The organism is Aliiroseovarius lamellibrachiae (genome assembly GCF_018599245.1).
Taxonomy (GTDB): Bacteria; Pseudomonadota; Alphaproteobacteria; order Rhodobacterales; family Rhodobacteraceae; genus Aliiroseovarius; species Aliiroseovarius lamellibrachiae.
The window spans coordinates 113,344-226,744 of the sequence record NZ_JAHEVJ010000007.1; the positions used below are offsets into that span (position 1 = coordinate 113,344).

Annotated in this window: 114 protein-coding genes, 1 tRNA gene and 1 pseudogene (1 of these 116 cut by a window edge); 47 read left to right on the top strand and 69 right to left on the bottom strand. The window is 54.7% G+C overall.

All coding sequences use genetic code 11. The features are described from left to right. Window positions 1–182: 182 nt before the first annotated feature. Both KKW20_RS13105 and KKW20_RS13110 read right to left on the bottom strand, forming a co-directional pair. Entirely contained in the window at window positions 183–1,097 is a 915-nt protein-coding gene (locus tag KKW20_RS13105; protein WP_214568352.1) for a pseudouridine-5'-phosphate glycosidase, read from the bottom strand. Continuing rightward, a complete protein-coding gene (locus KKW20_RS13110; protein WP_214568353.1) occupies window positions 1,094–1,981 on the bottom strand; it encodes a PfkB family carbohydrate kinase in 888 nt (295 codons plus the stop codon). The genes KKW20_RS13105 and KKW20_RS13110 overlap by 4 nt, the downstream gene beginning before the upstream one ends. A gap of 282 nt (window positions 1,982–2,263) precedes the next feature. Between KKW20_RS13110 and rpsB the strand changes: the two genes are divergently transcribed. Continuing rightward, on the top strand, window positions 2,264–3,052 hold the full coding sequence (gene rpsB / locus KKW20_RS13115; protein WP_214568354.1) for a 30S ribosomal protein S2: 789 nt from the start codon (window positions 2,264–2,266) through the stop codon (window positions 3,050–3,052). A gap of 141 nt (window positions 3,053–3,193) precedes the next feature. Next, on the top strand, window positions 3,194–4,069 hold the full coding sequence (gene tsf, locus KKW20_RS13120) for a translation elongation factor Ts (protein WP_214568355.1): 876 nt from the start codon (window positions 3,194–3,196) through the stop codon (window positions 4,067–4,069). Window positions 4,070–4,517: 448 nt separating this feature from the next. On the opposite strand, the gene KKW20_RS13125 is transcribed toward tsf, so the two are convergent. The 10 genes from KKW20_RS13125 to KKW20_RS13170 all read right to left on the bottom strand — a co-directional run bounded on the left by KKW20_RS13125 (window position 4,518) and on the right by KKW20_RS13170 (window position 14,638). Continuing rightward, window positions 4,518–5,297, bottom strand: a complete 780-nt coding sequence (locus KKW20_RS13125; RefSeq protein ID WP_214568356.1) for a helix-turn-helix transcriptional regulator — start codon at window positions 5,295–5,297, stop codon at window positions 4,518–4,520. Window positions 5,298–5,300: 3 nt separating this feature from the next. After that, window positions 5,301–5,741, bottom strand: a complete 441-nt coding sequence (gene aroQ, locus KKW20_RS13130; RefSeq protein WP_214568357.1) for a type II 3-dehydroquinate dehydratase — start codon at window positions 5,739–5,741, stop codon at window positions 5,301–5,303. A 281-nt stretch (window positions 5,742–6,022) separates the two neighbouring features. Next, entirely contained in the window at window positions 6,023–6,712 is a 690-nt protein-coding gene (phoB, locus tag KKW20_RS13135) for a phosphate regulon transcriptional regulator PhoB (RefSeq protein ID WP_214568358.1), read from the bottom strand. Further along, a complete protein-coding gene (gene phoU, locus KKW20_RS13140; RefSeq protein WP_214568359.1) occupies window positions 6,709–7,440 on the bottom strand; it encodes a phosphate signaling complex protein PhoU in 732 nt (243 codons plus the stop codon). The genes phoB and phoU overlap by 4 nt, the downstream gene beginning before the upstream one ends. A 17-nt stretch (window positions 7,441–7,457) precedes the next feature. After that, on the bottom strand, window positions 7,458–8,255 hold the full coding sequence (gene pstB, locus KKW20_RS13145) for a phosphate ABC transporter ATP-binding protein PstB (RefSeq protein WP_214568360.1): 798 nt from the start codon (window positions 8,253–8,255) through the stop codon (window positions 7,458–7,460). A 49-nt stretch (window positions 8,256–8,304) separates the two neighbouring features. Then, window positions 8,305–9,654, bottom strand: coding sequence for a phosphate ABC transporter permease PstA (gene pstA / locus KKW20_RS13150; RefSeq protein ID WP_425514277.1), 1,350 nt, complete (start codon window positions 9,652–9,654; stop codon window positions 8,305–8,307). A 5-nt stretch (window positions 9,655–9,659) separates the two neighbouring features. Continuing rightward, entirely contained in the window at window positions 9,660–11,126 is a 1,467-nt protein-coding gene (pstC, locus tag KKW20_RS13155) for a phosphate ABC transporter permease subunit PstC (RefSeq protein ID WP_214568362.1), read from the bottom strand. Window positions 11,127–11,213: 87 nt separating this feature from the next. Then, window positions 11,214–12,263: a substrate-binding domain-containing protein gene (locus KKW20_RS13160; RefSeq protein WP_214568363.1), complete on the bottom strand. Its 1,050-nt coding sequence runs from the start codon at window positions 12,261–12,263 to the stop codon at window positions 11,214–11,216. Between the two features lie 130 nt (window positions 12,264–12,393). Then, window positions 12,394–13,521: a GGDEF domain-containing protein gene (locus tag KKW20_RS13165; RefSeq protein WP_214568364.1), complete on the bottom strand. Its 1,128-nt coding sequence runs from the start codon at window positions 13,519–13,521 to the stop codon at window positions 12,394–12,396. Between the two features lie 82 nt (window positions 13,522–13,603). Then, complete coding sequence (locus KKW20_RS13170; RefSeq protein WP_214568365.1) at window positions 13,604–14,638, bottom strand: ATP-binding protein; 1,035 nt, start codon at window positions 14,636–14,638, stop codon at window positions 13,604–13,606. 220 nt (window positions 14,639–14,858) lie between these two features. On the opposite strand from KKW20_RS13170, the gene KKW20_RS13175 reads away from it, so the two are divergent. Further along, window positions 14,859–15,227 (top strand): hypothetical protein, encoded by a 369-nt coding sequence (locus tag KKW20_RS13175; protein ID WP_214568366.1) that lies wholly within the window; start codon window positions 14,859–14,861, stop codon window positions 15,225–15,227. Between the two features lie 86 nt (window positions 15,228–15,313). Here KKW20_RS13175 and KKW20_RS13180 read toward each other — a convergent pair whose 3' ends face one another. Then, on the bottom strand, window positions 15,314–16,414 hold the full coding sequence (locus KKW20_RS13180; protein ID WP_214568367.1) for a DUF6456 domain-containing protein: 1,101 nt from the start codon (window positions 16,412–16,414) through the stop codon (window positions 15,314–15,316). Window positions 16,415–16,663: 249 nt separating this feature from the next. Between KKW20_RS13180 and KKW20_RS13185 the strand changes: the two genes are divergently transcribed. After that, window positions 16,664–16,957 carry a DUF6477 family protein gene (locus KKW20_RS13185; protein ID WP_214568368.1) on the top strand — a complete coding sequence of 98 codons (294 nt, stop codon included), beginning with the start codon at window positions 16,664–16,666 and terminating at the stop codon, window positions 16,955–16,957. A gap of 83 nt (window positions 16,958–17,040) precedes the next feature. Here the strand turns inward: KKW20_RS13185 and KKW20_RS13190 are convergent, their stop codons facing one another. Beyond that, window positions 17,041–18,585, bottom strand: a complete 1,545-nt coding sequence (locus KKW20_RS13190) for a trimethylamine methyltransferase family protein (protein ID WP_214568369.1) — start codon at window positions 18,583–18,585, stop codon at window positions 17,041–17,043. A gap of 200 nt (window positions 18,586–18,785) precedes the next feature. Between KKW20_RS13190 and guaA the strand changes: the two genes are divergently transcribed. The 9 genes from guaA (at window position 18,786) to KKW20_RS13235 (ending at window position 27,429) form a co-directional block, all read left to right on the top strand. Next, window positions 18,786–20,345, top strand: coding sequence for a glutamine-hydrolyzing GMP synthase (gene guaA / locus KKW20_RS13195; protein WP_214568370.1), 1,560 nt, complete (start codon window positions 18,786–18,788; stop codon window positions 20,343–20,345). A 116-nt stretch (window positions 20,346–20,461) separates the two neighbouring features. Then, a complete protein-coding gene (locus KKW20_RS13200) occupies window positions 20,462–20,776 on the top strand; it encodes a putative quinol monooxygenase (RefSeq protein ID WP_214568371.1) in 315 nt (104 codons plus the stop codon). Between the two features lie 2 nt (window positions 20,777–20,778). Further along, complete coding sequence (locus tag KKW20_RS13205) at window positions 20,779–21,666, top strand: DMT family transporter (RefSeq protein ID WP_214568372.1); 888 nt, start codon at window positions 20,779–20,781, stop codon at window positions 21,664–21,666. 152 nt (window positions 21,667–21,818) lie between these two features. Continuing rightward, entirely contained in the window at window positions 21,819–22,907 is a 1,089-nt protein-coding gene (locus KKW20_RS13210) for an OmpP1/FadL family transporter (protein WP_214568373.1), read from the top strand. 127 nt (window positions 22,908–23,034) lie between these two features. After that, the gene (locus tag KKW20_RS13215; protein WP_214568374.1) at window positions 23,035–23,934 is read left to right on the top strand and encodes a DMT family transporter; all 900 of its coding nucleotides are present in this window, start codon (window positions 23,035–23,037) and stop codon (window positions 23,932–23,934) included. Window positions 23,935–23,993: 59 nt separating this feature from the next. Beyond that, window positions 23,994–24,854, top strand: coding sequence for an ATPase (locus KKW20_RS13220; protein ID WP_214568375.1), 861 nt, complete (start codon window positions 23,994–23,996; stop codon window positions 24,852–24,854). 72 nt (window positions 24,855–24,926) lie between these two features. Continuing rightward, window positions 24,927–25,865: a homoserine O-succinyltransferase gene (locus KKW20_RS13225; RefSeq protein ID WP_214568376.1), complete on the top strand. Its 939-nt coding sequence runs from the start codon at window positions 24,927–24,929 to the stop codon at window positions 25,863–25,865. A 72-nt stretch (window positions 25,866–25,937) separates the two neighbouring features. Next, window positions 25,938–26,810, top strand: coding sequence for a polyphosphate kinase 2 (gene ppk2 / locus KKW20_RS13230; protein ID WP_214568377.1), 873 nt, complete (start codon window positions 25,938–25,940; stop codon window positions 26,808–26,810). A 1-nt stretch (window position 26,811) separates the two neighbouring features. Next, the gene (locus KKW20_RS13235; RefSeq protein WP_214568378.1) at window positions 26,812–27,429 is read left to right on the top strand and encodes a TetR/AcrR family transcriptional regulator; all 618 of its coding nucleotides are present in this window, start codon (window positions 26,812–26,814) and stop codon (window positions 27,427–27,429) included. Window positions 27,430–27,707: 278 nt separating this feature from the next. On the opposite strand, the gene KKW20_RS13240 is transcribed toward KKW20_RS13235, so the two are convergent. From KKW20_RS13240 to iscR, 9 genes are all read right to left on the bottom strand, one after another. Further along, window positions 27,708–28,928 carry a cysteine desulfurase gene (locus KKW20_RS13240; RefSeq protein ID WP_214568379.1) on the bottom strand — a complete coding sequence of 407 codons (1,221 nt, stop codon included), beginning with the start codon at window positions 28,926–28,928 and terminating at the stop codon, window positions 27,708–27,710. A gap of 2 nt (window positions 28,929–28,930) precedes the next feature. Next, a complete protein-coding gene (locus KKW20_RS13245) occupies window positions 28,931–29,449 on the bottom strand; it encodes a YIP1 family protein (RefSeq protein ID WP_214568380.1) in 519 nt (172 codons plus the stop codon). Continuing rightward, window positions 29,449–29,931, bottom strand: coding sequence for a YIP1 family protein (locus tag KKW20_RS13250; protein ID WP_214568381.1), 483 nt, complete (start codon window positions 29,929–29,931; stop codon window positions 29,449–29,451). The genes KKW20_RS13245 and KKW20_RS13250 overlap by 1 nt, the downstream gene beginning before the upstream one ends. A 28-nt stretch (window positions 29,932–29,959) precedes the next feature. Continuing rightward, window positions 29,960–31,261 carry a SufB/SufD family protein gene (locus KKW20_RS13255; protein WP_214568382.1) on the bottom strand — a complete coding sequence of 434 codons (1,302 nt, stop codon included), beginning with the start codon at window positions 31,259–31,261 and terminating at the stop codon, window positions 29,960–29,962. Then, window positions 31,258–32,016 carry a Fe-S cluster assembly ATPase SufC gene (gene sufC / locus KKW20_RS13260; RefSeq protein WP_214568383.1) on the bottom strand — a complete coding sequence of 253 codons (759 nt, stop codon included), beginning with the start codon at window positions 32,014–32,016 and terminating at the stop codon, window positions 31,258–31,260. Before sufC ends, KKW20_RS13255 begins: the two co-directional genes overlap by 4 nt. A 92-nt stretch (window positions 32,017–32,108) precedes the next feature. Further along, on the bottom strand, window positions 32,109–32,291 hold the full coding sequence (locus KKW20_RS13265) for a hypothetical protein (protein WP_246534605.1): 183 nt from the start codon (window positions 32,289–32,291) through the stop codon (window positions 32,109–32,111). A gap of 20 nt (window positions 32,292–32,311) precedes the next feature. After that, a complete protein-coding gene (gene sufB, locus KKW20_RS13270; protein ID WP_214568385.1) occupies window positions 32,312–33,835 on the bottom strand; it encodes a Fe-S cluster assembly protein SufB in 1,524 nt (507 codons plus the stop codon). Window positions 33,836–33,852: 17 nt separating this feature from the next. Then, complete coding sequence (locus KKW20_RS13275) at window positions 33,853–34,896, bottom strand: cysteine desulfurase family protein (RefSeq protein ID WP_214568386.1); 1,044 nt, start codon at window positions 34,894–34,896, stop codon at window positions 33,853–33,855. Between the two features lie 38 nt (window positions 34,897–34,934). Continuing rightward, complete coding sequence (gene iscR / locus KKW20_RS13280; RefSeq protein WP_214568387.1) at window positions 34,935–35,396, bottom strand: Fe-S cluster assembly transcriptional regulator IscR; 462 nt, start codon at window positions 35,394–35,396, stop codon at window positions 34,935–34,937. 179 nt (window positions 35,397–35,575) lie between these two features. On the opposite strand from iscR, the gene KKW20_RS13285 reads away from it, so the two are divergent. Continuing rightward, window positions 35,576–36,229, top strand: a complete 654-nt coding sequence (locus KKW20_RS13285) for an alpha/beta hydrolase (protein ID WP_214568388.1) — start codon at window positions 35,576–35,578, stop codon at window positions 36,227–36,229. A 24-nt stretch (window positions 36,230–36,253) separates the two neighbouring features. Beyond that, on the top strand, window positions 36,254–36,475 hold the full coding sequence (locus tag KKW20_RS13290; RefSeq protein ID WP_214568389.1) for a hypothetical protein: 222 nt from the start codon (window positions 36,254–36,256) through the stop codon (window positions 36,473–36,475). A gap of 98 nt (window positions 36,476–36,573) precedes the next feature. On the opposite strand, the gene KKW20_RS13295 is transcribed toward KKW20_RS13290, so the two are convergent. Next, window positions 36,574–38,052 carry a carboxypeptidase M32 gene (locus KKW20_RS13295; RefSeq protein ID WP_214568390.1) on the bottom strand — a complete coding sequence of 493 codons (1,479 nt, stop codon included), beginning with the start codon at window positions 38,050–38,052 and terminating at the stop codon, window positions 36,574–36,576. A gap of 1 nt (window position 38,053) precedes the next feature. After that, a complete protein-coding gene (gene ctaA, locus KKW20_RS13300) occupies window positions 38,054–39,196 on the bottom strand; it encodes a heme A synthase (RefSeq protein WP_214568391.1) in 1,143 nt (380 codons plus the stop codon). Window positions 39,197–39,480: 284 nt separating this feature from the next. Between ctaA and gyrA the strand changes: the two genes are divergently transcribed. The 4 genes from gyrA to gluQRS all read left to right on the top strand — a co-directional run bounded on the left by gyrA (window position 39,481) and on the right by gluQRS (window position 45,069). Beyond that, window positions 39,481–42,273, top strand: coding sequence for a DNA gyrase subunit A (gene gyrA / locus KKW20_RS13305; RefSeq protein WP_214568392.1), 2,793 nt, complete (start codon window positions 39,481–39,483; stop codon window positions 42,271–42,273). Beyond that, complete coding sequence (locus KKW20_RS13310) at window positions 42,270–42,653, top strand: VOC family protein (protein ID WP_214568393.1); 384 nt, start codon at window positions 42,270–42,272, stop codon at window positions 42,651–42,653. Before gyrA ends, KKW20_RS13310 begins: the two co-directional genes overlap by 4 nt. A 188-nt stretch (window positions 42,654–42,841) precedes the next feature. After that, the gene (trmFO, locus tag KKW20_RS13315) at window positions 42,842–44,188 is read left to right on the top strand and encodes a methylenetetrahydrofolate--tRNA-(uracil(54)-C(5))-methyltransferase (FADH(2)-oxidizing) TrmFO (RefSeq protein ID WP_214568394.1); all 1,347 of its coding nucleotides are present in this window, start codon (window positions 42,842–42,844) and stop codon (window positions 44,186–44,188) included. A gap of 14 nt (window positions 44,189–44,202) precedes the next feature. Then, the gene (gluQRS, locus tag KKW20_RS13320) at window positions 44,203–45,069 is read left to right on the top strand and encodes a tRNA glutamyl-Q(34) synthetase GluQRS (protein WP_214568395.1); all 867 of its coding nucleotides are present in this window, start codon (window positions 44,203–44,205) and stop codon (window positions 45,067–45,069) included. A 4-nt stretch (window positions 45,070–45,073) separates the two neighbouring features. Here gluQRS and hisI read toward each other — a convergent pair whose 3' ends face one another. Further along, window positions 45,074–45,433, bottom strand: coding sequence for a phosphoribosyl-AMP cyclohydrolase (gene hisI / locus KKW20_RS13325; protein ID WP_214568396.1), 360 nt, complete (start codon window positions 45,431–45,433; stop codon window positions 45,074–45,076). An 83-nt stretch (window positions 45,434–45,516) separates the two neighbouring features. On the opposite strand from hisI, the gene KKW20_RS13330 reads away from it, so the two are divergent. Together KKW20_RS13330 and KKW20_RS13335 are read left to right on the top strand one after the other, a co-directional pair. After that, window positions 45,517–45,957: an iron-sulfur cluster assembly scaffold protein gene (locus tag KKW20_RS13330; protein ID WP_214568397.1), complete on the top strand. Its 441-nt coding sequence runs from the start codon at window positions 45,517–45,519 to the stop codon at window positions 45,955–45,957. Between the two features lie 266 nt (window positions 45,958–46,223). After that, window positions 46,224–47,420 carry a methyl-accepting chemotaxis protein gene (locus KKW20_RS13335; RefSeq protein WP_246534606.1) on the top strand — a complete coding sequence of 399 codons (1,197 nt, stop codon included), beginning with the start codon at window positions 46,224–46,226 and terminating at the stop codon, window positions 47,418–47,420. Window positions 47,421–47,604: 184 nt separating this feature from the next. Here KKW20_RS13335 and KKW20_RS16635 read toward each other — a convergent pair whose 3' ends face one another. From KKW20_RS16635 to sciP, 5 genes are all read right to left on the bottom strand, one after another. Beyond that, window positions 47,605–47,727, bottom strand: a complete 123-nt coding sequence (locus KKW20_RS16635; RefSeq protein WP_281422177.1) for a hypothetical protein — start codon at window positions 47,725–47,727, stop codon at window positions 47,605–47,607. 122 nt (window positions 47,728–47,849) lie between these two features. Continuing rightward, window positions 47,850–49,940, bottom strand: a complete 2,091-nt coding sequence (recG, locus tag KKW20_RS13340; RefSeq protein ID WP_214568398.1) for an ATP-dependent DNA helicase RecG — start codon at window positions 49,938–49,940, stop codon at window positions 47,850–47,852. Window position 49,941: 1 nt separating this feature from the next. After that, on the bottom strand, window positions 49,942–52,074 hold the full coding sequence (ligA, locus tag KKW20_RS13345) for an NAD-dependent DNA ligase LigA (RefSeq protein WP_214568399.1): 2,133 nt from the start codon (window positions 52,072–52,074) through the stop codon (window positions 49,942–49,944). Window positions 52,075–52,197: 123 nt separating this feature from the next. Then, window positions 52,198–52,911 (bottom strand): response regulator transcription factor CtrA, encoded by a 714-nt coding sequence (ctrA, locus tag KKW20_RS13350; protein WP_214568400.1) that lies wholly within the window; start codon window positions 52,909–52,911, stop codon window positions 52,198–52,200. A gap of 100 nt (window positions 52,912–53,011) precedes the next feature. Next, window positions 53,012–53,290, bottom strand: coding sequence for a CtrA inhibitor SciP (gene sciP, locus KKW20_RS13355; RefSeq protein WP_214568401.1), 279 nt, complete (start codon window positions 53,288–53,290; stop codon window positions 53,012–53,014). 126 nt (window positions 53,291–53,416) lie between these two features. On the opposite strand from sciP, the gene mnmA reads away from it, so the two are divergent. Beyond that, on the top strand, window positions 53,417–54,553 hold the full coding sequence (gene mnmA, locus KKW20_RS13360; RefSeq protein ID WP_214568402.1) for a tRNA 2-thiouridine(34) synthase MnmA: 1,137 nt from the start codon (window positions 53,417–53,419) through the stop codon (window positions 54,551–54,553). Between the two features lie 128 nt (window positions 54,554–54,681). After that, window positions 54,682–55,170 carry a DUF2059 domain-containing protein gene (locus KKW20_RS13365; protein ID WP_214568403.1) on the top strand — a complete coding sequence of 163 codons (489 nt, stop codon included), beginning with the start codon at window positions 54,682–54,684 and terminating at the stop codon, window positions 55,168–55,170. Here the strand turns inward: KKW20_RS13365 and lpxB are convergent, their stop codons facing one another. The 13 genes from lpxB to pyrH form a co-directional block, all read right to left on the bottom strand. Then, the gene (gene lpxB, locus KKW20_RS13370; protein WP_214568404.1) at window positions 55,171–56,352 is read right to left on the bottom strand and encodes a lipid-A-disaccharide synthase; all 1,182 of its coding nucleotides are present in this window, start codon (window positions 56,350–56,352) and stop codon (window positions 55,171–55,173) included. It lies immediately after the preceding gene. Then, window positions 56,349–57,170, bottom strand: a complete 822-nt coding sequence (locus KKW20_RS13375) for an LpxI family protein (protein WP_343207595.1) — start codon at window positions 57,168–57,170, stop codon at window positions 56,349–56,351. Before KKW20_RS13375 ends, lpxB begins: the two co-directional genes overlap by 4 nt. Further along, window positions 57,167–57,976 carry an acyl-ACP--UDP-N-acetylglucosamine O-acyltransferase gene (gene lpxA / locus KKW20_RS13380; protein ID WP_214568405.1) on the bottom strand — a complete coding sequence of 270 codons (810 nt, stop codon included), beginning with the start codon at window positions 57,974–57,976 and terminating at the stop codon, window positions 57,167–57,169. The genes KKW20_RS13375 and lpxA overlap by 4 nt, the downstream gene beginning before the upstream one ends. A 3-nt stretch (window positions 57,977–57,979) precedes the next feature. Continuing rightward, window positions 57,980–58,444: a 3-hydroxyacyl-ACP dehydratase FabZ gene (gene fabZ, locus KKW20_RS13385; protein WP_214568406.1), complete on the bottom strand. Its 465-nt coding sequence runs from the start codon at window positions 58,442–58,444 to the stop codon at window positions 57,980–57,982. Between the two features lie 167 nt (window positions 58,445–58,611). Continuing rightward, the gene (locus KKW20_RS13390; RefSeq protein WP_214568407.1) at window positions 58,612–59,220 is read right to left on the bottom strand and encodes an OmpH/Skp family outer membrane protein; all 609 of its coding nucleotides are present in this window, start codon (window positions 59,218–59,220) and stop codon (window positions 58,612–58,614) included. A gap of 55 nt (window positions 59,221–59,275) precedes the next feature. Beyond that, window positions 59,276–61,627, bottom strand: a complete 2,352-nt coding sequence (gene bamA / locus KKW20_RS13395; protein ID WP_214568408.1) for an outer membrane protein assembly factor BamA — start codon at window positions 61,625–61,627, stop codon at window positions 59,276–59,278. 136 nt (window positions 61,628–61,763) lie between these two features. Further along, a complete protein-coding gene (locus tag KKW20_RS16640; RefSeq protein ID WP_281422178.1) occupies window positions 61,764–61,895 on the bottom strand; it encodes a hypothetical protein in 132 nt (43 codons plus the stop codon). A 166-nt stretch (window positions 61,896–62,061) separates the two neighbouring features. Continuing rightward, window positions 62,062–63,399, bottom strand: a complete 1,338-nt coding sequence (gene rseP, locus KKW20_RS13400) for an RIP metalloprotease RseP (RefSeq protein WP_214568409.1) — start codon at window positions 63,397–63,399, stop codon at window positions 62,062–62,064. 81 nt (window positions 63,400–63,480) lie between these two features. Then, entirely contained in the window at window positions 63,481–64,650 is a 1,170-nt protein-coding gene (gene dxr, locus KKW20_RS13405; RefSeq protein ID WP_214568410.1) for a 1-deoxy-D-xylulose-5-phosphate reductoisomerase, read from the bottom strand. 2 nt (window positions 64,651–64,652) lie between these two features. Continuing rightward, on the bottom strand, window positions 64,653–65,459 hold the full coding sequence (locus KKW20_RS13410) for a phosphatidate cytidylyltransferase (protein WP_214568411.1): 807 nt from the start codon (window positions 65,457–65,459) through the stop codon (window positions 64,653–64,655). Window positions 65,460–65,503: 44 nt separating this feature from the next. Beyond that, complete coding sequence (uppS, locus tag KKW20_RS13415; protein ID WP_343207596.1) at window positions 65,504–66,229, bottom strand: polyprenyl diphosphate synthase; 726 nt, start codon at window positions 66,227–66,229, stop codon at window positions 65,504–65,506. 27 nt (window positions 66,230–66,256) lie between these two features. Next, a complete protein-coding gene (gene frr, locus KKW20_RS13420; RefSeq protein ID WP_214568412.1) occupies window positions 66,257–66,820 on the bottom strand; it encodes a ribosome recycling factor in 564 nt (187 codons plus the stop codon). Between the two features lie 138 nt (window positions 66,821–66,958). Then, window positions 66,959–67,648 carry a UMP kinase gene (gene pyrH / locus KKW20_RS13425; RefSeq protein WP_214568500.1) on the bottom strand — a complete coding sequence of 230 codons (690 nt, stop codon included), beginning with the start codon at window positions 67,646–67,648 and terminating at the stop codon, window positions 66,959–66,961. A gap of 209 nt (window positions 67,649–67,857) precedes the next feature. Here pyrH and miaA point away from each other — a divergent pair, with 209 nt between their 5' ends. The 3 genes from miaA (at window position 67,858) to KKW20_RS13440 (ending at window position 70,124) form a co-directional block, all read left to right on the top strand. Further along, window positions 67,858–68,733, top strand: a complete 876-nt coding sequence (gene miaA, locus KKW20_RS13430; RefSeq protein ID WP_214568501.1) for a tRNA (adenosine(37)-N6)-dimethylallyltransferase MiaA — start codon at window positions 67,858–67,860, stop codon at window positions 68,731–68,733. 174 nt (window positions 68,734–68,907) lie between these two features. Then, window positions 68,908–69,714 (top strand): helix-turn-helix transcriptional regulator, encoded by an 807-nt coding sequence (locus tag KKW20_RS13435; RefSeq protein WP_214568413.1) that lies wholly within the window; start codon window positions 68,908–68,910, stop codon window positions 69,712–69,714. An 86-nt stretch (window positions 69,715–69,800) separates the two neighbouring features. Then, on the top strand, window positions 69,801–70,124 hold the full coding sequence (locus KKW20_RS13440) for a hypothetical protein (protein ID WP_214568414.1): 324 nt from the start codon (window positions 69,801–69,803) through the stop codon (window positions 70,122–70,124). Window positions 70,125–70,160: 36 nt separating this feature from the next. On the opposite strand, the gene KKW20_RS13445 is transcribed toward KKW20_RS13440, so the two are convergent. Continuing rightward, a complete protein-coding gene (locus KKW20_RS13445) occupies window positions 70,161–70,691 on the bottom strand; it encodes a lytic transglycosylase domain-containing protein (protein ID WP_246534615.1) in 531 nt (176 codons plus the stop codon). Between the two features lie 272 nt (window positions 70,692–70,963). Between KKW20_RS13445 and ssb the strand changes: the two genes are divergently transcribed. Next, a complete protein-coding gene (gene ssb, locus KKW20_RS13450; protein ID WP_214568416.1) occupies window positions 70,964–71,476 on the top strand; it encodes a single-stranded DNA-binding protein in 513 nt (170 codons plus the stop codon). A gap of 86 nt (window positions 71,477–71,562) precedes the next feature. Here the strand turns inward: ssb and aroB are convergent, their stop codons facing one another. Together aroB and KKW20_RS13460 are read right to left on the bottom strand one after the other, a co-directional pair. After that, a complete protein-coding gene (aroB, locus tag KKW20_RS13455) occupies window positions 71,563–72,672 on the bottom strand; it encodes a 3-dehydroquinate synthase (protein ID WP_214568417.1) in 1,110 nt (369 codons plus the stop codon). 1 nt (window position 72,673) lies between these two features. Next, on the bottom strand, window positions 72,674–73,189 hold the full coding sequence (locus tag KKW20_RS13460) for a shikimate kinase (protein ID WP_246534616.1): 516 nt from the start codon (window positions 73,187–73,189) through the stop codon (window positions 72,674–72,676). Window positions 73,190–73,334: 145 nt separating this feature from the next. Between KKW20_RS13460 and KKW20_RS13465 the strand changes: the two genes are divergently transcribed. From KKW20_RS13465 to KKW20_RS13475, 3 genes are read left to right on the top strand one after another with little or no spacing between them, the layout of a single operon-like run. After that, the gene (locus KKW20_RS13465) at window positions 73,335–73,472 is read left to right on the top strand and encodes a hypothetical protein (RefSeq protein ID WP_214568419.1); all 138 of its coding nucleotides are present in this window, start codon (window positions 73,335–73,337) and stop codon (window positions 73,470–73,472) included. A gap of 31 nt (window positions 73,473–73,503) precedes the next feature. Next, window positions 73,504–75,066, top strand: a complete 1,563-nt coding sequence (locus KKW20_RS13470; RefSeq protein WP_214568420.1) for a hypothetical protein — start codon at window positions 73,504–73,506, stop codon at window positions 75,064–75,066. Then, window positions 75,063–75,992 carry a site-specific tyrosine recombinase XerD gene (locus tag KKW20_RS13475; RefSeq protein WP_214568421.1) on the top strand — a complete coding sequence of 310 codons (930 nt, stop codon included), beginning with the start codon at window positions 75,063–75,065 and terminating at the stop codon, window positions 75,990–75,992. Before KKW20_RS13470 ends, KKW20_RS13475 begins: the two co-directional genes overlap by 4 nt. Here the strand turns inward: KKW20_RS13475 and KKW20_RS13480 are convergent, their stop codons facing one another. Next, window positions 75,993–76,451: a type II toxin-antitoxin system RatA family toxin gene (locus KKW20_RS13480; protein WP_214568422.1), complete on the bottom strand. Its 459-nt coding sequence runs from the start codon at window positions 76,449–76,451 to the stop codon at window positions 75,993–75,995. Between the two features lie 81 nt (window positions 76,452–76,532). Between KKW20_RS13480 and hpt the strand changes: the two genes are divergently transcribed. Then, complete coding sequence (hpt, locus tag KKW20_RS13485) at window positions 76,533–77,078, top strand: hypoxanthine phosphoribosyltransferase (RefSeq protein ID WP_214568423.1); 546 nt, start codon at window positions 76,533–76,535, stop codon at window positions 77,076–77,078. A 226-nt stretch (window positions 77,079–77,304) separates the two neighbouring features. On the opposite strand, the gene lipA is transcribed toward hpt, so the two are convergent. Further along, window positions 77,305–78,261, bottom strand: coding sequence for a lipoyl synthase (gene lipA / locus KKW20_RS13490; protein ID WP_214568424.1), 957 nt, complete (start codon window positions 78,259–78,261; stop codon window positions 77,305–77,307). Window positions 78,262–78,507: 246 nt separating this feature from the next. Here lipA and KKW20_RS13495 point away from each other — a divergent pair, with 246 nt between their 5' ends. Further along, complete coding sequence (locus KKW20_RS13495; protein WP_214568425.1) at window positions 78,508–79,041, top strand: peroxiredoxin; 534 nt, start codon at window positions 78,508–78,510, stop codon at window positions 79,039–79,041. 54 nt (window positions 79,042–79,095) lie between these two features. On the opposite strand, the gene KKW20_RS13500 is transcribed toward KKW20_RS13495, so the two are convergent. From KKW20_RS13500 to KKW20_RS13510, 3 genes are read right to left on the bottom strand one after another with little or no spacing between them, the layout of a single operon-like run. After that, entirely contained in the window at window positions 79,096–79,620 is a 525-nt protein-coding gene (locus KKW20_RS13500) for a gamma carbonic anhydrase family protein (RefSeq protein WP_214568426.1), read from the bottom strand. Next, on the bottom strand, window positions 79,617–80,270 hold the full coding sequence (gmk, locus tag KKW20_RS13505) for a guanylate kinase (RefSeq protein WP_214568427.1): 654 nt from the start codon (window positions 80,268–80,270) through the stop codon (window positions 79,617–79,619). The genes KKW20_RS13500 and gmk overlap by 4 nt, the downstream gene beginning before the upstream one ends. Window positions 80,271–80,276: 6 nt before the next feature. Then, a complete protein-coding gene (locus tag KKW20_RS13510) occupies window positions 80,277–81,158 on the bottom strand; it encodes a YicC/YloC family endoribonuclease (RefSeq protein WP_246534607.1) in 882 nt (293 codons plus the stop codon). Window positions 81,159–81,317: 159 nt separating this feature from the next. On the opposite strand from KKW20_RS13510, the gene KKW20_RS13515 reads away from it, so the two are divergent. Then, complete coding sequence (locus KKW20_RS13515) at window positions 81,318–82,073, top strand: PAS domain-containing protein (protein ID WP_214568429.1); 756 nt, start codon at window positions 81,318–81,320, stop codon at window positions 82,071–82,073. A gap of 94 nt (window positions 82,074–82,167) precedes the next feature. On the opposite strand, the gene KKW20_RS13520 is transcribed toward KKW20_RS13515, so the two are convergent. After that, complete coding sequence (locus KKW20_RS13520) at window positions 82,168–83,538, bottom strand: class II 3-deoxy-7-phosphoheptulonate synthase (protein ID WP_214568430.1); 1,371 nt, start codon at window positions 83,536–83,538, stop codon at window positions 82,168–82,170. Window positions 83,539–83,734: 196 nt separating this feature from the next. Here KKW20_RS13520 and KKW20_RS13525 point away from each other — a divergent pair, with 196 nt between their 5' ends. The 8 genes from KKW20_RS13525 (at window position 83,735) to KKW20_RS13560 (ending at window position 91,652) form a co-directional block, all read left to right on the top strand. After that, window positions 83,735–84,724: a GlxA family transcriptional regulator gene (locus tag KKW20_RS13525; protein ID WP_214568431.1), complete on the top strand. Its 990-nt coding sequence runs from the start codon at window positions 83,735–83,737 to the stop codon at window positions 84,722–84,724. Then, window positions 84,724–85,776 (top strand): hypothetical protein, encoded by a 1,053-nt coding sequence (locus tag KKW20_RS13530; protein ID WP_214568432.1) that lies wholly within the window; start codon window positions 84,724–84,726, stop codon window positions 85,774–85,776. The genes KKW20_RS13525 and KKW20_RS13530 overlap by 1 nt, the downstream gene beginning before the upstream one ends. A gap of 112 nt (window positions 85,777–85,888) precedes the next feature. Continuing rightward, entirely contained in the window at window positions 85,889–87,079 is a 1,191-nt protein-coding gene (locus KKW20_RS13535) for an ABC transporter substrate-binding protein (RefSeq protein ID WP_214568433.1), read from the top strand. A 90-nt stretch (window positions 87,080–87,169) separates the two neighbouring features. Beyond that, the gene (locus KKW20_RS13540) at window positions 87,170–87,949 is read left to right on the top strand and encodes an ABC transporter ATP-binding protein (RefSeq protein WP_214568434.1); all 780 of its coding nucleotides are present in this window, start codon (window positions 87,170–87,172) and stop codon (window positions 87,947–87,949) included. Beyond that, on the top strand, window positions 87,949–88,665 hold the full coding sequence (locus KKW20_RS13545; RefSeq protein WP_214568435.1) for an ABC transporter ATP-binding protein: 717 nt from the start codon (window positions 87,949–87,951) through the stop codon (window positions 88,663–88,665). The genes KKW20_RS13540 and KKW20_RS13545 overlap by 1 nt, the downstream gene beginning before the upstream one ends. A gap of 2 nt (window positions 88,666–88,667) precedes the next feature. Next, on the top strand, window positions 88,668–89,678 hold the full coding sequence (locus KKW20_RS13550; protein WP_214568436.1) for a branched-chain amino acid ABC transporter permease: 1,011 nt from the start codon (window positions 88,668–88,670) through the stop codon (window positions 89,676–89,678). Continuing rightward, window positions 89,675–91,030, top strand: a complete 1,356-nt coding sequence (locus KKW20_RS13555) for a branched-chain amino acid ABC transporter permease (protein WP_214568437.1) — start codon at window positions 89,675–89,677, stop codon at window positions 91,028–91,030. Before KKW20_RS13550 ends, KKW20_RS13555 begins: the two co-directional genes overlap by 4 nt. Window position 91,031: 1 nt before the next feature. Beyond that, entirely contained in the window at window positions 91,032–91,652 is a 621-nt protein-coding gene (locus KKW20_RS13560; protein WP_214568438.1) for a nucleotidyltransferase family protein, read from the top strand. Here the strand turns inward: KKW20_RS13560 and KKW20_RS13565 are convergent. The 4 genes from KKW20_RS13565 to KKW20_RS13580 all read right to left on the bottom strand — a co-directional run bounded on the left by KKW20_RS13565 (window position 91,633) and on the right by KKW20_RS13580 (window position 99,572). Further along, window positions 91,633–92,277 carry a Hint domain-containing protein gene (locus KKW20_RS13565; RefSeq protein WP_214568439.1) on the bottom strand — a complete coding sequence of 215 codons (645 nt, stop codon included), beginning with the start codon at window positions 92,275–92,277 and terminating at the stop codon, window positions 91,633–91,635. The two genes, KKW20_RS13560 and KKW20_RS13565, sit on opposite strands and share 20 nt — an antisense overlap. Window positions 92,278–92,602: 325 nt before the next feature. Beyond that, window positions 92,603–96,574 (bottom strand): Hint domain-containing protein, encoded by a 3,972-nt coding sequence (locus tag KKW20_RS13570; protein ID WP_214568440.1) that lies wholly within the window; start codon window positions 96,572–96,574, stop codon window positions 92,603–92,605. A 990-nt stretch (window positions 96,575–97,564) separates the two neighbouring features. Beyond that, entirely contained in the window at window positions 97,565–98,671 is a 1,107-nt protein-coding gene (locus KKW20_RS13575) for a cystathionine gamma-lyase (RefSeq protein WP_214568441.1), read from the bottom strand. Window positions 98,672–98,837: 166 nt separating this feature from the next. Then, entirely contained in the window at window positions 98,838–99,572 is a 735-nt protein-coding gene (locus tag KKW20_RS13580; RefSeq protein WP_214568442.1) for a helix-turn-helix transcriptional regulator, read from the bottom strand. Between the two features lie 118 nt (window positions 99,573–99,690). Here KKW20_RS13580 and KKW20_RS13585 point away from each other — a divergent pair, with 118 nt between their 5' ends. Further along, entirely contained in the window at window positions 99,691–100,047 is a 357-nt protein-coding gene (locus tag KKW20_RS13585; RefSeq protein WP_214568443.1) for a VOC family protein, read from the top strand. A gap of 135 nt (window positions 100,048–100,182) precedes the next feature. Here KKW20_RS13585 and KKW20_RS13590 read toward each other — a convergent pair. The 5 genes and pseudogenes from KKW20_RS13590 to ypfJ form a co-directional block, all read right to left on the bottom strand. Beyond that, window positions 100,183–100,266 (bottom strand) — tRNA-Leu (locus KKW20_RS13590). 107 nt (window positions 100,267–100,373) lie between these two features. Continuing rightward, window positions 100,374–101,726 carry a TRAP transporter large permease gene (locus tag KKW20_RS13595; RefSeq protein ID WP_214568444.1) on the bottom strand — a complete coding sequence of 451 codons (1,353 nt, stop codon included), beginning with the start codon at window positions 101,724–101,726 and terminating at the stop codon, window positions 100,374–100,376. Further along, a complete protein-coding gene (locus tag KKW20_RS13600) occupies window positions 101,723–102,307 on the bottom strand; it encodes a TRAP transporter small permease (protein WP_214568445.1) in 585 nt (194 codons plus the stop codon). Before KKW20_RS13600 ends, KKW20_RS13595 begins: the two co-directional genes overlap by 4 nt. A gap of 133 nt (window positions 102,308–102,440) precedes the next feature. After that, a complete protein-coding gene (locus KKW20_RS13605) occupies window positions 102,441–103,478 on the bottom strand; it encodes a TRAP transporter substrate-binding protein (protein ID WP_214568446.1) in 1,038 nt (345 codons plus the stop codon). Window positions 103,479–103,757: 279 nt separating this feature from the next. After that, window positions 103,758–104,604: pseudogene (gene ypfJ, locus KKW20_RS13610) on the bottom strand (KPN_02809 family neutral zinc metallopeptidase). A 123-nt stretch (window positions 104,605–104,727) separates the two neighbouring features. On the opposite strand from ypfJ, the gene KKW20_RS13615 reads away from it, so the two are divergent. Then, complete coding sequence (locus tag KKW20_RS13615; protein ID WP_214568448.1) at window positions 104,728–105,306, top strand: YqaA family protein; 579 nt, start codon at window positions 104,728–104,730, stop codon at window positions 105,304–105,306. Then, a complete protein-coding gene (locus KKW20_RS13620; RefSeq protein ID WP_214568449.1) occupies window positions 105,303–105,782 on the top strand; it encodes a disulfide bond formation protein B in 480 nt (159 codons plus the stop codon). Before KKW20_RS13615 ends, KKW20_RS13620 begins: the two co-directional genes overlap by 4 nt. A gap of 67 nt (window positions 105,783–105,849) precedes the next feature. Here the strand turns inward: KKW20_RS13620 and KKW20_RS13625 are convergent, their stop codons facing one another. Further along, window positions 105,850–106,590 (bottom strand): RNA methyltransferase, encoded by a 741-nt coding sequence (locus KKW20_RS13625; protein WP_214568450.1) that lies wholly within the window; start codon window positions 106,588–106,590, stop codon window positions 105,850–105,852. Window positions 106,591–106,659: 69 nt separating this feature from the next. On the opposite strand from KKW20_RS13625, the gene KKW20_RS13630 reads away from it, so the two are divergent. Beyond that, entirely contained in the window at window positions 106,660–106,989 is a 330-nt protein-coding gene (locus KKW20_RS13630; RefSeq protein WP_214568451.1) for a TfoX/Sxy family protein, read from the top strand. Between the two features lie 66 nt (window positions 106,990–107,055). Beyond that, window positions 107,056–107,688, top strand: coding sequence for a thiamine phosphate synthase (locus tag KKW20_RS13635; protein WP_214568452.1), 633 nt, complete (start codon window positions 107,056–107,058; stop codon window positions 107,686–107,688). A gap of 32 nt (window positions 107,689–107,720) precedes the next feature. Here KKW20_RS13635 and olsA read toward each other — a convergent pair whose 3' ends face one another. The 3 genes from olsA to KKW20_RS13650 all read right to left on the bottom strand — a co-directional run bounded on the left by olsA (window position 107,721) and on the right by KKW20_RS13650 (window position 109,615). Next, entirely contained in the window at window positions 107,721–108,563 is an 843-nt protein-coding gene (gene olsA / locus KKW20_RS13640; RefSeq protein WP_214568453.1) for a lyso-ornithine lipid O-acyltransferase, read from the bottom strand. Further along, complete coding sequence (gene olsB / locus KKW20_RS13645) at window positions 108,560–109,327, bottom strand: L-ornithine N(alpha)-acyltransferase (RefSeq protein ID WP_214568454.1); 768 nt, start codon at window positions 109,325–109,327, stop codon at window positions 108,560–108,562. The genes olsA and olsB overlap by 4 nt, the downstream gene beginning before the upstream one ends. A 105-nt stretch (window positions 109,328–109,432) precedes the next feature. Then, entirely contained in the window at window positions 109,433–109,615 is a 183-nt protein-coding gene (locus KKW20_RS13650; protein WP_214568455.1) for a DUF3553 domain-containing protein, read from the bottom strand. Window positions 109,616–109,644: 29 nt separating this feature from the next. On the opposite strand from KKW20_RS13650, the gene KKW20_RS13655 reads away from it, so the two are divergent. Continuing rightward, window positions 109,645–110,244, top strand: a complete 600-nt coding sequence (locus KKW20_RS13655; protein ID WP_214568456.1) for a histidine phosphotransferase family protein — start codon at window positions 109,645–109,647, stop codon at window positions 110,242–110,244. Window positions 110,245–110,246: 2 nt separating this feature from the next. On the opposite strand, the gene KKW20_RS13660 is transcribed toward KKW20_RS13655, so the two are convergent. The 3 genes in view from KKW20_RS13660 to obgE are tightly spaced (at most 39 nt apart) and all read right to left on the bottom strand, a layout consistent with a single transcriptional unit that may run on beyond the window. Next, the gene (locus KKW20_RS13660; protein ID WP_214568457.1) at window positions 110,247–111,494 is read right to left on the bottom strand and encodes a glutamate-5-semialdehyde dehydrogenase; all 1,248 of its coding nucleotides are present in this window, start codon (window positions 111,492–111,494) and stop codon (window positions 110,247–110,249) included. A 39-nt stretch (window positions 111,495–111,533) separates the two neighbouring features. Then, window positions 111,534–112,640, bottom strand: a complete 1,107-nt coding sequence (gene proB / locus KKW20_RS13665) for a glutamate 5-kinase (protein WP_214568458.1) — start codon at window positions 112,638–112,640, stop codon at window positions 111,534–111,536. Next, on the bottom strand, window positions 112,628–113,401 hold the 3' portion of the coding sequence (gene obgE, locus KKW20_RS13670) for a GTPase ObgE (RefSeq protein ID WP_214568459.1). 258 nt of this gene lie beyond the right edge of the window; only the last 774 of its 1,032 coding nucleotides appear in the window; its start codon lies off the right edge, out of view; it ends in the stop codon at window positions 112,628–112,630. The genes proB and obgE overlap by 13 nt, the downstream gene beginning before the upstream one ends.

Genomic DNA, 113,401 nt, shown 5'->3' on the forward strand with positions numbered 1-113,401 from the left:
GGATTGCCTTAACGGAACTTAGGGGCTTTGTGCGCCGGGTCAATAGCGTGTTGGTGGTTTGTCAGTGGGTTAGAGCGTTTCGGATTTAACTTGAGGTTACCAGCAACACCTAACACATTGAAATCTTTGATTTCAGGCAGCGTTAGATGTTTCAGATTTAAGTCGAAACGCTTTAACCAGCCTTACCCCTTATTTGTGAAAGAACCGGCAATTTTTGCGGCCAAAGAGGCATTGTTTTTCACCAAAGCGATATTGGCCACCAATGACCGTCCCGCGGTGGCTTTATACATCGCATCAAGCAGAAAGGGCGTGACCTCTTTGGCGGTGATGCGTTCGGCTTCGGATTTCACCAAAGCGTCTTCGATCACGGGCATAATCTCTTCCCGCGGGATTTCGGCCTCCATTGGGATCGGATTGGCGATCAACTGACCACCGGGCAGACCCATCGCGCTGCGCACCTCTTGGGCGCGTGCAATGGCGGCTGGATCATCCAGACGCAAAGGCGAGGGCAACCCTGAGCTGCGCGACCAAAAGGCGGGCATTTCGTCCTGCCCATAGGTGATCACGGGCACACCCAGCGTTTCAAGCACTTCGAGCGTTTTGGGGATATCCAAGATCGCCTTGGCCCCGGCGGCCACCACAGTGACCGGCGTGGTTGAAAATTCGCGCAAATCAGCAGAGATATCAAAGGTTTCCTCGGCCCCGCGATGCACGCCACCAATGCCACCCGTGGCAAACACACGAATGCCCGCCAGATGTGCTGCGATCATCGTGGCGGCAACCGTTGTGGCGCCATATCCGCCGGACGCAATGCACACCGGCATATCCGCGCGAGAGACTTTGGCGACGTTCTTGGCCTGTGCCAGCTCATTCAATTCCGCGTCCGTCAGCCCCACATGTAATTGGCCGTTCAGGATCGCGATGGTCGCGGGGGTTGCCCCGCCTTCGCGCACCACGGCCTCAACCTCGCGCGCGGTGTCAACATTTTGCGGAAACGGCATGCCGTGGGTGATGATGGTGCTTTCCAGCGCGACAATCGGCGTGCCGTCGATGCGGGCTTTGGCAACTTCGGGGCTATAGGTGATGGGGAATGTCATACATCTTCTCCTGAGACATATTTCGCCGCGATTTTCTGCGCGGTGATAAGGGCATTTTCGGGCGATTGGCCGTCGCGTTCAGCGGCGATATGGGCCGCCATAAACGTGTCACCGGCGCCAGTGATGCGGCGCACGCGGATCGACGGGCAGGGGGCGGTGATCACACCGCGATCCATATGCCCCTCGGCGCAAAGATTGCCACCATCGGTCACGACAACCCGCGTGGCGCCCGCGTCTAACAAGGCATGTGCGCCCATCGCGGCGGTTTCGGGGGTGCTGTCGGTCAACAGCCCGGCTTCTTCAAGGTTCACATAAAGCGTGGCACCGGCATGCCCCATCAAGGGGCGCAAACGACGCGCTTTTCCGGGGCTGGCGGGGGCGACACGCAAATCAGCACGGGCAAAACTGGGCCGATCCGCAATCTCCGTCAGCAAATCCACGGTCAGATTGCCATCAAGCGCAATGATCCCGGTGTAAGGCGTATCGGCACTTCCTAAGGTGCCGTCTTCAAGCGGGGTCAGGATCGCATCTCCTGCCGCCTCAAGCGAATGGGCATCGGCAAGGGCCGCAACCAGCCCGGCGGGGCCTTCGATCGCCATATAACTGTCGGTGGGCAAATCGGGCGAGCGGTAAACATACTCTGTCACCATACCCATTTCACGGGCACGAAACATCAGCTCATCGCCTTCGTGATCATGGCCAATGGCGGTGATCAGCGCAGGTTTCAACCCAAAGCGCGAAAAGGTCATGGCAATATTCATCGCCACACCGCCGGGCAAACGGGAAATCCGCCCGGGCTGATCCGATCCAATGTGCATTTCGATATTGGTGCGTCCGATCACGTCCCACAGGACTGATCCAATACAAAGAATGGCATGTGTCATTGTTTCTCTTTGCCGATGTTTGCGTTAAAGGACAAGACGAAGTGATGGGACCAAGGCAAGATTTATGACGCGCCGATCCTGACGTCGCGCATGAAGCACACCCACAATTGCAGTTCTTTTGTAAATAGCCCTTGCAACACCACCATCCCCCCGATATACGCGCGCCATTAATCCACAGGCGGAGTGCGGGCCTATGGGGGAGAAATCCTCATGTGTCCACCGGTTGAAGGGACCCCCCTTTGATACATTCCGCCAAGGTTGAAACCGGAAAAGGAAATGAACATGGCTCTGCCTGATTTCACACTCCGTCAGCTCTTGGAAGCTGGCGTACACTTTGGTCACCAAACACAACGCTGGAACCCACGTATGGGTCCGTACATCTATGGTGAGCGTAACGGCATTCACATCTTTGACCTGACACAGACTGTTCCTATGCTGGATCAGGCTTTGACAGCTATTCGTGAAACTGTTGCCAAGGGCGGCCGCGTGCTGTTCGTTGGGACCAAGCGTCAAGCCGCTGGCGCCATTGCAGACGCCGCAGAGCGTTCGGCACAATATTACATGAACCACCGCTGGCTCGGTGGCACGCTGACCAACTGGCAGACCGTGTCTAAATCGATCCAACGCCTGAAAGAATTCGACGAAAAGCTTGCTTCTGGCGCCGAAGGCATGACCAAGAAAGAACGTCTTGGCATGGAACGTGAGCAGACAAAACTGCAAGCGTCTTTGGGCGGCATCCGCGAAATGGGCGGCGTTCCTGACCTTATCTTCGTCATCGACGTGAAAAAAGAATCCCTGGCCATCGCCGAAGCCAACAAACTGGGCATCCCAGTTGTGGCTGTTGTCGACACCAACTGCCCACCAGAAGGCGTTGACTATGTGATCCCTGGCAACGATGACGCAGCACGCGCCATTGCGCTTTACACCGATCTGGCGGCCCGCGCGGCTCTGGACGGTATGTCGGCCCAACTGGGTGCGGCTGGCGTTGACCTGGGCGAGCTGGAAAGCGGCATGACTGAAGAAGCTGTTGCAGAAGAAGCAACCGCTGAAGCAGCCCCTGCAGAAGCCTAAACACGATTAGAAGACGGGCAGGGTGCGTCCCTGCCTGTCTCATCGTTCGGCAGAGGTCTGGCATTTCGTCCGGATGACCTGTCACAGATTTGATACCGGCATGGGCTAGGCCCGGCTGGAATTTCCCCAAGGAGAGTTAAGATGGCAATCACTGCTGCACTCGTAAAAGAACTGCGCGAATCCACCGGCGTTGGCATGATGGACGCGAAAAAAGCCCTGGTTGAAACCGATGGCGACATGGAGGCGGCGCAAGATTGGCTGCGCACCAAAGGTTTGGCCAAAGCGGCCAAAAAGGCGGGCCGTACCGCTGCTGAAGGTCTGGTTGCTGTGGCTGTTGCCGGCGGCAAGGGTATCGCTGTTGAAGTGAACTCGGAAACTGACTTTGTTGGCAAAAATGCTGAATTCCAAGAGATGGTTGGCGGTATCGCCAAAGCCGCTTTGGGTGTGTCGGACGTGGACGCGCTGGCCGCGGCTGATTTGGGTGGCAAGCCTGTGTCTGTTGTGATCACCGACAAGATCGCCACCATTGGCGAAAACATGTCGCTGCGCCGGATGGCGTCTGTCGAAGGCGAAACCGTTGTAAGCTATGTGCACAACGCGGCCGCTGACGGCATGGGCAAAATCGGTGTTCTCGTTGCGATGAACGGCGGCAATGAAGCGTTTGGCAAACAGGTTGCAATGCACATTGCGGCGGCCAACCCACAGTCGTTGAACGAAGCATCCTTGGACCCGGCCGTTGTTGAAAAAGAACGCACCATCCTGACCGAGCAAGCCCGTGAAAGCGGCAAGCCTGAGAACATCATTGAAAACATGATCAAAGGCCGTATGAAAAAGTTCCTGGCCGAAGTCACCCTTCTGGGCCAAGACTTTGTCATCAACCCGGATCTGACTGTTGAAGCGGCGGCTAAAGAAGCTGGTGCTGAGATTGTTGGCTACATCCGTATGGAAGTTGGCGACGGTATTGAGAAAGAAGAAACAGATTTCGCTGCAGAAGTTGCAGCAGCTGTTCGCGGTTAATTAAACCGCTCAGGGCAGGGGCATCGCGCCCGCGCTTTGAAACATCACTGAAAGGGGTCGGGTTTCCGGCCCCTTTTTCTGTCAGCGCATTTCCAGTTGATATTGTATCGCTGAAAACTGGAAACACTTTCGGATCACAGCCTGAACAGCGTTCCACATATCAAAGGCCAGAAAAGGGAAGCGGCGCCAACGGGGAGGTCGACGCCGCAAAGAGTATCCGCAGGACTACGGCACCCTTTAAGGGAAGGGTAAAAGACTGGCGCCTTTGGGATCAATACTCCATTAACACCAGCCCCTCGGTTACCCGACAGAATGATACGAGATCTGAAATCACAGCACGTCCACCCCATGTTCCAAACGGCAAAAGCCACCACTCACGGAACAATTGAATTATCGCGATTCTCGAGGCGCTTGGGTAGTGGGGTTTTCCATACCATCGCGACTGACCTCAGCCGATGCTGATTTTATTGCTGTTGTCGCTGCCGGGGAGCAAATAGATCTGATTGAGAAAGGAAGCTTTGGCGACGGCCTGCGCCGTGCTGTCAACGCCAAGCTTTTCACGCGCGATGCGCAGATGCTTTTCGACGGTCGCCGCCGAGACGGACATAATGGTTGCAATGTCCTGCGTGGTTTTCCCATCAGACACCCATTCAAGCGCTTCGCGTTGACGTGGTGTCAAGGGTTGTCGTTGTGTTTCAATAGGAAGCGAGATCATCTTAAGGTGTGTGACATTGGCGAAAACTTCGATATCGCGGCCATGCTCAACCCAGATTTCGTCCACCTCATCCTGATCCATTTCTTTGCGTCCGGTGGCGGCAAGCACACCGCGGGTCCGCGAGGTGGCCGAGGGAAAAGAGATCGTATATCCGGCGGTGACACCCATCTTTCGATTAACACTTAATACAGCCTGTTGCTGATCCCCCATCAGCTCCGCGTTTTCGCGAATCCAACGCCAGGAACATGATCCGGTGTTTTCGGCTGCCCAAATAGCCATGGGGGAATGAAAATACATTTCATCGCTTGTGTAGGAGCGTAAATACTCTGCGTCATGGTTTGACAGCAGCAAGATATCTTCGCGCGGCCCAAAGCTGTTTGGCGTGAAATATCGGGAATACCCATAGATGATGCGATCAAACCCATAGCTTTCGAAGGTCTCGCGCTGGATCTGCCAAACCTGCTGTAGCGTGGCGCAGGCACAGACGTCTTTCAGAAGCTCCAGAAACGACATCGGTCACCCATTCTCGAGATGGGCAAGAAGCGCATCAATGGCGAGCGTGTATCCTACCGCGCCAAACCCGCAAATCTGACCGATGGCTGCCTTTGCGATATATGAGGTGTGGCGAAAGTCTTCTCGCGCGTGAATATTGGACAGATGAAGTTCAACAACCGGCAGTTCAGTCGACACAATTGCATCCATCAACGCAATTGACGTGTGCGTATAGGCACCGGCGTTTAAAATGATCCCGTCATGCACGCCGCGCGCCGCGTGGATCGCATCCACCAGCGCACCTTCGTGGTTGGATTGAAGACACACACAGCGCACATCGCGCGATTTTGCATGGCTGACACACTTGTCTTCAATATCGTTAAGCGTTGTTGTCCCATAGATTTCTGGTTGACGCGTCCCCAGAAGGTTGAGATTTGGGCCATTCAGAACCAAGATCGATGACATATAATTTTCCCTTTTCCCTAGATCAACTCTGCCAAGAAAGCTCGAGTTTGTCGAGGGTCTAGAGCGGGATTAACCGATGCGTCAAAAGGATCGACCGGTGACCGGAATGCTGTGGGTGCTTGATTAACAGCGTTCTGTAAGTGGTTGTTATCATGTATTTTAGACTGACGTTTGACGCGGTTTGTTTGGGGTTAATATTACATAATACTGATTATGCGATTAATATGCCAACCTCAACCTTTGTGCGTATTACGGTGTGCGCCCTTGTTCCTGCCGTGAGATCACCCCAGTGAATACCCGGTCCCGCGGACCGTTCTTAACGGATCATCCCCGCCGACCTTGCACAATGCCTTGCGCAAACGGCCCACATGAACATCGACCGTTCTTGTGTCGACATAGACATCGCGCCCCCAGACACGATCCAAAAGCTGTTCACGGCTCCAGACGCGCCCCGGTTTTTCCATCAAGGTGGTCAGCAGGCGAAATTCGGTTGGGCCCAGTTTGATCGGTTCACCCGCCCGCGTCACACGGTGGCTTTCGCCGTCCAAAATGATGTCGTCAAACGTCAGCTGTTGCCCCACGGCGGCCGGTCGTGTGCGGCGCAATTGCGTGCGAACCCGCGCCATCAGTTCCGACACGGAAAATGGCTTGACGACATAGTCATCCGCGCCGGTTTCCAACCCTCGCACACGGTCCAATTCCTCGGATCGCGCTGACAACATGATCACCGGAATGGGCCGCGTTTCCTTGCGCGACTTCACCTGACGACAAATCTCAATGCCTGACACCCCCGGCAGCATCCAATCCAACAGGATCAAATCCGGCATCACCTCGTCGACCATCAACAGCGCATCATCGCCGTTTTCTGCCATCACCACCTCATACCCTTCGGCATTGAGGTTATAGCGGAGGATTTCACGTTGGGCGGGTTCATCTTCGACCAGTAAAACACAGGGCTTCTGCGCGCTCATGACGTCGCCTCGTCATCCCCACCGGTGGGCAGTTCATAGTTGGGGGCATTGCCTTTTGGGCGCGCCTCATCGGGCATGTCACCGGTCACCAAATAGATCACCTGATCCGCGATGGATGTGATGTGATCCCCCATACGTTCGATGTTTTTCGCGATGAAATGAAGGTGCATACAGCTTGAAATATTGCGCGGGTCTTCCATCATAAAGGTCAGGAATTCGCGAAACAAAGCATTGTACATCTGGTCCACTTCGATGTCGCGATGCCGTACGTCTTGCGCCAGATCCACGTCACGGCGGATATAGGCATCCAGCACATCCGACAGCATTAGCTGCACTTCCATCGCCATGCGTTTGATCGCCCCCGAGGCCCCATCGATGGGCTGCATATGCACCAAAACACTGGTGCGTTTGGCCATGTTTTTCGCGTAATCGCCAACCCGTTCAAGGTTGGCGGCAATGCGCATCACGGTCAGAACAGTGCGAAGATCCGACGCAATTGGTTGGCGCAGGGCCAGCAAACGCGCGCATTCTTCTTGGATCTGTGTGTCCAGGGCATCGATTTTCTTGTCGGCTTTGCGCACGACGTCTGCCAGCTCTTCATCACGGGATTTCAACGACTTGGCGCCGTCACGGATGGCCGTTTCCACCAGCCCGCCCATTTTCATCACATGGGCCTGAATTTCCTCAAGGTCCCGGTCAAAAGCGGATGCGATATGTTGATCAATCATGTGTCTGTCCCCTGCCCTTAACCGATCCGGCCCGTGATATAACTCTCGGTGCGTGGATCTTCGGGATTGGTGAAAATCTTTGTGGTGTCGTCATATTCCACAAGGTTGCCCATGTGGAAAAAAGCGGTTTTTTGGCTGACGCGCGCGGCTTGCTGCATCGAGTGGGTGACAATCACCACAGAAAAGTTTTCGCGCAGCTCGTCGATCAGCTCTTCAACCTGTGCCGTGGCGATGGGATCAAGCGCCGAACACGGCTCATCCATCAGCAAAACCTCAGGCTCGGTCGCAACAGCTCGCGCAATGCACAAACGCTGTTGTTGCCCGCCAGAAAGCCCGGTTCCGGGCGCATGAAGGCGGTCTTTAACCTCGTTCCAAATGGCCCCGCGACGCAAAGATTTCTCAACGATATCATCAAGATCCGCTTTGTTGCGGGCAAGGCCATGAATGCGCGGACCGTAAGCGACATTGTCATAAATCGACTTGGGGAACGGGTTGGGTTTTTGAAACACCATGCCGACTTTTGCGCGCAGCTGTACGGGATCCACCCGACGATCATAAATGTCTTCGCCGTCCAACAGAATGTCGCCCGTGACCCGGCAAATATCAATGGTGTCATTCATCCGATTAAGACAGCGCAGAAAGGTCGATTTCCCGCACCCAGACGGACCGATAAAGGCGGTCACGGTCTTATCCTCAATCTCGACATTCACGTCTTTGATCGCATGGGTGTCGGCGTAATGCACTTGCACGTTTTTGGCTGAGATCTTTGAGGTTTTCATCTCTAAGGCTTTCTCGGTTTTCGTCATATCGTTCATTGTCGTGGTCCTCGTCGTGGTCCATTCTGGGGCCCCATTTCGGTGCGGCCTACCAGCGGCGCTCAAACCGTCGGCGCAGGATGATTGCGATGATATTCATGGTCATGAGGAACAGAAGCAAGATAATGATCCCGCCCCATGCCCGTTCATAATAGGCAGGGTCCGCGCGCTTCGCCCATTCATAGATTTGCGCCGGCATGGCAGAATTGGGGCTGAGGAACCCTTCGATCAGTCCTTCGGGCGGATTGGACGCGATATAGCCCACCATCCCGATCAGCAAAAGCGGCGCGGTTTCGCCAAGCGCTTGCGCCAGACCAATGATGGTTCCGGTCAGAATGCCCGGCATCGCCAGCGGCAGCACATGGTGGAACACGGTTTGCATTTTCGAGGCACCAATCCCCAAAGCCGCTTCGCGGATTGACGGCGGCACAGCCTTCAAGGACGCGCGGGTTGAAATGATGATCGTCGGCAGGGTCATTAAGGTCAGCACCAGCCCCCCTACCAGCGGCGCTGATTGTGGGAAATGGGCAAATTGGATGAACACGGCCAGACCCAAGATCCCAAACACAATCGACGGCACCGCCGCAAGGTTTGAGATGTTCACTTCGATCAGATCCGTGAACCAGTTCTGGCGCGCAAACTCTTCCAGGTAAATCGACGCCGCCACACCGATCGGCAATGCGGCCAGCAGGACGACAATCATCATATAAAAGCTGCCCAACATCGACACGCCGATCCCGGCCTGTTCCGGGCGACTTTCCGAGGCATCCGCGCCGGTGATAAAGGACATATTGAACCCTTTGCGCACAATGCCTGCGTCCCGCAGCGCGTCAATAAGATCCAAATGCACAGGCGTCAGGTTCTTGTCGCGCGCAAGGCTTTCGCGACTGACGCGATCCTTCAGATACCCATCCACACGGGACGAGGCGAGCAGTTTAAACGCCACCGTGTCACCAATACGATCCGGGTTTGCGATGACAAACTCCCGCAGCTGACCGGCCGCACCTGACGACAGCATCTTGCGCAGATCTTTGCCTTTGCGAAACGGGTTCTCCACCCCAATCTCGTCAATCGCGCGCCGGATGGCGTCGTCAATCAGCGGGTTATAACCAAAGGTCGTGACCTTTTTGATCTTGTCCAAATCACGGGTGCCGGATTTGTCCAGTTTCGCCTCTAAAAGCTCCACCTGAAGGGTGAGCGTGGTCTGTTGGAACGCCCCTACCCCTTTGAAAAGGATCGAGGAAATCAGCACCACCAGAAACACAAGGCCAATGGCGATCGCGGTGATGCCATAGGCGCGAAACCGTTTTTCAGACGCATTGCGGCGGGCGGTATTTGCGTCTTGTACGAGCAAAGAATTAACCGGTTTTTGGGGGCGCGCAGCCGTCATGTCGGTCATATCACTCATTCGTATTGCTCCCGGTATTTGCGCACGATCATCAGCGCAACGACGTTCAGCCCAAGGGTCAGGATGAAAAGGGTCATGCCAAGCGCAAAGGCCACCAGGGCTTCGGGGCTGGCAAAATCGGCGTCGCCTGTCAGCTGAGAGACGATCTTGGCGGTCACGGTGGTCATCGCTTCAAAGGGGTTCATCGACAGGCGCGCGGCGGCCCCGGCGCCCATGACCACAATCATGGTTTCGCCAATCGCGCGAGACGCCGCCAGAAGGATCGCCCCCACGATGCCCGGAAGGGCGGCGGGCAAAACCACTTGGCGCACGGTTTCTGATTGCGTGGCCCCCAGTCCGTAAGACCCATCGCGCATGCTTTGCGGCACTGCGTTGATAATGTCGTCCGACAATGAGGACACGAAGGGGATCAGCATAATGCCCATCACCAAACCGGCCGTCATCACCGACCGCGCCCCTTGCATCCAATTCAGCCCATCTGCGCCGAAAAAACCCACAAGCATGGGGCCAACCACCGTCAGGGCAAACAGCCCGTAGACAATGGTGGGGATGCCCGCCAGCACTTCGAGCAGCGGTTTTGCAAAGGCCCGCGTGGTGCGGCTGGCATATTCCGACAGGTAAACAGCGGCGAAAAGCCCGATGGGCACCGCCACCGACAGCGCCACAATCGAGATGTAAATTGTCCCCCACAACAGCGGCAGGATGCCCAGATGCTCGGACCCGCCGCGCCCCTCAGGCGACCACGTCATGCCGAACAAGAAATCCGCCATAGGGAACATGCCAAAGAAGCTGATGGTGTTGAAAATCAACGACAAAATAATTCCCAAAGTGGTGAGAACCGCAATCATTGCGGCCCCAATCAACACAGCCTTAATGCCGTGTTCCACCAAATTGCGCGCCCGCAGATCTCCGTTGGTCATGCGGATGGCGGCGAAAAACCCAGCCAAAGCGACAACCAAAACGATGATCGACATCCACAGCGCCCCTTGCGCCGATTTTGCACGAAACTCTTGGGCTGCGTTCAGCACGTCTTGGGTCACATCCGATCCAAGCGCCACACCAACCGAGCCCAAAAGCCCGCGAATATCAGTGTTGCCCACGTTCATTTCAGACAAGGGGATCTTTTGAACGATCCCTTGCGCCGCAACCGCGTCCAACCCGTGCGCCACGCGTTTCACATCGCTCATGATCAGGTTCAATGCCCCGGCATCCGCATAGCTGTCGTGTGGGATCAGACCGGACACCGCGCTGTTCACCACCATCGGCTGCACCACAACCCAAAGCGCCAAAACCAGCACAGCCGGCACAAAGGCCAGCATCGCCACGTTAAATCCGTAGTAGTTCGGCAAAGAATGCAGTCGGCGGCGATCCCCCTGGACCGAGCGAAGCGCCCTGCCCCGACCGATGACAAATCCGACGGCGGCCAGTGCCAGGATGATCAGAAGAAGAAGTGAAGCAGACATGTGGTGTCTCTTGTGAAAGGCGGATCAATGTGATCCGGGAAAGGGAAAGCGGCGCGAGGAATCCCGCGCCGCCCAGATAAGCAAAGCTTATTTCATGGTCTCTTCAGCAGCGATCGACGCTTGGGTTGCGGCCAGTTCTGGATCCGCAACCAAACCGTATTCAGACAGCGGGCCATCGGGGCCAGCGATTTCATCGGCGACAAAGAACTCAGCATATTCTTTCAGGCCAGGGATCACGCCGATGTGGGCTTTCTTGATATAGAAATACAGCGGGCGCGACACAGGGTATTCACCGGTTGCAATGGTTTCCGTGGACGGTGCGATGCCCGACATGGTCGCCACTTGCAGCGTGTCTGTGTTGTTTTCATAAAACGCCAGACCAAAGATGCCGATGCCGTCTTTGTTCGAGCTGATCGAGGCCAAAGTTTCGGTGTAATCGCCATCGATGTCCACCGATGTGCCGTCGGTGCGCACTTTGTAACACATCTTTTTCGCGGCTTTTTTCTTGGCTTTGTCGCTGTCGCCTTCGGCAGCTGCCAGGAACACGTCATAGGCGCCAGTGGCCTTACAGCCCGCTTCCATAACTTTCACTTCGAACACTTCACGGGTGCCGTGTTTTGTGCCGGGGATGAAGGCGGCGATGTCTACGTCGGGCAGATCCGCGTTAAATTCGTTCCATTTGGAAAATGTGTTGTCGACCAATTTGCCGTCAACCATCACCTGCGCACCAAGCGCGTTATAAATGTCCGCCGGTTCAAAGGCACCAAAATCCGGGCCGTTCAACTGCGAGGCAAACACGATGCCGTCATAGCCGATGCGCACTTCGATGATGTCTTTCACACCAGCATCGGCACATTTTGCAATCTCTTTATCTTTGATTTTGCGCGAGGCGTTTGCCACGTCGATGGTGTTTTCGCCAACACCTTCACAAAAACGCTTAAGACCCGCGGATGAACCGCCCGATTCAACAACCGGTGTTGGGAAGTCAAAGTTTTCACCAAAAGCTTCCGCCACGATCGACGCGTAAGGCAGAACGGTGGACGATCCGGCAACTTGAACCTGATCACGGGCGGATGCAGCAGTTGCACCAACAGCGGTGATCGCCAAAGCAGAAGCGGTCAGTTTCACAAAAGACATGGGTTTCTCCATTTACATCAATGCCGCCCCATCGGCGACTTGGGGCCGTGTTAAGGGGATTGATCAAAGCTTTTGTGACTGTTTTGTAACAAGCGTATGACAGTCAGGGAAATTACATGGTTTCAGGTGGTTATTCCGCTGGAATGGCGTGATCTGACGGTGGTTTTTCAGACGAAAACCCGCTTTGTGTCACAGAGGTTGGTGATTCACTCACGCACAATCGCCCCCGCCCCTCGTCTTTGGCCTGATAAAGCGCCACATCGGCACGGCGATAAATCTCCTCAAACTCTGCCGGCCAACCGAACGGCGCCAGCCCCCCCGAGACAGAAAAACTGCCATCGGCGTTTAGGGTGTTGATCACCGTTTTCGCAAACCGGAAAAGCCGACGGTCCTGTTCATGTGCGCTCATGCCCGTTAGATCGTGCTTTTCCGGCTGGCGCAGCATCAGCACAAATTCATCGCCGCCAATCCGGAAACATGACACCTCGCCGGGCCAAGTGGCTTGGCAAATCATTGTCAGCCGCCGCAGGGCCTGATCGCCCGCTGCATGACCGTGTTCATCATTCAAATCCTTGAACCGATCCATATCCAAAAGCAGCATCGCACCGCGGTCTTGCCGGTGTTTTGCCTCCATATAATGATCGAGATATCGCCGGTTGTAGCACCCCGTAAGCGGATCGGTGATGCTTTGCTCAAAGGCGGTCTGGCGAAGATTGGCCACCACGCGCAGCAGAATGAACAATAACAACCACACAGAACTAAACGCCAAAGGAAAGCGCACCGCCAAAGCATAATCCGTTTGCATCGCCGCAATTCCGGTGCCGCCGATCAACATCAGCCCCGCATATATGTTCACATTTTGCGACCGCGTCATCAAAAACGCCGCCACCAGCGACGGAAAGGCCCACAAAAGAACCATCGGCGTCATCAGCCAGGCCAAAGCGAGATGCGATAGTGCCAGTACAAAAAGAATCATCCCTGGATTAAACGGCCAGCGTCGCCCCAAGAGACTGGCAATCTGACCGGACAGGATCATCACCAAGGGAAGGATCGTCACCAGGGCGGCGATACTGTGGCCTGCAAAATAGTTGTACGAACCAAAGACCAACAGAACGGCCTCTCCACCCACGGCAACCCAATGGGTCAAAGGGTCCGCCGCACGCAGAGGCGGAAGCGAGAATTCTGTGGCATAGGCATCAAGGCCCATCATTGGCCTGTCCAAAAAAGGGATAACTTCGACCGGACGCGGCTTTTTCATAAATCTGATCACTGTTGGATATAAAAACGACATTTTTGCCGGATTAAACAACCTTACAGTGTTCTATGTCCAATAAAAAAATCTATGAGTGTTCTGGCAGGCAGACGGTAAAGCAACTGCCTTTCCCCTTTTCGCTTTGAATGCGCAGCCGCCCGCGATGTCGTTTGACGATATGTTTGACAATCGCCAGCCCCAGACCCGTGCCACCCATTTCACGCGAACGGTGATTATCGACCCGGTAAAACCGTTCGGTCAACCGGCCGATGTGATGGGGCGCAATCCCGTCGCCCTGATCCTCGACCGCAACACAAATCACCGGGGCACGCATTCCGGGAACGGCCTGCCCGCGCGTGACGCGAATGGTGACAATCCCCGCCTTTTTTCCGTATTTAATAGCGTTTTCAATGAGGTTGGTGAACACTTGGATCAGCTGATCCCGGTCCCCGGAAACCGCGATCCCCCCGTCATTTTCTGACACCAGATCAACCGTAACACCGCGCGCGCGCGCTTGTCTTTGCAGGCTGCTCTGCGCGCAATGCAGCACGTCACGCAAATCTTGTGGCGCCGTGGGGCGCATCCGTTCCATATCCTCAACGCGAGACAGCGACAGAAGATCAGAGACCAGCCGGTTCATCCGCCCGGCTTCTTGTTCCATAATGTCCAAAAACCGGTCGCGCGCCTCTGGATCGTCGCGCGCAGGTCCGCGCAAGGTTTCAATGAAACCAGACAATGCGGTAAGGGGCGTGCGCAATTCATGGCTAACATTGGCAACAAAATCAGAGCGCATTTGCCCTGCTTCTTCCTTATGGGTTGCATCAACAAAGCTGACCATAACCCCACCGCTCTCGTCCTCGATCGGGACGATATGGGCATCGTAAACCACATCACGCCCCGCCCCAACCGCGATATAGCGTACAGGCGCCATGCGTTCATGCGCCAAGGCGCGTTCTATCCGTTCCACCACATCAGGCTGGCGCAACACAGCCGCATAAAGCCGCCCGACCGTACGCTCGCCAAACAGCTCCCGCGCGCGTTCGTTAATGGTCGTGATTTGCCCATCTGCCGCGATCACAATCACCGCAATTGGAAGTGGATCTACATCACACGCAGAAAGCATTTTTGCACCTTATCGCTGGAAAAGCTGCCAACCTTCTGCTTTGGTTTTTAAATCCTGTAAAGAGTGCAGTGTTTTTTGACCAAAAAAGAAAAATACGCGGAATTGGGGAATTGCAGATTGAAAAGCCCCCCCTATACTTGTTTAGTAACGAAGGCTGCCGCGCCGCAGAAATGTTGGGTTTCTGTCAAGATAAGGTCTTTCAGGGGATAAGGGCTGGACTATGGATCAACTCGATGTGTCGATAAAAACCGGTATTTTAGCGGTCGGTGATACGATGCAAAGTGATGATACGGCACTAAAATTCCCGGAATTTGAGAAGATCAGCTACCTCGGGTATTTGGATGTCACATCCGAGACGCTCGACAGGATCAACCCCGCGCTGATCCTGTCCCCTTTGTTGTGCAACAGCTTTGATTGCCTCGAATTGGCACTGCGCTTGCAGCAATTGGGGTACCGCGGAAAATACCGTGTGGTGGCCCCAAGCCTGACGAACCCCAAAATGGTCAAGACAGAGATCAAAAGCCAGGCCCCTGATGTTGATTTCGAGATTGTCACCACCAATGCAGATGACGTTCAACTGGTGGAATAAGCCTTATTTACGACGCAATTTGGACTGTGTTTGTTCTGACGAATGCGTTTCGAAAAAGCCTGTATTACCGGTTTTGGCGAAATGCCTTAATAGATCAGATCATGGTCCGTTCCGCCAAGCTCATCATAATGGCGATGCAGGTATTTCAACGCGACACGCAGCATGAATTTTCCCGATCGGGCCGGCATCTGCAACTCTGCTTCGATCCGTTCCATGCCCTTTTCGTGACAACACACCGCCAGGGCCATTTCCCCCAGCTCTGGCCCCAATGCATCCATCGCAGCAATGAACCGCTGACGCGCATCAATCATCCGATCATTGCGCGACCCGTTGCGCTTGGGGGTGTTGCGCAGGCCAGACATGATGCCAGACCACCCCGATTGCGGCGATGCCTCAAGTTGTGCCAGTGCAAAATCACGTTGCAAACGGTCAGCGGCCGACACCAGATTACCACTCAGATAGGGTTGCCCCGCCGCACGGCTGCGTGCCAGCACCCGAAGTGGCGTATCCGCCCCGACCATGCGGCGTTTCTTTGCACCTGAGCTGGGTTTTCCTGCGGATTTTGCGCCCAGAAACCCGGCAGATGCTTCTGCAAACCCAAGGGCGCGCCCTTCGGCTTTGGCCATCATTTTGTTCAGCGCCGTGCGCCCAGCCGGTGTGATACGGTACCGCGACACCGTTCCTGTGCTCGTCCCGGAAATCCAGTCGCGCAACGCAAGAATCTCGGCCACCTCACGCGGGCATTTGCACAATTGCACCGGGCTGTCCCCCTCGCGCAGGTCAAGCACAACCGCCGTATCCACCCCCTTCGAGATGGCGAGGATTGCGCCCTCTTTCATCAATGTGCGCAACACGCGCGCGGCATGTTTTGAGATCACGTTATCGTCGCTGTCTAGGTCTTTCATGGGGGTGTGACCCTTGTCTGTGCCGGCTTGCACCCCCTCATGTTCACACCAGTTCTGCGCAATCTGAGTGATCAGATTGTCCACCAGCGGATCATCGCGCCGCGTTTCCGTTTTTTGCACCTGGCGCAGCACGGTCGAGGCATGTACGCCCTTTTGCCGCGCCAACGCACGAATGGTTTCGCCGCGTTCGGTGTGATCCAAATACAGCTTCACCGCATTGGGCAACCAAGGGATGATTTCCCCGGTTCCGATTTCGATCTGTGAAGAGCTCGAGAACTCCATGCATGTCCCCCTTTAAGGCTGTGCGCTGTCCCATCGCGACGGCCTCGGTTGACGCTCTACTAGCGGTTGTGTTTTTACGTCACTCCAGCTAGCACGCGTTTGGTTACCGAATGGTTAATTGTCCAGTCTATGCTTCAGTTTTGTTTCTAAAAGTGAAACAATTGTTAAAACTTGCGTACGGTGAATTTTTGAACGCAACACCTCTCAGGGTTGAGTATTCCTAGTGGCAACACGATGAAAGGAACTCACATGACTGATGCACTTGATCTTCTCAAAACACTTCGCCGCCCACGCCTGTTAATCCGCGCAGCACGTTTTGGAATTGTAGACTATAATCGTGATAGAGACTTGAAACGACTGATGAAATCAGCATCCACCCCAACGCCTACACGGGCCGTTGATGGTCTGATGGAAGAAGAAGCCCGCCTGGAACAGATCCGCAAAACCGGCGATGGCGCCTATTCAGTTTCGCGTCATGTTGAGGTTTTGATCGCTTTGATGGCCGAGGCCCGGTTGCTGCCACGCAAGCTACGTTCGGTTTGAGGTTGAAAAAGTATAAGGGGGGCCGTTAACCCCCCTTACCAACCTGTTAACCAGTTGGAACACTCTAGGAACAGATGTGAACCTTACGAAAACGCATCCGGCATAGACGCCTTTTTCGCCGCGATATAGTCGTTCAGACCGTCGCGAATTCCTGGGTCCATCGCTGGTTGCTGATAGTCCCCCAACAGTTTTTTCACCCGCTCAGACGCCAATTGCATGGTGTCTTTCGCGCCATCCTCTTCCCAGGTCTCAAATGGCTTGTAATCGAGAAGCTCAGAGCGCCAGAAGGCGGATTTAAAGTTCGATTGGGTGTGATCGCAGCCCAGATAGTGCCCGCCCGGCCCCACTTCGCGAATCGCTCCCATCGCTTGGGCGTTCTCATCATAGCTCACACCAGAGGCCATTCCGTGCAATGTGCCCAGCTGATCGGCGTCCATCACAAACTTCTCAAAGCTCGACACCAGACCGCCCTCAAGCCAGCCGGCCGAGTGCAACATGAAGTTCACCCCAGACAACAGACCCGCGTTCAGCGAGTTGGCGGTTTCATAGGCCGCCTGTGCATCTGGCAGCTTCGATCCGTTGAACGAACCGGCCGAACGATACGGCAGGCCCAGACGGCGGAAGAGCTGGCCACAGCCATAGGTGACTTTTGATGCTTCTGGCGTACCAAAGGTCGGCGCACCCGAATTCATGTCGATCGAGCTTACAAAGGTCCCCGCCACAACTGGCGCGCCTTTGCGGATCAGTTGGGAATAGGCCACGCCGGCCAGCACTTCGGCCAGCACTTGCGTCAACGTCCCGGCCACCGACACGGGCGCCATCGCCCCGCCCACAATGAACGGCGAAATAATGCACGCTTGGTTGTTTTTGGCAAACACCTCCATCGCGCCCATCATCACGTCATCATATTGCATCGGCGAGTTGATGTTGATGAGCGAGGTCATCACGGTGTTTTCCTGCACAAAATCCTTCCCAAACAGGATGCCGCACATATCCACCGAATCCTGCGCGCGTTCGGGCGCGGTGACGGACCCCATAAACGGCTTATCCGACAGCTCCATATGCGCCATCAGCATATCAAGGTGGCGTTTGTTCACCGGGATATCGGTGGGTTCGCAAACCGTGCCGCCCGAATGGTGCAGCCATTTTGACATATAGCCAAGTTTTACGAATTTCTTGAAATCATCCATCGTGGCGTAACGGCGGCCACCTTCCATGTCGCGCACAAAGGGGGGGCCGTAAACCGGCGCAAGCACAAGGTTGCGTCCGCCAACAACCACGTTCCGCTCGGGGTTGCGGGCATGTTGCGTATACTGGCTGGGTGCGGTTTTGCACAATTCGCGCGCCAATCCACGCGGAATGCGCACGCGTTCACCGTTGACATCCGCGCCTGCTTCGCGCCACCGCTCTAGGGCGGCGGGGTTTTCAACAAAGTTGACACCCACTTCTTCCAACACGGTTTCCGCGTTGTATTCGATGATCTCGATGGCTTCATCATTGAGAATTTCGAGGTTCGGGATGTTGCGTTCAATATACTTGGCCGTTTCAAACGACACCGCATTGCGTTCCGCACGGCGCGCGGCCCCGCCACCCCCTCGTGCTCGTCTGCGTGTCTGCGCCTCGGTCATGTCATTTCCCTCCGAACTCTCGGTAAATCCTGTTAGCTTCGGTTTACACTGCGGGCGCGGGTCAAATCTCACCTGAAACGGCGCGTTGATCATAAAAACGACATGCTGTCGGATATGAGGGTTCAAAAATTAGGATGAAAATCGCCAACACAGGTCTGCAAGCTCTTGCGAAATTGCGCGCCCTGCCCTAATCCGTTTTCATGACAGATCAGAGCCACGACCGCCTTTTAATCATCGACTTTGGCAGCCAGGTAACGCAGCTGATTGCGCGCCGCCTTCGCGAGCTAAACGTCTATTGCGAAATCCACCCCTATCAAAATGTCACAATGGAATTTGTGCGCGCGCTTGCGCCCAAAGCCGTGATCTTTTCCGGTGGCCCCGACAGTGTGACCCGCGAAGGATCACCGCGCGTGCCGCAGGAAATTTTTGACTATGGTGTGCCCATTTTGGGCATCTGCTATGGTCAACAGGTGATGATGCACCAGCTGGGTGGCAAAGTGGAAAGCGGTCATGGCACCGCTGAATTTGGCCGCGCCTTTGTGACCGAGACGCAAAAACTGGACCTGCTAGAGGGCTGGTATGCGGACGGTGACGAACAGGTCTGGATGAGCCACGGCGACCACGTTTCAGAAATTGCGCCGGGGTTTGAGGTCTACGGCACCTCGCCCAATGCGCCATTTGCGATCACCGCAGATCAGAAACGTCACTTCTATGCGGTGCAATTCCACCCCGAAGTGCATCACACCCCCAATGGCGCAAAGCTGTATGAGCAATTTGTCAAATTGGCGGGGTTCAGCGGCGATTGGACCATGGGCGCGTACCGCGAACAGATGATTGCGTCGATCCGTGAACAGGTGGGGGACAAAAAAGTCATCTGCGGTCTGTCTGGTGGTGTTGACAGTTCGGTTGCGGCGATCTTGATCCACGAGGCAATTGGCGATCAGTTGACCTGTGTGTTTGTCGATCATGGCCTCTTGCGCAAGGATGAGGGCCAGGAGGTCGTCACCATGTTCCGCGACAATTACAATCTGCAACTGATCCACGCGGATGAGGCGGACCTGTTCTTGGGCGAGCTTGAGGGGCAATCTGATCCGGAAACCAAGCGCAAGATCATTGGCAAGCTGTTCATTGATGTGTTCCAGAAACATGCCGATACCATTGAGGGGGCCGAGTTTCTGGCCCAGGGTACGCTTTACCCTGATGTCATTGAATCCGTGTCCTTTTCTGGCGGCCCTTCGGTGACCATCAAGTCGCACCACAACGTCGGTGGCCTGCCTGAAAAGATGGGTCTGAAGCTGGTGGAGCCGCTGCGCGAGCTCTTTAAAGACGAAGTGCGCGCCTTGGGGCGTGAACTTGGCCTGCCGCAATCGTTCATCGGCCGTCACCCCTTTCCTGGGCCGGGTCTTGCGATCCGTTGCCCCGGCGAGATCACCCGTGAAAAGCTGGACATCCTGCGCGAAGCGGATGCGGTTTACATTGATCAGATCCGCAAACACGGGCTGTATGACGAGATCTGGCAAGCCTTTGTCGCGATCCTTCCCGTGCGCACCGTGGGGGTTATGGGCGATGGTCGGACCTATGATTTCGCCTGTGCGCTGCGTGCGGTGACCTCTGTTGATGGGATGACCGCAGATTATTATCCGTTCACCCATGAATTCCTTGGCGAGACATCCACCCGGATCATCAACGAGGTGAAAGGCATCAATCGCTGCACCTATGACATCACCTCGAAACCTCCGGGGACGATCGAGTGGGAATAAGGCGCGCCGCCTTTTCTAATATGTAAAACAGAAACGCTGCCCCTCACGGGCGGCGTTTTTTCATATGTGGTGGATATTCACTCGCTTTCTAAGCGAGGCCTTGCTAGCCCTAAGACATGACACAGGACCCCAAAATCTCGCTCATCGGATATATTGATGTGCCCGCCGACCGATATGACGCCGTGGCCGCCGCCTTGCCGCGCCATATTGAACTGACACGTCAGGAACCCGGTTGCTTGTCGTTTGACGTCACCCCGGACAGCACGCTTTCCGGGCGGTTCAACGTGTCCGAGATGTTCACGGATCGGATCGCATTTGAGGCCCATCAGACCCGGATGAAAGCCTCACGCTGGGCAGAGATTACACAGGGAATTCCGCGCGACTACAGCATCACGGAAATTCCACATACCATTGATAACAAAGCGACTTAAAGATGAACGCAACCCTACGCGCCGCGCTTTGGATGACCGGGGCGATCACCTCATTTTCTGCCATGGCCATTGCGGGGCGCGCGGTCAGTCATGCCCATGACACCTTTGAGCTGATGTTGTTTCGCTCTTTCATCGGGTTTGGTATCGTGTGTCTTGTGCTGCTCTTGACCGGGCGATTTCAGATGATTAATCGTCGCGCGCTTGGCACCCATGTTTTGCGCAATATCGCACATTTTTCCGGCCAGAACCTGTGGTTCTATGCGCTGACAATGATCCCGCTTGCCCAGGTTTTTGCGTTGGAATTCACGTCGCCGCTTTGGGTGGTTGTGCTGGCGCCAATTTTGCTGGGCGAGGCGCTGACACGTCGTCGCGCCGCCTCAGCGATCATCGGATTTATCGGTATTCTGATCATCGCGCGCCCCGGCGTGACCGGGCTTTCGGCGGGCGTTATTGCGGCCGGAAGCGCCGCCATTGCCTTTGCCTTCACCGCGATCCTGACACGAAAACTGACCCGACATGAAACCACGCTCAACATTCTGTTTTGGCTGACCGGGTTGCAGTTGATCTTTGGCTTGATTTGCGCCGGGTATGATGGGCAAATCACGCCGCCCACAGCACAGCTCGTCCCGTGGTTTGTGCTGATCGGCCTGGCCGGTTTGCTGGCGCATTTATGCTTGACACAGGCCCTGTCCCTTGCGCCCGCCAGCGTTGTGATTCCCATAGATTTCACCCGCCTGCCCCTGATCGCCCTTATTGGTGCAATATTTTACCAAGAGCCTATGACATGGGGTTTGGCGGTTGGATCTGCGTTGATTGTGGCGGCAAATCTTATCAATTTAAGGGCGAAAACCGACCCATCCCCTAAGGGAAATTTACGCCCTCAGAGTTGAAAATACTCGCGGGACCGGTGCAAGGCTGCAACTGACCCAAGGTAACGATTGACCGAACACTTGTGCGACACATACGTTTTCTGCAATGAAAAAAACAACGATAAGCCAATTTGCGCCTATTCACGCAAGTTGAGATTTCTCAGGGAGGAAATATGAAGGGTTTTGCGCTTACAGCTGCAGCCGTTGCGGCCACCGCCACGACAAGTTTCGCGGGCGGCATTGATCGTTCGGGTCAGGACATCTCGATCCTGTTCGAAGAAGGTAACCACGTAAAATTGGGGTTTCTGACCGCCAATCCAAACGTGCCCAGCTCGCCCGCTGGTTTCGCAACGCAATCTGCGGCTGCGTTTAATTCATTTTCACTGTCGATCAAACAGCAAGTTTCAGAAAAGCTGAGCTTCGCGGTTATTATGGACGAACCTTTTGGCGCCGATATCCGCTATATTGATGGCCCCCTTGGGTCACTTGGTCTGCTTTACCCCGAACCACTGAAAACTGCGGTTTCTGCCGATCCAAATGGTCGTGCGTTTGTAGACAGCAAAGCCATCACCGGGCTGATGCGCTATGAATTTGGCAACGGGTTCAGCGTCCACGGCGGTCTTCGCGCGCAACGTGTGAGCGGCGAAATTCTGTCCGGGTCCGGTGTGCTGCGTGCAAACAGCAGCTATGATTTTGGTGGTTTGGCTGGCGTCGCCTACGAAATTCCTAAAATCGCGATGCGTGTGGCCTTGACGTATAACACCGCCATCAAACACGATCTCACCGGGACGCATAACTTCGCCGCGGCGACCGGCTCGGTTCGTATTCCTGAAAGCTTCAATCTGGACTTTCAAACCGGTATCGCAAAAGACACACTTTTGTTCGGCTCGGTGCGTCACGTAAAATGGAATGGCACAAAGCTTACCACCACCTCTGCGTTTGGGACTGTCGATTGGGTTGAATTTGTGGATGACTCGACGACATACGAAATTGGTGTTGGTCGCAAGCTGAATGAAAACTGGTCGATCGCTGCGACCTTTGGGTACGAAGAAGGGGCCAGCACCGGCACCACATTCCTCGCACCAACCGGAACCAGCAAATCTATTGGACTGGGTGCAAGCTATTCGCGCGACAATTACAAGATTTCCGGCGGCGTGAAATATGTCATGTTCGACGACAAGACTGTCACAAGCGCCCCACTGAGCGCGACCTTCAACGGTCATGCCATTGCCGCAGGGCTTAGCCTCGACTTCACCTACTAAGTCTCGGTTTTTAATCCTTAAAACGCCCCGTGCCAACGCGCGGGGCGTTTTGCGTTTTGCGATGAAATTCAGGCTTTCGCGCATGTTTCGGATTGGCGCAACCGCTGAAATACCGCACTCTCACCGCATGACACAAAACATCTCTACACGAAGCTGGGTTGAACTGGGCCTATTGGGCCTGATTTGGGGCGGCGTCTTCCTTGCGACGCGGATCGCACTCGACGAAATATCGGTATTACATGCCGTGGCGCATCGGTTGATCTGGGCGGCGGCGATCCTTTGGGGCTTTGTCCTGTGGAAGGGATACCCCATTCCGCGCCGGCCGCGAATTTGGCTGGCTTTGTTGGTGATGGGGGCGCTGAACAACATCATTCCCTTCACCCTTCTCAGTTGGGCGCAATTGTCGATCGAAAGTGGGCTAACCGCGATTTTCAACGCCTCCACGGCCCTGTTTGGCGTGGTGGTGGCCGCAATTTTCCTGAAAGATGAGCGGCTAAACCTGCGAAAAACCCTTGGGGTTGGTGTGGGGTTTGCGGGCGTGGTTTTGGCCATTGGGCCAGAGGCGATCACACAGTTTGACCTTCGATCTCTTGCACAGCTCGCCGCCATCGCCGCCACACTTTCTTATGCATTTGCCGGGGTCTGGGCGCGTAAATTTCTGTCGGAGCTGACCCCCCAAGTGGCCGCCATGGGCATGGTCACCGGCTCTGCCCTTGTTATGCTGCCGCTCAGCTGGATGATTGATGGCCCATTGCCCCTGTCGATGGGGGCGACCACCTGGGCCGCGGTGCTTTACTATGCCCTTGTCGCGACCGCCTTGGCCTATCTTCTCTATTACCGCATCCTCGCGGCTGCTGGTTCGGGAAATCTGATGTTGGTGACATTGATCATTCCGCCGGTTGCCATCTGTCTGGGGGCGTGGCTGCGCAACGAGAGCATCCCGCCACTGGCCTATTTCGGACTTGGTCTGCTGGCATTCGGGTTGGTGATCCTTGACGGACGCCTTTTCAAACGCAGAAGCATTTGACCCCCCGGCCCTGCCGCCTTACGAAAGGACAACAGGGACATCCGGCAGGGATAACGGGCATGATCTATAGTTCTGCGCAGCATTGGCACAACGCACCGCACAAACGCGTGCTGTTTTTTGGCATGTCCGGCCTGGGAAAAACCTATTTGTCCAATCTGCTGCGCGCGCATGGCGATTGGTTCCATTATTCGATCGATTACCGTATCGGGACGCGGTATATGGGCGAACACATCACCGACAACTTTAAGTCCGAGGCGATGAAAGTGCCTTTTCTGCGCGATCTTTTGCTGACCGATAGCATTCGTATTTCGTCGAAAATCTCCTTTGACAATCTTACCCCCGTGGCCACCTATCTGGGCAAACCCGGCGATCCCGCGCGCGGTGGCCTGCCGATGGCGGAGTATCAACGCCGGCAAGAGCAATTCAAACAGGCCGAGGTTTCGGCCCTGATGGACACCGCCCGCTTTATCGACCGCGCGGAACACATCTATGACTATCCGCATTTCATCTGTGACAGCGGCGGGTCGATTTGTGAATGGATTGACCCCGCCAAAGGCGCCGAGGATCCGATCCTGAAAAAATTGTCGCGCGACTGTTTGCTGGTGTGGCTGAAAGGCGATGATCGCCACACCCAGGAATTGGTGCGTCGCTTTGATCGGTCCCCGAAACCAATGGCCTATCAACCCGAATTTCTTGCTCGGGTCTGGTTGGAATATTTGAATGAATTCAACATGAAAGAGGGTGATGTTGATCCGGACACCTTCATCCGATGGACCTATGCCCAAGCCCTTGCGCATCGCCAGCCGCTGTATGAACAAATGGCCCAGCATGGGGTGACCCTTTGCGCGCATGACGTGGCCCAGATCAAGACACACGATGATTTTGACCGAATGATCGGCGCCGCGATCGACGCGGCGTAACCTCTTGATCTTGGGGTGATCTGCCCCATCTTTTTCACACCCCCACGCGACACTTTTAATAGGAGCAGACCCATGCCCATCAAATTGCCTTCCACTCTCCCGGCCTTCGACGTGCTGACGGATGAGGGCGTGATGGTCATGTCGGATGATCAGGCCGCGCGGCAAAATATCCGCCCCATGCGCATCGCTTTGCTCAATCTGATGCCAAAAAAGATCGAAACCGAAACGCAGTTTGCGCGACTGATTGGCGCACACCCGCTGCAGATCGAACTGACGCTGCTGCGCCCCGCGGAACATGTGTCCAAAAACACCTCAGAGGCGCATATCGGCGCGTTTTACCAAACTTGGGACGACGTCAAAGACCAGAAATTCGACGGGCTGATCATCACCGGCGCGCCGATTGAACAGATGCCGTTTGAGGATGTGACCTATTGGGACGAGCTGACCCAGATTATGGACTGGACCCAGACCAATGTGCATTCCACCTTTGGCGTTTGCTGGGGCGGAATGGCGATGATTTACCACTTCCATCGTGTGCAAAAACACCTGTTGGCAGCCAAGGCTTTTGGCTGTTTTCCGCAGGCCAACAAACATGCGTCATCCCCATATTTACGTGGTTTTTCTGATACTTGCGTGGTTCCCGTCAGCCGATGGACCGAGATTATGCAAGAGGACGTGGATCAGCATCCTGCGCTTCGCACTCTTTTGGCCTCGGACGAGGTCGGCCCCTGTCTGATCGAAGACACCGCCCACCGCGCGCTCTATATCTTCAACCATTTTGAGTATGATGACGAGACGTTGAAGGGCGAATATGATCGCGATGTGGCCAAGGGCGCGCCGATCAATATCCCGATGAATTACTATCCGGAAAACGACCCCTCGCTTGCGCCCGAAAACCGCTGGCGCAGCCACGCGCATCTGCTTTATGCGAACTGGATTTCGGAAATGTATCTGACCACGCCCTTTAATATGGACGAGATTGGGACCACGGTCGAAGATCTTCGCGGCTAACACCATAGTTAATCGCATTTACATGAACGGCCTGCGCCCTCATAATGGCGTGAAATCAGGAGGTTACTTTCCATGTCCCTGCCCTTCGATGGTGCCATCTCCGAGTTCTTTACGAAGACCGCCCCCAAGGACGTGCGCGATGCGATTAAGTCCGGTGGAAAAAAGGATATCCTTTCAGAATCATATCCTTACACCGACCGCATGGACCGGGACGTCTATGAAAGCGAACTAGAAGCGTTACAGCTTGAATTGGTGAAACTGCAGGCGGATGTGAAGGAAACCGGCAAGCGGGTTGTGGTGGTGTTTGAAGGGCGCGATGCGGCCGGCAAAGGCGGTACAATCAAACGCTTTCGCGAAAACCTGAACCCGCGCGTGGCCAATGTTGTGGCGCTCTCCAAACCTTCGGACCGCGAGCAAGGTGAATGGTATTTTCAGCGCTATATCAAACATTTACCGTCCGCAGGTGAGATCACATTATTCGATCGCAGCTGGTACAACCGCGCCGTTGTCGAAAAGGTTTTTGGCTTTTGCGAAGACCCTCAACGCGAGGCATTTTTTCGCCAGCTTCCCGAATTCGAAGACATGCTGGTCGATGAAGGCATCCATTTTGTCAAACTCTGGCTAAACGTCGGCCGCGCCGAGCAATTGCGCCGCTTTCTGGCCCGCGAAAAAGACCCGCTCAAACAATGGAAGCTCAGCTGGATTGATGTGGAAGGCCTGAACCGTTGGGACGGCTATAGCCAAGCCATCGGCGAAACCTTTGAACGCAGCCACCGGCCCCAAGCCCCTTGGACCATCGTGCGATCCGATGATAAACGTCGCGCACGTCTGGCGGCCCTTCGTGCTGTCCTGCAAGGCATTGATTACGCTGGAAAAGACAGCAATGTCGCCTGCGCGCCCGACGCGCAGATCTGTGGCGGCCCCGACCTTTGGACCGGGAGCTGACATGTCAAAACGCGGCTATCATCACGGCAATCTGCGCCAAGCTTTGGTTGAGGCGGCCTTGGCCCTGATCGAGGAAAAAGGCCCCACCGGCTTTACCCTGTCCGAGGCCGCAAAACAGGCCGGCGTAACCCCCGCCGCGGTGTATCGCCATTTTAAAGGCCGCGAAGAACTGATCGCCGAAGCCGCCCGCCAAGGCTATGAAATCTTTGCCGATTTGATGGAATTTGCCTACGCGAAGGGCCAACCCTCACCGCTTTCAAGCTTTGAAGCCACCGGCCGCGCCTATCTGGCCTTTGCCCGCAAATACCCTGGCCACTATATTTCCATGTTTGAAAGCGGCGTGTCGGTGAACCAATCCCCCGAATTGGCCATCGTCGCCAACCGTGCCATGGCCGTTTTGGAAGAGGCTGCGATGGCTTTGGCCGAAAACATCCCGCCGGAAAAACGCCCGCCCGCCAAAATGGTCAGCGCCCATATTTGGGCATTAAGCCATGGTGTGGTTGAGCTTTTCGGCCGCGGCTCCCCCGGTCAAAAAAGCCCGTTCCCACCCGAGGATCTACTCGAAACCGGCATCGGGATCTATTTGCGCGGCCTTGGACTGATCAAACCGGATAGCTGAACAGTGCCTTTGTAGAAGTTTCGGAAAATTCTCTTTGTCTGGGCCATGCCTCACGAACAGCTCTCGACCGCCTTGCTGCTCATTTTTGCTCTCTTATTGGTTCACGGTTGAACCCTCAAAGGGACAGCACGTCCAGATTGGCGCGCGCAGTTTGGCAAAAGCGCACGTTAGATGGCAGCCTGCGCGATCGGTTTGCCACAATGGGCAACTGCACCTAACGCTTTTCCTCTTTCAACAAATATCCCGGGGTCTGGGGCAGCGCCCCAGCCAGATGCCGCTTACGCCAACAACTTATGGCAAAGCTCCAACCCTTTGATCAGCGTATCCACCTCATCGCGGGTGTTATAAAGCCCAAAGGACGCGCGCGCCGTGGCCGCCACGCCCAGATGCTCCATCAGCGGTTTGGCGCAATGATGCCCGGCCCGCACGGCAATGCCCTTTTTGTCGAGAATGGTCGAGATGTCATGCGCATGCGCCGCGCCGTCCATGGTCAGCGAAAAGATCGCCGCTTTGCCCGGTGCAGAGCCCTGCACGTTCACCCAATTCAGCCCGGCAAAACGCTCCGCCGCATAGGCCGCCAAATCAGCCTCATGGGCGGCGATGTTTTCCATGCCAAGACCCATCATATATTCAAGCGCGGCCCCCATGCCGATGGTTTGCACAATACCCGGCGTGCCGGCTTCAAATTTTAACGGCCCGCTGGCATAGGTCACGACCTCTTTGCGCACATCATCAATCATGTCGCCGCCACCCATAAAGGGCTGCATTTCAGCCATGCGCTCTTTCGCGACATAAATCGCACCGGACCCAGAGGGGCCATAAAGTTTGTGGCCGGTGATGGCATAGAAATCACAGCCCAGATCCTGCACGTCCACAGGCATATGCACCGCACCTTGCGAGCCATCCACCAGCACCGGAATTCCGCGCGCTTTGGCACCCGAACAGATGGTTTTCACATCGACGACGGTGCCCAACACGTTGGAACACTGCGTGACCGCAATCAGCCGGGTTTTATCAGTGATCGCATCCAGAACCTTTTGCGGGTCAAGCGATCCATCAAGCTCCGGATCCACCCATTTCAGCACCACACCCTGCCGTTCCCGCAGGAAATGCCACGGAACGATGTTGGCGTGATGTTCCATGGTCGACAGGATGATCTCATCCCCGGCTTTCAGACGCGGTGCCGCCCAGGCGTAAGAGACCATATTGATCCCCTCGGTGGTGCCAGAATTAAAGATAATCTCGTCTTCTGACCCTGCGTTCAGGAACCGCTGAACAATCCCACGCACCGCCTCATAGCGTTCGGTTGATAGGTTTGAAAGGTAATGTAAACCACGGTGAACATTGGCATATTCCTCAGCGTAGCCGCGCGTAATCGCATCAATCACCACCTGCGGTTTCTGCGCCGATGCGCCATTGTCCAGATAGGTCAGCGGCTGGCCGTTCACCTCACGCGCGAGGATCGGAAAATCGGCGCGGATTTTTGTGATATCAAACATGCTTACACTCCCATCTCGATGGGTTCGACACCCATGAGAACAAGCAGGAACGACAGTGCAAACACTGCCAGAATTAGTACGGTGATGATGGAGACAAAGACCAGACCGGCGGACCGGAACCCGTGGCTTTCGGCGGTAAAATGGCTGAGGATCCAGAAAAACAGAACCGAACTCATCACCATTAAAATACCCGCCATCGCCGGGGCAAACAGCGAAAAGACAAGCGTGACCGTCTGGAACCCAAGCAGCACAAACTCCAGCCATATCGCAATAGTGATCGCGTCATCCAAACGCCCCTGACCACCGGCCATGCGCCCCATCAGATAGATGGCCCAGACGCCAACGCTTAAGAACACACCTTCGATCACGCCAAGGATGGTCGCCAAAACAACCATCAACAAAAGCACCAACCAACGCACTTTGCGCGCCACAGGCAGATCAAACAGATCGCGGGCGACCTTGCGTGGTTCGGGGATGGTTTGCAGCACCATACCAAACAGATATCCAGGGGTAAATTGCATCAGCGTGGCCATTCTGCTTGGCGGAAGTTCAGCGACCAAAAGGCGATAAAGGCCACAAGGGCGATCAATCCGGTGATCTGAAGCTGTACACTCGGGCCGATAAACCCGGCGACAAGGCCCCACAACAGCCACAAGGGGCTGGCGCAAAGCAACGCCCAAAACAGCGCAAATCGTGCGCCAAACGCGGTGCCTTTGCCGCCAAAGGGTTTCGACACAATATGCGTCAACGTGCCCAAACCATACAGCACCAGCGGCATGATAAAGACCCAACCCAAAAGCGCGGCCCCCAGCAGCATGTTCAGCTCTTGCCCGGTATCAAACGCCTCTCGCGCAAGGCGTGGCATTTGTGCGGAAAACACCAAAAGGCAGGCACCAATCAGGATGGCGAGCGCACGATCTTCGCGCACCCCATGCCCCAAACGACGGTCAAACACCTCTCGCGGGGTGCGGTAGCTTTTCAGCACATCTTGCATGACCGACATTGGCCTGCCCTTTCCTCAGCGCCCCGGCTTAACCGCGGTGACGCTCCAGCCACGCTTCTAGGCGCGATACGATATCATCGGCGATGTCCGCATCTTCGATTTCCTCGATGGTGTCCGCCAAAAACGCCAGCACCAACAGGTCGGTGGCAATGCGTTCCGGCACACCGCGCGAACGCAGATAGAACAGAGCTTCTTCGTCAATCGCCCCCGAGGTCGACCCATGCGAACAGGCCACATCATCGGCATAAATCTCAAGCTCGGGCTTGGCAAGGAACTGTGCGTCTTCATCCAGCAAAAGCGATTGCGACTTTTGGTAGCCATCGGTCTTTTGCGCGCCCGCTTTCACAAGGATTTTGCCTTGAAAAATGCCCGTGGCGCCGTTTTTCAGAACCTTTTTAAACACCTGACGGCTTTCGCAGTTCACCGCATCATGGGTGACAAAAACCGTGTCATCGTGCAAAAATGCGCCGTCGGCACCATCGCCAAGCGCGGCGCCGGCCACATGGGCTATGGCGTCATCGCCCAAAATCTCAATCACACATTCGTTGCGGGTGAGCATGCCATTGACGGCCATGGTAAAGCTTTTGAACACGCTTTCACGGCCCAAACGCGCAAAGATATGGGTCAGAACATGGCGGCCATGATCGCGACCCTGCGCGCGCACATGGTGGAACGATGCCCCATCAGCCACGTCAATTTCGGTGACCATCGACAGACGTGCCGCCGCCGTACCGTTTTCCAAAAGCGTCAGCGACGCGCCCTCTTCCACCTTCACCACATGGTGCAAAATGGCGTCAGAGGTGTCGGAAATATGGCGATACATCACGCTGACCGGGCGCGACACTTGGCCGGTCGCCCGGATCAAGACACCATCGGTTGCCATGGCCGAATTATGCGCCGCCAAAGGCCGGTCCACAGGATTGTGACCACGGGTTTCAAGCGCGCCGTAAAGGCCGCTGGCCCAATGGATGTCGGCTTTTGCAGCCTCCGCAAGGCGTTCAATTTCAAGCCCTTCGCCGGATAGATCATCCGAGGCCTCTGCATCAAACACACCGTCGACGAAGACGATTTTCAACCGGTCCACCGCATGAAAAACCGGCTGTTCATCACCGTAATCAAAGGCGGCGGCAGGGGCCGCTTGTTCCGCCAGCAGCGCGTCCGGTCGGGTCCATTTCCAATATTCATCGCGGCGCTTTGGCAGACCCATTTGGGTCAAACGTGCGGCGGCATCGGTGTGGGCTTTGGCCAACCACGCGCCAGAGGCGGGGCGCTCCTCGGCTGAAATCAGCCCCTCATGTTGTGGTGCAGGTGTGTTTACGGGGCTGTTCATGCGTCCAGCTCCGCCAGAATGTCGGCATAACCGTTGTTTTCAACTTCCAACGCCAGCTCTGGTCCGCCAGTTTTCACAATGCGACCGCGCGCCATGATGTGCACGACGTCTGGTTTGATGTGGTCCAAAAGGCGTTGATAGTGGGTGATCACAAGAAACGACCGCCCTTCGGCACGCAGGGCATTCACGCCCTCAGACACCAGTTTCATTGCATCCACGTCCAAGCCGCTGTCGGTTTCGTCCAAGATGCACATCTTAGGCTCTAGCATCGCCATCTGCAGGATTTCATTGCGCTTTTTCTCGCCGCCCGAAAAGCCGACATTCACCGGACGCTTCAGCATATCCGCGTCGATCTTCAGGTCTTTGGCTTTTGCGCGAATGAATTTCAGGAAATCAGCGGCGGACATTTCATCCTCGCCGCGCGCTTTACGCTGTGCGTTCACGGCCGTGCGCAGAAAGGTCATATTGCCGACACCGGGGATTTCCACCGGGTATTGAAACGCCAGGAACAGGCCAGCGGCGGCACGCTCTTCCGGGTCCAGATCCAACAGATCTTCGCCGTCCAAAGTTGCGCTCCCAGCGGTCACCTCATATCCATCACGCCCGGACAGCACATAAGACAGCGTCGATTTACCCGAGCCATTTGGCCCCATAATCGCATGCACCTTCCCGGCAGGCACTTCCAGATCCACACCCTTGAGGATTTGCTTGTCTTCATCTTCAAGTTTGACTTCCAAGCCTTTGATGCTCAGCATATTTTCTTCCTTCGCGTATTTCTCAAGGTCGCGCCTTGAAACCTATTTCTGCGCTGAGTTCTCAGCAAATTTTTGGTGATCCCCGCCGTGATCTAGCCCCAGCGGCGCATCAATGTCAGCAGCAACCGTGCAGCGATAAAGCCCAGCACAATCCCGCCGCCAACCCAATACATCGGGTTCAAAAGCTCGCGTGGGTTGAGGTTCACAATGATCACCCCGGCCAGACCGCCCAATGTCGGCATGACAAAGGGGATCACCGCTTCAATCTTGCTCAACAGGCTTTGTCCCTGCGCCATTACCCAACGGACCCCTCAAGCGAAATCGCCACAAGCTGTTGGGCTTCCATGGCAAATTCCATCGGCAGCGCCTGAAGCACCTCTTTGGCAAACCCATTCACAATCAGCGCCACGGCCTCTTCTTCGTCCATCCCGCGTTGGCGACAATAGAACATTTGTTCCTCATCCACCTTCGACGTTGTGGCCTCATGTTCCACCCGGGACGAGTTATTTTTGACCTCAATATAAGGCACCGTATGCGCCCCGCACTTATCGCCAATCAACAGGCTGTCACATTGGGTGTAATTGCGCGAGTTTTTCGCCTTCGGGTGCATCGACACGAGGCCCCGATAGGTGTTTTGCGCTTTGCCGGCCGAAATCCCCTTGGACACGATGCGAGATTTCGTATCACGCCCCAAATGCACCATTTTGGTGCCGGTATCGGCCTGTTGATGATTATTGGTGATCGCGATCGAGTAAAACTCGCCCTGGCTTTCCGCCCCGCGCAGGATGCACGAGGGGTATTTCCACGTCACAGCCGACCCGGTTTCCACCTGCGTCCACATCACTTTCGACCGATCCCCACGGCAATCCGCGCGTTTGGTCACAAAGTTATAGATGCCGCCCTTGCCCTCTTCATCACCGGGATACCAGTTCTGAACGGTGGAATATTTCACCTCGGCGTCTTCCTCGATGATGATCTCAACCACAGCGGCGTGCAGCTGAGCGGTGTCACGTTGTGGCGCGGTACAGCCTTCAAGATAGCTCACATAGCTGCCCTTGTCGGCAATGATCAGCGTGCGTTCAAACTGGCCGGTGTTTTCCGCGTTGATGCGGAAATAGGTCGACAGCTCCATCGGGCAGCGCGTGTTTGGCGGGATATAGACAAACGACCCATCGGAAAACACGGCGGAATTCAGCGTCGCGTAATAATTGTCCGACACTGGAACCACGGATCCGAGGTATTTTTTCACCAGCTCAGGATGCTCGCGGATCGCTTCTGAAATCGAGCAGAAAATCACGCCCGCCTTCTTCAACTCGGCCTGAAACGTGGTGCCCACAGAGACAGAATCAAACACCGCATCCACCGCGACTTTGCGGCCCTCAGCGGGCATATCTTCCGCACCCTCAACCCCCGCAAGGATCATCTGTTCCTTCAACGGAATGCCAAGTTTCTTGTAGGTTTCCAACAGCTTGGGATCAACGTCATCAAGGCTCTCGGGCTTTTTCTCCATCGATTTCGGACGCGCGTAATAATACTGATCCTGAAAATCAATCTCTGGGTAATTCAACAGCGCCCATGACGGCTCATCCAGTTTTTCCCAACGCTCAAACGCCGAAAGACGCCATTCGGTCATCCATTCCGGCTCTTCGTTTTTCTCGGAAATCAACCGGACAATATCGGGGTTCACGCCCTTGGGCGCATACTCCATCTCAATCTCGGTTTCCCAGCCGTATTTGTAAGCCCCCGCGAGCGTTTTCACCGCCTCAACGGTTTCCTCCTCGACGCCTTCTTTGACGTTCAGATCATCCAAACCAGCCATGTCGTCCTTTCAATCCACTACCCGTTTCGGGCGCGGAATTTCTTATATTCACGACCCCAGGCATCGGCAAATGCCAGGATCTCTTCCTCACTTGTCGAGGCACCGATAGATACGCGGATCGCGCAGGCGGCCTCTGTCTCACTAAACCCCATGGCGCGCAAAGCGGCGCTGGATTTGACCTTCCCTGATGAACACGCAGAGCCCGCCGAAATGGCAAATCCTGCAAGGTCCATCACCATCACTTGCGTCGCGCCTTTCCAGCCGGGCGCGATGAAACAAGAGGTGTTCGGAAGCCTGTTCGCGGCATTCCCGACAAAAATAGTGGATTTTTCCGATTCCGCAATGGTCTTTTCTAGAATCTTTCTAAGCTTTGCGATCCGTTCGCAACTTCCCCCTTCAATTTCACGCTGGGCGGCTTTCGCGGCGGCGGCAAAGCCCGCGATGCCAATGACATTCTCTGTGCCAGAGCGGCGCCCCATTTCCTGCCCGCCACCTTTGATCTGCGCGGCAAGATCGGTTCCGCGTTTGATCACCAACGCCCCAACGCCTTTCGGTCCACCCAATTTATGCGCCGAGACCATCGCCATCTGCGCCCCGCACCAATTGAACGCAAAGGGAATTTTGCCAAAAGCCTGCGTGGCATCGGTCAGCAACAAACCTTCAGGCAATTTTTGGATCACCCCGGTTTCAGAATTGGCCAGCTGGATCGCAGAGATCCCCGGCGCATCGGTGGACATCAGTCCATCTGCATCAACAGGCAACTCTTCGACACACCACGACCGCACCGCATCATGTTCAACCCCGGAACACCGCGCATCTTGGCCCGCCAAACCCAAAGCCGCCGCCTCAGTCGCCGAAGATGTAAAGATAATATCCGCGCCCTCAGCGCCCAAACAGACCGCTAAATCCTTGCGCGCCTGCTCAATCAACCCCTTGGCCGCGCGCCCTTCGGAATGCACCGAAGACGGGTTGCCCAGCACATCCATCGCCGAGATCATCGCCACCCGCGCCTCATCGCGCAGCGGTGTTGTGGCGTTCCAATCGAGGTAAACGCGCGCCATAATGTGATCCTTTGCTTAGAAAATAACGAGAAGAGGTGCTATTCCTCGTCCACCACCGAAAACAATGTCGGCACGGCGGGGCACGGGGTCAGTTCGTTTTTCACCACATCCGACAGGCGGGTCTGGTGAAGGAATACATAGACATGCGCAGACAACCCTTCCCACAGACGGTTGGTCATGCTTTGCGCGCGCGATCCTGATTGCCCACCGGACGCCCCTGCCCCTTTGTGCAAGGCGGACACCGTTTCATCGACCGCTGTCAAGATTTCAACCACGCGAATGTCGCTGGGGGATTTTGCCAACCGATACCCGCCGCCCGGCCCGCGCACACTTTCCACCAGCTCGGCGCGGCGCAGTTTCACAAACAACTGTTCCAAATAGGGCAACGAGATATCCTGACGCTTTGACAGATCGGTCAGCGACAACAGCTCGCCTTCGGGCATCATCGCCAAATCCGTCAACGCCACCATGGCATACCGCCCTTTGGTTGAGAGTTTCATGTTTGTCGCCTCGCTAAACACTGCCAAAAACATTGACCTCGACCGCTTGGGCCACTAGGTCATTATGGATACGCGAAAAATGGCCAATTTGGCCCAACACGCGCACACCGTATTATGGCGCTCACCCGGACCCGTCAAGAAAAGCCGGACCGGTGAGGTGACAGGAGAGACTGAGACGTATGCCCGAAGTCATTTTTCCCGGCCCCGAGGGCCGGCTCGAAGGCCGCTATCACCCGCAAAAAACCAAAGACGCACCGATTGCGATCGTGTTGCATCCCCATCCGCAATTTGGCGGAACGATGAACAACAAAGTCGTCTATAATCTGCATTATGCGTTCCACAAGATGGGCTTTAACGTGTTGCGGTTTAATTTCCGCGGCGTGGGCCGGTCGCAAGGCGAATATGATCAGGGCGTGGGCGAATTGTCCGATGCGGCCTCGGCGCTGGATTACCTGCAATCCATGAACCCAAATGCCAAACATTGCTGGGTGGCTGGCTTTAGCTTTGGCGCCTGGATTGGCATGCAGCTGTTGATGCGCCGCCCGGAAATCACCGGATTTATTTCGGTGTCCCCGCCCGCAAATATGTATGATTTCAGCTTCTTGGCGCCTTGCCCAAGCTCTGGTCTGATGATCAACGGCACCGCCGACCGCGTGGCCCCACCCGTGGACACCCACGCGCTGGTTGATAAATTGCACGAGCAAAAAGGCATCACCATCACCCACACCGAAATCGAAGGGTCCGGCCACTTCTTTGAAGAGCCTCATATGGACACGATGATTACCTGTGTGGATGAATATGTGCGCCGTCGCCTGACCGAAAACACACGGTAAACGCGGAAAACGAGGGCAAGCTTTATGGATTTTCTAGAACAGGTTGCCGATGATTTGGCCAAAGATGTGCTGAAGGTGGTCGAGGCGCTGGATGATGAGGAAATCATTATGCAGATCAACAAAACCATCACCGCATCCTCCGCCACTTTGGGCGAAGCTTACATGACGGCGGTTCGGGTGCGTCGCGCCGAAGGTCGGGCGCGTCAGTCCTTAAAGCAGATCGCAGAATCCAGACTGTCAAAATAGACTGGCAAAATAGACTGGCAAAATAGCTACGGATCGTTCAGATCTGGCACAAAAAAGGCGGGGAATTCCCCGCCTTTTCTTATGGTTATCAGGCTATTTTAAAGCTTGTAGATATCGCTGAACTTCTGTTCGAGATAGGACAAGAGCGGCTCTACCGATACCGGCTTGCCACAGGCATGTTCAATGGTCGCAATCGGTTCACGCAAGCCACCAAATTGCTGCAAATTCTGGCCCAACCATTTGGTCGCATAGGTCGCCTTGCCGCGTGCCAGTTCCGCATCCAGATCCGGCAGATCCGCCCGCAGTGCCTCATTCAAACAGCCCGCATAAATATTGCCCAAGGCATAAGTCGGGAAATATCCGATCAGGCCCACCGACCAATGCACATCCTGAAGCACCCCGTTTGAGGCTTTGTCGACCTCATAGCCAAAGTCCGCCGCAAACCGCGCATTCCACGCCTCTTCCAGATCCGCCACATCCAGCTGGCCGTCAATCAAACGTCGCTCCAGATCAAAGCGCAGCATGACATGCAAATTATACTGCACCTCATCCGCCTCGGTGCGGATATAGCCTTTGTTGATCCGGTTCACGGTGCCATAAAACGCCTCAGCCGAGGTGGCAGGCGCCTTGCCAAACACCTGCTCCATCTGTTCATACAAATAGCCGGTAAAGGCGCGCGAGCGGCCAAATTGGTTCTCGTAAATCCGCGATTGGCTTTCATGCACGCCCATCGACACGCCGGCGCCCAACGGGGTCAGCAGATATGTGTCATCAATACCAAGCTCGTAACAGGCATGGCCCACCTCGTGAATGGTGGAATAGATGCAGTTGAACGGGTCTTCCGCCGCGGTGCGCGTGGTGATGCGCACGTCTTGACCGGACCCAGAGCTGAACGGATGCACCGCCTTGTCCAGACGTCCATGCCCAAAATCATAGCCGAATTTCTTGGCCAGCTTGCGCGACAGCTTCATCTGTTTCTTGGCGGGATAGGTGCCGATGATTTTCTCTGGCTGCCGATCCGCCCCCATGGCCGCGTCGCGCAGTGCCACAAGCCGGGGCCGCAACGCATCAAACAGCTTCTGGATGTCATTGCCGGTGGTGCCGGGCTCGTAATCTTCCAACAGCGCGTCATAAAGATCGCCACCATTCGCCAACGCCGCCGCCTCTTCGCGTTTCAGAGAAACCACCTGCTCCAGCACCGGTTGAAAGGCTTTATAGTCGTTGGCCGCGCGCGCATCCGCCCATTGGCGTTGCGCCTTTGAGGTCACGCGGGCGATTTCTGTCGCCAGCGCCTCTGGCATACGCGAACGGCGGGTAAAGCTGTGGGTGATGTGACGGATATTGGCCTGCCCGACCGCGTCCAGATCAGCGACATTGATCGCCGCAAGCCAATCGCCAATGCGCGGATTGGTTTGACGTTGATGCAGCATCTTCTCCATCACCGCCATCTCTTCGGCGCGCTGATCTTCGGCGCCGGGCGGCATCATCACCTCTTGATCCCAGCCCAATCGGCCCGCCACTTCGCCCAACGCAGATGTGTCGCGTTGGAAAGCCATCAGTTCATCATATGCAGTCATATCAACCTCTTACGGATTGCTCGGTGGGGTATCCCGCCAAAAAGCGTGCGTTCAGAATAAGGACAAAAGCCAGAATGGCGCCCACTTGGTGGGTGATTGCCACATGTAAGGGGGATGCTTGCAACACGGTTGTGATGCCCAGCACCGCTTGCGCCAGGATCATCACCACAGCAAGCGAAAATCCCATACGTGTGGTGGCATTGGGCGAGCGGCGCGACACGCGCCACACGACCAGCGCAAACACCACCACCGTATAGCCCAGCATCCGGTGCATAAACTGCACCAACCCGGCGTTTTCAAAGAAATTGCGCCAGATCGGCGTCAATTCAAAGGCCTCTGGCGGGAAGAACTGATCCGCCATCCACGGCCAGTCCACAAAGCTGCGCCCCGCATCAATGCCCGCCACAAGCGCGCCCAGCAGGATTTGCAAAAACGCCAGATGCAAAAGCCCGGTGCCCATGCCAAACAGCTTGCCCTCGCGTGCGCGCCGTGCGGCCATCAGACCCGCCGCGTCGCGCCCAAGTGTCAGCATATACCAGGTGATCAGCCCAAGAATGATAAACGCCAAGCCCAGATGCGTGGCCAGTCGGTAAGAGGCCACATCGGTCATTTCGCCGGTCAGGCCAGACGAGACCATCCACCAGCCAATGGCCCCCTGAAGTCCGCCCAATGCGCCAAGTCCAACCAAGCGCGGCACCCAGCCCGTCGGAATGCTTTTTGTTGCCAGAAGCAGCAGAAAGCCAACCGCCCAGACAAGCCCAATAAAGCGCCCCAACTGACGATGACCCCATTCCCACCAGTAAATGCCCTTAAAGGCGGCAAGATCCATCCCTTTGTTTTGCAGCTGGAATTCCGGGATTTGTTGGTATTTCTCAAACTCCAGCACCCAATCCGCGTCATTTAACGGCGGCATCGCGCCGGTGAAAGGCGCCCATTCGGTGATCGACAGACCAGAATCCGTCAACCGCGTCAGCCCGCCAACAATAACCATCGCCGCAACCAACCCAAAAAGCATCATCAACCAGACCCGCACCAAGGTACGGTTGCCGCCCCCGGCCCCGCCACGCTCGATCCCGCCGGTCTGGGCAATGGGTTTGGTGGTTTCACCGTTTACGTCCTCAAAAATGCTACGAGGCTTAGACATTTGGCTCTCCGTATGAATTGGCCGTATGAATTGGCCACATTAATCGGCCGCATCAATTTGGCCGCGATATTCCTTGATGAGCGCGCGAAAGCCAAGGCGAAAAAGGTCGAAAACGGCGTCCTCTCTCCGTCATATGTTAGCGAATAAGAAAACCGGCGCGAAAACGGCAAAAACCCGCGTTTATTCGTGCCAGATCAGCCCCTTTCGGTTGCCCCTGCACCCCCCCCAATGATATAGAGGTTCAATCAAGATATTGTGTGAAACGCACCAAAACGGCGGACAACGTGAGCGACACTCCAGAAACTCCCGAAAACACAGGCGAAACACCGCCTGAACGCCCCGTATACGACGGGCCAAACATCACCATCGAAGATGAGATGAAAACCTCTTACCTCGATTATGCGATGTCGGTCATTGTCAGCCGGGCGATCCCAGATCTGCGTGATGGATTGAAGCCGGTTCACCGGCGCATTCTCTATGCCATGTATGAAACCAACAACGGGCACGACAAACCGTATCGCAAGTCGGCCCGTCCTGTGGGTGACACAATGGGGAAATACCACCCCCACGGGGACAGCGCGATTTATGACGCCTTGGTGCGGATGGCCCAGCCTTTTGCAATGTCCCTGCCGCTTTTGGATGGTCAGGGGAACTTTGGTTCGATGGACGGGGACAACCCGGCGGCGATGCGCTATACCGAAGTTCGGATGGACAAACCGTCCGCCTCGCTTTTGGCGGACATCGAAAAAGACACCGTTGATTTTCAAGACAACTACGACGGCAAGGACCTGGAACCCACTGTTTTACCTGCACGTTTTCCAAACATGCTGGTCAATGGTGCGGGCGGTATTGCGGTCGGGATGGCCACCAATATTCCGCCGCACAATCTGGGCGAAGTGATTGACGCCACCCTTGCGCTCATTGAAGATCCGGACCTGACCTCCGAAGGTTTGATGCAATATGTGCCCGGCCCGGATTTCCCAACCGGTGGGATCATGCTGGGGCGAACTGGTGCCAAAAAAGCCTATCTCGAGGGGCGCGGTTCCGTGGTGATCCGCGCAAAAACCCGCGTTGAAGAGATTAGGAAAGACCGCTATGCCATTGTTTTGGATGAAATTCCCTATCAGGTGAACAAAGCCACGCTGGTGGAACGTATTGCCGAAGGCGTGCGCGACAAAAAGCTTGAGGGCATTTCGTCTGTGCAGGATGAAAGTGACCGGATTGGCGTGCGGGTTGTGGTCGAGTTGAAACGCGACGCCACCGCCGAAGTGGTGCTGAACCAACTGTTCCGTCACACACAGATGCAAACCTCGTTTGGCTGTAATATGTTGGCGCTGAATGGCGGCCGTCCTGAGCAACTGACGCTTCGTGATTTTCTCAGCCATTTCGTGACCTTCCGCGAAGAAGTTGTCACCCGACGGACCGCATTTGAACTGCGCAAAGCCCGCGAACGCAGCCACATTTTGTGTGGTCTCGCGGTGGCGGTATCGAATGTGGATGAGGTGGTTGCGACCATCCGCGCCTCTGCTGATCCGGCCGACGCGCGCGCCAAGCTGATGGAACGTCGCTGGCCTGCCCATGACATTGCGGAATACATCCAGCTGATCGACGATCCGACCCATAAGCTGAACGATGACAACACCTATAACCTGTCTGAGACACAGGCCCGCGCGATCCTGGAATTGCGACTGCAACGCCTGACCGCGATGGGTGTGAAAGAGGTGACGGATGAGCTTCAAGAATTGGCCGGTAAGATCCGGGATTTCTTGGATATTCTGCGGTCTCGTGAACGTATTATGTCGATCATTTCGGACGAGCTGAATGAGGTCAAAGAGGCCTTTGCCGTGCCGCGCCGCACAGAGATTGTCGACTGGTCCGGTGACATGGACGACGAAGACCTGATTGAACGCGAAGACATGGTCGTGACCGTCACCGAAACCGGCTATATCAAACGCACCCCGCTGGCTGATTTCCGCGCGCAAAAGCGTGGCGGCAAGGGTTTGTCGGGCATGTCGACCAAAGACGAAGATGTGGTGACACAGCTGTTTGTGGCCAACACCCACACGCAGCTGCTCTTTTTCACCACCGAAGGCATGGTGTATAAGCTGAAAACCTGGCGTCTGCCCCAAGGTGGCCGGACCGCCAAAGGCAAAGCCATTGTGAACATTCTGCCGATCCCACCGGGTGTGTCGATTGCCGCCATTATGCCGGTCGATCGTGACGACAGCGAATGGGATGATTTGCAGGTGATCTTTGCGACCTCTAAGGGATCCGTGCGCCGTAACCGTCTGTCAGACTTCACAAATGTCATGCGCAACGGCAAGATTGCGATGAAGTTTGAAGGTGACGATGAAGGCACCCGCCTGATCAACGCGCGGATTTGTGACGAGAATGACGATGTCATGCTGGTCACCTCGTCGGGTCGCGCGATCCGTTTCTCGGTCACGGATGTGCGTGTGTTCAACTCGCGCGCGTCAACCGGGGTTCGCGGCATTAAGCTGGTCAATGACGGCGACGAAGTTGTGTCCATGTCGGTAATCCGCCACTTTGACGCCACTTCGGACGAGCGTATTGCGTACCTGAAAATGCGCCGTGCGTTGGCCGGTGCGGATGCGGCTGGTGATGACGAGGACGGCGAAGAAGACGTTGTCGGCGCCATCACCCAAGAGCGGTTTGAAGAGATGCAGGCGGCCGAAGATCTGCTTTTGACCATCACCGGAAGCGGCATTGGTAAAATCTCCTCGAGCCATGATTACCCTGTGCGGGGTCGTGGTGGTCAAGGGGTTGGCGCGATGCGCGGCGGTGATATTGTGGCTTCCTTCCCGGTTGAAATGACCGATCAGGTGATGCTCGCGACCTCTAAGGGCCAGTCGATCCGCTGTCCTGTGAATGGCATCAGCTTCCGGTCACGCTCGGCTGGGGGTGTGAAAGTGTTCAACACTGGCAAAGGCGAAAGCGTTGTGTCCGTGGCCCGCGTTGTGGAAAGCGACGAAGAGACCACTGATGTTGATGGCGAAAACACTGGTGGCGAGAATACTGGTGGCGAGAATACTGCGGCAACAGGCGGTTCCGAGTGAACCGCCTCGCGCTGATTGCCTATCTCACCGATGACTATGATCGGGCGATAAATTGGTTTCGGGAAGCTCTGAGGTTTGAGCTTCTCGAAGACACCGATATGGGAAATGGCAAACGCTGGGTGCGCATGGCGCCGCATAAATCCGCCGAGACCGCGTTTCTAATCGCCCAAGCCAAGGGTGATCAGGCGGATGTGATTGGCAAGCAGGCGGGCGGGCGCGTCGGGCACTTTTTACAGACCGATGATTTCGCCGAAATGCACGCGCATATGTTGGCCTTTGGTGTGCGTTTTCGTGAAGATCCGCGGAATGAGCCGTACGGCACAGTTGCGGTTTTTGAAGACCTTCATGGCAACCCCTGGGATCTGATCGAATTTGGGTGAGTCCACCCCTTTAAAGACTTTAAAGTTTCGACTTAGCACCCTTTAAAGAGTTTACAGTTTTGCCAATTGGACCTTTAAACAGTTTAAAGTTTGCGGTTTCAAATCTTTAAACTGTTTAAAGTTTTGGAAGCAGGCAGATTGTCCCACTCGGGCTTTTCTTTTCTCTGATTTTGACCTATTTCACCCAGATGACTGATAAGATTTTGCATATTGTCGGCGGCGGAATGGCCGGCTCCGAGGCGGCTTGGCAAGCGGCTAAAATGGGTGTGGATGTGGTGCTGCATGAGATGCGGCCCAAGGTGGAAACCTTTGCCCACCGCACCGGGGATTTTGCGGAAATGGTCTGCTCTAATTCCTTCCGTTCTGATGATGATGAACAGAATGCGGTTGGCCTTTTGCATTGGGAAATGCGCGCTGCCGACGGGTTGATTATGACCACGGCAGACCGGCATAAACTGCCTGCGGGTGGGGCTTTGGCGGTAGATCGTGATCCCTTTGCGGCGGACGTGACCGCACAGTTGATGGCGCTGCCGAATGTGTCGGTTGAATATGGCGAAATCACAGAATTACCCAATGAAAGCAATTGGATATTCGCAACTGGCCCCCTGACCAGCCCTGCCCTTGGTGAGGCCATTCAGGCGGAAACCGGCGCTGATGCGCTGGCGTTTTTCGACGCCATTGCGCCAATTGTTTACGCCGACAGCATTGATATGGATGTGGTCTGGGCGCAGTCGCGATATGACAAGGGCGAGACCGAGGAAGAGCGGAAAGCTTACCTCAACTGCCCGATGACCAGGGATCAATACGAAGGCTTCATTGACGCGCTTTTGACAGCCGACAAAACCGAGTTTCACGAGGGGGAAACCGCTGGGTACTTCGATGGTTGTTTGCCGATTGAAGTGATGGCTGAACGCGGTCGCGAAACGCTCCGATTTGGCCCGATGAAGCCGGTTGGGCTGACCAATGCCCATAAACCGGATGAAAAACCCTATGCGGTGGTCCAGCTGCGTCGCGACAATGCACTTGGCACATTGTTCAACATTGTTGGCTTTCAGACCAAGATGAAGTACGGCGCGCAAGCCGCTGTATTTAAATCAATTCCCGGTTTAGAAAATGCGAATTTTGCCCGCTTGGGCGGCATTCACCGCAACACATTTATGAACTCTCCGACCCTTTTGGATCACCAATTGCGCCTGAAATCCCGCCCCAATTTGCGCTTTGCCGGGCAAGTGACCGGCGTGGAAGGCTATGTGGAAAGTGCCGCGATGGGGTTGATCGCGGGGCGTATGGCCGCCGCTGAAATTCTGGGGCGAGAGCTTCCCGTGGTGCCGCAAGACACCGCGATGGGCGCGCTGATCCACCACATCACGGGTGGTGCTGAGGCGAAAACCTTTCAGCCGATGAACGTAAATTTTGGCCTGTTTCAACCTGTTGATGGGTTAAAAGGCGGACGCCGTGGCCGCAAAGATCGCTATAAAGCTTATACAGATCGGGCCAAAGCGGACTGGACGGCATGGCTCGCTCATTTTGACTAAAGGAGTGGGTGTAAATGTCTGATTTTATTACGCGATTTGCACCCAGCCCTACAGGTCCCCTGCACCTTGGTCACGCCTATTCCGCGCTGTTGGCGCATGATATGGCGCGTGCTTCGGGGGGGAAATTCCTGTTGCGGATCGAAGACATCGACAACACTCGTTCGCGCCCCAAGTGGGAAGAGCAGATCTATGATGATCTGACCTGGCTTGGCATCACCTGGGACAGTGAACCGATGCGCCAGTCTGATCGTCTCTCAGCGTACAAACCCGCCCTACACGCGTTGTGGGACCGGCAGCTTTTGTTTCCATGTGACTGCACCAGACGCGATATTCAAACCGCGATGAGTGCCCCACAAGAAGGCGTAAGCCCCGCATATGGGCCCGATGGCTTGATTTATCCCGGCACCTGCCGTGCAATTGCCCCGCGAACCGGACGCATTCCAGAGCAGAAAACCCTTCGCCTAGATCTACGAGAGGCGTTGTCGGAAACTGAGAAAACCTCCTTTGAATTTCAGGAAATCGGACCTGAATTTTCGGAACAAACACAAAGTGTTACCTGCCTTGAGCTTTTATCCACCGTCGGTGACGTCATCTTGTCCCGGAAAGATTTTTTGGGGTCCTACCACCTTTCGGTTGTGCTTGATGATGCGGCCCAAGGGATCACCCATGTGATCAGGGGGCATGATCTGTTTGAAGCGACCAAAATCCATGTGGTGCTGCAGACCCTACTTGGCCTGCCGACACCGACCTATTACCACCACCGTCTGATCCGGGATGAGCATGGCAAGCGCCTTGCCAAACGTGACGACGCGCGTGCCATTGCCAAATATCGCGCGGAGGGTTCTACCCCTGCGGACATTCGAAAAATGGTTGGATTGTAATGAGTTAGACTTCTGGGCTCATCAGTTCAACTTCGGCGCCATCTCGTACAGCGGTGTAAAAGCACGACCGACGATTGGTGTGACATGCAGGGCCGGTTTGGGTCACCCGAACCAACAGACAGTCGCGGTCACAATCAAAACGGAAATCCACCAGTTCCTGTACATTGCCCGAGCTTTCGCCCTTGACCCAAAAGTTCTGGCGCGAGCGCGACCAATAGGTGACCTTGCCTGTCTGCAATGTGCGCGTGACGGCCTCGGCATTCATCCAAGCCATCATTAAAACCTCACCAGAGGCATCATCCTGTGCAATCGCCGGGATCAGGCCACGATCATCAAATTTCAGGCGGTCTACGTCAAATTGCATCTGGCATCCTTTCCATTTCCCTGACACAGACTTATTTAGGGATTTGAAGCCCCAAGCGCCACCCAGGAAAAGGCAGAGAAGACATGAGCGATAGCGACCTGATCAAACTGTATTCCAAGAAAATCCTAGGTCTGGCCTCGCAGATCCCACATCTTCAGCCGCTCAGCGCGCCGGACGGTGAAGCAAAAGTGCGCGCGCCGTTGTGCGGTTCTACGGTGTCTGCCAGCGTGGTCTTGGATGACGGAAAAATTTCCCAATATTCTCAAAACGTTAAGGCCTGTGCGCTTGGTCAGGCATCTGCTGCAATTTTGGGGAAGTCTGTCATTGGATTGACTCGCGCTGACCTACAATCCGGGCGCGATCAACTTTCTGCAATGTTAAAATCGACCGGTCCCACGCCCAGTGCGCCTTTCGAGGCGTATGAGATACTGTCGCCCGCGCGAGAGTATAAGAACCGCCATGCCTCTATTTTATTGGCGTTTGATGCGGCTTTGGCGGCGATTGATGCGGTGGATGCCGCTTAACCGATTTTAAATTTCAACGCGGTACTACTCCTTATCCTAGGAGACGTATCGTGATCGAAAACCAAGACTTCGTACCGGCCCCAGAAACCGACGTCGAAATGTCCGAACTCGCAAAAATCGGGTCGCGACTTGCGTATGATGTCGTTGATATTGCGGGGTTCTTATCTGATGTTGATCAAAAAAGCGAAAACCAGCTGAGATCAATTACCGGCTTGTCCCATCAGGCCAAGAATGTGCTTACCGCCAACACACATGTGCGGACATCCATGGAGGCATTGCTTGAAAACTCCCAATCCACGTTAGAAACGGTTCAGGCCTCTGTTGAGCTTGTTCGAAAAGGGGGCGGGCAATCAAAAGACATTGCAGGTTGGGTAAAGCATCTGTCAGCACAAATGTCGGAAATGGCCGAATCCTTACACGCGGTCCTCAGCGCAAATGATGATATTGCGACCATAGCCAAACAAGTGAATATCCTTGCGATCAACGCGAAGATCGAAGCCGCACGAGCTGGGGATGCGGGGCGTGGGTTTGCTGTTGTTGCTGAGGCCATTAACGAACTCTCTGGAAAAACCGCCCTTTCTGCAGAGCAGATTTCAGCCAATGTAAGCAATCTCTCAAAGAAGGTTGAAAAGCTCAACCTAGAGACAAACAAGATCGAAAAAACCGCGGAAACAGTGCTTTGCGACTCGCAAGACGCAGATGACGCCATGGGGCGTATCGCGCAAGCAACAGAGAAATCTGCCGCAAAAACCCAACATATCATGTCAGAAGCGGAGAAGGTTCGCGACGCGGTCGAGAATTTTCTTCCGTCTTTTGAACAGATTGGCGCAACCGTTCGGGAAACAGCGGAAGGCGTACATTTTGTCACTCAGAAATCAGATCGCCTGATCGACTTGTCTGAGGGAATAGTCCAACGAACCGTCGCTCTCGGTGGTCGGTCTGCGGACCAACCTTTTATTGATCGTGTGCAACAGGACGCAAAGAATATTTCAGCACTGTTCAGTGATGCAATCAATCGCGGGGAAATTGATGAACAAGACCTGTTTCATCGCGAATACACCCCCATTCCAAACACAAATCCACAGCAGGTCCTAGCCCCGTTCACAACCCTAACAGATCGTATTCTACCGCCCATCCTTGAGGAAGCTTTAAAAAACGATGCGAATGTTATCTTTTGCGTGGCCATTGATGATCACGGATACTTGCCGACACATAATGCCAAGTTTTCAAAACCGCAGGGCGCTGATCCCGTTTGGAATACCGCCAATTGCAGAAATCGCGTTATTTTCAATGACAGGGTCGGTTTGAAATCTGGTCAATCAAAGGCCCCCTTTTTACTTCAGGTCTATCGTCGCGATATGGGGGGCGGAGAGTTTGTACTGATGAAGGACCTGTCGGCACCCATTTTTGTTAATGGAAAACACTGGGGGGGCCTCCGTATGGGCTACCGCGCAGATGGATAAAAAAAACGCCGCACTCCACAAGGGAGGCGGCGTAAGTTGCGGATCGGATCATTCCGGTTTCAGGGTGGGAATGAGGCAAATCACCCTGAATTAGGACAGATGACGGGCAGTGAACCGTCAATGCATCAAATTTGGGACAGGATGCATAACCGGACCGGCCGCAGGACAGAAACTCAGGTGAACATCACAACACACCAGGCAGGTGAAGAGCGGCAAACAAAACAATTAAAAGAGACATTCCACCGATTGTATCCTGCCAAATAGTGGCGGATGAACGGGCCAATACGTCTTTCACCTGTTTCATCATGTTCTTCTCTCCTGCTCATTATGCTGTGGCGTTAAGCCTTTGTTGCTACTTTGTTCTCATATCGGGAGCACCCTGTAAAGAACTTTTTAAGAACATTGGCGAACAAAACGAGGTGAACTTTACTAACCCACTGAAATCAAACGAATAGCTTGATCTTGTCGCATTAACCAAAGAAGAACACGCGCCGCGCGCCCTCGCTCGGTTTCAAGTTTAGGGTCTTGGGCAAGCAACACACGGGCATCCTTCTGAGCGATCGCCATTAGACCAGCTTGGTGTTCCAAGTCGGCAACCCAAAAATTTGGAAGCCCAGATTGCGCCGTGCCAATTAGGTCGCCAGCACCGCGCATGGCCAGATCCGCCTCTGCAATAACAAATCCGTCTTCGGTATCCCGTATGGTTTTAAGCCGGCTTTCGCCACCAGCGGTCAAGGGGGCACGATAGAGCAAAACACAGGTCGACGCGTCCTGGCCTCGACCGACACGCCCACGCAACTGATGCAACTGGGCAAGCCCAAAATGCTCTGCCCCTTCGATGACCATTATTGTTGCATTTGGTACATCTACGCCAACTTCGATGACGGTGGTCGCAACCAGAACCTGGATATCCCCGTTTTGGAAGGATCGCATGGCCGCATCCTTTTCCTGCGATGGCATTTGACCATGCACAAGCCCAACTGAGGTTTCGCCCAAAGCGGCGCGCAAATGTTTGAACCGTTCTTCCGCGGCCGTCAAATCCATCACTTCACTTTCATCCACCAACGGACAGACCCAATAGGCCTGCGCCCCGTCTTTGGTAACGGCGCGAAGGCGCGAAACGACGTCATCAAGCCGATTGGCTGAAATCAGAACGGTTTGGATTGGGCGCCGGCCCGGGGGTTTTTCATCCAACACGGAAATATCCATATCGCCATATTGCGCCAGTGACAGGCTTCTCGGAATGGGTGTTGCCGTCATAACCAATACGTCCGACGCGTTTCCCTTTTCCCCGAGAAGCATCCTTTGTGCGACACCAAACCGATGTTGCTCATCAACAACCGATAGTCTAAGATTTTGAAATATAACGTCACTTTGGAAAACGGCATGCGTACCCACAAGGATTTGAATACGTCCGTTTTCCAATGCATCAAGCTTTTTGCGCCGATCAGCCCCCTTGTCGCGCCCGGTTAAGATATCCACAACAACACCCGCCTGCTCTGCCAAAGGACGAATGCCCGCAAGATGTTGTCGCGCCAATATTTCGGTTGGGGCCATCATCACCCCTTGCCCGCCGGCTTCAACGGCGATCAACAGAGCCATCAGCGCAACAAGTGTCTTCCCAGCCCCAACATCTCCCTGCAACAGGCGGTTCATCCGCGCGCCAGCGGCCATATCTGTGGCAATCTCTTCGATTGCCCGCGATTGCGCTTTGGTTGGGCTATAGGGCAATGCTTTCAGAACTTTTCCCTGCAACACACCAGTTGCCAAACTGACCTGGCCATGCCCCTTTCTCAGTTGGGATCTGGCCAACGCCAACGTCAGTTGATGTGCAAACAATTCGTCATAGGCCAATCGTCGACGCGCAAGCGCGTTCGGCGACACATCATCTGGCCCCACCGGCGCATGTGCAGCTCGCATGGCGTCAATCCAATCGGGCCAATGCTCTTGCTTTTTCAATTCCGGATCGACCCATTCCTTCAACGCAGGAGCACGCGTCAAAACTTCACGAATGGCGCGGGTCATGAGCTTTGAAGTGACCCCCGCAGTTAACCCATAAACAGGTTCGAAATCAGGAATTTGCGCCACATCATTTGGCGCCACCAGAAAATCGGGATGCGCCATCTGAAAATGCCCGTCAAAGCTTTCTACTTTTCCGGAAACAACACGTTTGGTACCGACCGGAAGCTTGTCCAATAGCCAAGATGGCTGGGCATGGAAATACACCAAGGTAAAGTCGGTTAATGCATCCCGAACAATGATGCGATAAGGCGCTTGCTTGTTTCGACCGGGGTGATGGGACCGAACTTCGACTTCTACGGTCGCAACTTGTCCAGGTTCAACTTCTGAAATTGAGGCCCTGAATTTCCGGTCAATCCCGGCATAGGGCAACGAAAACAGCAAATCGCGAGGCGCCTCAATACGAAGAGCCGCAAATGCTTTCGCGGTTTTTGCACCAACACCGGACAGGCTCTCCAACTCGGCAAATAGCGGAAATAAAATCTCGGGGCGAGCAGACATCTTAGGCGTCCCCGACAAGTGTCAGCCAGCCATTTTCATCAAGGATTTCAATGCCCAATTCAGAAGCCTTTTTTGCCTTTGACCCCGCCCCGGGTCCCGCCACGAGAAGGTCGGTTTTTGACGAAACCGAACCAGCAACCTTGGCTCCCAACTCTTCGGCGCGGGCCTTGGCTTCGGCTCGGGTCATCTTTTCAAGGCTCCCCGTGAACACCACGGTTTTCCCCGCAACTGGGCTGTCCGAGGTTGATGTGTTTTCAACCGGAAGAATTGTTAAATGCTGTGCAAGTCGGTCAATAGAATTTCGTTCAGAAGCCTGCGCAAAGGCGGCAACCAACGAAGAGGCCAAAACCTCGCCAATCCCATCAATTGCAAGCAACTCCTCCCAAATTTCATGGTTTTTGCCGGCCGCAGTCACGGCCTGTTCGAATTTTTCCCAACTTCCGAAATTCCTCGCCAATAAATTCGCCGAATTTTCGCCAATGTGGCGAATTCCAAGTGCATAAATGAGCTTATTGAGCGGAACGGATCGTCGGTTTTCAATGGCTGCAAAAAGCTTTTCAGCGGACTTGGGGCCCCACCCGTCTCGGTTCTGCAAACGAGCCAATGAGGTTCGATCACGGTCAGAAAGGGTAAAGATATCGGCAGGTTCACGGATTGGTAACACATCATCGCCATAGAACATTTCGATTTGTTTTGTTCCAAGACCTTCGATATCAAATGCGCCACGCGAGACAAAATGCTTCAGCTTTTCAACCGCTTGAGCAGGGCAAATTAGGCCACCAACACAGCGGCGAACGGCATCTCCTGGTTCGCGAACAGCATCGGATCCACATTCTGGGCATGTGGTAGGAAAAACAAACGGACATGCATCTTCAGGGCGGTTTGAAAGGTCAACATCGGATATTTTGGGGATAACATCGCCAGCGCGATACACCTCAACCCAATCCCCAACCCTAATATCCTTCCCGTTTCGAATGTCAGCGCCGGAATTGTCGCGACCCAATATGTAATCTTCGTTGTGCAATGTCGCATTTGAGACCACGACACCACCAACAGTCACAGGCGCAAGGCGAGCGACCGGGCTAAGAGCCCCTGTGCGGCCAACCTGAATATCAATTCCCTCCAATCGCGTCCACGCCCGTTCGGCAGGAAATTTATGTGCAATCGCCCATCGAGGTGTCGTCGATCTAAATCCAAGCCGGCGTTGGAGATCGAGTTGATCCACCTTATAAACCACACCGTCAATATCGTAGCCGAGGGTGGATCTCTGCCTTTCGATCAAGCGGTAGTGATCAATCATCTCGTCCGTGTTTTCAAACCGTTGCGTCAATTCGTTTATCTTGAAACCGAAGGTGGAAAGCGTCTTTACCGATGACAACTGCGTGTCACCAAGTGGTGCTGACAACACGCCCCACGCATAAGCGAAAAAACGAAGGGGTCGCGATTTTGTAATGCTCGCATCCAATTGCCGAAGTGAGCCTGCGGCGGCATTCCTTGGATTGGAAAACGGTTTATCACCAAGCTCCAATTGGCGGGCGTTCAGGTTCTGAAAGTCAGTGTGAGACATATAGACCTCGCCGCGCACCTCAAGTATTTCCGGCGCGTTTTCAATATGATGCGGGATATCCTTAATCGTTTTGGCATTTTCAGTTACGTCTTCACCAATCGCCCCATCGCCACGCGTGGCCGCGGCAACGAGATCCCCATTTTCATATCTTACAGATAGCGACAACCCGTCTATTTTTGGTTCAGCGGTATAGGCCAGAGCTTGGTCTGAATTGAGCCCTAGAAAGCTTCTGACCCGTGCATCAAATTCTTGAACATCTTCAACGGAAAAAGCATTGCCTAAGCTCATCATCCGTTTTTCATGTTTAATCTTGGAAAAACCGGAGGATGGCGCAGCCCCAACTTGAAACGACGGACTATCAGGACGAACCAATTCCGGGAACCGGGCTTCAATCGCTTGGTTACGTTGTTTTTCCCGATCATACTCCGCATCTGACAACACAGGTGCGTCCTCAGCATGATACTGCCTATTTGCCGTTAAAAGAAGTTCTGCAAGGCGCTTCAACTCTGCACGAGCACCTTCCACTGTCAGGTCGTTTATTTTTGTCTTTGATAGGTCGTGCTCCATCGATCTCTCCACACTGTCTTGCGTTAACAGATAGGCCCGAGACGATATGAACGTCCAGTGTGCATGAAAAAAAACCTGGTGGCCACACGGCCGCCAGGTTTAAGAGAATCCCTTTGAAAAATATTAGGCGCCCATGGCAAGCTGGGCATCATATTCAGCGGGTTCCGGGTCGCGCAGGACATAGCCGCGCCCCCAAACGGTTTCGATATAATTGTCACCACTTGTCGCATTGGACAGTTTTTTACGAAGTTTGCAAATGAACACGTCGATGATCTTTAGTTCGGGTTCATCCATCCCACCATATAGGTGATTGAGGAACATCTCTTTTGTCAGCGTGGTCCCCTTACGAAGCGAGAGGAGTTCCAACATCTGGTATTCCTTACCGGTCAAATGAACGGTGCGCCCATCAACTTCGACGGTCTTTGCGTCCAGATTAACAGAAATCTTACCCGTCTTAATGATGGATTGAGAGTGACCTTTTGAACGGCGAATGATGGCATGAATACGTGCAACCAGTTCTTCACGATGGAAGGGTTTGGTCATGTAATCATCTGCACCAAAGCCAAAGCCTTTGATTTTGTTTTCGGTATCATCGGCACCGGTCAAAATCAGAATGGGTGTTTCGATTCGAGACATCCGCAACTGACGCAGCACTTCGTGCCCGTTCATATCGGGGAGGTTCAGATCCAATAGGATCAAATCATAATCATACAGTTTTGCAAGATCGATGCCTTCTTCGCCCATATCAGTGGCGTAAACATTCAAGTTTGCATGTGTGAGCATAAGCTCAATACTGCGGGACGTTGTTGGGTCGTCTTCCACCAGCAAAATTCGCATATCGGGATTCTCCGCTTTAAACTAACTTTCCGATTGCAAGCAGCATCCCTTCAAATGGTTAATCACCCGTTACCCTAAGAGAACTTTTAGCGAATTCCCCCTAGGGTTGTCTATATTTTTGAAGCGCTGTGGCTCTTAAAGCTGCTTCACCGTGTATTTTTAGCGCAGATTGCCACTCGATCAGCTCATCTCGTGACAATCCATACATCCGCATGGCCTCATCTTCGCCAATCAACCCATAGGCGATCCCCTTCACCACTGCTGATTTGCGACTTGCGACCCACCGCCGAGTTTCGGCCGGGGGAAGATCGGCGCGCGTCATGACGGTTCCATCTGGCAGGGTCACCGCGCGCGGTCCCTCAACTTTTTTCAGATACATCAAAACATCCCTCAAATTGCTCCTGGTCGACACTTTGCCGTGACAGACTTAAAGAGAGGTGAAGCTGGCCCTTGTTGTTCGTTCGAATTTTCCTATATTTTGGTTCTCTCTTGGAAGGGATTAGTAATGACCACCGAATCCACCTTAAATTCGCTTGGATTTGCCAAGCCCCCCGCTGACACCCGAGTGGTGGTTGCGATGTCGGGTGGCGTGGACAGTTCAGTTGTGGCCGCGATGCTGGCTGAAGAAGGCTATGATGTGGTTGGTGTCACGCTCCAGCTTTATGATCACGGGGCGGCTTTGGCCAAAAAAGGGGCGTGTTGTGCGGGCGTTGATATCCATGACGCGCGCCGTGTGGCGGAAAGCATGGGGTTTCCGCATTATGTGCTCGATTATGAAAATATCTTCCAGGATGCGGTGATTGAGGAATTTGCTGACAGCTATCTGTCGGGCGCAACGCCTGTGCCCTGTATTCGCTGTAACGAGCGGGTGAAGTTCAAAGACCTGTTGGAAACGGCGCGTGATCTGGGGGCCGATTGCATGGCGACCGGTCATTATATTCAGCGCATGACCGGCGATGGTGGGGCCGAATTGCATTCCGCTGCGGATCCAATGCGCGATCAAAGCTATTTCCTGTTCTCAACAACTCCAGAACAGCTGGATTACCTGCGCTTTCCATTAGGGCACTTGAAAAACAAAGACGAAACCCGTGCCTTGGCGCGGAAATATGGGCTGGAGGTGGCAGATAAGCCCGACAGTCAGGATATTTGCTTTGTGCCAGACGGAAACTATGCAGGCGTGATTGAAAAGCTGCGCCCCGGGGCCGCGGAACCCGGTGACATTGTGGATACTGATGGACGCGTGTTGGGAAAACACCACGGCGTGCTGCATTATACCATTGGGCAGCGGCGCGGTTTGGGCATTGGCGGGCTTGCTGATCCGCTTTACGTGGTCAAACTGGATGTGGATGCCAAACAGGTTGTCGTCGGCCCAAAAGAGCTGTTGGCGACGCGCACAGTGCCGGTCCGCGAGATTAACTGGCTGGGGGATGAGCCCTTTATGTCGCGTAAGGAATGGCACATGGGCGTGAAAATCCGATCAACCCGGCCGCCGCGCGACGCCATTGTGCGGCCCATTTCGGAAACTGAGGCCGAAGTGGAGCTTTTGACCGCCGAAGAGGGTGTCAGCCCCGGACAGGCCAGCGTGTTTTACGACAATGAAAGCTCGCGTATCTTTGGCGGCGGATGGATTTGGCGCGGCTAAATTGCCACCCCATCAGCTTCTTCTAAAACGTCCGATTTCCGGGTTCTTTCATCCAGACTTGACCAATGTCGTTGTGCCGCTTGATGGGGTCAGGGATGATCCGAGCAAATCAACCGAAAGGAAATTTCATGCGTAATTTCATCTCTGCGCTTGCCGTCGCGGCCACCTTAAGCACCCCCGCCTTGGCAGAAGAGACCTATGAACAACGGCTTGCGCTTGCCACAGGCTATATTGAGGCCACATTGCAAGACATCAACATGCCAGCGATGATCGAAACCATGTGGCAGCCGATCGTGGCGGATATCCGATCGAAGGACATTCCCCTGAGCGACGCGCAAATCGCGCAAATTTCAAAGCTGTATCAGGATGAGATGACCGAACCGATGCTGACCATCCTGCGGGATCAATCCGTGGTGATGGCAGAGGTGTTTACGTTTGATGAGATCAAAGCCATTCGCGATTTTTATGCAACCGACTTGGGGCGTGCCGCGATGACCAAGCTGCCACAGATTGCAGAACGTCAAACGCCAATGGTTTTGAAGATGGTTCAGGAAAAAATGCCGATGATCATTCCGCAAATTCAGGAGATTTTGGCACAGGGTGTTGAGGCCCAGTAACTATTGGTCGTGGGGGTTACGACCTGCCACCACATTCATCACAGCCCGGGCCGCCCTTAGGCCCGGTGCCTCACCACCCTGCCCCAAACGCTTCATCGTCAAGGCCATGGCGTAGTCTTGTGACTGGCGGTGTTCAAGCAGATCCAAAACCGCAGGCGCAATCAAGTCCGGTTGGCACTCAGCGCCAAGGAATTCGGGGACGGCGCGGGTTTCTGAGACCAGATTGACCAAAGTGACCGTGTCCACCTTAAGCAATCGACCGATCAAAATGCGGCTGAGCCAGTTCATATCATAGGCGATCACCATCGGCGTGCCTGCGGCGGCAAGCTCGATTGAAACGGTGCCGGATGCGGCAAGGGCCACATCGGCGGCTTTAAACGCGGCCCGCTTGGCGTCACGATCTTCTGGCGCAATCAACACCGGCTGCACCGGCCAATTGGCGGTCTTCTGACGCACCAAATCAACAACACCCTGCGCCATTGGCACCACAACCCGCGTGTCGGGATGGGCCTTTTGAACCTGTCCTATGACCTCACCAAACCGGTCCGCCAGACGCGAAATCTCGCCTTTGCGCGAGCCAGGAAGCGCGAGGATCACCGGCCCCTCGCCCACCCCATGAATGTCCCGAAACGCCTGCGCCGTCTTCTCTGTCGCTTGAGGTTCAGACACGACGGGATGACCGACAAAGTCACAGCCCATGCCCGCCGCTTGCATATACTTGGGTTCAAACGGCAACAGCGCCAGCACATGATCCACCCATTGCGCCATCTTTTCCGCCCGTTTCGGACGCCACGCCCAAACCGAAGGCGCCACGTAATGCACAATGGGGATATCCTGTCCTAAAGTTTGCCCCTCGATCTCTTCTTCTTTGACAATCTTGGCGACGCGCAGGCAAAAATCCGGGCTGTCGATGGTGACCAGAACATCCGGGCGCTCGCGAATCACAGCTTGTGCGGTTTCGCGAATGCGGCGTTTGAGGTCAAAATACTTCGGCGCAACCTCCGCGATCCCCATGATGGACAGCTCTGACATCGGAAACTGCGAGACAAGCCCTTCGGTTGCCATCGCATCGCCGCCGACTCCACAGAATGCAACCTGAGGATCCAGCGTTTTAAGACCCGCCATCAAAGCGGCCCCAAGGCGATCCCCCGAAGGTTCGCCCGCTATCAAAAACACCTTCATCCGCGGATCTCCAGAAATAGGCCATGTTCAAGCACCAAACGTTCGACGTCCTCGGGCGCAAGCACGATGATGTCACGCGATGGGATCACAATTCCACCCAAGCCGGCCTTCACAACGGAGGTGACGGTTTCGGGGCCGATGGTTGGCGTATCCATTCGCGCATCCTGACCCTGTTTGGGGCGTTTTACAAAAACCCCCATCGCGCCGCGTTTCAGATGCTCGGGCGTGGTGGCCACGTAAGACAAAAGCGCATCGGTGCCCTGAATGCTTTCGATCCCCAAACATTGCCCCCCCGCAACCACAGCGCTTTGCGCCACGTCCTGACCGTCTAGGGCGGCTAGAATTTCAATGGCGCGCGCGGCGTCCGCTTGATCTTGATCCGAAGGCGCGCGTCCAATCACCTTGGCCTCAACGCTTAATCCATCGGTGACGTCTTTGGCGGAAACCACCTGAAAGCCCTGTTCTTCGAACACCTGCGCCACAAGACGCAAAAGGGCGTCATCCCCCTTGCCAAGCACCGCTTTTACGCGCGGAAACAGCCCAAGGGTGGTCATATCCATACGCATCGGATTGAGTTTTGGGCGATCGACTTTGCCCGCAAAAACCACATGGGTCACACCCGCTTTGCGCAGTTGCTTAAAAAGCGCACCGAGTTTTTCATAGGTGGCATCCCCCTGTTCCATCCCCGCAGGGGCGGTCACCGCCGCGCCTTTTAGGATCAAAAACAACGCATCAGGGTTGGCCGCGGCAATTGTCAGGGGCAGCTGCCCTGCCCCCGCGACAATCGCAAGCCGATCAGAAGATCCGATCAAGCTCACTTTGGCGTCAGAAAGCCACGATCGCTTTCGCCCATAACAAAGCCCACCATCTCGCGTACAAATGTACTGTCCGTCTCTTCTGACAGGCGTTTGGCACGGTCTTGAAAGCTGCCTTCGCCCTGCTTCAGCGTCAGGAAGGCGGCGCGCAATGCGGTGATATCCGAGCGGGCGACGCCGCGGCGTTTCAGCCCGACAAGGTTCAGACCGTCAAGTTCCGCGCGTGGCCCTTGAACCAATGCGTAAGGCAAGACATCTGCCGTCACCATCGACAAGGCGCCAATGATGGCCCCGCGGCCAATGCGCACCCATTGATGGATGCCCGAGAGACCGCCAACAATCACGTCGTCTTCGATGACCACATGGCCGGCAACAGCGACATTGTTCACCAAAATGACGTTGTCACCGATCTGAGCGTCATGGGCTACGTGGCAGCCAGCCATAAACAGCCCGTCATCGCCGACGCGTGTGACATAGCCCCCGCCGGCGGTTCCGGTGTTCATGGTCACATGTTCCCGGATCCGATTTCGCTTGCCGATCACCAACTTGGTGTCCTCGCCCGAAAACTTAAGATCCTGCGGGATTTCGCCAATCACGGAAAAGGGAAACACGATCGTCTCGTCGCCAATCTCTGTATCCCCGGTGACGACCACATGAGATTTAAGAACCACGCCGTCGCCGAGTTTCACATCTGGCCCAACAGTGCACAGCGGACCGATGTCGCAATTGGCGCCAATCGTGGCCCCCTCGTCGATGATCGCGCTGGCATGGACCTTGGCCGTTGGATCAATGCGTCCTTGAACGCCCATGGATCAGCCCTTTCCCGCGGTGACGTCGATCATCGCCATAAAGGTCGCCTCGCAGGCCACTTCGCCGTCGACTTTAGCGACACCATGGAATTTCCAAACCTTGGCCCCGCCACGCAGCGTGGTCACTTCAAGCTCCAGCTTATCGCCGGGCACAACCTTGCGGCGGAACTTGGCGCTGTCGATGCCCATGAAATAGACAACCGCACCTGAGCCAACAAGATCGAGCGACAGGGACACCATAACCGCCGAGGTCTGCGCCATCGCTTCGATGATCGTCACACCGGGCATGATTGGCAATCCGGGGAAATGGCCCTGAAAATGAGGCTCATTCATCGTGACCATTTTGATGCCTTTGGCATATTCCTTGGCGCGAATGTCCTCGACCTTGTCGACCAGCAGAAACGGGTAGCGGTGTGGGATACATTCCTGAATAAGCTGGATATCGGCGGTGGCGGGCACATCAACCATGGTCACGTCCTTTGTGTTTGCCTCCGTTCCTCGGCGGCAGTTTTTTTATACTCTTGTTTTGATTACCAACTCGGCGCGCCCGAAACAACGGCTATTGCCGTAGGGATCTTTGGAAATCGACCCAAAGCGTTTCGAACGCTGCCCGTCATTGTTTCATCCAAAACGCATTAATTATCCGTCGCCTCTGGTGTGGCCGGTGCATCGGGCGCATTTGTCGGACCCAACGAACCATCGCCCAATTGCGCATCAATACGCTTAATGGCCGCGTCGGTGATGTCGATATTTTGGGTGGTCAACAAGATTGCGCGACGATCCAAAATCACCACCCCGCCGCGTTCGCGTACGATCGCCCCCAGAACAGCACCTATTTTCTCAAAATAGGACACGCGTTCCTGTTCGAAACGGCGTGTGAACTCTTGTTCCTGCGCAGGTCGTTCTTCGCGCAACCTTTTGACTTTCGCATCGAACGCATCCGCCAAGGTGCGAAATTCTGTTGCCGAGAGCGTTGCACGTTGTTCGGTCAGTGTGTTTTCTTCCGCGGCCAAAGCCGCATCAACTTTGCGGGCTTCTGATGCCAAACGGCGCCGTTCCACCTCAAGCTCTGCTAAGATGCGTTTCCCGTAAAGTGACTGTCGAAACAGCAAGTCGCGATCAATCGTCAGAATGGCAGATTGCACAATGCCTAAATTTGGTTCAGCCACACCCGGAGCATCCGTTTGCTGCGCGGATGCAGGCCGTGCTGTGGGCAATCCCAAAAGAACTGCCCAGGCGGCCAAAATCAGACACCCTTTTGACCAGACACCAAACGATTGAAAGGCGCCTGGCTGACCGTTAGAAACTCGTGGAGATTGTAAGCTCAAACTCATTCTCTTTGTCATAGGCCTCTTTCGCGAGCGTATGCGCATAGTTCAGACGAAGAGGCCCGATGGGCGTGGTCCAAAACACCGATGCGCCGATGGATGAACGAATATGTACCCCATCATCAATGGTGCCGCTCAGGGTGTCATCCAAGCCCCAAAGCGCACCCGCATCAAGGAAAACGCCGCCTGAAAGGCCATATTCCTCAGGAAGCCCGAGGGGGAACTGTGCTTCTAACCGGGCGACCGCATAGGCATTTCCGCCCAAAGCATCCTGATTGACCGCGGTCAGATCGCGTGGCCCCAACCCATTGGTCGAGAACCCGCGCAGCTTGGATGGCCCAAGGTGGAAGCGATCGGTAAAGCGCGATGTGCCGCCATTCAACGAGGCGAGATATCCGCCCTCGAATGTGGCCGACAACGTCACCTGATCACTGAGAACCTTGGTTTGCGCACGCAGCAGCGCTTCTGATTTAACGTATTGATAATCCGATCCAAATCCACCGACATCGGTGCTAAATCTCAGCAAAACCCCGGCATTCGGGTTCAACCCGGTCCGGCGTGTGTCGTAGTTATAGGTCAGCCCAAACCCGACGCCAACTTGTTGTCCGCGCGCCGCCTCATTCGTGATAATGGCGGAACTGTCAGCCTTGGCATTGTACATATCAGACCCGCTGACAAAGGCGCGAACCCCGAGACGCCCGTTTTCGCTTACCGGAAAATCGAGCGAAGGACGCAGGGCGATTTCACGGCTGTCAAAGAACGACGACGCCTGCACGCTTTCATTGTAAAAGGCCTCTACCCCAAATGCCAGATCGCGTCCCAGGAACCTGGGTTCGACAAACTTGAAGGCAAACGAGGTGGTGTCGCTGGTGTTGGCAAAGGAGAGTTTCAGGAACTGGCCACGCCCCAGCAGGTTTTTCTGCGTATACGAGAGGTTCACCCCGAAGCCATTTTCAAGGCTATAGGCGCCACCAAAGCTCAGGCTTCCGGTCGGGGCCTCTTCGACATCAACATCCACGACCACCCGGTCAGGCGAGGAGCCTTCACGAGGCCGAACATTTGCGGTTGTGAAGAACCCAAGGGCGCGCACACGTTCAGCCGCTTCGCGAATTTCACGCGGGTTAAAGGGATCACCTTCAGCGATACGGAACTGGCTTCGGACCACACTGTCAAGCGTGGTGGCATTGCCTTCGATATCAATCCGCTCAACAACCACGCGGGGGCCGCGGGCAATCACCAATTCAACATCCAGTGTCAAATCGCGTGGATTACGGGTAATCACGGGTTCAACGCGGATGAAATTCAGCCCTTTTTGCAAGGCAAGCCGTTCCATCCGGGCGACGGTATTTTCAATATGACCCGGGCTGTACACGACCCCCGAACGCAGTTTGGAAACCGCTGCGAAGTCGTCCGGGTTCACCTCTTCCAAGTCACTGGTTGTCGTAATGTTGCCAAAACGGAACTGCTGACCCTCTTGCACGTTGAATGTGATAAAGAACGCATCACGCTCGCGCGAAAATTCTGATGTCACATTCTGGATCTTAAAATCGGCGTACCCGCGCGACATGTAGAAATCGGTCAAAACGCGTTTATCAAACTCGATCCGGTCAGGCGCATAGCTGTCGGCGCGAATAAACTGGCGCAGGATACCCGCCTGTTTGGTTTGCAGAACACGACGCAGGCGTCCATCCGAGAACGCGCGGTTGCCGACAAAGGACAAGCGTTCAACCTCAACAGTCTTGCCCTCGATAACTTCGAACACGACATCAACGCGGTTGTTTGAACGGCGGATGATCCGAGGGGTTACCTTGGCGGCCAAACGGCCCTGCGCCTGATACACTTCGACAATGGTTTGCGCATCTTTTTCGGCAGTTGTGGGGCTGTAAACGCGGCGCGGTTGGCTTTTGAGCAGCGGCGCGAACACATCATCTTTCAATCGACGGTTGCCTTCGACCGAAACAACATTGACGGTTGGGTATTCCTGAACACGCACAATCAGCTTGTTGCCCTGCGGCAACAGCTCGACCTTTTCAAACAGGCCCGATCCGATCAACCGCTGATATCCGTCGTTCAAGGCGGCGGCGGGAATGGTCTCGCCCCGGCTGATTCCCAGATAACTCAGGATTGTATCGGCCTGAATTCGTTGTGTGCCTTCGATTTCCACCGACGAAAAGGAATAGGCCTGCGCGATGGCCGGTGCGGATGGCACAACGGAAAGCGCTGAAATCCCGAGGAAAATCGCAACAGAGCTGCGTTTTGCAAAGGATGTGGTCTCTATTTTTTTTCGGAAAAAGGCGCTGCTCTGGCCACCTGATTTTTTCATTTTATTATCTTCCGCTCAAACAACCCATTTCCCTTGTGGATAAAGGGTCCGAAGGTGCATGTCAAAGCACGAAAGCGCCCCCGGCAAGGGAGCGCCATCAAAGTCTAATCCGTTTGGTTAGGGTCTGGGCCCTTGATCAGGACAACACATTCATCAGCACAACAGCGCCGGACAGGGCCGTCACGATTGCACCCGCATAGATAAAGCGATCGAAATTCAGATCAAACAGCAGCGACAAGCCGCGATATCCGCTTTGAATATGGTCCATGACATTCTCCTTATACACACCGTTTTTGACCGGCTAAGGACAGTGTTAAGCGGCAATTAAGGCAAGAGATGAGGGGAATTGTGGCAAGAATGCGGCATTTTCGATTCTGCGCGCTGTGGTTCTTGGCACAGGACGCCCCTGCCCCAAGAACCAACACGCTAAATCATTAGCAGAAAAGGTCGTTTGTCACGCCAAACACCATCAAAAACAGCACCAGCGACAGCCCAACAATCAACAGTGCGTTCATGGCCCTGTCACTTGGTTTGCGACCCGTTACCGCTTCGTAAGCAAAGAACACCAGATGCCCGCCATCCAGCACAGGGATTGGGAACAGGTTCAAAAGGCCAACCGCCGTCGACAACATGCCGATAAAGGCGATAAAGCTTATCGCGCCTTGTGACGCCGCCTGCCCTGACACCTGTGCAATGCCAATGGGGCCAGACAGATTACAGCTGGAAATTGCTCCGGTGAGCATGTGCCACAGGCCAGACAGGCTTGAATTCACAATATAAATCACGCGGTCCGCGCCGCTTTTCAAGCTTTCCAAAGGTCCTGGCGTTCGGGTTGCGGGTTCAAAAATCATGCCTGATGTGATGCCGATTAAAAAACGGGTCTCAAAGCCACCTTCCGCTTTTGGCAGGTCTTGACGACGCGGCGTTAAGGTCACTTCCATCAATGCGCCATCGCGTAAGATACCAAGCGTCATTGCGGCACCATCGCCCGCCACAACAATATCACGCAGGCTTTCAAAGGTTGCGACTGGTTTTCCATCGACGGTTTCAATCAAATCACCGGGTTGGATCCCCGCATCAATTGCGGCGGATTTTGGCGTTACCGATCCCACCAAGGCCGGATAAGGATGGCGCCCGGTGGTCACCACCTCTGCGCCATCGCGGCGTACCCTGTATTCCACCTCTGCGGTGTTTGGGAGCTTGGTGATAAACTCATAGAATTCGGACAACGGCGGGGTTTCATTGCCCGCGATGGCCAGCACTTCGTCACCAGGCATCAACACGCCTTCGATCCCCGGAACCGGTTTCACCTTGGCAACGGACAGCGGGTCGGTGGCGACCCCCGTGCCCATCAACACACCGGCAAAAATGATGGTGGACAGGATGAAATTGAACACCGGCCCCGCCACAACGGTTGCAGCACGCGCCCAAAGGGGCGCACCGGGCATGGTGTGGCGAAGGTCTTCTGGGGACAGTTCCGCCAGCGCCTCTTCGTCCGCACCGCCAGAAGCCGCATTGGCGTCACCTGCAAATTTCACATATCCCCCAACCGGATAGGCGGCGATTTGCCAGCGCGTGCCATGACGATCAACGCGCGAGGCCAGCACCGGCCCCATGCCGATCGAGAATACATCCGCTTTGATGCCCGACCAGCGGCCAACAATGTAGTGGCCATATTCATGCACCGCCACAATCACCGTCAAAGCAACGAGAAACGCGAGGATCGTAAAGGCGAGGTTGCCAAAATCCGGCAAGAGCGAAAACAGGTCCATGAATAATCCTTCTGGCGGTCTGGTCTGGGCAGTTTCGGTTGGGCGATCTGGGCCGCAGCTTGGCCGCGCACCCTGCCCCGCTTAGTGCGCGGCGTCAATCAATTCACGCGCGGTGATACGCCCCATATGGTCAGCCGCTTGTACATTGTCTAGGGTCATCGCGGCATGGATCAATGCGCTGTCAGCGGACAGACGCATCATTGCCTCTTCGACAACACCCGCCATATCCATAAAACCGATTTGACCCGCAATGAAACCATCCAGCGCAATTTCTTTGGCGGCATTGAACACGGCGCCGGTCAATCCGCCCGCCTGCATGACCTCTCGTGCAAGGCGCAGCGCAGGATAGCGACGATCATCTGGCGCGCGAAAGTCCAACTGGCCGATCTTGGCAAGATCCAACCGATCCACCGGAAGGTCGCGCCGGTTTGGCCAGTGCAGCGCATAGCCAATGGCGTGGCGCATATCGGGGGCACCCAGATGGGCCATCAAGGCACCATCGTTAAACCCAACCAATGCATGGACAAGAGACTGTGGGTGGACCAGAACCTCTATCTGATCAGGCGAGACCTGAAAAAACTCTTTTGTTTCGATAACCTCAAGAGCTTTATTGAACATGGAGGCGCTGTCGATCGTGATGCGCTGCCCCATGTCCCAATTTGGATGCGCGCTGGCTTGGGCCAATGTGGCCGTGGCCAGTTTTTCCAAAGGCCAATCGCGAAATGCACCGCCAGAAGCGGTGATAATGATCCGCTCAACCGCGTCCATCTCTTCGCCAACCAGCCCCTGAAACACCGCAGAATGCTCGCTGTCGACCGGAAGGATCTTGGCATGATGCGCATGGGCCGTGGCCATAATCAACGGGCCGGCGGTGACCAGACTTTCTTTGTTGGCCAGCGCCAAGGTTGCGCGGTTTTCAAGCGCACGCAGGCCCGGCAACAACCCGGCGGCCCCGACGATGGCGGACATCACCCAATCGGCTGGGCGCTGCGCTGCCTCTTCAAGGGCCGCGGGCCCGGCGGCGGCCTCAACCCCGCTGCCTGAAAGCGCATCACGTAACGCTGGCAGGTTTTGCTCATGTGCGGTGACGGCAACGTCAGCCTTTAGGCGAATGGCATCGCGGGCCAACAGATCAATGTTATGGCCGCCTGTTAGCGCAACAACATCATAGGTGTCCGGGGCGCGCGCAATAAGATCAATGGTCGATTGCCCAATGGATCCCGTCGCGCCAAAAATTGAAACTTTCCGCATAGTCATCCCGCAACAAAAACCGGAATGGCAAGAAGGATAGAAAGTGCGTAAACCAGTGCCGCAGCCCCAATCATCGCATCAAAACGATCCAACACGCCGCCGTGGCCTGGAATAAGGTTAGAGCTGTCCTTGATCCCCACATAGCGCTTGATCGCGCTTTCAACAATATCGCCCATTTGTCCTGCAAAAGCGGCGAGAACCGAGCCAAGCATCCAGAATATGGTGCTGCCTTCCGAGGCAAATAGAAAGCCGATGCCGGCCGCCCCGACCCAACCCGCCACTGTGCCTGACCATGTTTTCTTTGGACTGACGCGCGGCCAGAATTTAGGGCCGCCCAAAAGGCGCCCGGCGAAATACCCTGCAACATCAGAAGTGATCACAACCAACACCAGCCAGATCACCAATTGGGAATGCGACAGGTGTAAAAAGCCAAGTGCCGCAAGCATGATCAAGGCGCTATAGGCCAAAAAGAGTGCACGGTCCTTGGTGATCAAGACAAACCCAAGCAACGGTGCGATCAACAGCACCAGCCACCAGACCCCTAGGCCGGATCCGCTTTCGATCTGGTAGCCCGCCAACAAAACGGCGACCCCAGATAAAATGGCAAGCCCCATAGGGACGGCGGCATTATCCCGGCGAAGCAAACGGGTCAGTTCCCAAATGCACAAACCAATGACCACAGAAATCAAGGAAACAAACACCATCCCACCAAGCCAGATTGCTGCACCAGCAACAACAGCCATCGCCAGCCCTGCCCCGGCGCGCGGTCCAAGATCGGTCCAGTTTGAACCGGCAGTTGATTGTCCCATGATGATCCTTTTCTGTCCGCGCGGACTGATAATCCAGGCGCGTTTTATTCTGCTGCGGTGTCAACCGATCCAAAACGGCGATCACGGCCGGCGTAACGATCGACGATCTCACCAAATAATTCGGCGTCGAAATCCGGCCAGAGCGTATCAATGAATTCATACTCTGCATAGGCGGATTGCCACAGAAGAAAATTGGAAATGCGGGCTTCACCCGAGGTGCGTATAACGAGGTCTGGATCTGGCAAAACACAAGTATCTAAATACCTTGGAAGCGTTTCTTCATCCACGGTATCTGAATCCAACAGGCCCGCCGCAACATCCTGCGCCAACCGTTTCACAGCGCGCGCAACTTCGTCACGACCACCGTAGTTCAGCGCAATGGTGAGGTGAACCTTGTCATTTTCCTGAGTCAAAACTTCAAGCTCATCCATCAGAGCCTGTAGTTTTTTATCCAGCCTGAGGCGATCCCCAATAAACCGCACGCGAACGCCCTCGTCGCGAAGGGCACGCGCCTCTTTGGTGATGTAGCGGCGAAACAGGCTCATCAAGCCAGACACTTCGGTCTGTGTGCGTTTCCAGTTTTCGGTCGAAAACGCAAAAATTGTCAGGTATTTCACCCCAAAACCTGGGCATGCCTCGACAATTTCACGGACACGTTTGGCCCCCGCATGGTGGCCAAAGAGCCGCGGTCGCCCGCGTTTTTGCGCCCAGCGTCCATTGCCATCCATAATGATGGCAACATGGTCTGGGGATTTTTGCTCTTTACCCACGCATGCACTCCTCTCAAGTTTGACGGATCAAACCTGCATGATCTCTTCTTGCTTTGCTTCCAAAGCCTTATCGACGATCGCGACATATTTGTCAGTCATTTCCTGCACTTCATCATGCCACATCTTGTTGTCATCTTCGCTCATGCCGTCTTTGGCACGCTTCAACTGCTGCATGCCATCCTGACGCACATTGCGCACCGAAACACGCGCACTTTCTGCATATTGCGCAGCAACGCGGGTCAAATCACGGCGACGTTCTTCGTTCAGCTCTGGAATGGGCAACATAATGATGGTGCCGTTCAGCTGGGGGTTGATGCCCAACCCGCTTTCGCGAATGGCTTTTTCAGCGGCCTGAACCATGCTTTTGTCCCAAATATTCACGGTCACCATACGTGGTTCTGGCACGTTGACGGTTCCGATTTGGTTCAATGGTGTGCGTTGACCATAGGCTTCAACGGTAATCGGATCGAGCATGGAAGACGAGGCTCGTCCTGTGCGCAACGATGCAAATTCAGTTTTCAGAGAGCCAACAGCGCCCTCCATGCGGCGTTCCAGATCACCAAGGTCCAGTTCAAACTCTTCGTCAGACATTGCAGACGTCCCCTTTTCCTTCTTGCTCTTGTTTTCGAGCATCTTTGTTGTCGTATAGCGCCCCCAATGGGGCCTTGTATAGTGTGGCCCCCGTCAAGGTTCTATTCCCGATCCAATCTGGGCGGAAACCCGCGAGGTTTAATCACTTACGCGGGTATAGGTCCCTTCACCGGCCAGAATACCGCGAAACCCGCCGGGCTCATCCAGCGAAAAGACAATGATGGGAAGATTGTTGTCGCGCGCCAGCGCAATGGCCGATGCATCCATCACGCCAAGGCGTTTGGCCAGAACATCGTCATAAGACACATGGTCATAGCGCACCGCATCATCAAACTTAACCGGGTCTTTGTCATAGACCCCATCCACTTTGGTGCCCTTAAAGATCGCTTCACAGGCCATTTCATTGGCGCGCAAAGTGGCGGCTGTGTCGGTGGTGAAATAGGGGTTCCCGGTGCCGGCTGCAAAGATACAAACCCGTTTCTTTTCCAAGTGACGCACGGCGCGTCGACGGATATAGGGTTCGGCCACTTCATCCATGCGGATCGCCGAAATGACCCGCGTAAACACCCCCAAACCTTCCAGCGCGGACTGAACCGCCAGGGCGTTCATGACTGTCGCCAACATGCCCATGTAATCTGCGGTGGTGCGTTCCATCCCTTGCGCGCTTCCGGACAGGCCGCGGAAAATATTACCGCCGCCGATGACCATACAAATCTCGACCCCCATATCATGCACGGTTTTCACTTCGCGTGCGATACGTTCAACCGTGGGCGGATGCAGTCCAAACCCTTGGTCCCCCATCAGGGCTTCGCCTGAAATTTTCAACATGACGCGGCCAAATGTGGCTTTCGCGGTGTCGGTAGGGGTTTCGGCGGAGGTCTCGGTTGGGGTTTCGGCGGGGGTGTCGCTCATGGCATCGGCTTCCTGAACAAGGGTGATTGTCTTGGCGCGCAAAATGGCTCAAACAAGCACAACATTCAATGCGATAAGCTCGCATAGCAAGAAAAAACAACAAAGCGGTGTATCCAGACGTGAGCATGCTTCCATTTGATATCCCCTCAGATCAGCCCGTTTTGATTGCGGGGCCAACCGCATCGGGTAAATCTTCGCTGGCGCTTGAAATTGCGCGGACCGGCGGCGGGGTGATTGTGAACGCCGATGCGCTTCAGGTGTTTGCCAATTGGCGCATCGTGACCGCCCGCCCATCTGAGGAAGAAGAGGCTTTGGCCCCCCACGCGCTGTATGGGCATATCCCCGGAGATCAGGCTTATTCTGTGGGGCATTGGCTGCGCGATGTGACCCCATATCTAAGTGGTAATCTGCGGCCAATTATTGTGGGCGGGACTGGGTTGAACCTGACGGCTTTGACCGAGGGTCTGGCCGATATTCCCCTAACCCCACCAGACATCCGTGCCGAATGCGAGGCCGTGATCGACGCGCATGGTGTGCAGGCGCTTTTGGCGGATCTTGACACGGAAACGCTGGCACGCATCGACACGCACAACCCAGCGCGCATTTCCCGCGCCTGGGAGGTGCAGCGCACAACCGGACGCGGCTTGGCGGAATGGCAAGACAACACCCCCGCCCCCTTGTTGCCGCTCTCAAACGCGTGTCCAATTGTTCTAAACGCAGACCGTGACTGGTTGCGCGACCGTATTGAACGGCGATTTGATCTGATGATCGCATCTGGCGCGCTGGACGAAGCCCGGCGGAACCTTTCGACGTGGACCCCGAAAGACCCCAGCGCCAAAGCCATTGGCGCCCCAGAGTTGATCGCGCATCTCACCGGGGAACTTAGTTTAGCGCAGGCAAAAGCCCGAGCGATAATCGCCAGCCAACAGTACGCCAAACGCCAACGAACGTGGTTTCGCAAGCGAATGCACAATTGGAAAGCGATTCCCCTACCGGCATAACGTGCAGATGCGGCAAACGCGCTGCAGCGCAACAAACGGCCGACTTACCCACAATTGACCCATTTTCTTGTGGGCCATCCTGTGGATAACTCTGTTTTGATCGTTTTGCGCGGCGACAAAATGACGGTCTTGCGTTAGGAAAAGAGCAACCTCTGCTCAATAAACGTGTGCATCATGACCCATCTGCCGCCGCTCAAATCCCCTTTTCGCGTTGTCCCGCTTGCTCGGATGAGCAAAGGCGGACGATGGCGCACCGAGGCGATGCGTTCTTACGGCGCGCCCGTTCTGATCTGGTTCACCCGCGGACAAGGGCGGATCACCGTTAATGGGGTGACGGCGGGCTATGGGCCCCATAATTGCCTCTTTATCCCTGCCGGGATCATGCATGGGTTTGAGATGTCCTCGCAAGTTGCCGGAACCTTGGTGGTGCTTCCACAGGGAAGTGAAATGCAGCTGGGCCTGCCAGAAGAGCCCGTACACCTTCGCCTACGCGACGCAGAACAGCATATGGAAATGGGCCGTATGATTGACGACCTGCAGCGCGAGATGGAAAAGGGCACCGACCGCGCGCAACGGGCGATGATGTGCCACGCGGGTTTGATCTCGGTCTGGATTGATCGCCGCCTTAGCGACATGGCGGTGTCCCCCAAGTCCTCAACAACTTCCGCACGACTGGCGAATGCATTTGCGGCCCTTGTGGAGCAAGAATTTCACAGCTCTAAATCCGTGAAAGATTATGCGAGTGAGCTTGGTGTCACCGCCACACATCTCAGCCGTGTTTGCAACAAAGCCTCTGGCAGGCCCGCCTCTGCAATTCTTGCGGACCGGGTACATTACGAAGCCCGCCGTTTGTTGAGCGAGACACATATCCCAATTAAAGACATCGCAAGTAAGCTTGGCTTTGCCTCTGCCGCCTATTTCACAAGGGCGTTTCAGCGAAACACCGGGCAAACTCCGTCACAGTTCAGATCTTCACATTAAAACCTGACAGCTTCGCCACCGTCCACGAGACCTCTCTCTATCAGTCTGACCGCTGTCATCTTGTAAAGGGATCGCTGTGCGATTTGATGCCCGCAGTTTATGACAGCGCCAGGACCTTCAATGCGATTCTAAGCATCTTTTTTGTGGTGATCCTATCAGAAGGATGGCGCCAAATTGCGTCACACCCTGATCAAGAGGAGGTCTTACGTCTTGATATCAATCGCGAAATGCAAAAAGTTGCACCTGACCTATATGGCAAATTGGACCTATTGGTGACAGAAACCCTTCCCACTTTTTCAAGCGAAACGATCCTACCCTTCAGCGTACAGCTTGGAACATTCGTTTCCTTGTCTGCAAGTGTCATCGCCACCGCAGAAATCGGCCTTTTGGCACGCCGGATGCGGGACTGACCAATGCTTATGTGCGAGGTTTTGATCTAAAGGCTATTAGCCCCCCAAAATCGCCTTAACATATCCACGCGTTTCCTTGTAAGGCGGAACGCCGGAGTATTTTTTTACGGCTTCAGGCCCTGCATTATACGCCGCCAAAGCCAGCCTCCATGACCTAAAGCGATCATATTGTCTGCGCAGATAGCGCGCGCCACCTTCTAGGTTTTGATAGGGGTCATGAGGGTTTACACCAAGTTTTTTGGCGGTAAACGGCATCAGCTGAGCCAAGCCGATCGCGCCGGCATGGCTCTTTGCGCGAGGGTTCCATCCGCTTTCTTGCTGCACCAGCCGCAAGAACAAATCTTCCGGTATGCCATGTCGACGTGCGGCAGACAGCGCCATATCCATATATTGGCCGCGATATTTACCGCTATAGGATGGGATCCCATAGCTGGTTTCGACAGCCACCCCTTTCGGCAGCAACCGCGTTGAACCGGCATATTGTTGCGCCGCACGGGTGTCCAAAACCTGCAGCTGAGATTTAAACGCAGCACTACCGTTAGAGCTTGAAAACAAGCTTTCACCCATCGCCGACGTTAAGCCCACGGTGCTAAAGATAAAACCGGATCCAATTCCAAAAAGAATATGACGACAAGACATCTTTCTTCCCCAATATGTTAACGACAATATAGGAAGAAACGGGGCGCAGGCAATGGGGACAGCGCTTTCTTGCGCATCTCATTTCAATCACAGGGTTTTTAGGGGGGGCTCATTGAATTTCATCCACAGAAATCCATTTCCCCCCAATGCCGCGAATGTGTAACCATACGCGCAACGTGAAGAATCGAAAGGACGCAGCCATGGCGGGCTCGCTCAATAAGGTAATGCTCATCGGCAATCTGGGCCGTGATCCCGAAATCCGTACTTTTCAAAACGGCGGCAAAGTGTGCAACCTGCGCATTGCCACGTCGGAAAACTGGAAAGACCGCAATACCGGCGAGCGTCGTGAACGCACGGAATGGCACACGGTTGCGATTTTCAGTGAAGGTTTGGTTCGGGTCTGTGAGCAGTATTTGCGCAAGGGGTCCAAGGTCTATATCGAAGGCCAGCTTCAGACGCGTAAATGGCAAGATCAGTCGGGCAACGACCGCTATTCCACCGAAGTTGTCTTGCAAGGGTTTGGCAGCACGCTGACCATGCTTGATGGTCGCGGCGAAGGTGGCGGTGGTGGCCAAAGCGGCGGCGGTTACGGTGGCGGTCAATCTGGTGGCTATGGCAACGACCAAGGCGGCTACGGTGGCGATCAAGGCCAGGGACAAGGCCAAAATCAAGCGCCTGCTGGTGGCGGATTTGACGACGAGATCCCGTTCTAAGCGGCCCTGTCGATACCCCGTATTTCACACAAACAAAAAGCGCCCCTTGGGCGCTTTTTTCGTTCACGCGCTGTTCATAACAGGTCTCAGCATTTGGCCAGCGCGTCTTTTAGGACAGATTGCACCACGGTCATATCCACATCTGAGGTGACAAACGCGTCGCCAATGGACCGCGCCAGGATGAACCGCAGCTTGCCATCCTGCACTTTTTTATCCTGCCCCATCAAGGCAATCAGCCCATCCACATCTGGCAGTGACCCATCAATATCCGACAGGTCTTTTTTCATGCCCATCGCCGCCAAATGCGCGCGCCACCGCGACGGGCTTTCCTGACTGATCAACCCCATCCGGGCCGAGGTCTCAAACGCAAGCGCACAGCCGATGGCAACGCCTTCGCCATGCAGCAGACGGGCGGAATAGCCTGTTGCCGCCTCTAGCGCGTGACCAAAAGTGTGGCCCAGATTGAGCAATGCCCGATCGCCCTGTTCGGTTTCATCACGCACGACAATATCCGCTTTCATCTGAACCGAATGGCGCACGGCCTCTTTGCGCAAAATCGCATCCCCGGCCGCTAGGGCCGGGCCATTTTCCTCAAGCCATTCAAAGAATGACGCATCACCCAAGCCGCCATATTTCACGACTTCGCCATAGCCTGCCAGAAAATCCCTAGGTTTCAGCGTTTCAAGCACTGTAATATCGGCCAGCACCAAGGATGGCTGATGAAAGGCGCCCACCAGGTTTTTTCCATGCGACGTGTTGATGCCGGTTTTTCCCCCAACGGAACTATCGACCTGTGCAAGAAGGCTGGTGGGAATTTGCACAAACCGCACACCGCGGCGCAAAATTGCGGCGGCAAAGCCCACCAAATCGCCAATCACCCCGCCACCAAAAGCGATAACCACGTCTTTTCGCTCGACTTTTTCATCAAGCAACCACTCCACCACCTGCATCAAGTAAGGCCAGCTTTTGGTGCTTTCCCCCGGTGGCAGGATCAGGGCCTCGCTGCTGATCCCATCAGCCGCCAACCCGGATTTCAACCTGTTAAGATGCAAACCTGCAACGGTGTCTTCGGTCACAATCCACACTTTCGGGCGGGTCAGAAAAGGCGCGATTTCCGCGCCGGCACGGTCAATCAACCCTGCCCCAATCCGCACATCATAGGCGCGCGTATCCAATGGTACGTGAACTGTGGTCATATTAGTCCCTTTCCAACACATCCGGCCGGGTCAAGAGTGCCTGAACCACCGCATCTGCCATGTCCGAAATTGAGTATTCAGGCCGCGCCTGAACCGAAAGATCCGCCTGCGCATAGACCGGCACGCGCGCCTCGTAGATATCGGTCAGTGTTTTTTTCGGGTCGGGCGTACGCAGCAATGGGCGTGTGTCTTTGTGTTTCACCCGGTTCCACAAAAGTTCCAGATCGGCCTTGAGCCAGACAGACACGCCGCGATCAGAGATCATGTTGCGGTTCGCGTCAGTCATAAACGCCCCGCCGCCGGTGGAAAGGACTGCTTTTTCGCTGTCCAGCAACCGCCCAATCACCTCGCTTTCGCGGGCCCGAAAAAACCCCTCGCCATCGCGTTCAAAGATCTCGGCAATCGACATATTTGCCGCCTTCACGATTTCTTCGTCGCTGTCCATAAAGGGGACGCCAAGGCGTTCGGCCACGGCCAATCCCACGGCGGTTTTCCCGGCCCCCATCATGCCGATCATGACGATGGATTTCTTTACAATATATGCCAACTTGGCGCTCACTTGCCGAATTACGAAGTTTTTACTTCAATGGCGTGATCTCGTGGAAAAAGCCATATATAAAGTGACGAGAGGCAGCCGAGAGGCGATAAAAAAAGGGAAAACCATGGCGCTCCGTTTAATCAAGCTATTGGTGTTGTTGGTGGTTCTCACCGGTTTTGGTGTATTGGGGTACGCATATCTGGGCGATATGTCGCCAGAGGCAACCCCCCAGAGTATTTCAGTGACGTTGAATGAGACATAACCAGCATAAGGCAGCCCCTTTTTCGCTGTGGATGACGTTGTCGATGACCTTGGCGCTACTGCCTGCCTTCAGCTATGCGCAGACCGCGGGTGGGATAACAGAGGGCGAGGTTGCATCCGCGCCGATGTCAGCAATTGATTGGTTATCCGACAGCATTTCGGCCCCAATTGTGGTTTCACCACAGATAAACACCGAAAATCCCGTGGCCCAATCCGCATCTGTTGCCGATGTTTCAGTCGTCCCACTCGGGTCGCAGACCACTGATGCCATTGGGTTGCTGCCACCGAGTGTCACGGGGTTTTCAAGAGATCTTTGGGGGGCCTCTCGTCCGGATGACCTGGCCCATCGCATTTTGTCGATGCCACTGGACCTGATGCCCTCAATGCAATCTTTGCTCACCCGATTGCTTTTGGCAGAGTTAGATCCGCCACGCGGTGCAAACACCACCGATGACCGACTGTTTCTTGCACGAGTGGACCGCCTGCTTGCGACAGGCGCTCTCGATCAAGCAGATGCGTTGATTGCACGATCAGGGGCGCAAACCCCGGCCAGTTTCCGGCGCGGCTTTGATACGGCCCTGCTGCTGGGGGAAGAAGACATCCCGTGTCAGCGATTAAGTGCGGCCCCCGATCTGAGCCCGACCTTTCCTGCCCGTATCTTTTGCCTTGCACGCGCGGGGGATTGGGATGCGGCGGTTCTGTCCTTGGGGACTGGGCGTGCGTTGGGCTATGTTTCACAAGCGGATGATGATTTATTGTCACGGTTCTTGGATCCGGATGTGTTTGAGGGGGATCCACCGCTGACCAAACCCCTTCATCCAAGCCCCCTGACCTTTCGCATGTTTGAGGCGATCGGCGAGTATATTCCGACAACTGGCCTGCCCTTGGCTTTTGCCCAAGCGGATTTGCGCGCCAATATCGGCTGGAAAGCCCGCGTTGAGGCCGGTGAGCGGCTGGTGCGGATGGGGGCCGTCAGCGACAATCAAATCTATGGGCTTTATTCCGAACGCAAGCCTGCCGCCTCTGGTGGAATATGGGACCGGATGGCGGCGGTTCAGGCCATGGACAAGGCCCTTCAGGCCAAAGACACACAAACGATTTCCGCCCTTCTGCCTGACTTGTGGACCCGCCTGGAAGCGGCCGAGCTTGAAATGCCCTTTTCGCGCATTTTTGGACCTGAACTGGCCACGCTGGATCTGGAAGGTGACGCGGCGAAACACGCGTTCCAAATGGGGCTTTTGTCGGATCACTATGAGGAGATCGCCAAAAAAGGCGCGCCAGACTCCTCTGCGAAATCCCTTGTCTTACGTGCTATTGCACTGGGGGATATTAAGAATGTGCGCCCCTATGATGCCGCCAGCACAGCGGTATTAGAGGGGTTTGCCAATCCCAACATTCCGATCCGCCTGCAATCGCTGATGGACCAAGATCGGTTAGGCGAAGCAATCCTGCGCGCCATTGCCCTGTATTCCAACGGTGTTTTTGGCGACTATGATGAGCTTTCAGACGCCATCGCCTTTTTTCGCCACATTGGGTTGGAAAATATTGCCAGGCAGGCAGCGCTTGAATTTCTGATCCTGGAGAGACGCGGATGACATCGGATCACGCGCGTTGGATCTCTGCTTTTCTCGACGCGCAAGCGGCGGAGCTAGACGCCTCGGAAAACACACTTCTGGCCTATGGTCGCGATCTAAAAGCCTTTTCTGACCATCTGGGGCAAACCGATTTTGCGAACGCCGTGCGAGAGGATATTGAGGACTATCTGGTCGCTTGTGATGCCTTAGGGCTGGCACAGGCCACACGAGCGCGACGTTTATCAGCGGTTAAGGGGCTTTATCGTTTTGCCTATGAAGAGGCATGGCGCACGGACAATCCGGCCCTGAAAATCAAGGGGCCGGGGCGCACAAAATCGCTTCCGAAAACCCTAAGCGAGGCGGAGGTTGACGCGCTTTTGACGGCCGCCCAACACCATGGCCGAAATGCACCTGACCAACGGCGCAATGCCTGCCTGATGGAACTGCTTTATGCCACCGGGATGCGGGTGAGTGAATTGGTGAGCCTGCCGGTCTCTGCCGCGCGCGGCGATCCAAGGATGCTCTTGGTCAAGGGCAAGGGCGGCAAAGAGCGTATGGTGCCCCTGTCCGCCCCTGCTCGGTCCGCGCTTCGAGAGTGGCTCGATATTCGTGACCGCGATGAAGGTCTGGCGAAAAAGGAAACCGGCACGGAACCATCAAAATTCCTGTTTCCCTCACGCGGCAAATTGGGTCATCTGACCCGTCATCGTTTTTTTGGCTTGATCAAGGAAATTGCTGTGGCGGCCGGGGTATCGCCTGATGCGGTCACGCCACACAGATTGCGCCACGCCTTTGCCACGCATTTGTTGGCCCATGGCGCAGATCTGCGCACGATCCAGACGCTTTTGGGCCATGCGGATGTCTCGACCACCGAGATTTACACACATGTTTTGGATGAACGCTTAAAAGAGCTGGTCTTAGCACATCACCCATTGGCCAAAGAGTGATCAGCCGCTGGCCGGCCCGTACAGATCAATCGCGCGTTTTTCAAAGGCCTTTACAATGCGCTGCATGGCCTCATTGAACACCAGTCCAATGACTTTTTGCAGCACGGCGCTTTTGAACTCAAAATCAACAAAGAACTCGATCTCACAACCTGCCTCATGAGGGTGAAATTGCCAGTGGGATTTAAGATATTTAAACGGCCCATCCAGATATTCCATATCAAGCCGCGGTGTGGCGCTGTCCAACACGGCGCGACTGGTAAAACGTTCACGAAACACCTTGAAACTGATCACCAAATCGGCTTCGATGATTTCGGTGCCATCCGGTTGTGGTGCGCGTGACCGCACCCTTGCGGCTGAATTCCAGGGAAGAAATTGCGGGTATTTTCCCACATCCGCAACCAATTCGTACATCTGATGCGGGCTATATGGCAGGACGCGTTTTTCACCATGTGTCGGCATATGTGCTTTTTCCCTTCTCTCGCGCGTGCACATGTCCTAGGTATGCGCGCGGAAATCAAGAGGGAAGCCCGAGGAAACACCATGTCTCAACAGCCATATGTGATCGATACGCTCATCTCAGCCAAGCAAATTGCGGCGCGGGTCGAACAATTGTCCGATGATATTCACACCGAATTCACGAATACAGACAAGCTGATTGTGGTCGGTTTGCTGCGCGGATCCTTTGTGTTTATCGCCGATATTGTACGCGAGCTAAACTTGCCGGTTGAGGTCGATTTTCTAGAGGCATCGTCCTATGGGAACTCAACGGAAAGCAGCCGAGAGGTACGTATTCTCAAGGACTTGCGGGGCGAGATTGCGGGGCGTGATGTGTTGGTGGTCGAAGATATCGTCGACACCGGTCACACGCTCACCCAGGTCGTTAAGTTGCTGGAGGCCAAAGGGCCAAGAAAGCTGAAAACCATCGCGCTGCTCGACAAACCTTCGCGGCGCGAGGTCGACATCAAGGCCGATTGGACCGGCTTTGAAATTCCCGACGAATTTGTGGTCGGTTACGGCATCGACTATGCACAGCGCAATCGTAACCTGCCCTATATTGGCAAGGTGCGCTTTACCGACGAGGCCTAAGCGATGAACCCGCGTTGGCTATGGCGGATGTCAAAATGGGCGCGAAACCCGCCCTCAGAAGCGCGCGTGAAACTTTTTCTGGCAATTTTGGTGATCTGTATTGCCGTGGGCAGTTATGAGTATTTTTGGGGCGCCCCGGACTGGATGCCTGAACTGAAAAAAATCCCGCGCATCAAACCGTGACGCGCGGGATTTTGTATGACTTAACGGCGATGGCGTTTGCTGACTAGGATTTACTGGCGAGCTTTGCTTCACGATTGGCCCGCAGACGCGCAAAATCATCCCCGGCGTGATAAGACGAGCGCGTTAGCGGCGTCGCTGAAACCATCGAAAAGCCTTTGCCATAAGCCGCCTTTTCATAATCCGCAAACTCATCCGGATGCACAAAGCGCTCTACCGCGTGGTGTTTTGGGGTCGGTTGCAAATACTGACCGATGGTCAGGAAATCCACATCCGCCGCGCGCATGTCATCCATCACCTGACGCACAGCGAGAGCATCTTCGCCCAGACCAACCATGATGCCTGATTTGGTGAACATCGAAGGATCAAGCTCTTTCACCCGCTGCAACAATCGCAATGAATGGAAATACCGCGCACCGGCCCGCACCTCTGGATAAAGCCCCGGAACCGTTTCCAGATTGTGGTTGAACACGTCGGGTTTGGCCTCAACAACCGTTTCCAAAACCGATGGATCACATTTCAGAAAATCGGGCGTCAGGATTTCAATTGTGGTCTCAGGCGAGCGGTGGCGGATGGCGCGAATGGTCTGGGCAAAATGCTCGGCCCCGCCATCTTCCAGATCATCACGGTCAACAGAGGTGATGACAACATGCTTCAACGACAGCTTCTTGACCGCATCCGCGACCCGGCCCGGTTCAAAAAGGTCCAGATCTTCCGGGGGTTTACCTGTGGCGATATTGCAAAAGCTGCACGCGCGGGTGCAGACTTCGCCCATGATCATCATCGTGGCGTGGCCCTGGCTCCAACATTCGCCAGCATTGGGGCAAGCGGCCTCTTCGCAGACGGTTGTCAGCTTATTTTCCCGCATGATTTTATGGGTCTCGGCGTAGCCTTTTCCACCGGGGGCACGAACACGAATCCAGCTCGGCTTTTTCGGCTGAGCATTGTCTTTTCGGTGTGCTTTTTCCGGGTGCCGCTCTTCGGGCAATTTGAGATCACGCATGGTTCATCCTCCGATTGGGTCAGTATATAGGCACTGCGGCGGGGCGTGTCACGGGGTTGGATCAAACAGGGGAAAGGATTGTGAGAATTTCGTCAAAACGCGAAATCATGCTGATTAAATCCGACATCCAAAGAAAAATATTGTGAGCATTTTGGAATGGTTCTAATGCTGCGGGAGCTTTGGTGTGGAAGTGATTCCCCATCTGCCAAAAAACAAACAAATCCCAAAGATGATAAGGATCTAGACATGCACGCAGGCGTTCGCGTTCCCAACATTACATTCCACACCCGTGTCCGTGACGAAAGCATTGGCGGCGACAACCCGTTTCGCTGGCAGGATGTAACCTCTGACGACTATTTCAAAGGCAAGCGCGTTGTGCTGTTCTCGCTTCCCGGCGCGTTCACCCCGACCTGCTCAACCTTCCAGCTGCCCGGTTATGAAAACGGCGCAACTGAGTTCCGCGCAAACGGCGTGGATGAGATTTATTGCATGTCCGTAAATGACAGCTTTGTCATGAACGCTTGGGCCCGCGATCAAGAACTGACAAACGTCAAAGTGATCCCCGATGGCGCCGGTGAATTCACCCGTCAGATGGGCATGTTGGTCGACAAATCAAACATCGGCTTTGGTGTGCGCAGCTGGCGTTATGCTGCCGTGATCACCGATGGTGTTGTCGAAGCATGGTTCGAAGAGCCCGGCCGCGAAGACAACCACGGCGAAGACCCTTACGGTGTCAGCTCGCCAGAAACCGTTCTGGAATGGTTGAAAAACAACGGTTAATTTGTTGAAATAAAACACCTAAGGGCCACTCATTCGGGTGGCCCTTTTGCGTTATTATTCAGAGATGAGTTTAAGACCCTTGGCAAAACGTGCGGCATTTTGCTGGTAATGAAGGGCCGAGGCATACAGCCCCTTGATCGTCGCGGCGTCCAAGTCTCGCACAACTTTTCCCGGCGCGCCAAGAACCATGCTCCCATCCGGGATCTCTTTGCCTTCGGTCACCAGCGCCCCTGCCCCGATCAAGCAGTTTTTGCCAATCTTGGCACCGTTCAGAACCGTTGCCCCCATGCCGATCAGGCTGCCTTCGCCCACCGTACAACCATGCAACATGGCTTTATGGCCGACGGTCACATTCGCCCCAAGCGTCAGAGGAAACCCAAGATCCGTATGGAACACGCAGTTTTCCTGGACATTGGTGCCTTCTCCGATTTCGATCTGTTCATTGTCGCCGCGAATGGTGCAGCCGAACCATACGGACGCGCGCGCGGCCATTTTCACGCGACCAATGATATTTGCACCGGGGGCGACCCAAGCATCGACGGCGATCTCTGGCGCCAGTCCGTCCAACTCATAAATCATGCTTCATCTTCCTGAAATTCTGACTGCAACCCACGTACAAAATCCATCAACCCCGGTTGTTGCGCCAGTCGTTGACGTTCGGCGGATACAATTGTCTTGAGCCGTTCAAAGCTGGCATCAAGGTCGTCATTCACCAGCACGTAATCATAGCCATCCCAATGGCTGATCTCATCCCAGCTTTTTTGCATCCGTTTTTGGATGACATCCGCGGCGTCCTGCCCGCGACTTTCCAACCGGCGACGCAACTCGCTGATCGATGGCGGCAGGACAAAAATTGATAAAACATGATCTTGTAACGCCGAGCGGCTAATTTGCTGTGCCCCTTGCCAATCAACATCGAAAAGCACATCACGTCCGTCATCAATGGCCTCACGCACCGGCCCCGCGGGCGAGCCGTAGAAATTCCCAAACACATGGGCGTGTTCCAGCATTTCCCCATCTGCAACCATTGATCGGAACTTGGCTTCATCAACAAAATGATAATGCGTGCCATCCAGTTCGCCGTCGCGCGGTTCACGGGTTGTGGCGGACACAGAGAAGCTCAGGCTTGGATCCCATTCCATCAACCGTTTGGCCAAAGTTGATTTCCCGGCACCGGACGGCGACGACAGAATGATCAAAAGACCGCGGCGATTTTTTTGTTGATTCATATGGGGTTACTCCACGTTTTGAACTTGTTCTCGCATCTGGTCAATAACATGTTTCATGTCCAGTCCAACAGCGGTCAGGGCATTAAATTGCGCTTTTGAACACAGTGTATTTGCCTCGCGGTTGAACTCTTGCATGAGAAAGTCCAGTTTGCGCCCCATTGGTTTTTCGCTTGCCAACAGCGCGTGTGCGGCATCCACATGGGCCGCCAAACGGTCTAATTCTTCACGCACATCGGTTTTCACCGCGATCATCGCCAGCTCTTGGGTCAGACGCTCGGGATCAACCTCATCAGTTGCTGTGAGCACGCGATTAAGGCTGTCTTTCAAATGTTGGGTTTGCGCCTCGGCCCGGCCCGCCAACAGCGTTTCTGCCGTCTGAGTCATCTGTGAAATCTCGGCAATCTGGCCCCGTAAGACGGTGATCAAGGCCTCGCCTTCGCGGGTGCGTGAGGCGACAAACTGGCTGATCAGCTCTGGCAGCTGCGCCTTAAGGGCGGCGGTGAGCGCGCTGGTGTCTTCCTCGCCCCCGGACACCTGTTCCACCACGCCGCGCATATTGGCAATCTCTGACGGTGCAATGGGGGCGACACGCACGCCTTGCGCTTCTGCTTCTGCAGATATTTGCTGCAACAGGCCAAGGGCCTGCGCCAATCCGTCGGGGTTCAGGGCGACCCTGACAATATCGTCCCGGCGGCTGACCCGCAACCCAACGGTCACATTGCCCCGCGCAACCTGCGCTTTGATCGCGGCGCGCAAGGCCTCTTCGATCCCGTCGACCCAATCGGGCATTCTGATCCGCAGGTCCAAGCCGCGTGCATTGACCGAGCGGACATCCCAGCTCCAGCTATAAACGCCGTCTTCTCCGGCGGCACTTGCGAAACCTGTCATTGATTGGGGCATGAGCAGTTAACCATTTGATAAGATTTGTCACCACATTTTAACGGAATGTGGCATATTAAGATTATAGTAAGGAAGACCTAAAGTTCAGTTAGCAGACGGTTAACGCAGGAACAAGAAGTCTCATTTTGCCGAATGAAGGAAACCGCCATGAAGATCGAATATGTGAAAGACGGAAACGTGATTTCCATCGATTCAGCCCGGACGGGGATGAAATATCCTGCGGTTTCACAGGCAGAAGCCTATTGGGAAGGATTGCGCAATGGGCGCGTTATGCCGTCGCGTTCTGATGTTGATCCGCGCGGGATTTCCAACATTCTGGAGCAATCTTTCATTCTTGAGAAAATTGCCCCCGGCATGGCGAAAATCCGGCTGGCGGGTCAAGCCATGAATGACATCTTGGGCATGGAAATGCGTGGAATGCCCATTACCTCGCTGCTCTTGCCCGAAGCGCGTGGGGATATGCGGATCGCACTCGAACGCCTATTTGACAGTCCAGCAACGGTTCATCTTACGTTAAAAAGCGCAGGTGGTTTCACTCGTTCGGCGCTTGACGCGCAAATGTTTCTGGCCCCACTACGGGATGATCAGGGACGTACGACACGCGCACTTGGGGCAATCCAGATCAAAGGCAATATTGACCGCGCGCCGCGCCGTTTCAACATTTCAAAAATGGATGTGAAGGAAATTCTGACCAACGATGTGTCTGAATTCCGCGACAAAAGCGGGTCGAGTGACCCTCAGACCAAACACCCTTATCTGCAGCGCGACGATATGGTGAAGAAAAACACGCGTGCCAACATACCGGGATATTTGGAACATACCGAAGGGTCAGATCTGCGCCAAAATCGTCATGGCGGGCAAAAGCGAGCCCAGCCCCATTTGCGCGTTGTTGAACCCGAGTAAACGCTGGTATCCTGTATCGGTCAGCATCAACTGAATGGTCGTTCGACTAAAAAGCCCCGGCAATTGCCAGGGCTTTTTTGCTTTTAACAGGATATCAGCTCGCTTTGCGGGCAGCCTGAGGTTGGCGCAGCGCAGAAAGCTCTTCGGCAACCAAAAACGCAAGCTCAAGAGATTGCGAGGCGTTCAGGCGTGGGTCACAGGCGGTGTGGTAACGGTCTGACAGGTTTTCATCCGTCACAGCACGAACACCACCGGTGCATTCGGTCACATCCGCGCCGGTCATTTCAAAATGCACGCCGCCGGGGATTGTCCCTTCGGCCTGATGCACGGCAAAGAAGTCCTGAACCTCTTTCAGCACCGCATCAAACGGACGCGTTTTATAACCAGATGCGGATTTGATCGTGTTGCCATGCATCGGGTCACAGGACCACACCACATTGGCACCCTCTTCTTTCACCGCTTGAACCAAACGCGGCAAATGATCGCCCACATTACCCGCCCCAAAGCGCGCAATCAGCGTCAAACGGCCCGCTTCGTTTTCCGGGTTCAATTTGCCCATCAAAACCTTCAGGTCTTCTGCGGTTGTGGTTGGGCCACATTTCAGGCCAACCGGGTTGATCACACCGCGACAGAATTCGACATGCGCCCCATCAGGCTGACGTGTGCGATCGCCGATCCAGATCATATGGCCCGACCCGGCCACTGTTTTGCCGGTGGTGGCGTCAAGGCGGGTCAACGCCTCTTCATATTCCAGAAGCAACGCCTCGTGCGAGGTGTAGAAATCCACAGACGCAAGGCTGTGTGCTGTTTCAGAGGTGACACCAGCGGCTTTCATAAAGTCGAGCGTGTCTTGGATGCGTTCCGCCATCGCACGGTATTTTTCGGCTTCATCTGAGGCGGTGAAGCCCAGTGTCCAACCATGCACCTGATGCACATCCGCCAAACCACCCGTGGAAAACGCGCGAAGCAAGTTCACGGTGGCGGCCGATTGCGTATAGGCCTGCAACATCTTCTGTGGCGACGGGATCCGCGCCTCGGATGTGAAGCCAAGTTCATTGATGATATCACCGCGGTAGCTTGGCAGCTCAATTCCATCCACCGTCTCGGTCGGTGCTGAACGAGGCTTGGCAAATTGCCCCGCCATCCGGCCAACTTTGACCACAGGAACCTTGGCGCCAAAGGTCAAAACCATCGCCATCTGCAACATCACTTTGAACGTGTCACGAATGCCGTCGGCAGAGAAATCTGTAAAGCTTTCGGCGCAATCGCCGCCTTGCAGCAAAAACGCCTCGCCGCGCGCGGCTTTGCCCAGTTCATTTTTCAACCGGATCGCTTCGCCCGCAAAGACCAGCGGTGGATACTTTCCAAGCTGCCGTTCGACCTCGGCCAACGCAGCCGGGTCGGTATAGTCTGGCATCTGAACCCGAGGTTTCGATCTCCAGGCCGACTTTTCCCAATCCGTCATTTCTTTGCTCCACTGTGTGTCATGCCCCCAGACTGGGGGATTAAGGCCCCCTTTCTAGCGTTAACATCGGAAGGGTGCAAACAAAGTTGTGACACAAGAATATGGCGTTGGCATCGCAAATATACTTGAAGCCGTAAGGTAAAGCTGGTGTGGTATTCTTCACTTAAGAAAACCTTCGATCAGAAGTGAGTCGCGCATGGACCAACCCACGAAGCAGGACACAACGCGCCGCCGGTTTGTGTTTGTTTTGGTCAACGATTTTACCCTGCTCAGCTTTGCTGGCGCGGTGGATGCCCTTCGTATTGCCAATCGCGCCGCGGGGCGTGAGCTGTATGAATGGACGCTGATGGGCGAAGGTGGCGAGGCCATTGCCTCGTCTGTTGGCGCATCTTTTAACGTCGACAGCGATTTGGAAGAGCTGCGTCGGGATGACACCGTTATTCTATGTTCGGGCGTTCGGGTTCAGAGCAATTGTTCCCCAAAGCTTCTGAATTGGTTGCGCCGGGAATCGCGCCGCGGCGTGCACATCGCGGGGCTCTGTACTGCGTCATATATTATGGCGCGGGCGGGATTGCTGTCGCAGAAACGCGCAACGATTCACTGGGAAAACCACGACAGCTTTACCGAAGAATTCGACGATGTTGATCTGACCAAGCGGATCTTTGTGATTGACGGCAATCGGATGACCGCCGCAGGTGGCACCGCGTCGATGGATTTGATGCTGAAACTGATCGCCCAACAACAGGGTGAAGAGGTCGCGAATATTGTTGCCGACCAACAGATCTACACCTCAATTCGTACCGATCGCGACAGCCAGCGCCTGTCGGTTCCCACCCGTATTGGCGTGCGTCATCCCAAGCTCAGCGAAGTGATTCAACGGATGGAAGCCAATATCGAAGAACCCATTTCACCGTCGGTTCTCGCCTCAGAAGTTGGCATGTCGACCCGACAGCTTGAACGGCTGTTTCGTCGGTATCTGAACCGTTCCCCCAAGCGATATTACATGGAATTACGGTTGCAAAAGGCGCGTAACCTGTTGATGCAAACGGATATGAGCGTGATTAACGTGGCCCTTGCCTGTGGGTTTTCCAGCCCGTCACATTTCTCAAAATGCTACAGATCCCACTATGACACGACGCCCTATCGCGAGCGCGGTAGCCAGTCTGGGGCCTCTGCAGAGATATGATGCGGGTTTTAGTCGTTGCCTCAGGCGTGCTTGTGGGCTTGGCCGTCATCGTTTGGGTCGCCGTACAGACCTTCTTTGGATACGGTCCCGTCGCGTGGCTTGTTGGCGAAGATCTATCACAGCTGCAACAATCGCAACTTGCCGAATTGGTCGCGCTGGAAGACGCGGATCATGTTGTTTATCACAATGGTCGCGCGGGTTGGTTTTTGGTCAAACACCCCGATGATCTGCGCAACAGTTCGATCGGATTTTTCGGCCCACGACTGGTCGAGAAATTATTCTCTGCACCACATCAGCCGATCTATTGCGGCTCCGGAACGTCTAAGATCCTTTGGGTCATTCAAAATGACCGCGTTGATGATGCGCTGGCGTTTTGCAAAAGCAATCGCATGGACTTGTCCTCACTTCGCGCCCTGTCTCAACCGGTTGAAATGGAAACCCACGAGCTGAGCAAGGATGAGATTGAAGCGCTTCTTCCGGACGTGGATACAGACCCGAACGCCTATTGGGTGACGCGCCCCGTTAATATAACAGAATTCACGCATCAACAGACCATCACCCTGCCCTATATTTGGTCGTCAACGACCGAAGACACCCCGAATAAATCCGATTTGGAACAAGCATTTCATGAGGTTTTGCTGGCACAGACCAATGCACAGCCCGATGAATTATCCGTGTCCCTTGCGCTTCAGATTGCGCCACGTTTGGCGATCAATGCACCGTCTTCCAAACTGGTTCAGGCCCCGACCCATTTGATCAGACGAGACAGTGATCTGCTGCGGCTCCCCCAGGATGTGTCGCTGATGCGCCCAATCCTTACCCTTCGTTGCGCGAAAGACCTGTGCCTGAAAACGGGCGCCATCGACCTGTCCGCCCCCCTAAAACCCTATCGAAAGCCCGATGGGATCCAAGGCACACATCATCCAATATCCGCACTGCCAGACGACGACATCGAGTTTTTGCCAAACATAGCAGAGATTCGCGACCAGAGCCAAAAGCCAGGCGCCCTGTCGCAAGTCACCTATCTCACCCGGTACGTCCGCACCCATTAACCCATGTTTTAATGGCGGGTTTCCCATCATTTTCTTCGCATGCGGGTCTTTTCATTTGTTTTTTTCAGCCCTAGGGTAGCTCAGGGAAAATTTTCCAACTGGGAGAGAAAATATGAAAAAGCTGCTGATGGCCTCGGCTGCCACTGCTCTTATGTCCGGCGCAGCATTTGCGGACGGTCATGGTGTCGTTAAATTGGGCACCATTTTGGGTTATACTGGTCCGATCGAAAGTTTGACACCGCATATGGCCGGTGGCGCAGAACTTGCGATGGCCGAAGTGTCTGAATCTGGCCTGCTTTTGGGCGGTAAGACCGTCGAATCCGTTCGCGCAGATTCGACCTGTGTCGACAGCGCCGCCGCAACGGCCGCCGCTGAAAAGCTGATCACCTCGGATGGCGTCAAAGGCCTGATGGGTCCTGACTGTTCGGGTGTGACTGGCGCGGTTCTGGCCAATGTGGCTGTGCCAAACGGCATCGTCATGATCTCACCATCGGCAACGTCGCCCGGCCTGTCGTCTGCTGAAGACAATGGTCTCTTTTTCCGGACAGCGCCGTCGGACGCACGTCAATCTGACGTAATGGCCACTATTCTGACCGAAAAAGGCATCAAATCCGTTGCGGTGACCTATACCAACAACGACTACGGCAAAGGCATGGCGGACGCGTTTAAAGCGGCGTTTGAAGCGGCTGGTGGTGAAGTGACCATCGTTGCGGCCCATGAAGATGGCAAAGCGGATTACACCGCAGAAGTTGGTGCCTTGGCATCCGCGGGTGGCGATCTTCTGGTTGTTGCGGGTTACGTTGACCAAGGTGGTGCGGGCATCGTGCGCGGCGCGCTGGATTCCGGTGCATTTGACATGTTCCACTTCCCTGATGGGATGATCGGTTCCAACCTCGAAGCCAATTTCGGCGAGGAAATCGAAGGATCTTCTGGTCAGGTTCCGGGCACAGACAGCCCCGGTGCTGCAGCCTTTGCTGAGATGGTTGGCGACAAGTTTGACGTGACTTCACCCTACACTGGTGAAAGCTATGACGCCGCAGCCCTGTTGATGCTGGCGATGCAAGCCGCAGGTTCAGAAGAGCCGGGCGACTACGCTTCAAAAGTGGAAATGGTTGCAAACGCCCCTGGCGAGAAAATCTTCCCGGGTGAGCTGGCCAAAGGTCTGCAGATCCTCGCGGATGGTGGTGATATCGATTATGTCGGTGCGACAGCGGTTGAGCTGGTAAACGGTGGCGAAGCCGCTGGCAGCTATCGCGAGATCAAAATTGAAGGTGGCAAAATCACCACCGTTCAATATCGCTAATTCACATAGATAACCTAACGAAACAGCCCGGATTTTTCCGGGCTGTTTCAGTAAGATACACAGCCAATCTAAGGTTGTGAGGGGGAAAATATGATCGTCATAGAAGACGTTCACAAGCATTTCGGCGGGTTTCGGGCCGTCGATGGGGCAAGCCTGCGGATCGAAGATGGATCAATCACTGGTCTCATCGGTCCCAATGGCGCGGGCAAAACAACCTTGTTCAACGTGATCGCCGGGGTGTTGAAACCGACATCTGGCAGAATCACGATGGGAGGAGAGGACATTACCGGCCTGCCCCCCCATGAGCTGTTTCACAAAGGCCTTTTGCGCACCTTCCAAATTGCTCATGAATTTGGATCCATGACCTGCCGCGAAAACCTGATGATGGTCCCCGGCGGCCAATCAGGGGAACAGCTTTGGAACACATGGTTTGGCCGCAAACGCATTGCTGATGAAGAACGGGCCCTGCGCGCAAAAGCGGACGAAGTGCTTGAATTCCTGACCATTTCCCATATCGCCGATCTGCGCGCTGGTGAAATCTCTGGCGGTCAGAAAAAGCTGTTGGAACTGGGCCGCACCATGATGGTTGACGCCAAGATTGTGTTTCTGGATGAGGTGGGAGCCGGCGTGAACCGCACCCTGCTTTACACCATCGCGGACGCCATCAAGCGCCTGAACGAAGAGCGTGGATATACCTTTGTTGTGATCGAACACGACATGGATTTCGTTGAGAAACTTTGCGACCCGGTCATTTGTATGGCTGAGGGCAAAGTGCTCGCCCAAGGCACTTTGGCCGAGATCAAAGCCAATGAACAGGTGATCGAAGCCTATCTGGGCACCGGCCTTAAAAACAAGAAAGAGGACGCATAATGGCAGATCCTTTTCTGATCGGCGACGGGATGACCGGCGGCTATGGTAAAAATGGCCCCGACATTCTGCACGATTGCACCATTTCCGTTGAAAAAGGCGAAATTGCCGTGATCGTGGGCCCCAATGGGGCGGGGAAATCGACAGGCATGAAAGCCGTGTTTGGGATGCTCAACCTGCGTCAGGGTTCAGTAAAATTGGGTGGTGAGGACATCACCAAACTCAGCCCACAGGCGCGCGTGCGCAAAGGCATGGGCTTTGTGCCGCAAACGCATAATATTTTTGGCTCGATGAGCGTCGAAGAGAACCTCGAAATGGGTGGGTTTATCCGCACTGATGATATCTCTGAGACCATTGAACAGGTTTATGAGCTGTTCCCAATCCTGCGCGAAAAACGTCTTCAGGCGGCGGGAGAGCTGTCTGGCGGTCAACGTCAACAGGTGGCCGTGGGGCGCGCATTGATGACCAAACCCTCTGTCTTGATGCTGGATGAGCCGACCGCCGGGGTTTCGCCAATCGTAATGGACGAGCTGTTTGACCGGATTATCGAGGTGGCCCGCACCGGGATTTCCATCCTGATGGTGGAACAAAACGCCCGACAAGCGCTTGAAATTGCAGACAAAGGCTATGTCCTTGTGCAAGGCGCAAACGCCCATACCGGCACGGGCAAAGAACTTTTGGCGGATCCCGAAGTTCGCCAAAGCTTTTTGGGAGGGTGATCATGGATTTCCTTAACGCAATTGTGGCGCTGGCCAACTTCGTGTTGATCCCCGCCATTTCCTATGGTTCACAGCTCGCGATTGGCGCGCTTGGGGTCACGTTGATTTATGGCATCCTGCGCTTTTCCAACTTCGCCCATGGTGACAGCATGGCCTTTGGCGCGATGGTGACGATCTTGGTGACATGGTGGATGCAAAGCCTCGGTGTTTCGATCCATCCTTTGCCCACGGCGCTGCTGGCCCTGCCCTTTGGGATTGCCGCCACATCGCTGATGGTTTTGACCACCGACCGCGTGGTTTACCGCTTTTATCGGCGGGTCAAAGCCAAACCCATTGTCTTTGTCATGGCCTCGATCGGCGTGATGTTCATTATGAACGGCATCGTCCGGTTTATCATTGGCCCCGGCGATCAACGCTTTGCAGATGGGGCGCGTTTCATCATGAAAGCGCGTGATTTCAAAGAGATGACCGGCCTTCGCGAAGGTTTGGCCTTTAAGACCAGCCAAGGCATCACAATCATCGCCGCGGTCTTGATTGTGGCATTGCTGTTTTGGTTTCTGAACCATACGCGCACCGGAAAATCCATGCGCGCCTTCTCAGATAACGAAGATCTGGCGCTGTTGTCTGGCATTAACCCAGAGCGGGTTGTGATGGTCACCTGGATCATTGTGGCCGCGCTGATCACCATCGCGGGTGTGCTTTACGGCTTGGACAAAAGCTTTAAACCCTTCACCTATTTCCAGCTTTTGCTGCCCATCTTTGCCTCTGCCATCGTTGGCGGTTTGGGCAATCCATTGGGTGCCATTGCAGGTGGATTTGTGATCGCCTTTTCCGAGGTCACGGTGACCTATGCTTGGAAAAAAATCGCTGTTTATCTGCTGCCCGATGCACTGGAACCCTCCGGCCTCGCGCAGCTTCTTTCCACCGACTATAAATTTGCGGTCAGTTTTGTGATCCTGATCGTGGTGTTGCTGTTCAAGCCCACCGGGCTTTTCAAAGGACAATCGGTATGACCCAAAACATCCGTACACCGCTTTTATTTGCGATCATGGCTGTGCTGTTTATCTTGGAAGGCAGCACCAATTTCTGGGTCTTTTCAGGCAGCTGGAACACATCCCTTGCCATCTTAAACATGGCGCTGATCTCGGCGATTATGGCCTTGGGCGTGAACCTTCAATGGGGCTACGCGGGGCTTTTTAACGTCGGCGTGATGGGGTTTGTGGCCCTTGGTGGCCTTGCCACTGTGCTGATCTCGATGCCGGCCACACCCGGAGCGTGGAGCGCCGGTGGCCTTCGCATCGTTTTGGGCATCATCGTTGGTGTTGGCACGATCTTAGGGGCTGTCCAAATTCGCAAGAAAATGTCACCCGGTCGGAACCGGGGGCTTTTGATGATCGCCCTTTTGGTGCTTGGGTTCTTTGCGTTCCGCTATGTTTTTGATGCTGGCGTTGAAGCGATTGAAGCGATCAACCCGGCGCAAACAGGCAATTTGGGCGGTCTAAACCCCGGCGGGCCAGAGAACTACAAAGCTCATGGATATATGACCCTGCTGGCGTGGCCAGTTGGGGGATTGTTTGCCGCTGGTGCCGCTTGGATTGTTGGGAAAACGGCTCTTGGGCTGCGCTCGGACTATCTTGCCATCGCGACCCTAGGCATTGCCGAGATTATCCTTGCCATGATGAAGAACGAGGATTGGTTGGCGCGTGGCGTGAAAAACGTCGTCGGCCTGCCCCGCCCTGTTCCATATGAGGTCGATCTGCAAAAAAGTGCTGAATTTGCGGCCCGTGCCGAGGCATGGGGCACCGATGTGACCACCGCATCGACCATCGCGGTCAAACTGTCTTACGGCCTGCTTTTCACCGCTGTGCTTGTGGTTCTGCTGGTGCTTGCGCAGTTGTCACTGAAGTCCCCTTGGGGTCGTATGATGCGCGCTATTCGTGACAACGAAGTGGCCGCACGCGCGATGGGGAAAAACGTCACCAAACGTCATCTGCAAATCTTTGTCCTTGGCTCGGCGATCTGTGGTCTTGCCGGTGCAATGATGACAACGCTTGATGGGCAACTGACCCCCAATTCTTATCAACCTCTTCGGTTTACCTTCCTGATTTGGGTGATGGTGATCGTTGGCGGTTCAGGAAATAATTTTGGGGCCGTGCTGGGCGGTTTGATGATCTGGTTTTTCTGGATCAAGGTTGAACCAATCGGAAACTGGCTGATGATGGTTGTCACATCCGGTATGGAAGATGGTTCAGGGTTGAAGACCCATCTTCTAAACTCCGCAGCGCATATGCGACTGTTTTCAATGGGGATTATCCTGTTGCTTGTCCTACGCTTTAGCCCACGCGGGCTGGTGCCAGAACGTTAAAATGTCGAACGCCCCTTTGATTTCTATTGTGGTCATGGCAGCGGGCCAATCACGTAGAATGGGGGGCGTCGACAAACTTTTATTGCCCGTCCGTGGGCAAAGCCTTTTGGCAAACAGAGTGGAGATGGCGGCAAAAACTGGCCGAGATGTCTTTGTGGTCTTACCACCAGAAGATGCTGCGCCTGAACGCTGGTCGGCCCTTAACAGCGCACATGCGACGCTTATTCCTTGTCCGGGCGCGGTACGTGGTATGGGCGCAAGCCTATCTTGTGCATTCGGGCATGTGAAAAATCATTATGACGCTGCACTTGTGTTGCTCGCTGATATGCCTGCGCTGACGCGCGATGATCTGAACCTGATGTTGGGTGGTTATCGGCACGGCGAAATCCATCGCGCTGCAGGGACTGGCCATACAATGGGGCACCCGGTCATCATTCCTAAACGTTTGTTTCCGCTGATGGCAAACCTGAGCGGCGATCAGGGCGCGCGCCGCGTTCTTACAGCGGAGAAGACGCATTTTGTCACATTGCCTGGCGACAATGCGACAAAAGATATCGATACCGCAGAGCAATGGATCTCTTTTCAGGAAGCATCCAAAAACACTAACAATTCAGACACTTAACCTCACGCTCTTCCAGCACAAGACGACTTTGGACATAGTTTGCCAAACCGCCATTATGGGCCAGTTTTGGCATGACGCCAATGATTTCCGCTGCCAGATCAGGTGCGATAAAACGCGTTCTTTCCATGTCAGGAACATAGCTTTCGACCCAAATCTCTCCGACTTGAATCAATTGAAAGCGATCAAAAAGAAGATGAACCATGGTTGGTGTGGCAGAACACGCAGGTTCAAATTGATCAAATTCGACCAAGGTTTTTGCCGGACATAAAACTTCGCTTTCGCCAAAAAGCATTTCAGAGCCGGCTGATTTCTGAAGCACAAGATGGTTTGGCGCCAACAGTAGCTGACTGCGTCCACCGTCGGATTTCAAAACGCGAACCAGCGGACCATCGGCCCCGTCAACACGGGACGACCCGGCCCAAAACAGGGTTTGCAGCCCGTTATCGTAGGTATGAATTTGATCACCAGCTCGCAAATCTCGCGCAGAAACGATACCTCGTGCGGTGCGTACAGGTGCGTTTGAAGAGATTCCAGAGGCGCTATATGCGTCAGAAACACGCGACCGGGTTTGGGTGTTTTCACCATGGGTCAGTAAGATATCCTGACGTGTAAGATTGGTATTCAATTCTGGCTGTGTTTCGCGCAAAACAAACATACGCAGACCTCAAGCTACTAATTATTGGCACTGTCCTTAGTGTTAACGGTGAAACTTGTTCGGATTATGAACAAACGTTGAAAAAAGAGAGTGAATTTTCGCAAAATTGTCCAGATCACGGGGTTTGGCCAGATTTCCGCCTGAAGCATTACCAATGTGTAAATAAAACCCCTCATTTGACGGGCCACCGCACAGTATGGATGATGCAAAAAGGCTCCGCGCCAGATAGCGCGAAGCCTTCGGTTTCAGCCCCCGTTGAAACATAAAAGACCCGATTCACACCGGGTCTATCCGGTTATTTCAACAAAGCAGCTTCGTGCTTTTTCAGCGTCCGACGCGCGGCTGAGAAATCTTCCAACCCTTCGGCTGTTTCCAGCTCTGGGAAGAGTTCAAAGATTTCATTACGCTGTGCGTTTCCGATGCCTTTCAGCGAATAGTCACCAGGCTGGAAGCTTTCCGTCCAGGCACCATCCGACAGCACAACTTCGTGGTTGTCGAACATAAAGTGCAAATAGGTCGTGCCGCGCAGCTCAACAGGCATGATCGCTTTGTTGTCCACCAAATGCTTGGCGGGCACCAGAACTTCACGTTCGTCAAAGTACAAAGCCGTGCGATCATTGGCGACCAGAACACGGTGGTTCGGGCTGACCAGCATATCACGCTCGGGCAGACCATTGCCCAACGAACCCGCAGTGACCAAGATCGGTTTCAGGTGTTGATTGGCCTGAAGTTCCTGCCAACCGATAGGCTTGGCACCGGTCCAACGGATTTCCTGAATGCCGTTGTCACGGGTGATCACACGATCACCAACTTGCAGCTCTTCCACACGACGCTCGCCTTTTGGCGTGGCAATCAATGTTCCTGGTGTGAAGCATGGAATGACATTTTCGATGTTGAAGAATTCCATCGACCCGGTGTTGTTACCACCCGCGTCAAAGAAGTTCACAACCCCGTTTTCCGGGTTCGAACCGTCATAGGTTACTTCAAGCGAGCCACCTGCAGGCGCCGAGCCTGACAGATCAAGCGTATCATAGTCGTCGCCGCCTTCGTTACCGTCAACAACATCACCTGCGCCAACATTTACAAAGGTATCGCGATCATCGCCGCCGGACATGTCATCGGAACCGGCGCCACCGTCAATCAGGTCATCGCCTTGACCACCGATCAGCTCATCGTCGCCTTCGCCACCAAAGATGGTGTCTTCGTCGATGCCACCGTCAATGGTGTCGTTGCCGTCGTCGCCATAAAGAACATCATCATCGTCTTGACCATAGATGACGTCATTGCCGCCGCCGCCGTGAATGGTGTCGAGACCATTGTCAGGACGAGGATCATAGGCATCAATGATGTTCAGATCATCGGTGCCGGACCCAAGACCGCCCCAGATGGTGTCGTTGCCGGCACCACCATCAATGTCATCGGCACCGTGGCCACCAATGATGCTGTCATCACCTTCGTCGCCGGTGATTTCATCGTCATCCAGACCGCCGTCGATGGTGTCATCGCCGGACCCACCCGTGATCGTGTCACGGTCATCGCCGGTTTTGATGTCATCATTCCCTGCCCCACCATCAACGCTGTCACGGTCATCTTCCATGTCAGTATCTTGTGGAACGTAAGGCGCAAAGCCGTAGTCAGACGCCGGGTCAGAACCTGAAGTGTCGATGACGTCATTGCCGTCGCCACCATCCACAGTATCTGAACCGTCGCCGCCGCGGATAATGTCGTCACCGACACCACCTTCAACTTCGTCGTCACCTTCGCCGGCATAGATATCGTCATTGCCTTCACCAGCAAGAATGGTGTCGTCGCCAGCACCCGCTTTGATGATATCGTCGTTTGGACCTTCGCCTGGCAGGATCTCATCGAGATCATCAACCATGTCACCATGGGGGTCGCCGGTGTAGTTCACATCGATGAGATCATCCCCACCTGTGCCCTGTACAATACCATCGCGTGGATTGTCTTCGACGGTGACGAAAATGGTCCCCGTGTCCGTACCACCATTGCCATCGCTTACGGTGTATTCGATTTCGGCCACACCTTCGAAGTCGGTGTTTGGCGTGAAGGTCACGGTGCCATCTGGCGCCACAGATACCGAGCCATCATCCGAAGTTGGCGTGCCGAGAATGCTCAGGGTATCGCCTTCGACATCTGTATCGTTGAGCAAAGGCGTAATATCGACAGCGGTTTCAAACGCGGTGGTCGCAACATCATCATTTGCAACCGGGTCATCATTCACTGGGGTTACATTTACGGCAACCTTCGCTGAATCGGTCCCGCCGTTACCATCATCCACCGTATAGGTGATTTCATCCGGCCCGTTGTAATTTTCATCCGGATCATAAGTGATTGTTCCATCGGGATTAATTGTTACAGTGCCGTGATCAGCAGTTGCTGAGGTTACGGTCAGCGGATCCGCGTCTGGGTCTGTGTCATTGGCGAGAACCGCGATATCAACCGAGCCATCTTCCTCAACTTCGGCAACATCATCATTCGCATCAGGGCCTGAATTTGGCGGCAGAATGACGTTTTCGATATTTACAAAATCCATGGTACCGGTTGGGTTTCCGTCCGTATCAAGGAACGTCACAGTACCGTTTTCCGGGTTGCCGGGATCGTAATCAACCTTCACAGGACCCGAGGTCGACAGATCCAATGTGTCGTGGTCGTCGCCGCCTTCGCCGCCGTCCACAAAGTCGCCGGCATTTGCGCCATTGAATGTGTCACGGTCATCACCACCGGTCATGGTATCAACGCCAGCGCCACCGGTGATCAGATCGTCACCCGCTTCGCCGTGAATCGTGTCATCGCCATCACCACCATAGAGATCATCGTCGCCGGGATCGGTGCTGCCGTCTTCGACGTCAAAGTAGACATCGGTAATGTTGATCCCCGAGTTGTGGGATCCATCCTGCGAATGTACCACAACGATCTTGTCGACTGGCCCATCAATGTCGACGGTTGCAGAGTAGTTTTCGCTGGTGTCGGCTTCATACCCACCGTTGCTGTCGATGGTCTCATCGCCAGCGTGACCATCCAGATCTTTCAGCGTCAGATTATCACCCGCATTGATATCAATCTCAATGCGTTCACCGTTTACATAGGCGTAGACTTTGACAACACCGTCGCCGTCGATATCATTGATATTGAAGGAAACATTCTCAACATCTTTTGAGAAATCCAACTCATACGTTGCGGTGTTTCCATGACCATTCAGAACATTGTCCAATGAACTGTTGTCGTCAATCGCAGCACCGTCACCGACCATGTCGTTGACGTTTTGTGCGTCGGTTGAGAACTGCGTAACCGATGCACCGCTTTGCGACGTCACGGAAAACTCGACATCAACATTCCCGGTGTTCTGGCTGAAACCGCTCAGCTGATCACCATTGTCGATTGCACCCGAGCTGTCAGGATCGGGGGCTTTGTCCCATTCAAAGCTTTCACGCACGGTGTTGCCTGTTGCCAGACCGCCGCTGCTGTCGCCGTAGATCAGATCATCGCCCGCTTCGCCATAAACGGTGTCATCGCCACCGCCGGCATAGACGTCATCGTCCCCTTCGCCAGCTTTGACCAGATCGTCGCCTTCGCCAGCGAGCACAATGTCATCTTCCGGCGCTTCGCCTGGCAACAACGCATCGCTGTTGTCGATCTTATCACCGTCAGGGTCACCGGTGTAAGCAAGGTCAATGATATCATCGCCATTTGTGCCTTCGACATAGCCGTCCCCTACCGGAGCGGCGGCGTCAAAGCTGATGTCAGAAATCTTAATCGTGCCCGATACATTGGTGCTGTCACCGTCATCATGCACAATTTCCAGTTTGGTAATGGGGCCAGGGATCGTCACAGTGACAGTATCTGGTGCACCAGAACCTTCGACACCCGGGGCGTAGTTTCCCCCGCCTTCGACGGAATTGCCGTCGACTTGATGATGTGCGATCAAATCAGAGAAGTTCACGTCGACAAGATTTCCGTCTGCGTCATAGGCGCGGATGGTCACTTTGTCGTCCCAGCCGGACCCAGCATCAACATCGAAAACTTCGAAAGACACATTGCCAACGGCCGCGTCGAACTCAACGGCTGTCACAGTCTCGTTGCAAACACTGGACGAGGTCAAAACACCGCCGCTCAAGGCAAAATGGTCACCGTTCACATTGGTCGGTGTTGAAACACTGACCCCAACATCATCTCCACCAGTCGAAGACGAGAAGGTTGCGGAGCCGTCAGCGCCGGTTTGGTCCCAATCAAGCACATAATCAGTCATTTAAGTAATCCCCTTACTCATCTTCGCGCCATCTATCCCTTTGATAGAAAAACACAAATCACTTGCGATCGCGCCGCGGTCACGGCTTGTTCCAAATTCGTTTTTGCCACCGGACAAAAGGCAAGAAGGGCCAGCACGCAGATGAGCATGCTTTTCAACGCTTCTGATAATTTGAGACAATGCGCGCATCGTCATCCCTCATTCGGTGTCAATCCAATCCCTTGTGGAACGATGCCAGCCACGGAATTGACCACACAAACGCCACCAGTTACCCACCCGAATGAGGAGAGATTGATCCCGAAAGACCAAAAGACATGAAAGCAGGCGGATTTCTCCGGCCTACATCTTCCACGTCAAAATGCGCCAATTTACCACCCGGCAAACTACGGACACACTCTCCCCACGGATTTCACCATGGTTTTCGTGCGGCCGCCCCCGTGGCCTTCAGACATCGCCCCCCAGTTGGGCAACTCCTAAGTTAGGCGATTGCATGATTAAACCAAAGGGGAAAAACGGCCAAACAGCGGCAGAGTAGATCAGAAGTGGTTAATTTTGGGGATAAAAAAGACTTTTCTGTGAAGTTGCACTAAATGCGATTGTTTCGGCATCGGGCTAGAACAACAACCCAGGATTGCTTAAAACCACTATTTCCTCAGTGATTCAAAGGGGCCACTACGCCTTTAGATAGCAACGCATCGGCAAAATTGGTTAACCAAAGCCTTCTTTGTTTCCATTGGGAACACAGTTGACGAAAGGTAAATTCCTTAACGGGTTCCATCAGATTTTTTAGAAATCCAAGATGATTTAGAACTAAATCCGCCCCCCATACGGCAACAATTACCGACAGGCGCAGGAATTTTCGGGAAATTGGAAACAAACTTGCGGGGATAACGATTCGATAACCATGCTGAAGGAGAGAGGTTACATGCCCACATATCCCGGGGGCCAAATGGCGTCTGGCCATCCCCTCTCCGTCAGCAACATGCACCCCTAGTTAAGCTTATCCAAGCTGGACAAAAGGTCGGCGATCAGAGCTTGTTCTGGCTCGCAACCGACCGAAAGACGCACGAACCCCGGCGCAACCTGATCGCCCCACCGTGCGCGCCGCTCTGCCGAACTGTGAACCCCACCAAATGAGGTTGTCGGGCGTAAGAAGGCGCAGCCAGCGATGAACTGCTCAGCAAGGTCTTCGGTCTCCAGGGTCAGACTTAGTAAAAACCCAAAGCAGCTCATTTGCGTCGTTGCCAATTCATAAGATGGATCAGCTTCCAGACCGGGATAGCGCAGCGCGTTGATCATGGGATGAGATTTCAGCCGCTGCGCCACACTCATGGCGGTGCGACACATACGCTCGAGCCGTACATCCAATGTCTCTAGCCCACGATGTAACAACCAAGCCGCGTGCGGACTTGGAATGCCCCCAGACATTTTACGCCAATTGCGCACGCGTTCCAGAACAGCGGCATCGCGTGTCGCCACATGCCCCATTAACAGGTCCGAATGTCCGCTTGGTGCTTTTGTATCCGACGCCACAACAATGTCGGCCCCAAGATCCAACGGGCGTTGCCCAAGTGGGGTCATTGTGGTGTTGTCGACGATTGTAATACCGCCTGCGGCACGCACGCGCTGGGCAATGCCCTGAATGTCGCACAGATCCAGCCCAGGATTTGACGGTGTTTCAAGGAAAACCACTTTGTATTTGGTCACATCAAGCGTGTCATAATCTTTGGTCGGGCGCTCATCGACTTGCACACCCAATCCGGCCAAAAACTCCTGTGACAACACCCGCGTGACGTAATACCCATCAGACGGAACCAACAATCGATCCCCCGCTTTCAAGGTTGAAAACAGCGCCGCAGAGATCGCGCCCATACCAGATGGAAAGGCGACACATGGGGCGTCTTCCAAATGCGACAGTAAATGCTCCAAGGCCTCCCATGTGGGATTATCAACGCGCCCGTAGCCCGGGTACCCATTAGGATCACCGGGCAAATGGAACATCGAACTTGAAACCAACGGAAGGGCGATTGGCTCTCCCTTTTTAAGGTCCTTCGCCCGAAGGTGAAGAGCTTGCGCAAGCATTGTTTGATCCGTCATAAAAGCCCCTACGCTTATCCATTCCCTCCATTGGCAGGCAATGGAGCCCGTGCACATTGGCAAACCTGATCTGAGAAGAAAAGGCCTCGTATCGACGGCGCGTGGGAAAAAGCGGTCGTTGTGATGCCCCAGCCGATCACCGGTTTCGCCGATGCCCACGTCACGATCAAATCAATCGCTCATCAGCAACCAAAAAGGACCCGAACTGTTTCTTTGGCAGCAGTTTAAAATGCGTTCCCGTCGCGCTTGCGGCGCGCATTCGATCGCAGCGAAACGTCCTTGGCTCCTGTCGCAGATGGTCAAAGGCAACGACGTACCACACCGGATATTTCAGCAAAAGATAGTGGGGGTCGATATGCCGGGTGGAGGTTTCACCGTCCTCGCGCTGGTATCGTATTTCCAACCCTTCTTGTGCGATAAATGCCTGATGCAACGCCTGCACCACCCGTTTTGGTGGCGTGGTTACACTTGCTTGAACATATGTTGATGCGGTCACCCCAATCATAATGCGCGCCTGAAGATGGTCCACTTTCTTGCGTTTCTCGGGCGAAAAGGACGCCACCAATTGCCGCCGAACAGACCCCAGACTTGCCAAAAAGATGGGCGAATTCATCTGTTCCGCAACCGCAATGCTAATAAGCAGATCAACTGCCTCGCCGTAGGATAAATTCATCCGGCCAACACCCCAGTTACGGTCAAGGCGCACGCCCCCACCGCGCCCTCGATCAGCGTCAATTTGCATACCTTGGTCACGCATCAGCGACAGATCCCGCGCGATTGTGCGCACACTGACGCCGTGCTCGCGCGCCAGATCTTTGACGGTGCAATGGCTGTCCTGCTTCAGCTGCACCGCCAGCAGTTCCATTCGTCTTAACCTGTCATTCGCATTTGTCCGTGTCATGAAACAAATAGGACATAAAGTGTCCTATTTAGCAATATGACGGGGCACAGGAAGACTGACCAACGATCAGCCTCTGATCCCCCAAAAATCCGGGGGCAATGCTTACAGGAGAGCAAACATGAAAATGAATTACTGTGTTGTCGGAACAAACGATATGGCCGCGGCAAACACATTCTACGGTGCACTTTTTGCGCAATCAGGCCTTCAGAACCTGTCGCCATCAGACCGAATGACCTATTGGCTTGGTGAGGATTTTGCTTTCGCAATCGCGATCCCCTTTGACACAAAACCCGCGAACAACGGCAATGGCACGATGGTTGGCTTTTGTGTCGGGACACAAGAAGAGGTCACAAGGCTGCATGCCCTTGCGCTGGACCTTGGTGGCTCTTGCGAGGGCTCACCTGGTCAGCGTGGGCCAAAGTTCTCAGCCTATGTACGCGATCGTGATGGGAATAAACTGTGCTTTTCTGACTAAAACATCTGATCAGCAGGCGTCCGATTATCACAGGCGAATAGTCCGAAGCGGACGTCTGTCCTGCTGCGACATGGATCAACTGGGATCCGATCACATCACAGACAACAAAATTCAACGGAGAGCCTTAAAATAAGGTGGTACCCAAGGCCGGACTCGAACCGGCACGCCTCGCGGCGGGGGATTTTGAATCCCCTGCGTCTACCATTCCGCCACTTGGGCACTGAGCACCGGATACAAAAGCCGGACGGGGACGTCAACGGGATAATGTGACAAATGACGGCCCAGATGCATTTTTTTCATCAACCGGGCCGTCCTGCAATTTTTTGCTAGAACATCACGCCAACCAACCAAAGCGTAATGCCCGGAAAGCCCACCAAAATCACCACACGGACCAGGTCAGACAGCACGAAGGGCGCCACGCCGCGATAGGTTGCGGCCATAGGAATGTCGCGCGCCATCGAGTTGATAATAAAGAGGTTCATACCAACCGGCGGCGTAATCAAACCGACCTCAACCACAATCAACGCTAAGATCCCAAACCAGATGCCAGCCTCTTCTGGGGTTAGGCCAAAATCCAAGACCTCAATGATCGGGTAAAAGATCGGGATGGTCAGGAGGATCATCGACAGACTGTCCATGACACAGCCAAAGATCAGATAGGCGACCAACATGACGCTCAGCACCACCAACGGCGCGAACCCCTGCCCCGTGACCCATTCCGCCAGCATTTGTGGCGCTTGAGTAAAGGCAAGGAAGGAGTTGAAAATCTGCGCCCCAAGCACGATGAAAAAGATCATCGCCGTGGATTGGGCGGTGGCCAGAATGGAATCCAGAAACCCTCTCCACGTCAGCCCCCCCGTCATCACGCCGTATAGTCCAGTTGCGACCGCGCCGACGGCCGCCCCTTCGGTTGGGGTGAACAGCGCTTGTACACCATCCCGTGTCCAATTCCAGTCGCCTGCAATGCCGCCCATAACCAAGCCAAAGATGACAACCACCGGCCAGATAGAGAGAAGCGTTTTGAAGCGCTGAAGATAAGGAACGCGGTCCGCCGTGGTGGCGCTGTCGGGATTGATGCGCACCATAACCGCAACCGTAAGCATATAGCCAAGGGCGGCCAAAACGCCTGGCACCAGGGCCGCGATGAACATCTTTACAATGTTTTGCTCGGTCAGGATCGCGTAGATCACCAGAATAACGGACGGTGGGATCAGGATCCCCAAGGTGCCACCTGCGGCCAAAACCCCAGTAGACAGCGCATCGGAATAGCCCCGTTTGCGCATCTCTGGCAACGCCACCTGCCCCATGGTTGAGGCTGTCGCGAGCGATGATCCGCAGACCGCGCCAAAGCCCGCACAGGCCCCTACGGCCGCCATCGCAACACCGCCTTTTCGGTGTCCAAGCCAATCAGAGGCCGCGTTGAACAGCGCCCCGGACATGCCGGACTTGGTCGCAAACTGCCCCATCAAAAGAAACAAAGGCACAATCGACAGGGAATAGCTGGAAAACGTATCATAGCTGAGTGTTTTCAGCTGGCTGAGCGTCACATTCGGGCGCCCCATCATGTACCAAATTCCAAAAAATCCCGTCAGCCCCATCGACAACCCAATTGGCAATCTCAAAAAGATTGCGATAAGCATCAGAACAAAGGCGAAAATAGCTAGCTCTAGACCGGTCATACGTGTTCCTCCCGACCATCAAGCACCCAATTGAGCGAGCGCCATATTGTGTAAACGCTCACCAGAAAAAACAATGTTGCACCTATCAAGGAAAACCCAAACGGGATCCACACCGGAAGCTCCAATTCATACGTGCTTTCGGCAAAAAAGGGCTTTGACCCCATACCGAAAATCGCGCGCACGCCGTCTGATCCAAAGGGGAACTTCTCGCCGAAACCAAGCCACAATCGCCACAGGATGACAAACGCCGCAAGCGACAGCATGACATCCCCGACCAAGCCAAGGAGGGCTTGCGTTCGATCGGAAAGGCGCGAGATGAAGATGTCGACGGTGACATGGCCGCGGCGCAACTGACACCAAGGCAAAAAGGAAAACACGGCGATTGCACACCCCATTTCCACGATTTCAAAATCCCCTTTGATTGGACCCAATCCAAATCCAAGCAAGGCCCGTCCGATCACTGAAGCAACGGTGGTTAAGGCAATTCCGGCCAAGACGACCCCGCCAAAATAAGCCAGCGCACGGCTGATCCGTTCCATGGTCCGCCCCACGCGAACCTCTGTTGATTTGGCCAATGCCATTGGCGCCCCCATATCTGGAAAAACGTCTGGAAAACCTCACCTCTGCGGCACGATACGCAAAGCGTCAGTCGCAGCTAGATGAGAGAAGCTCTGAGCCACATTATGTGGCTCAGAGAGGTTTCATTTGATCCGATCAGTTGTCGCTGTACTTCGCAACCAATTCTTGTGCCATGGACACCATGCCCGCGCCATCCAGACCTTTTGATGCCATATCTTCGATCCATGCTGCGGTCTGTTTGTCGCCAATCACCTTCAGTTCACTGACAACGGCGTCATCAAGCGTATGAATTTTGTTGCCCTTATCGGCGACCACTTTCATCCCAAGCGCATCCCCTTGGTCCATGGCGCGTCCTGCCCAGCCCGAAGTTTCAAGGCCAGAATTGGCATCAATCACGGCTTTCAGATCATCTGGAAGGCTGTTGTAGGTGTCATTGTTCATCGCCCAGATAAAGAATGTATTATAAAGCGCCCGATCACCGCCGATTTGCGTATGGCTATCGGTCAGCTCATGTACTTTCAGCGGCGGAACAATTTCCCATGGGATCACGCCACCATCGACGACGCCTTTGGACAATGCTTCTGGGAAGGCCGGAACGGGCATGCCAACAGGCGTTGCCCCGAGCGTTTCCAGCAACTGGTTCGCCTGACGCGATGGTCCGCGCAGTTTCAAGCCGGCAAAATCTGCCGCGGCCATGATTGGCTCGCCTTTCTTGTGGATCACTCCAGGCCCATGAACATGGGTGGCCATCAAATGCACATCATTCATGCGTTCCATGAGATATTTCTCAGAGAATTCCCAAGCCGCTTTTGAGGAGGCTTCCGCACTCATCGACGTCATAAAGGGCAACTCAAAGGCCTCTGCTTCGGGGAAACGACCCGGCGTATAGGCGGGCAAGGCCCAACCGCAATCAATCACACCATCGCGGATTTGATCGTAAAGCGCAGGGGGTTTGCCGCCCAATTGCATCGCGGGATAGATCTCTACCTTAATGCGGCCGCCACTTTCCTTTTCGATCTTTTCAGCCCAAGGGACCATGAAAAATTTCGGGACCGATCCTTTGGGCGACAAGAAGTGCTGACAACGGAGTGTCACATCCTGTGCAAACCCAGCCGTGGTTGAAAGTCCAAGTGCAAGTGCGCCCGCAAGGGCTGTGTTCAAGGTGATCTTCATTTCGTTTCCTCCCAAAACGCGGTGTCTAGACAATATGTTACAGGCGACGACCTTTCGGCGTAATTAAATTGCCCGTTACATGTATAAAATCAGGCTATAGTTCATTAGGCAAGAATTTTCGACCGTGCGGTCAGCTTTACTGAGTTGCGCTTTCCAAAATTCGTAGCGACAGTTCGTTGCATACGCAACATTTAATTAACGAGTTCACAGCGCGCCCACCGCCCCACAGCGCCTTAACACCTCACATCGGCACCGTTCATGAAAGAGGCACACCCGCCCCTAAAGCTGGTCGGCCGAAAATGTATCACAAGCGGTCAGATCGCCGCTTTGATAACCAACCTCAAACCATCTGACCCTTTGCATTGAGGTGCCGTGGGTGAAAGTGTGTGGCATCGGTGTCCGCCCGGAATTGCGTTGCAATGTATCGTCGCCGATCTGGCGCGCTGCATGGATTGCCTCTTGCAAATCCCCCTGTTCGAGCGAGCCGAACTGGCGCTCTGCCTGCCGCGCCCAAATGCCAGCGTAGCAATCTGCCTGTAATTCAATGCGCACAGAAATGGCGTTGCTTTCGGCTTGATTGACCCGCTGACGCACAGAATTCGCTTTGCCCAAAATCCCCAGCTCATTTTGCACATGATGCGCCACCTCATGAGCCACAACATAAGCTGCTGCAAAGTCCCCTTTGGCGCCCAACTGGTTGGACAAGGTGATGAAAAAACCGGTATCCAAATAGATCTTGCGGTCCCCAGGGCAGTAGAACGGCCCCGTTGCACCGGACGCCCCACCGCAAGGGCTTTGTGTTACCCCTTTATAAAGCACCAATGTGGCTGGGCGATATGCCCCATCCACCTGTGCGCGAAACACCTGATCCCAAACCTCTTCCGTGTCGGCCAGTGTCACCGAAACAAACATCCCTGCCCGCTTATCTGCCTGGGTTATCGTAGCGGAGGATGCCGGCACCGAGCTTTGCTCGAGCAAGGGGGTGACGTCAATTCCCGCAAAATAGCCCAAGGCCAAAATTGCCAGCAATCCCAAGCCACCAATTTGCAACCCACCGCCTCGGCGCCCCCCCCCGCATCCGCCGGTCTTCAATATTGCGGCTTGTGCGCCGTCCCTTCCACTTCATGCTGATCCTCCCGCTGTTTCACAATCAGTTTACTGCGCCATTGCGTCCCGACAAGGCAAGATTGCTTGACCTGACGCGGCGAGCATGTTTCGTGTGGGCAATGAAAAAAGGGCACAATCGGGCATGATTAAGCGGCTGTACAATTGGACGATGACGTTGGCTGAGGCGCCTTATGCGCTCTGGGCGCTTGGCTTTGTTGCCTTTTTGGAAAGCTCCGTTTTCCCAATTCCCCCAGACATTTTGATGATCCCAATGATCATTGCCGCCCCACGCCGTGCATTTTTAATCGCGGGTGTGGCTCTTGTTGCTTCCGTGCTTGGGGGCATATTTGGCTATTTCATTGGCTGGGGGCTGTTTGAAAGCGTTGGGCGCCCTGTTCTGGAATTCTACGGCAAGACCGACAACTTCGATGCCTTTGCGCAAACCTATAATGACTGGGGCGCATGGGCGGTGTTGATCGCGGGCGTAACGCCCTTCCCCTATAAGGTCATTACAATCCTCTCGGGGTCGACCGGCCTTAGTTTTCCAGTCTTTATGGTTGCGTCCGTCATCGCCCGAGGGCTGCGCTTTTTCATTATCGCGGCCCTTTTGTGGAAATTCGGCGCACCCATTCGTACCTTTATTGAAAAACGCCTCGGGCTCTTATTCACCCTGTGTGTGGTGACTTTGATCGGGGGCTTCTATCTGGTGAAATTCCTATGAAACTGATCAAAAACCTGTCTTTCAATCATCTGGTTCTGCTCGCAACAATTGGGTCCGTCCTGGTGCTAGGCGGCGCTTTTGTTTTTCAGGCTTTCGGGTTTGCACCGTGCAAGCTTTGCTTGTGGCAACGCTGGCCACACGCGGCGGCCATTGCCATCGGCGCGGCAACACTGACCACACAAAAACGGCTTTTGGCCTGGCTTGGGGCGGCAGCTGCGGCCACGACCTCTGGATTGGGCGTTTATCACTCCGGTGTTGAGCGAAAGCTGTGGGAAGGCCCCACGACCTGCACCTCTTCCGCCCTCACCGGAGAACTGGACCCCGCCGACCTTTTGAACCAAATTCTGGCAGCACCTCTTGTACGGTGCGATGAAATACCGTGGGAAATGTTCGGTGTCACAATGGCCAACCTGAATGCGCTTGGCTCAGCCGGTTTGGCAATCATCTGGATTTTGGCGGCACGCAAAGCGGCATAACCAAACGAAAACGCCCACCTAAAAGTGGGCGTTTTAATATCTGCATGGGCATTAAAACCGGGAACAGTTACGTCTTCATCTGCCGCAAGAACTGGCGCAGCATCCCGTGCATCATTTGAACATCTTGACGGGTCAGCGGCATCCGGCTCCACATGTTCCTAAGTGCGATTTTCATCACCTCGGCCTTGGTTTCGGGAAAGAAAAACCCGAACTCCTCCAAGCGCGCCTCGTAATGCTCTGCGAGCTTATCAACCTCGATCACGGTGGCCATCTCGGTTGTGGGCATGGACAGCACTTCATGGGTGATGTTTGCGGTGTGGCGACGCCATTCATACGCGGTCAGCAACACACATTGCGCAAGGTTTAGCGACGCAAATTCTGGGTTAACGGGCACGGTGATGATCGCATTGGCAACAGCCACATCTGGATTTTCAAGCCCGGTGCGCTCTGGCCCGAACAGCACCGCAACCTTCTTGCCCTCAGCCTGCATAATGCGTGCCATTTCCATCGCACGTTCTGGGCTAACGATCGGTTTGGTCAACTCGCGTGAGCGTGCGGTTGTGGCAAAAACAAAATCACAGTCCCCGACCGCCTCGGCCACAGTGTCATGCACGCTGGCACCGTCCAAAATGCGCCCCGCACCAGAGGCCATGGCCACGGCGGCGGGATTTGGCCAACCATCGCGCGGTTCAACAACCCGCATTCTGGTCAAGCCAAAGTTCAACATCGCCCGCGCGGCGGCCCCTATGTTTTCTCCCATTTGCGGGCGAACTAAGACAAATGCGGGATCTGGACCCAAAGCGCTCATCTTTACAAACCTTTCCAAATTCTCGCGCCGTGATACGCTTGTCTGAACCCAAAAGGCAAGGAGGGCGCCATGGCCTATGATCCAGAAATCTACGAATGCCTTGCGCATGATTTGATCGCCCTGCCGGGCATCAGCGAGAAAAAGATGTTTGGCGGAATTGCGTTCATGCTGAATGGCAACATGTTGTGTGGGGTACACAAAGGCGGCGCAATGTATCGTGTGGGAAAAGACCAAGAGGCCAAGGCTTTGGCACGAGACGGGGTGGCCCCCATGAATTTTACCGGACGACGGATGGGTGGGTTTGTTGACGCAACCCGCGACGCAATTGAGAGCAAGACAACAAGACTTGCACTGTTGTCACTTGCGACAAGTTATGTGACCACCCTGCCCGCAAAATAACCTGCCCCTTGCAAAACCAGTCCTAAGACAAGATAAGCGCAAAAGCATCGTGGAAAGGAGCATCCAATGGCCGACGCACAAGAGATGGAATTGCCTCAGGTTTACCTTTTGACCCCCCCCGAGTTTGAACTCTCGACCTTTCCAACACTACTCGCCAGGGTGCTCGACAGCACCGATGTCGCCTGCCTTCGCCTGACCCTCGCCACCACCGACGAAGATCGGATCATGAGGGCGGCGGATGTCTGCCGCGAGGTGGCCCATGCCCGTGACGTGCCGATCGTTATTTCCGAACATGCCCTGATGGTGGAACGTCTTGGACTGGACGGTGTGCATTTGGGTGACGGCGCACGCCGCGTGCGCAAGACCCGCACCGACTTGGGTCAAGACGCCATTGTTGGCGCCTATTGCGCGGGATCACGACATGAAGGTTTGAATGCGGGTGAAAACGGTGCGGATTATATCAGTTTCGGCCCGGCAGGAACATCGGCGCTGGGCGACGGAACCCGCGCGGAGCTGGATCTGTTTGACTGGTGGTCACAGATGATCGAGATCCCAGTGGTCGCCGAAGGCGCTTTGGACCAAGATATCATTCGCACGCTGTCCCCGATGACCGATTTTTTTGCCATTGGCGAAGAGATCTGGCGCGCGGAGGATCCTGTTGCCGCATTGAAAGCCCTGACTGATGCGATGCAAGGCTGACGAGGATACGCTTGGGTTGGAATGATCTGCGCTCAGGCAACCTTATTTTCAATATCAAGCGTCCCCAGCCCCTCGCGCACTTTTTCTTCGCAATACAGGCTTAACGCCTTGCGGTTGGCAAAATCCGTAACCTTTACAGGGGTGTGATAGATCAGCTCAATACGCCCCTGGCGTCTTGCGGCAAGGGTCTGGAGCAGATGGGGCGCAAAATCCATATCCCCCCACCAACCATAAAATCGAGGATCTTCGCCCTCGGGTGCGAAATAGCGCACGCTCACCGGTTGCACCCACATGAAATCTCGCAGTTCTGAGGTGAAGAACGCGGCAAAAAGCGTTGATTTAAAAGGTAAAACTCTCTGGGAATCAGAGGATGTACCTTCTGGAAAGAACAAGAGCTTATGTCCCGCACTCAGACGCGCGCGGAACACCTCTATTTGCTGCGCCGCCTCGCGCCGATCGCGATTGATGAAGACGGTTCCGGTGGCACGCGCGAGCCACCCAATGCCGGGCCAATTGGCCACTTCGGCTTTGGAAACGAAATACACCCGTTTTTTGGCGTTGAGAGAAAAGATATCCAACCAGCTGGCATGATTGGCCACGACAGCGCCTTTTTCACGCATCTGCTCGCCGATCGCCCGAAACGGCAGACCGATAATTACAAAAGCGCTGCGACACACAAATTGCGTAATATAGGGTGTAACGGGCCTGTGCAGACCAAAGATCGGACGCTCGACCAGGCGCACCAGAAGCAACAATAACAGCCCACCAAACACGAGGAGGCCCAAAGGCAAACCACGCCACAGCACCCGGACGATTTCCATCCCTTTCGGGCGAAAGGGTTTGGGTTCGGCCTCTCCATGCCACAGCGCGCTCATCGGCGTTTCTCGGTATAGATCGCTTTGTGTGTCGCGCTCATCTTATTGGTGTCCATGATCAAACATACATCCGTGGTGTTAAAGCTGTGATCCACAAAAGCGCCCTGCCCCACATAGCCGCCAAGCCGTAGATAGGCCTTGATCAACGCCGGAACCGCGCGCATTGCTTTGGGCCTGTCGATCTGGTTTTCTGGGAGCAGGTTCATCTCTTGATATACATCTGGCAGGGCGCAAACGCGCAAGTCTTCGGGCGCGAGGTGGCGGTGATGCAACAGGGAAAGTGGTGCTTTTAGTGTTTCAATATCAGTGCCATGGAATGACGCCACGCCAAAAAGAACCTCGATCTTATGGGCCGCAACATAGTCTGCCAAGCCATTCCATAAGACCATCATTGCCGCGCCGCCTCGGTACTCTGGATGCAGGCAGGATCGACCAAGTTCTAACAGCTTGCGACCGGACGCCTTTAGGGTCGACACATCATACTCCGCCTCGGAATAAAACTGGCCCGGCCCCGAAATCTGATCACTGCGCAGCAACCGATACACCCCAACCGCAGGCATGTCTTCGCGCGATTTATCAAATAAAACAAGGTGATCGTAGAATGGGTCAAATGCATCACGCTCTAACCCTTCTTTGTGATCGACCAAGGGGCCATCGCTGCCAAGTTCGCGCACGAACACGTCATACCGAAGCTTTTGTGCCGCGCGTAGATCATCTGCATCGCGGGCGAGCCGCAGCACAAATTGTGGTTCAGCAGAGTGCATTTCCAAGCCTCAATTGGTTTCTCCGGGTTCTAATGCGACCGGATCCACAACGCAACTCGTCACAACACACGCAATGGTTGCTACTGCAATGATTAAGGTTTAGTATTAACAGCCGGAAGGATCAAAAACAGGTATAAGCTCAACAACTTGCGTATCAATCACCTGCTTGCCTACATGTTCAAAATTCGCGGTGACTTTGCCACCGATATTCGATTGCACCTGCCCAAGACCCCAATCCGGTTGGTTCGGATGACGCACATACATGCCCGGTTCCAATAACGACATCATTTTCACGCCTTTCCTAAAGGGAGTATCCCATGCCCACCAACACCCGTGATCTGACTGCCTTGATCGGCTCGCGTATTTGCCATGACCTTATCAGCCCTTTAGGGGCAATCGGCAATGGCGTTGAATTGTTGGAGTTGTCTGGCATGGGCGATCTGCCGGAGATGGCTCTGATTTCGGAAAGTGTGCAAAATGCAAATTTGCGTATTCGATTTTTTCGGATCGCCTTTGGTGCGGCCAATTCAGAACAGCGCGTTGCGGAAAGCGAAATTCGCACCGTATTGGCCCCGAACGCTGATGGTCGGAAAATTGAAATCAACTGGACCCCGGTTGGTGACCAATCACGCGCAGCCGTCAAGCTTGCCTTTCTCATTATCCAATGTATGGAAACCAGCATGCCATGGGGTGGCCGCTTAGAGATTGAAGAAACAGATGGCCATTGGCGCATCTGGGGCGAAGCCGAAAAGCTGCGTGTCGATCCAAGCCTTTGGGCGCTGTTAGAAGCGGATGATGACGAGGCCGAAGTCTCGCCCGCACAGGTGCATTTTGCCCTCATCGCGCCGGAACTTAAACGACAAGGGCGCACCGCCTGTGTCACCCTTGCCGATCATTCGGTCAGTGTCAGTTTTTAATCCTACGCACGTACGGTACCGTCCCCTTCGACGATATACTTAAAGCTGGTAAGCTGCATGGCCCCAACCGGGCCACGCGCATGCATTTTGCCCGTGGCAATCCCAATCTCTGCGCCCATTCCAAATTCACCCCCATCCGCAAATTGGGTTGAGGCATTGCGCATCAAAATCGCACTGTCGATGCGCGCAAAGAACTTGGCTGCGGTGTCATCGTTTTCGGTCATGATCGCATCAGTATGAGAAGAGCTATACTGATTGATATGGGCAATCGCCCCATCCACATCTTCTACAATTTTTGCGGAAATAATACTATCGAGGTATTCTTTGCCCCAGTCTTCATCCCCCGCAACAACGGTCCCGCTCAGCCCTGCCCCTGCGCGCACTTCGACACCGGCGGCCATCAACTTATCCAGGATGTCTTGCCCCAATGGCACGGCATCCTTATGGATCAGCAAACACTCCGCCGCGCCACAAATTCCGGTACGACGGGTCTTGGCATTGATCACCACACGCGTTGTTTTCTCTGCATCCGCATCTTTGTCGATATAGATATGCACTATGCCCTCAAGATGGGCAAAAACTGGCACACGGGCGTCACGCTGTACCAATCCGACCAACCCTTTGCCACCACGCGGCACAATAACGTCGATATGATCGGTCATGGTCAGCATCTCACTGACCGCCGCGCGATCACGGGTGGGAACGATTTGAATGGCATCCTCAGGCAAACCTGCGCTGCGCAATCCGTCTTGCAGGCAAGCATGGATGATGCCCGCCGAATGAAAACTCTCGGACCCGCCGCGTAAAATAACTGCGTTCCCCGCCTTGAGGCACAACGCCCCCGCGTCTGCCGTGACATTGGGGCGGCTTTCATAAATCACGCCAATCACGCCCAGCGGTGTGCGCACGCGCTTAATATGAAGGCCAGAGGGGCGATCCCATTCTTCGGTGATTTTCCCCACAGGGTCTTCTTGCACCGCAACCGCACGCAGGCCCTCACACATGGCTTTGATCCGATCTTCATCCAACATCAACCGATCAAGCATTGCAGGCGACAATCCCTTGTCCCGGCCAAACGCCATGTCTTTCGCGTTGGCTGCAACAATCTCATCCCGGCGCATCCAACAGGCATCTGCCGCCGCCAAAAGCGCGTTTTGCTTTGCAATGGGGGCCGCGAACGCCAGATCAGTTGCGGCCGCACTGGCGCGCGCTCCGATCTGGGCCATCATGGTTTTGATGTCTTCGCTCATGGGATAATCTCCGTGAAGTATCGCCTTCAAGGCTTTGATTTAGATCGACATATCGTCTCTGTGTATCAGCGCAGCACGACCAGGATAGCCAAGAACCACCGCGATCTGGTCCGAGCGTTGTCCCGCTATTATTCGTGCTTCATCCGATGAATAACGCGCCAGACCAGCCCCAATCTGAACCGCATCAGGGCCGTGGATTGTCACGCTATCGCCACGCCCAAACTGTCCATAAACGGCTGTCACACCGGCTGGCAAAAGCGACTTTCCCTGCCTTAAGGCCAACGCGGCGCCTGCGTCGACAACGATGTCACCTCGTGGTTTCATTGATGAAATCCACTGTTTGCGCGCCGCTTTCGGGTCTGTGTCCGCCGTAAAGACCGTGGCGGGTGCCCCGGCCAACAACTGTGCGATCGGATTAAGACGAGAGCCTTCGGTGATGGTTAGGGCACATCCAGCCCCGGTCGCTGTCTTTGCCGCCATCACCTTGGTCTTCATCCCACCTTTTGACAGACCAGACCCCGCATCGCCCGCCATTGCTTCGATCGCGGGGGTGATTTCGTCTATCTGATCAAACCGTATCGCCGAGGCATCCTCGCGCGGATTGGCCGTGTAAAGCCCGTCCACATCGGACAATAGCACCAAGTGATCAGCACCGATGGTCACAGCCACCTGTGCCGCGAGCCGGTCATTGTCACCAAACCTAATCTCATCTGTCGCAACAGTGTCATTCTCATTCACAATCGGAACGGCCCCAAGGGACAGCAGTGTTTCAAGCGTTGCACGGGAATTCAAATAGCGACGGCGGTTTGCACTGTCCTCGAGCGTCACCAAAACCTGTGCGGTTGTCGCGCCATGCTGTGCCAACGCCTCTTCATAAGCCCGCGCCAGCCGGATTTGCCCCACCGCGGCCGCGGCCTGCGATTGCTCTAGCGGCAAACTTCCCGCCGGCAGTTGCAACACCCCACGGCCAAGCGCGATCGAGCCGGACGAGACCAACACCACAGTCGCACCGCGCGCTTTCAAATCCGCAACATCTTGCGCCAGTGACGCAAGCCAATCGGATTTCAACGCGCCTGTCTTTGCATCCACCAGCAAGGCGGATCCAATTTTGATAACAACGCGTTTGGCTGATTTTAGGGCGCCCAACTTTCAGGCTCCTCAACAGGTTTCTGGCGAATTCGATCTTCAGAGATTTCTGTGCGCAATGCTCGCAAGACATCCACGGTGCCTTCGCGCGCAACGCCGGACATCATCATCACCGGGCCGGCAACGGCCTCAAGCTCTGCCAATTTCTCTGCGCGCTCTTCGTCGTCCAAAGCGTCGATTTTGTTCAATACGGTCACGCGGGGCTTATCGCCCAGAATGTCGCCGTAGTTTTCGACCTCTCTGATGATGGTCTGCCAATCCCCGGCAACGTCCTCTGAGGTGCCGTCAACCAAATGCAGCAATACAGAACAGCGTTCAACGTGCCCCAAGAACAGATCCCCAAGACCGCGCCCCTCGGACGCGCCTTCGATCAACCCCGGAATATCGGCGATCACAAACTCGGCATTATCCACGCCAACCACGCCCAGATTGGGGTGCAGCGTTGTAAACGGATAGTCGGCAATTTTCGGACGCGCGTTGGACGTGGCGGCCAAAAAGGTCGATTTACCCGCATTGGGAAGCCCCAGTAGGCCAACATCCGCAATCAGCTTTAACCGCAACCAAAGTGTACGCTCGACCCCCGGCTGGCCAGCATTGGCACGGCGCGGCGCTTGGTTGGTTGAGGTTTTGAAATGCAGATTGCCAAATCCGCCATTGCCACCCTTGGCCAGAACAACACGCTGCCCCACTTCGGTCAGATCCGCAATCACGGTTTCTTGGTCTTCGTCCAGGATTTCGGTGCCGACCGCAACCCGGAGAAC

Excerpts from the sequence above, each read along its gene's own strand:
- KKW20_RS13105 (WP_214568352.1), bottom strand. The coding sequence starts at position 1,097 with ATGACATTCCCCATCACCTATAGCCCCGAAGTTGCCAAAGCCCGCATC.
- KKW20_RS13110 (WP_214568353.1), bottom strand. The coding sequence starts at position 1,981 with ATGACACATGCCATTCTTTGTATTGGATCAGTCCTGTGGGACGTGATC.
- rpsB (WP_214568354.1), top strand. The coding sequence starts at position 2,264 with ATGGCTCTGCCTGATTTCACACTCCGTCAGCTCTTGGAAGCTGGCGTA.
- tsf (WP_214568355.1), top strand. The coding sequence starts at position 3,194 with ATGGCAATCACTGCTGCACTCGTAAAAGAACTGCGCGAATCCACCGGC.
- KKW20_RS13125 (WP_214568356.1), bottom strand. The coding sequence starts at position 5,297 with ATGTCGTTTCTGGAGCTTCTGAAAGACGTCTGTGCCTGCGCCACGCTA.
- aroQ (WP_214568357.1), bottom strand. The coding sequence starts at position 5,741 with ATGTCATCGATCTTGGTTCTGAATGGCCCAAATCTCAACCTTCTGGGG.
- phoB (WP_214568358.1), bottom strand. The coding sequence starts at position 6,712 with ATGAGCGCGCAGAAGCCCTGTGTTTTACTGGTCGAAGATGAACCCGCC.
- phoU (WP_214568359.1), bottom strand. The coding sequence starts at position 7,440 with ATGATTGATCAACATATCGCATCCGCTTTTGACCGGGACCTTGAGGAA.
- pstB (WP_214568360.1), bottom strand. The coding sequence starts at position 8,255 with ATGAACGATATGACGAAAACCGAGAAAGCCTTAGAGATGAAAACCTCA.
- pstA (WP_425514277.1), bottom strand. The coding sequence starts at position 9,654 with ATGACCGACATGACGGCTGCGCGCCCCCAAAAACCGGTTAATTCTTTG.
- pstC (WP_214568362.1), bottom strand. The coding sequence starts at position 11,126 with ATGTCTGCTTCACTTCTTCTTCTGATCATCCTGGCACTGGCCGCCGTC.
- KKW20_RS13160 (WP_214568363.1), bottom strand. The coding sequence starts at position 12,263 with ATGTCTTTTGTGAAACTGACCGCTTCTGCTTTGGCGATCACCGCTGTT.
- KKW20_RS13165 (WP_214568364.1), bottom strand. The coding sequence starts at position 13,521 with ATGAAAAAGCCGCGTCCGGTCGAAGTTATCCCTTTTTTGGACAGGCCA.
- KKW20_RS13170 (WP_214568365.1), bottom strand. The coding sequence starts at position 14,638 with ATGCTTTCTGCGTGTGATGTAGATCCACTTCCAATTGCGGTGATTGTG.
- KKW20_RS13175 (WP_214568366.1), top strand. The coding sequence starts at position 14,859 with ATGGATCAACTCGATGTGTCGATAAAAACCGGTATTTTAGCGGTCGGT.
- KKW20_RS13180 (WP_214568367.1), bottom strand. The coding sequence starts at position 16,414 with ATGGAGTTCTCGAGCTCTTCACAGATCGAAATCGGAACCGGGGAAATC.
- KKW20_RS13185 (WP_214568368.1), top strand. The coding sequence starts at position 16,664 with ATGACTGATGCACTTGATCTTCTCAAAACACTTCGCCGCCCACGCCTG.
- KKW20_RS13190 (WP_214568369.1), bottom strand. The coding sequence starts at position 18,585 with ATGACCGAGGCGCAGACACGCAGACGAGCACGAGGGGGTGGCGGGGCC.
- guaA (WP_214568370.1), top strand. The coding sequence starts at position 18,786 with ATGACAGATCAGAGCCACGACCGCCTTTTAATCATCGACTTTGGCAGC.
- KKW20_RS13200 (WP_214568371.1), top strand. The coding sequence starts at position 20,462 with ATGACACAGGACCCCAAAATCTCGCTCATCGGATATATTGATGTGCCC.
- KKW20_RS13205 (WP_214568372.1), top strand. The coding sequence starts at position 20,779 with ATGAACGCAACCCTACGCGCCGCGCTTTGGATGACCGGGGCGATCACC.
- KKW20_RS13210 (WP_214568373.1), top strand. The coding sequence starts at position 21,819 with ATGAAGGGTTTTGCGCTTACAGCTGCAGCCGTTGCGGCCACCGCCACG.
- KKW20_RS13215 (WP_214568374.1), top strand. The coding sequence starts at position 23,035 with ATGACACAAAACATCTCTACACGAAGCTGGGTTGAACTGGGCCTATTG.
- KKW20_RS13220 (WP_214568375.1), top strand. The coding sequence starts at position 23,994 with ATGATCTATAGTTCTGCGCAGCATTGGCACAACGCACCGCACAAACGC.
- KKW20_RS13225 (WP_214568376.1), top strand. The coding sequence starts at position 24,927 with ATGCCCATCAAATTGCCTTCCACTCTCCCGGCCTTCGACGTGCTGACG.
- ppk2 (WP_214568377.1), top strand. The coding sequence starts at position 25,938 with ATGTCCCTGCCCTTCGATGGTGCCATCTCCGAGTTCTTTACGAAGACC.
- KKW20_RS13235 (WP_214568378.1), top strand. The coding sequence starts at position 26,812 with ATGTCAAAACGCGGCTATCATCACGGCAATCTGCGCCAAGCTTTGGTT.
- KKW20_RS13240 (WP_214568379.1), bottom strand. The coding sequence starts at position 28,928 with ATGTTTGATATCACAAAAATCCGCGCCGATTTTCCGATCCTCGCGCGT.
- KKW20_RS13245 (WP_214568380.1), bottom strand. The coding sequence starts at position 29,449 with ATGCAATTTACCCCTGGATATCTGTTTGGTATGGTGCTGCAAACCATC.
- KKW20_RS13250 (WP_214568381.1), bottom strand. The coding sequence starts at position 29,931 with ATGTCGGTCATGCAAGATGTGCTGAAAAGCTACCGCACCCCGCGAGAG.
- KKW20_RS13255 (WP_214568382.1), bottom strand. The coding sequence starts at position 31,261 with ATGAACAGCCCCGTAAACACACCTGCACCACAACATGAGGGGCTGATT.
- sufC (WP_214568383.1), bottom strand. The coding sequence starts at position 32,016 with ATGCTGAGCATCAAAGGCTTGGAAGTCAAACTTGAAGATGAAGACAAG.
- sufB (WP_214568385.1), bottom strand. The coding sequence starts at position 33,835 with ATGGCTGGTTTGGATGATCTGAACGTCAAAGAAGGCGTCGAGGAGGAA.
- KKW20_RS13275 (WP_214568386.1), bottom strand. The coding sequence starts at position 34,896 with ATGGCGCGCGTTTACCTCGATTGGAACGCCACAACACCGCTGCGCGAT.
- iscR (WP_214568387.1), bottom strand. The coding sequence starts at position 35,396 with ATGAAACTCTCAACCAAAGGGCGGTATGCCATGGTGGCGTTGACGGAT.
- KKW20_RS13285 (WP_214568388.1), top strand. The coding sequence starts at position 35,576 with ATGCCCGAAGTCATTTTTCCCGGCCCCGAGGGCCGGCTCGAAGGCCGC.
- KKW20_RS13290 (WP_214568389.1), top strand. The coding sequence starts at position 36,254 with ATGGATTTTCTAGAACAGGTTGCCGATGATTTGGCCAAAGATGTGCTG.
- KKW20_RS13295 (WP_214568390.1), bottom strand. The coding sequence starts at position 38,052 with ATGACTGCATATGATGAACTGATGGCTTTCCAACGCGACACATCTGCG.
- ctaA (WP_214568391.1), bottom strand. The coding sequence starts at position 39,196 with ATGTCTAAGCCTCGTAGCATTTTTGAGGACGTAAACGGTGAAACCACC.
- trmFO (WP_214568394.1), top strand. The coding sequence starts at position 42,842 with ATGACTGATAAGATTTTGCATATTGTCGGCGGCGGAATGGCCGGCTCC.
- gluQRS (WP_214568395.1), top strand. The coding sequence starts at position 44,203 with ATGTCTGATTTTATTACGCGATTTGCACCCAGCCCTACAGGTCCCCTG.
- hisI (WP_214568396.1), bottom strand. The coding sequence starts at position 45,433 with ATGCAATTTGACGTAGACCGCCTGAAATTTGATGATCGTGGCCTGATC.
- KKW20_RS13330 (WP_214568397.1), top strand. The coding sequence starts at position 45,517 with ATGAGCGATAGCGACCTGATCAAACTGTATTCCAAGAAAATCCTAGGT.
- KKW20_RS13335 (WP_246534606.1), top strand. The coding sequence starts at position 46,224 with ATGGAGGCATTGCTTGAAAACTCCCAATCCACGTTAGAAACGGTTCAG.
- KKW20_RS16635 (WP_281422177.1), bottom strand. The coding sequence starts at position 47,727 with ATGATGAAACAGGTGAAAGACGTATTGGCCCGTTCATCCGCCACTATT.
- recG (WP_214568398.1), bottom strand. The coding sequence starts at position 49,940 with ATGTCTGCTCGCCCCGAGATTTTATTTCCGCTATTTGCCGAGTTGGAG.
- ligA (WP_214568399.1), bottom strand. The coding sequence starts at position 52,074 with ATGGAGCACGACCTATCAAAGACAAAAATAAACGACCTGACAGTGGAA.
- ctrA (WP_214568400.1), bottom strand. The coding sequence starts at position 52,911 with ATGCGAATTTTGCTGGTGGAAGACGACCCAACAACGTCCCGCAGTATT.
- sciP (WP_214568401.1), bottom strand. The coding sequence starts at position 53,290 with ATGTATCTGAAAAAAGTTGAGGGACCGCGCGCGGTGACCCTGCCAGAT.
- mnmA (WP_214568402.1), top strand. The coding sequence starts at position 53,417 with ATGACCACCGAATCCACCTTAAATTCGCTTGGATTTGCCAAGCCCCCC.
- KKW20_RS13365 (WP_214568403.1), top strand. The coding sequence starts at position 54,682 with ATGCGTAATTTCATCTCTGCGCTTGCCGTCGCGGCCACCTTAAGCACC.
- lpxB (WP_214568404.1), bottom strand. The coding sequence starts at position 56,352 with ATGAAGGTGTTTTTGATAGCGGGCGAACCTTCGGGGGATCGCCTTGGG.
- lpxA (WP_214568405.1), bottom strand. The coding sequence starts at position 57,976 with ATGGGCGTTCAAGGACGCATTGATCCAACGGCCAAGGTCCATGCCAGC.
- fabZ (WP_214568406.1), bottom strand. The coding sequence starts at position 58,444 with ATGGTTGATGTGCCCGCCACCGCCGATATCCAGCTTATTCAGGAATGT.
- bamA (WP_214568408.1), bottom strand. The coding sequence starts at position 61,627 with ATGAAAAAATCAGGTGGCCAGAGCAGCGCCTTTTTCCGAAAAAAAATA.
- KKW20_RS16640 (WP_281422178.1), bottom strand. The coding sequence starts at position 61,895 with ATGGACCATATTCAAAGCGGATATCGCGGCTTGTCGCTGCTGTTTGAT.
- rseP (WP_214568409.1), bottom strand. The coding sequence starts at position 63,399 with ATGGACCTGTTTTCGCTCTTGCCGGATTTTGGCAACCTCGCCTTTACG.
- dxr (WP_214568410.1), bottom strand. The coding sequence starts at position 64,650 with ATGCGGAAAGTTTCAATTTTTGGCGCGACGGGATCCATTGGGCAATCG.
- KKW20_RS13410 (WP_214568411.1), bottom strand. The coding sequence starts at position 65,459 with ATGGGACAATCAACTGCCGGTTCAAACTGGACCGATCTTGGACCGCGC.
- frr (WP_214568412.1), bottom strand. The coding sequence starts at position 66,820 with ATGTCTGACGAAGAGTTTGAACTGGACCTTGGTGATCTGGAACGCCGC.
- pyrH (WP_214568500.1), bottom strand. The coding sequence starts at position 67,648 with ATGTTGAAAATTTCAGGCGAAGCCCTGATGGGGGACCAAGGGTTTGGA.
- miaA (WP_214568501.1), top strand. The coding sequence starts at position 67,858 with ATGCTTCCATTTGATATCCCCTCAGATCAGCCCGTTTTGATTGCGGGG.
- KKW20_RS13435 (WP_214568413.1), top strand. The coding sequence starts at position 68,908 with ATGACCCATCTGCCGCCGCTCAAATCCCCTTTTCGCGTTGTCCCGCTT.
- KKW20_RS13440 (WP_214568414.1), top strand. The coding sequence starts at position 69,801 with ATGCCCGCAGTTTATGACAGCGCCAGGACCTTCAATGCGATTCTAAGC.
- KKW20_RS13445 (WP_246534615.1), bottom strand. The coding sequence starts at position 70,691 with ATGGGTGAAAGCTTGTTTTCAAGCTCTAACGGTAGTGCTGCGTTTAAA.
- ssb (WP_214568416.1), top strand. The coding sequence starts at position 70,964 with ATGGCGGGCTCGCTCAATAAGGTAATGCTCATCGGCAATCTGGGCCGT.
- aroB (WP_214568417.1), bottom strand. The coding sequence starts at position 72,672 with ATGACCACAGTTCACGTACCATTGGATACGCGCGCCTATGATGTGCGG.
- KKW20_RS13460 (WP_246534616.1), bottom strand. The coding sequence starts at position 73,189 with ATGATCGGCATGATGGGGGCCGGGAAAACCGCCGTGGGATTGGCCGTG.
- KKW20_RS13465 (WP_214568419.1), top strand. The coding sequence starts at position 73,335 with ATGGCGCTCCGTTTAATCAAGCTATTGGTGTTGTTGGTGGTTCTCACC.
- KKW20_RS13470 (WP_214568420.1), top strand. The coding sequence starts at position 73,504 with ATGACGTTGTCGATGACCTTGGCGCTACTGCCTGCCTTCAGCTATGCG.
- KKW20_RS13475 (WP_214568421.1), top strand. The coding sequence starts at position 75,063 with ATGACATCGGATCACGCGCGTTGGATCTCTGCTTTTCTCGACGCGCAA.
- KKW20_RS13480 (WP_214568422.1), bottom strand. The coding sequence starts at position 76,451 with ATGCCGACACATGGTGAAAAACGCGTCCTGCCATATAGCCCGCATCAG.
- hpt (WP_214568423.1), top strand. The coding sequence starts at position 76,533 with ATGTCTCAACAGCCATATGTGATCGATACGCTCATCTCAGCCAAGCAA.
- lipA (WP_214568424.1), bottom strand. The coding sequence starts at position 78,261 with ATGCGTGATCTCAAATTGCCCGAAGAGCGGCACCCGGAAAAAGCACAC.
- KKW20_RS13495 (WP_214568425.1), top strand. The coding sequence starts at position 78,508 with ATGCACGCAGGCGTTCGCGTTCCCAACATTACATTCCACACCCGTGTC.
- KKW20_RS13500 (WP_214568426.1), bottom strand. The coding sequence starts at position 79,620 with ATGATTTATGAGTTGGACGGACTGGCGCCAGAGATCGCCGTCGATGCT.
- gmk (WP_214568427.1), bottom strand. The coding sequence starts at position 80,270 with ATGAATCAACAAAAAAATCGCCGCGGTCTTTTGATCATTCTGTCGTCG.
- KKW20_RS13510 (WP_246534607.1), bottom strand. The coding sequence starts at position 81,158 with ATGACAGGTTTCGCAAGTGCCGCCGGAGAAGACGGCGTTTATAGCTGG.
- KKW20_RS13515 (WP_214568429.1), top strand. The coding sequence starts at position 81,318 with ATGAAGATCGAATATGTGAAAGACGGAAACGTGATTTCCATCGATTCA.
- KKW20_RS13520 (WP_214568430.1), bottom strand. The coding sequence starts at position 83,538 with ATGACGGATTGGGAAAAGTCGGCCTGGAGATCGAAACCTCGGGTTCAG.
- KKW20_RS13525 (WP_214568431.1), top strand. The coding sequence starts at position 83,735 with ATGGACCAACCCACGAAGCAGGACACAACGCGCCGCCGGTTTGTGTTT.
- KKW20_RS13530 (WP_214568432.1), top strand. The coding sequence starts at position 84,724 with ATGCGGGTTTTAGTCGTTGCCTCAGGCGTGCTTGTGGGCTTGGCCGTC.
- KKW20_RS13535 (WP_214568433.1), top strand. The coding sequence starts at position 85,889 with ATGAAAAAGCTGCTGATGGCCTCGGCTGCCACTGCTCTTATGTCCGGC.
- KKW20_RS13540 (WP_214568434.1), top strand. The coding sequence starts at position 87,170 with ATGATCGTCATAGAAGACGTTCACAAGCATTTCGGCGGGTTTCGGGCC.
- KKW20_RS13545 (WP_214568435.1), top strand. The coding sequence starts at position 87,949 with ATGGCAGATCCTTTTCTGATCGGCGACGGGATGACCGGCGGCTATGGT.
- KKW20_RS13550 (WP_214568436.1), top strand. The coding sequence starts at position 88,668 with ATGGATTTCCTTAACGCAATTGTGGCGCTGGCCAACTTCGTGTTGATC.
- KKW20_RS13555 (WP_214568437.1), top strand. The coding sequence starts at position 89,675 with ATGACCCAAAACATCCGTACACCGCTTTTATTTGCGATCATGGCTGTG.
- KKW20_RS13560 (WP_214568438.1), top strand. The coding sequence starts at position 91,032 with ATGTCGAACGCCCCTTTGATTTCTATTGTGGTCATGGCAGCGGGCCAA.
- KKW20_RS13570 (WP_214568440.1), bottom strand. The coding sequence starts at position 96,574 with ATGACTGATTATGTGCTTGATTGGGACCAAACCGGCGCTGACGGCTCC.
- KKW20_RS13575 (WP_214568441.1), bottom strand. The coding sequence starts at position 98,671 with ATGACGGATCAAACAATGCTTGCGCAAGCTCTTCACCTTCGGGCGAAG.
- KKW20_RS13580 (WP_214568442.1), bottom strand. The coding sequence starts at position 99,572 with ATGACACGGACAAATGCGAATGACAGGTTAAGACGAATGGAACTGCTG.
- KKW20_RS13585 (WP_214568443.1), top strand. The coding sequence starts at position 99,691 with ATGAAAATGAATTACTGTGTTGTCGGAACAAACGATATGGCCGCGGCA.
- KKW20_RS13595 (WP_214568444.1), bottom strand. The coding sequence starts at position 101,726 with ATGACCGGTCTAGAGCTAGCTATTTTCGCCTTTGTTCTGATGCTTATC.
- KKW20_RS13600 (WP_214568445.1), bottom strand. The coding sequence starts at position 102,307 with ATGGCATTGGCCAAATCAACAGAGGTTCGCGTGGGGCGGACCATGGAA.
- KKW20_RS13605 (WP_214568446.1), bottom strand. The coding sequence starts at position 103,478 with ATGAAGATCACCTTGAACACAGCCCTTGCGGGCGCACTTGCACTTGGA.
- KKW20_RS13615 (WP_214568448.1), top strand. The coding sequence starts at position 104,728 with ATGATTAAGCGGCTGTACAATTGGACGATGACGTTGGCTGAGGCGCCT.
- KKW20_RS13620 (WP_214568449.1), top strand. The coding sequence starts at position 105,303 with ATGAAACTGATCAAAAACCTGTCTTTCAATCATCTGGTTCTGCTCGCA.
- KKW20_RS13625 (WP_214568450.1), bottom strand. The coding sequence starts at position 106,590 with ATGAGCGCTTTGGGTCCAGATCCCGCATTTGTCTTAGTTCGCCCGCAA.
- KKW20_RS13630 (WP_214568451.1), top strand. The coding sequence starts at position 106,660 with ATGGCCTATGATCCAGAAATCTACGAATGCCTTGCGCATGATTTGATC.
- KKW20_RS13635 (WP_214568452.1), top strand. The coding sequence starts at position 107,056 with ATGGCCGACGCACAAGAGATGGAATTGCCTCAGGTTTACCTTTTGACC.
- olsA (WP_214568453.1), bottom strand. The coding sequence starts at position 108,563 with ATGAGCGCGCTGTGGCATGGAGAGGCCGAACCCAAACCCTTTCGCCCG.
- olsB (WP_214568454.1), bottom strand. The coding sequence starts at position 109,327 with ATGCACTCTGCTGAACCACAATTTGTGCTGCGGCTCGCCCGCGATGCA.
- KKW20_RS13650 (WP_214568455.1), bottom strand. The coding sequence starts at position 109,615 with ATGATGTCGTTATTGGAACCGGGCATGTATGTGCGTCATCCGAACCAA.
- KKW20_RS13655 (WP_214568456.1), top strand. The coding sequence starts at position 109,645 with ATGCCCACCAACACCCGTGATCTGACTGCCTTGATCGGCTCGCGTATT.
- KKW20_RS13660 (WP_214568457.1), bottom strand. The coding sequence starts at position 111,494 with ATGAGCGAAGACATCAAAACCATGATGGCCCAGATCGGAGCGCGCGCC.